The following is a 115343-nucleotide window of genomic DNA, read 5'->3' as shown; positions in this document are numbered from 1 at the left end:
GGCCGGCGGAGAAGACGCTGCGCATACGCGGTACGCGGACCTCGCCGGTGTCGGCGTCGATCCGCACCTCGACGAAGTGCGCTCCGAAGGAGTGGATCGCGTACTGCTCGCGCTCGGGGTGCTCCTCCGGTCCGGCCAGCGTACGGGCGCCCGTGCGCGGGTCGCTGCCGTGCTCGGCGCGGAACGCCCTGGCCGCGCCGACGATCGCCGAGCCCCAGCAGGCCGTACCGGTCGATCCGCCGGCGACCGAGGCGCGGGGCAGCCGGGTGTCGCCGAGCTCCAGCGCGATCCGGTCCAGCGGGCAGTCCAGTGCGTCCGCGGCGATCTGGGCCAGGACCGTCCAGGCGCCCGTACCGAGGTCGACGGCGCCGGTGCGGACCGCGTACCGGCCGTCTCCGAGTCGTTCGATCTCCGCCTTGGTGCCCGGGATGTAGAGCCCGGGGTAGGTCGCTGCGGCGACTCCGTGGCCGACGCGCCAGCGGCCCTCGCGACGCAGCCGGGGGGCGTGGTGCGGATCCCAGCCGAACCACTCGGCCCCCTCCCGCAGGCAGTCGACCAGCCTGCGGGAGGACCAGGGCTTGCCCGTCTCCGGATCGTGCGGGGGCTCGTTGCGCACCCGCAGCTCGATCGGGTCGACGCCGACCAGTTCGGCGAGTTCGTCGACCGCGACCTCCAACGCGTACGAACCCGGCGCCTCGCCGGGGGCCCGCATCCAGGTCGGTACGGGGACGTCCAGCGGCAGCAGCCGGTGGGCCGTTGTGCGGTGCTCGGCGGTGTACATCATGCGGCTGATCGCCGCGGTCTGTTCGGCGAACTCCTTGATGCGGGAGGTGTGTTCCCACGCCTCGTGGCTGATTGCGCGAATCCGGCCGCCCTCGTCGGCGCCGAGGCGGACGCGCTGCACGGTGGGGGTGCGGTGGCCGCCGAGGGTGAAGGTCTGCTGCCGGGTCAGCGGCAGCCGTACCGTCCGGCCGGGCACCGCCCTGGCCGCGAGGGCGGCGGCGACGACGTTCGCGTGCGGCAGCCCCTTGGAGCCGAAGCCGCCGCCGACGTAGTGCGCGACGCAGCGGATCGCGTCGGCGGGCAGTCCCAGGACGGTGGCGAGCGTCCTGCGCACTCCGTGCGGGTTCTGGGTGGAGTCGTACAGCGTCAGCGAGGGGTGGCCGCGGTTCTCCTGCCACAGCGCGGTGGTGGTGTGCGGCTCCATCGCGGCCTGGTGCTGCATGGGCGTGCGGTACGTGGCGTCGAGCAGGTGGTCGGCCGCGGACAGCAGCCCCTCCACCGCCGCGTCACGGGTGTCGCTGCGGTGCCCGCCGTTGACCGACTCCGGGCAGTAGAGAGCGTCCGACTCCGGGTCGAGCACGGTGCGCGCGGTGGACTCCTCGTACTCGACTCCGACCAGGCGGGCGGCCTCGCGGGCGGTCTCGGCGTCCTCCGCCACGACCAGGGCCACGATCTGACCGCGGAAGGCGACCTCGTCCGACTGGAGGACCGCGAACTCCGCGTCCGAGGTGTCGGCGAGCGCGGGCGCGGCGAGATGACTGAGCACGGCCAGCACTCCGGGCAGCGCCCGCGCGGCGTCGGTGTGCAGGGCGGTGATCCGGCCGCGGGCGACGGCGGAGGTGACCAGATGTCCGTACGCCGGGTCGGCCGCGGGGTGTTCGAAGGCGTACGGAGCGCTGCCGGTCACCTTGGCCGGGCCGTCGTGGCGCGGCTCGGCGGTCCCGATGGAGGCCCGCCGGTCGGCGGGCTGCGAAAGCTCGGTCACGGCTGGTCCCTCCGACCCGCCGGGGGCGGGGCCTGGGTGAGTTGGCGGAGCACGGAGACGGCGGTGGAGCGGGCCATCGGGATCTTGAACGCGTTGTCCTCCCGCGGGCTCGCCTGCGCGAGCTCCGCCAACAGCGCCTCGCGGTACGCCTCTTCGGTGGCCGGTCCGCCGACCAGCGCCTCCTCGGCGACGCTCGCGCGCCAGGGCACCGTTCCGACGCCGCCGAGGGCGAGCCGCACCCCGGCGACGCGGCCGTCGCGCACGTCCAGCGCAGCGGCGACGGAGACCAGAGCGAAGGCGTAGGAGGCGCGGTCGCGCACCTTGCGGTAGGCGGAACGGTCGGCGTACGGCAGCGGGGGAACCTCTACCGCAGTCACCAACTCGCCGTGTTCCAGGACCGTTTCGAGGTCGGGGCGGTCGTCCGGCAACCGGTGGAAGTGCGTCAGGGGTACCCGCCGCTCGCCCTCCCGGCCCTGGACGACGACCACCGCGTCCAGCGCGGCGAGGGCGACGGCCATGTCGGAGGGGTGGGCCGCGAGGCAGTGCTCGGAGGTGCCGAGCACCGCGTGGTAGCGGGTCCAGCCCTCCTGCGCCGCGCAACCGGCGCCCGGCCGGCGCTTGTTGCAGCGGGCGTCCGGGTCCTGGAAGTAGCCGCAGCGGGTGCGCTGGAGCAGGTTGCCCGCGGTGGTGGCGACGTTGCGGATCTGCCCGCTCGCCCCGGCGAGGAGCGCGCGTGCGAGCAGCGAAAAGTGGCGCCGTACGTAGGGGTGGGCGGCGAGGTCGCTGTTGCGGGCGGTGGCGCCGATGCGCAGCCCGCCGTCCGGCGTCGGCTCCACGTCGCCCAGGGCCAGCCGGGAGACGTCGACGAGCGAACCCGGCGTGGTGATACCGAGCTTGAGGTGGTCGACGAGGTTGGTCCCGCCGGCGAGATAGACGGCGTCCGGGTCCTGCGCGACGGCCGCGACGGCCGCCTCCGCGCTGTCGGGGCGCGTGTAGCTGAATTCCTTCACTGCCGGGCCGCCTCTTCGAGTGCGTCGATGATGCCGGGGTGGGCGCCGCAGCGGCAGAGGTTGCCGCTCATCCGCTCCTTGAGCTCCTCGCGGTCCAGTGCGACCCGGGCGGTGAGGTCCTCGGTGACATGACTGGGCTCGTCCCGCGCCGCCTCGTCGAGTACGCCGACGCCCGAGCAGATCTGGCCGGGCGTGCAGTAGCCGCACTGGTAGCCGTCGTGGTCCAGGAACGCCTGCTGGACCGGGTGCGGTTCACCGCCCGGCGCGAGCCCGGCCGCCGTGGTGACCTCGCAGTCGGACGCCTGGGCGGCGAGCAGCAGGCAGCTGAGGGTGCGGCGGCCGTCGACCAGCACCGTGCAGGCGCCGCACTGGCCGTGGTCGCAGCCCTTCTTGGGGGACATGTTGCCGAGCCGGTCCCGCAGCAGGTCGAGCAGTGTGGTGCGGGTGTCGACTCGTACGGCGTGGGCCTCTCGGTCGACCCTGAGCTCGATGTCACGGTCCATCTGGTCCTCGCTGGGGCAGGGGGTGGTCCGCCCCGACCCTAGGGCCGTGGCGGCCGAATCGTGCCGAGGCGGGGGCGTGCCGCGCGGGCCCCCGGATGTCCGAATCGTTCAAGACGGCCGCGGCCCCGCGCTCGTAGCGTGCGGTTCATGGACACGAACCGCACGGACAGCAGCACGACCGACACGGCCGACGGGACGGCCGGCACGACAGGCACAACGGACACGTCAGGCGCGACGGCCGAGGCCTGCGCGACAGACACGAGCGGGCCGGCTGCGAACGTCGCGGGGTCGGGCGGCGGCGAGGGGCGACCTTCGGGTACGGCTCCGCGGCTGGACATGATCGGCATGGTCACCGGAGATATGGCGGCGGCGCTCGCCTTCTACCGGCGACTCGGGCTGGAGGCCCCCGAGGGGGTCGAGGGCCAGGACCACGTCGAGGCGGTGGGCCCGGGCGGGATCCGAGTGGCCTGGGACAGCGAGGAGTTGATCGCCTCGATCACACCGGACGGCGAGCCTGCGGGCGAGGGCCGGGTGGGTCTGGCCTTCCTCTGCGACGGCCCGGAAGGCGTGGACCGCACCTACGCGGAGCTGACGGCCGCCGGCCACCCGGGCGAGAAGGAACCGTGGGACGCGTTCTGGGGCCAGCGATACGCCCTCGTCCGCGACCCGGACGGCAACACGGTCTCGCTCTTCGCCCCACTGGGGTGAGCCCGCCGCGGGGCGCCGGCGCCCCGCCCGCAGCCGGCCCGGGGCCGCACCCGGCGCTCCGGACCGCGCCCGGTTCGGGGGGGGGCGCAGCCCTGCTGCGCGTCGCTGCCGATCTGCGGCGGTCGCGCCCGGCTTCCGCGTCGCACCGGCCTGCGCGCCCTGCGCAGTCGGCCGACCCTCGGGCCCCGCTGCGTACGGCACTGCGGCGCACCCGCTGCGCACAGCGGTGCGGTTCGGGTCAGGGCGCTCGGCGGGTCGGGGGCCCGGTACGGTCCGCGGATCGGGCAGCGAACAGCGCGGTGGGCGGGAGGCCTGTCAGGGCTCGGACGTCCCGGGCGAAGTGCGGTTGGTCCGCGTATCCGGCCTCGTACGCCACCTCGGCCAGGGGCGATCCGGCGGAGGCGAGCGAGAGCGCGCGCTGGAACCGCAGGATCCGGCCGAGGGTGCCCAGCCCGTAGCCGAAGGCGTCCAACGACCGGCGGTGCAGCTGGCGTTCGCCGAGCCCGGAGCGGCGGGCCAGGTCGGCGACCGAGCGCCGCCGGTTCAGCCCTTCGACCAACGCGGGGCAGAGCGGGTCGGCGGCAGACGCGTCCTCGCCGAGGCGGAGCGCCACCCGCTCCAGTGCCGCGGCGGGCGAGGACGCGCCGGCGATCTGCCCGGAGAGCCGACGGACCCGCTCGGCGGGAAGCAGCGCGTCCAACGGCACCAGAAGGTCCCGGAGCCGGTGGGCGGGCACCCGGAAAAGTGCGGGCGCGGCGCCGGGCGCGAAGCGCACCCCCGCCCAGCCCGTGCCCGGCACGGCCGCACCGGTGGGCCGGGCTCGCGCGTCGGGCCCGGCGACGTACAGAGCCCCGGCGGCCTCGTGCCAGATGAGGTCCATGCAGCCGTCCGGCAGCACCAGACCGGGGCTGCCGCCGCCCGCGCTGCTCCACAGCACCGCTCCGCCTCCGTAGCGGGACGGGCGTTCCCGGTACTCCCGGGTGCGGGCCTCCGGCGACACGGCGCACTCTCCCTGAGCGAGACGGCGGGCACCCCGGATCCGTGGTCGACCCCGGCTGCCGCTTCCTGCTCCTCCAGATTAGGCCCGGCGGCCACGGGTACGCGCGGTGACAGCCGGACGCCCCGTCCGCCGCCCGAAAACCGCCCACAGCGGCGGTGTTCATGCTGGTCAGGGCCAACTCCGGTGACCGCGGGGCGACTTCGCCCCGCTGACGAATGTCACGAGCGGGGTGTACTCCGATGCGCGCGCCACCGATAGTTGTCGAACTGTAGCCCTAAGTTCGTATGTTGCTTTTAGGATCGGAACGCCCGCGTCCGTGTCGGGGGCGGTCGCGTCCACCCTGGAAGGGAGCCACGTCCCAGTGCTGAGTCGGCTGTTGGCAAACCGGGGAAGGTGGTGGCTCCTTACCGGTGTCCTCGCCGTCGGCTGCGCGGCGGCGGCGGTCTTCGCCGCCGGCGGCGGGCTCGCGGGAGGTCTGGCGGGAGGGTGCTCCGCGGTCGCGGCGCTGCTCCTCGGCTGGGCGCTGCGACTGCGCGAAACCGCCCGCGGGACCGCGCAGCGCGAGGAGCGCGCCGCGGCACTCGCGGCGGCGCGCGCGAGCGAGGTGCGGCATCTCGCCTCCGTACGGATGCCGGAGATTTCCCGGCGGGTGCGCGGAGGCCGCCGACTGGACGGCGTACCCGGGCAGTTGACGCCGCCGGCAGTCGTCGGCGAGGACTTCAGCCAGGCGCTGGCGACCGTCACCGACGCGCTCGGCTCGGACGAGGCGGTGCGCCGTGAACGCGCGCTGCGCGACTCCGTACAGGCAGCCTTCGAGTCGGTGGCCCGCAACATGCACGCCATGGCCACGGTCCAACTCCAGGTGCTGGACAACGTCGAGAAGATCATCAGCGATCCGAGGCTGATGACCGAGGTCATGCGCGCCGACCATGCCGCGGCGCAGATGACCCGCAAGGCGCAGACGCTCCTGGTCATGTGCGGTATCTGGCCCGCAAGGCGCGAGTCGCGACCGGTCTCGCTCTACGACTGCGTACGCGGCGCCCAGTCGCGGATCGTCGAGTTCGGCCGGGTGGAGGTGCACGGCGGACAGACGCTGCACGCGGTGCCCCCGGCGGTCGAGGGCATGATGCACGCGATCGCCGAACTCCTGGAGAACGCCACGGTGTTCTCCCCCTCCAGCACCCAGGTCGTGGTGACGGTGCGCGAGGTCGGCGCCGGCGCGGTCATCGAGATCGACGACGCGGGCCTCGGCATGCCGCCGGACACACTCCAGCAGGCCGTCGGCCAGCTGCGCGACGACGTGGACCTGGCAACGCTGGGCGCGGTGCCGCGGCTGGGCCTGGCCTGTGTCGGACGCTGGTCGCGCGAGCTGGGCCTGAACGTGGAGCTGACCGGCGCCTCGGCGTACGGCGGCACCCGCGCCGTGGTGTTCGTACCGCACCGGCTGCTCACCGAGCCGCTGTCCCGGGAGCCCCGCCGGGAGGAGAACCCGCAGACCCACCACGGCGGCTCGGCCCCCGGCGGCTCGTCGCTCGGCGGTCGTCACGAGGAGCCGGCGCGCGAGCGGGCCGGCACCCACCCGCACCCGCGCGAGGAGGCTCCGCGCCCGCCGGCCGACCCGTCCCCGTACGCCGAGCCGGTCGCACACCGTCAGCCGGACCCCGCCGGCCCGCGCACCGGTTCCGCGCCGTACGGCGGCACCCGCGCCGTGGTGTTCGTACCGCACCGGCTGCTCACCGAGCCGCCGTGGTGGGTCTGCGGGTTCTCCTCCCGGCGGGGCTCCCGGGACAGCGGCTCGGTGAGCAGCCGGTGCGGTACGAACACCACGGCGCGGTGCCGCGGCTGGGCCTGGCCTGTGTCGGACGCTGGTCGCGCGAGCTGGGCCTGAACGTGGAGCTGACCGGCGCCTCGGCGTACGGGGACGGGTCGGCCGGCGGGCGCGGAGCCTCCTCGCGCGGGTGCGGGTGGGTGCCGGCCCGCTCGCGCGCCGGCTCCTCGTGACGACCGCCGAGCGACGAGCCGCCGGGGGCACCGCGTGCAGCGTCTGTCCGCCGCAGCCGACGCCGGGAGCCCGGTTCGGAGCCGCGCCCGGTGCCCGGCCGCATGCCCAGGCCGAGCAGCGCGTTCGACGCCTTCGGTCCGCCGCAGCCGCCACCGCCGCAGGACGACTGGACCCCGGAGGCCGCCCGTGCCTCGGTGGCCAGCGTGCTCTCCGGCACCCGGCGCGGTCGCGCCGAGCTGGCGGAGCCCCGCGGCGGCGAGCTCGCGGTGCCCGAGAGCCGCACCGCCGGGCGGAACCGGCCGGCCCAGCCCCCGCAGATCCCGCACCGCCCGGAGAGCGAGCCGCCGCAGCAGTCGCCCCCCGATCCCTACGCACCGCTCTCCCGGCGAAGTACGGCACCGAGGGTCCCACCGAACCCGCACCCTCCCCTCCCTGACCACTCCCCGCACCCCTACGGAGACCAACCGTGAGCGGAATCATTACCCGGCTTCCCGATCTGGGCTGGATGCTGCGCCCGCTGACCGAGATACCCGGCGTGAGACACGCGGTGGTCGTGTCCGAGGACGGACTCCGGCTGGGGCACGCCTCGGCGCAGGGGCTGACCGGCTCGGTCGCCGATCTGAGCGTCGCGGAGGCCGAGTCGCTCTCCGCGGCCTGCGCGGCCATGACGATGACCGGACGCTCCACGGTGGGGCTGCTCTTCGGAGAGGGCGCGGGCGTACGGCAGTTGATGCTGGAGTCCGAGTACGGATTCGTCCTCTTCACCTCCGCCGGGGTCGGCGCGCACCTGGGCGTGGCCACCGACCTGGAGGCCGATGTGGCGCTGGTGGCGCAGCAGATGCAGTTGCTGGTGGCGAAGATAGGCAGCCATCTGAGCAGTGAGCCCCGGGATGCGCTACCGCAGTCGTCATGAGCGGCTGGGATGAGCAGACGAGCTCCGCCGTCCGCCCGTACGTCATCACCGGCGGCCGGGCGGGGACGAAGGGTGAGGTGCTGCCCTGGGAGTCGTTGGTGACGGCTTCCGAGGTGCCGCCCCCGCCGACGCTGCAACCCGAGTACCGCAGGATCCTGCGGCACTGCCAGGGCATGCTCTCCGTCGCCGAGGTGTCGGCCCACCTGGGCCAACCCCCTTCCGTCGTACAGGTGTTGCTCGCCGACCTGGTGGAGTGGGGGCTCGCGCTGGTGCGACCGCCCGCCGCTCCCACCGCCCGCAACGATGTAGTGCTGCTGAGAAAGGTTCTCGATGGGCTCGAAAGCCGCCTGTGACACCCCGGGCGACGGCCGCTCCGGCGCCCCCGGCTCACGGACCGAACCCGCGCCCCGGAACCGTCCCGCCGCACCGGCACCGGAGGCCGCCGCAATGTCCCGCACAGCACCGTCCGACCCGCTCGCCGAGCGGTCCGCCGAGCACCCGGAGGGCCGGCACGCCGCGTACCCCGGCCCGGCGCACACCGCCGCTCCGACCGCCGAGCAGTACGTCCGCCCCACCGTCACCGGTGCGGCGAAGATCCTCGTCGTCGGGCCGCTGGGAGTCGGCAAGACCACGCTGATCGGCACGGTCTCCGAGATCAGGCCGCTCTCCACCGAGGCGACCATGACCAAGGCGGGCGCCCGGGTGGACACCGCGGCCCCGCACAAGAAGACCACCACGGTGGCACTCGACTTCGGGCGGATGACGCTCGGCGACGAGCTTGTCCTCTACCTCTTCGGCACCCCCGGCCAGCAGCGGTTCCTGCCCGCTTGGCGAGACCTGGCCAAGGGCGCCCTCGGCGCGCTCGCGCTCATCGACACCCGAGACCTGGAGGCCTCCTTCGACGCGCTGGGTCATCTGGAGGATCTGGACCTGCCGTTCGCGGTCGCCGTCAACCACTTCCCCAACAGCCCCCTGCACGCGTACGAGGATCTCCACGACGCCCTCGACCTGCTCCCCCACACGCCGGTGGTCAACTGCGACGCACGGGACCACACTTCCTCGGTGCAGGCCCTGATCGCTCTCGTGCGCCACCTCATCGAGTCCGCCACGGAGTCGCCATGACGAGCCCGCCCCCTCAGTGGACCGCCCCCCAGGGCGGCCGGCACGCCCGCTGCCCCGCGACCCCGCTCTACGGTCCGCACCTGGGCGGCGACGACATGCCCGAGCTGTACGAGGAGCTGCGCCGCACCCACGGGCCGGTGGCCCCGGTGACGATGGCGCCCGGGGTGGAGGCGTGGCTGGTGCTCGGCCACCGCGAACTGCTCCGACTCACCAGGGACGAACAGGACTTCAGCCACGACCCCCGCCGCTGGACGCTGCTGCGCGAGGGGCGCATCCCGCCCGACTCCCCCATCATGCCGATGGTGGGCTGGCGCCCCGCGCTGCTCTTCCTCGACGGCCAGCAGCACCGCAGGATGCGCAGCGCGGTCTCCGACGCGCTCACCCGGATCAACGGGCACGAGCTGCGCCGCACCGTACAGGCCACCTGCGACCGGCTGATCGACGGATTCGTCGAGCGCCGGGAGGCCGACCTCGTACCCCACTACGCGCGCAAACTGCCCATGCAGGTCATCACCCAGCTGCTCGGCCTGGACGAGCGCACCGCGCTCCAGCTGGTGCAGGCCATCGCGGGACTGGTCGTGGCCAACGCGGACTCGGCCAACGCCAGCCAGCGGATGGCCAAGATCCTGCTCACCCTGATCGAGGAGAAGCGGCGCCGGCCCGGCCCCGACGTCACCTCCGCGCTGCTCAACCACCCCGCGCGGCTGACCGACGAAGAAGTGCTGCACAACATGACGGTCATGTTCGTGGCGGGCAACCAGACCACCACCAACTGGATCGCCACCACCCTGCGCATCCTGCTGACCGACCCGCAGTTCCGCTCCTCGCTGGCCGGCGGCCACCTGACCGTGGACGACGCGCTGGACCTGGTGCTGTGGCGCTTCCCGCCGACGCAGAACTTTCCCGCCCGGTACGCCACCCGCGACCTGGAGTTCGGCGGCCAGCAGATCCGCGCCGGCGACATGCTCATTCTCGGCCTCGCAGCGGCCAACGCCGACCCGGAGGTACTGCCGCACGGCACCCCCGTCATCGGCAACCGCTCCCACCTGGCGTTCAGCGCGGGGCCGCACACCTGCCCCGCGCAGGATCCCGCGCGGCTGATCACCAGGACCGCCGTCGACACCATCAGGCACCGGCTGCCCGACATGGAACTGGCGGTCGCCGAGAGCGATCTGGCGTGGGTCAAGAGCCCGTGGTCCAAGGGGCTCGCCGCGCTCCCGGTCAGGTTCTCGGTGCCGGACACCACCCACCGGCCCGCCCCGGGCACCTCCGGAGGCGGAGCCGGATCGCAGGAATCAGCCCAGCCCGTGTGGGGCGGCGGTCCCCAGGGCCCCGCCCACGCCCACCACCGAGGAGAGCCGCGATGAACACCCCACACCGTATGGACCCCCAGGGCGGCTGCCCGCACGCGGCCAACGCCAGGTTGCTGGCCAAGGGCCCGGTCGCCGAGGTGATCCTGCCGGGCGAGGTCGAGGGCATGGCGGTGCTCGGGCACGAGGAGCTCAAGGAGTTCCTGACCCACGAGGACGTGGCCAAGAACGCCGAGCACTTCACCGCGCTCCAGGAGGGCCGGATCCCCGAGGGCTGGCCGCTGCACACCTTCACCACGGTGGCGGGGATGACGACCGCCGACGGCGCCGACCACCGGCGGCTGCGCTCGCTGGTCAGCCGGGCGTTCACCCAGCGCCGGGTGGAGGCGCTGCGTCCGCGGGTCGAGGAGCTGACGGGCTCGCTGCTGGACAACCTCGCCGCTGCGGCCGACGCGAACGACGGAGTCGCGGACCTGCGCCGCAACTTCGCCTTCCCGCTGCCGATGAGCGTCATCTGCGAACTGCTCGGCGTCGACCCCGGCAACGCCGACAAGCTGCACTCGCTCACCACTCACGTAGTGAGCACCAGCATCACTCCGGAGGAGGTCCTCGCTTCCAACAAGGAGATGGTGGGGATGCTCGCCCAGCACGCGGCGGCCCGGCTCGCCGACCCGAAGGACGACCTCACCAACGCGCTGATCACCGCCCGCGAAGAGGACGGCGACCGGCTCAGCGAGGGCGAACTGATCGGCACGCTGCTGCTGTTGATCATCGCCGGGCACGAGACGACGCTGAACCTGGTCACCAACGCCGTCCGCGCACTGTGCGCCCACCGCGACCAGCTGGAGCTGGTGCTGCGCGGCGAGGCGACGTGGCTGGACGTGGTCGAGGAGACGCTGCGCTACGACGCCCCGGTGGCGTACTTCCCCTTCCGCTACCCCACCCGCGACCTGGAGATCGGCGGCACCGTGATCCCGCGCGGCACCCCGGTGCTGGCGGGTTACGCGGCGGCCGGCCGCGACGAGCGGGCGCACGGCGAGCGGGCCGACACCTTCGACGTCACCCGCGAGGACAGCCGCAACCTCTCCCTCGGCCACGGCCCGCACTACTGCCTGGGCGCTCCGCTGGCCCGGATGGAGGCGACGATCGCTCTGGAGCGGCTGTTCACGCGCTTCCCGGACCTGGACGTGGCCGAGGCGGAGAAGGTCGAGCCGCGGCGCGGCAGTTTCGTCGGCAACAGCGTGGTCGTGCTGCCGGTCCGGCTCGGGGAGGACCGGCTCACAGCAGCCGCCCAGCCGCGCTGAGCCGACCGTTCCGCCCGGGTTCGAGGCGGAGGCCGCAGGGAAACAGCCACCTCGCACCCCGGCGGACAGGACGGAGACAGAAGCGGTGGCGAACGGCGAGCGGTACCCGGTGCGTCTGCGGGTGCCGCTCGCCGTCGTCGTCCCCGGGCTCGCCCTCGGCCCCACCCGCGCGCTCCGGGAGCGCACCCCGGCCGGTACGCCCATGCGGCAGCCGGCACGTACGCCCGCTGCAGAGCCGGCACGTCACCACCCGGCAGAGCCGAGAAGTGCGCCCGCGCGAGAGCCGGTTGTCGCCCGCACCGCCGCGCCGGCGCACCCGGCTCCGATTCCACACCCGCACCTGCACCCGGTTCCGACGACGCAGGCGCACCCGACCTCGCACCCCCAGGCGCGTCCGGAGCCGCCCCGGCCCACGCGCACGTTCGAAACGAGCAAGCGGTCACCCCGGGCCCGGCCGGGGTCAGCCCGTCGCCGCCGAAGCCCTCGCCACCACCCGAGCGGCGCGACGCCACGAACGACCGATAGGACCGATAGGGCCGATAGGACCGATAGGGCCGACTTGAACGCCTCCGCTCGACCCCCGTCACGCCGAACGCGGACTCCACTCACCAGAAGAAGCCACCAATAACCACAAGACGGACAGTTCACCTCGCGTCACCAATCACCCAGAACGGACATAGCGACGCCAATCACAACCGTCGTCGCCATGCGCGGGCTGACAGCGACTCACCCACCCCGTGCCCGAATTAGTGGGATACGAGGGCTTCGTCATTCAGCTCGTGACCGGACTCACAGAACCCGGCGGAAGTACAATTGCACTCCGGCGCACTTTTCCCCACACGCCGTCAACTCGGCTGCTCATCAGGCCGGTTCGTGTACGACACAAGATCACCGTTCTCACGCAGCGGCAGAGATCCAGTGCGGACAGTCGCCGAAATGAGTCATGGACGTTCCGCTCGTCCGTTATCGGGGTCTTCGCTGCTTGTCTGCGGGAAATCGTTGTGTTTACCGTTCCCCCGCCACCGCATCACATGTGGAGGTCTCTCAGCCGGGAACGCCGAGTCCTGCCGCCCGGCTCGAGGGAAAGCGCCCAAACGAAGTGGCAGGAGCGGGGGAACCAGGTAAGTGCCGCGCCGCAGTTCGCTGCGTCCGGCTTGGGGTGAAGCCACACCCGGTACGTACTGGTACCGGTCGGTGGCCGGGCATCTCCAGCCCGAATCCGACAGCTCACCTCGTAGGCGTGGGAGAGGAAACTTCTATGTCTCGTGGCCGTCATCGCCGCCAGCGCATCAACCGTATTACCCGCAACGTCACCCGCGTCTCCCTCGCCATCACCGCCGGTGGTGCGGGGATCGCGCTGCCCATGGTCGGAGCGAGCACCGCGAGTGCCGCCCCGGTCTCCGTCTGGGACAAGGTCGCCGAGTGCGAGAGCGGCGGCAACTGGTCCATCAACACCGGAAACGGTTTCTTCGGTGGCCTCCAGTTCCAGCAGTCCAGCTGGGCCGCCGCCGGTGGCACCCAGTACGCCGAGCGTGCCGACCTGGCCACCAAGGACCAGCAGATAGCCGCCGCCGAGAAGCTGCTCGAAATGCAGGGCCCGGGTGCCTGGCCGGTCTGCGGCGCCCGCGCCGGCCTCTCCTCCGGCAGCGGTGCTCCGGACATCAACCCCGGCGGCGAGAAGAAGCAGGAGACCCCCGAGAAGGAGGCTCCCGCCGAGGCCAAGCCGGAGCCGAAGCCCCAGGGCGAGACTCCCAAGGCCGAGAAGCCCGCCCCGAAGAAGGACAGCGGAGCTGCCTCGTACACCGTCATCGACGGTGACACCCTGCACAACATCGCGGTCGCCAAGCAGGTCGACGGCGGCTGGGAGTCCCTGTACGAGGGCAACAAGGAGACCGTCGGCGAGAACCCCGACCTGATCTTCCCGGGTCAGAAGCTTTCCGTGGACGGCACCTCGCAGGACGCCCCCGCCAAGCCGAAGGCCGACGCCCCGAAGGCCGACGCCCCGAAGCAGGAGGCGCCGAAGCAGGACAAGGCCGAGAAGCCCGCCGAGCAGACCACCACCCAGACCGGTTCGGGCTTCTCCTCCCCGGTCGACGCCGCCCTCTCCACCCCCTACCGGGCCTCCGGTGGCATGTGGTCCAGCGGTTACCACACCGGCGCCGACTTCTCCGCCTCGACCGGCACCCCGGTCAAGAGCGTCACCACCGGCACCGTGGTCTCCGCCGGCTGGTCCGGCTCCTACGGCAACGAGGTCGTCATCAAGCACGACGACGGTCGCTACAGCCAGTACGCCCACCTCTCCTCGCTGTCGGTCAGCTCCGGCCAGCAGGTCAGCGGTGGCCAGCAGATCGGTCTCGTCGGTTCCACCGGCAACAGCACGGGCCCGCACCTGCACTTCGAGGTCCGCAGCGGTCAGGGCTACGGCTCGGACATCGACCCGATCGCGTACCTGCGCGGCAACGGCGTCAACCTCTGAGGACGCCACCAGGGCCGCACCGGCCCCGGTAGTCACTGATGTGAACCGGCCATGCCAGCAACGGCATGGCCGGTTCACTCGTTGTTGGAGCGCCCTCCACCCGGAAGTCCTAGCCTCCGAGGGACGACCTCCGGCCGCCGCTGGGCACCGGAGCACTACGACCCGGGTGAGGCCTCAGGTGGAACGTCGTACCTTTCTGCGCGGCGCGGTGATCAGCGGCACGGCCATGGCCTTCGGCGGGACCCTGATGCGCGGAGCCGCCCACGCGGCCCCCGCCCGGCCCGGGGTCGGCCCGTACGGACCGCTCGGCGCCGCCGACAGCAACGGCATCCGGCTCCCCGAGGGCTTCACCTCCCGACTGCTCGCGTCCACCGGCCAGGTGGTGCCCGGCACGTCGTACACCTGGCACCGGGCTCCCGACGGCGGTGCCTGCTTCGCGGACGGCGAGGGCTGGATCTACGTCTCCAACTGCGAGGTCAACCCCGGCGGCGGCGCCGGCGCACTGCGTTTCGACGCGGACGGCACCGTCACCGACGCGTACCCCGTCCTCACCGACACCCGCCAGAACTGCGCCGGCGGCGCCACCCCGTGGGACACCTGGCTCTCCTGCGAGGAGGTCGACCGCGGCTTCGTGTACGAGACCGACCCGCGGGGCGAGCGGGAAGCCGTGCGCCGCGACGCGATGGGCCGCTTCAAGCACGAGGCCGCCGCAGCGGACCCGCAGCGCGAGGTCGTCTACCTCACCGAGGACGAGGGCGACGGCTGCTTCTACCGCTTCGTGCCGGACAGTTGGGGCGACCTGTCCGCCGGCACCCTCCAGGTGCTCACCGCCGGTTCGGGCACCAGCGGCACCTTCGGCTGGTCCGATGTGCCCCAGCCGGACGCACCGGTGGTGCGGACCCGCCACCAGGTCGGCGCCGCCAAGCACTTCGACGGCGGCGAGGGCTGCCACTACGCGAACGACACCGTCTGGTTCACCACCAAGGGCGACAACCGCGTCTGGCGCCTCAACACGGCAGACAGCACCTTCGAGTTGACCTACGACGCCGACCTCGTCGAGGAGGGCGACGCACCGCTCACCGGCGTCGACAACATCACCGGATCCTCCTCGGGCGACCTCTTCGTCGCCGAGGACGGCGGCAACATGGAGATCTGCCTGCTCACCCCGGACGACGTGGTCGCCCCCTTCCTGCGCATCGAGGACCAGTCCGGCTCGGAGATCTGCGGTCCCGCGTTCTCTCCGGACGGCACCAGGCTCTACCTCTCCAGCCAGCGCGGCACCAGCGGCAGTTCGTCGGGCGGGCTGACGTACGAGGTCACCGGCCCCTTCCGCAGCTGACCGACGGGCGCTCCCGCCCACGCCGTACGCCGCACCCGCCCGTCCCCGGCCCGCCGGCCCGTACCACCGAAGACGGGCCGGCGGGCGCACCGCACATGCGCCCACCGACCCGCCCTCTGCAACCCGGGGCCACCGCCGACGTCGAGGGTCGGGGTGTCGGCAACGGCCCCGGAGGTTTCACCCCACGACGCGGACCGCGGCCGTCAGGCCGACCCGCGCGCCGCCGCCCGCCCGGCCTCCAGCCGTGCGACCGGGATGCGGAAGGGCGAGCACGAGACGTAGTCGAGACCGACCTCGTGGAAGAAGTGCACCGACTCGGGGTCGCCCCCGTGCTCGCCGCAGACCCCGAGCTTCAGATCGGGCCGGGTGGCCCGCCCGTCCGCCACCGCGTCCTTGACCAGCTTGCCGACGCCGTCCCTGTCGATGGTCTCGAACGGGGAGACCCCGAAAATCCCCTTCTCCAGGTAGGCGGTGAAGAAGCTCGCCTCCACGTCGTCCCGGCTGAAGCCCCAGACGGTCTGCGTCAGATCGTTGGTGCCGAAGGAGAAGAAGTCCGCCGACTCGGCGATCTGGCCCGCCGTCAGCGCGGCCCTGGGCAGCTCGATCATGGTGCCGAGGGTCAGTTTCAGGTCGACGCCGGTGGCCTCCTCGACCTCCGCGATGACCTTCTCCGCCTCGTCCCGAACGATCTCCAGCTCCTGCACGGTCCCGACCAGCGGAATCATGATCTCCGCACGCGGGTCGCCCTTGGCCGCCCTGCGCTCGGCCGCGGCCTCGGCGATCGCCCGCACCTGCATGGTGAACAGGCCCGGGATGACCAGACCCAGCCGTACGCCCCGCAGACCCAGCATCGGGTTCTGCTCGTGCAGCCGGTGCACGGCCTGGAGCAGCCGCAGATCGTTCTCGTTGTGGTCCTTGCGGGACTCGGCCAGCGCCACGCGTACGGACAGCTCGGTGATGTCCGGCAGGAACTCGTGCAGCGGCGGGTCCAACAGCCGCACAGTGACCGGGAGTCCGTCCATCGCCTCGAAGAGCTCCTTGAAGTCGCCCTTCTGCAACGGCAGCAGTGCCGCCAGCGCCTCCTCCCGCTCCCGCTCGGCGTCGGCGAGGATCAGCCGCTCGACCAGCTCGCGCCGTTCACCGAGGAACATGTGCTCGGTGCGGCACAGTCCGATGCCCTGCGCGCCGAACCGGCGTGCGCGGGAGGCGTCCTCGGCGTTGTCGGCGTTGGCCCGCACCCGCAGCCGGCGGACCCGGTCCGAGTAGGCCATGATCCGGTGGACGGCCTGGACCAGCTCGTCGGCGTCCTCCGCGCCGGCGTGCACCCGGCCCTCGAAGAACTCCACCACCGGCGAGGGCACTACCGGCACCTCTCCGCGGTAGACCTTGCCGGTGGAACCGTCGATGGAGACGACGTCGCCCTCGTCGATGACGAGGCTGCCCCGGCCGTCGGCGCCGTGCGCGGTCAACTGCCTGCGCTTGGTGTCGACTTCGAGGTCCTCAGCGCCGCAGACGCAGGTCTTGCCCATGCCCCGGGCGACCACGGCGGCGTGCGAGGTCTTACCGCCCCGCGAGGTCAGGATGCCCTCGGCTGCGATCATCCCGTCCAGATCGTCGGGGTTGGTCTCCCGGCGGATCAGGATGACCTTCTCGCCCGAACGCGACCACTTGATCGCGGTGTAGGAGTCGAAGACCGCCTTGCCGACAGCGGCGCCCGGCGAGGCGGCGATGCCGCGCCCGATCTGCTCGGCCTCGGCGTCGAGGTCGAAGCGCGGGAACATCAGCTGGGCGAGCTGCGCGCCGTTGACGCGCTGGAGCGCCTCGGCCTCGTCGATCAGCCCCTGGTCCACCAGCTGGGTCGCGATCCGGAACGCTGCCGCGGCGGTCCGCTTGCCCACTCGGGTCTGGAGCATCCACAGCTTGCCGCGCTCGATGGTGAACTCGATGTCGCACAGGTCCTTGTAGTGCGTTTCGAGCGTCTCCATGATCTGCATCAGCTCGTCGTAGGACTTCTTGTCGAGCGTCTCCAGCTCGGCGAGCGCGACCGTGTTGCGGATGCCCGCGACGACGTCCTCGCCCTGCGCGTTCTGCAGGTAGTCGCCGTACACGCCCTGCTGGCCGCTGGCCGGGTCGCGGGTGAAGGCGACGCCGGTGCCGGAGTCCGGACCGAGGTTGCCGAAGACCATCGAGCAGACGTTCACGGCCGTGCCGAGGTCGTGCGGGATGCGCTCCTGGCGCCGGTAGAGCTTGGCGCGGTCGCCGTTCCACGAGTCGAAGACCGCGCGGATCGCCAGGTCCATCTGCTCGCGCGCGTCCTGGGGAAATCCGCGGCCGGTCTCCCTGGAGACGATGCCCTTGAACTCCTCGACCAGGGACCGCAGATCGGCGGCGTCCAGCTCCACGTCCGTGACGACGCCCTTGGCCCTCTTGGACTCCTCCAGGGACTCCTCGAAGAGCTCGCCGTCGACGCCGAGCACGGTCTTGCCGAACATCTGGATCAGTCGCCGGTAGGAGTCCCAGGCGAACCGCTCGTCGCCGGCCTGCCCGGCCAGTCCCACCACGGACTCGTCGGAGAGACCGATGTTGAGAACGGTGTCCATCATGCCCGGCATCGAGAACTTCGCCCCGGACCGTACCGAGACCAGCAACGGGTCGTCGGCCTGGCCGAGTTGCTTGCCCATCCGCCGCTCCAGGGCGTCGAGATGGGCACCGACCTCCTCGCGCAGAGCGACGGGCTCCGCACCGGAGTCGAGGTAGACCTTGCAGGCCTCGGTGGTGATGGTGAAACCGGGGGGCACAGGGAGGCCGAGATTGGTCATCTCGGCGAGGTTGGCTCCCTTCCCGCCGAGGAGGCCCTTCAGCTCCTTGTTGCCCTCCGTGAAGGCGTACACGAACTTCGGTGCGTTCGCGGTTACGTGTGGATCTTTGTTTTCCGACACGGGACTCGTCTCCTCGTGGACGGCTGCCCTGACGGCGGGGAGCGTACCCAGATCGAAGGCTGCCGAGCACGGGTAACCGCACGTCAGCTGGTCTGAACCACCCGTCCGCCAGGAGATCGAAAGCAAAGGCTCGTTCAAGTCGACGCGAAGGGTGTTTTCAATTCTTGAATTCACCGCTGCGGGACGTCACTGAGGCGCGGGCTTCGACGACGCAGAGCCACTTCGATCTTCATTTCCCGCAGACAAACCGCCTGGCACTCCGTGCCGCTCGTTGGAGAGCCATAACTCCCAGAGGAGCGCTCACCTGAGCGCATACCTGATCAATCGTGGCGAGAATCACCTCTTGACGGGCATTGAGTCCCATCATCCGGACCCGGTCCGGCTCACCACGGCCGACGCCGACGGACGCCGACGGACGCCGATGAACACAGAGCGGGTACAGCCGGGACTCACACCTGGCACGCAGTGCAGCATTCACGCTGCGGCGGAAATCACTCTCCGTGTCCGTCCGCCTCAGCCGCCGGAGGTGTCCAGCTCCGCGTCGGCGGCGACGGCCGTGCGCTCGTAGGGGTCTTTCAGCCAACCATCGGGCAGGACCACCCTGTTGCGCCCCGAGGTGCGTCCCCGCGGTCCGTCGGCGCCGCTCGGCCACTGCTGGTCGAGGTCCAACTCCTCCAGCAGCGAGCGCAGTTCGTCCAGCGATCCCGACACCGCGAGCCTGCGGCGCATCTGCGATCCGACCGAGAACCCCTTGGTGTACCAGGCGACGTGCTTGCGGAAGTCGATCACTCCGCGCGCCTCGTCTCCCAGCCACTCCCCCAGCAGCCGTGCGTGCCTGACCATGACGTCGGCGACCTCCCGCAGCGTCGGCCGGGCGTAACCGGCCTCGCCCCGGCCGTCGAATGCGGCCACCAGGTCGCCGAAGAGCCACGGCCGCCCCAGGCAGCCCCGACCCACCACGACACCGTCGCAGCCGGTCTCGCGCATCATCCGCACTCCGTCGGCGGCGGACCAGATGTCGCCGTTGCCCAGGACCGGGATCTCCGGCACGGACTCCTTGAGCCGCGCGATGGCGTCCCAGTCCGCGGTGCCGCCGTAGTGCTGCGCCGCCGTGCGGCCGTGCAGGGCGATCGCGTCGACGCCCTCCGCCACCGCGATGCGGCCGGCGTCCAGGTAGGTCAGATGGTCGTCGTCGATGCCTTTGCGCATCTTCATCGTCACCGGCAGCCCGCCCGCTCCCGCCACGGCCTCCCGCAGGATGTCGCGCAGCAGGTTGCGCTTGTACGGAAGCGCCGACCCGCCGCCCTTGCGGGTGACCTTCGGCACCGGGCAACCGAAGTTGAGGTCGATGTGGTCGGCCAGGTCCTCCTCGGCGATCATCCGCGCGGCCTTGCCGACGGTGGCCGGGTCGACGCCGTAGAGCTGAATGGAGCGGGGGCTCTCGCCGGCGTCGAAGTGGACGAGCTGCATCGTCTTCTCGTTCCGCTCCACCAAAGCCCTGGTGGTGATCATCTCGCTGACGAACAGCCCTCTGCCGCCGCTGAACTCGCGGCACAGCGTACGGAACGGCGCGTTGGTGATCCCGGCCATCGGCGCGAGGACGACCGGCGGCGAAACGGTGTGCGGGCCGATACTGAGCTGCTGCGACATGGGGCGTGAGTCCTGGGGTGCGGAAGAGGCGGCGTGGACGGTCGCGGCCCGCGAAACGGGCCGACCTCCCATTGTCCCCCAACCGCCGATCGACCCCGCCCGCCCGGGCAGCGCCGCAGCGCGAGGCCCGGCGCACGGCTCAGGGAACGGCCCGGCGCACGGCTCAGCGACGGCGCTTCGTGACCTCGGTCTTCGCGCAGTCGCCGCAGGTGCCGAAGATCTCCACCGTGTGCGCGACCTCGACGAAACCGTGCTCGGAGGCGATGGAGTCCGCCCACTTCTCCACGGCCGGCCCTTCGACCTCGACGGCTCGGCCGCAGCGGCGGCAGACCAGATGGTGGTGGTGGTCGTCGGTGCTGCAGCGCCGGTAGACCGACTCGCCCTCGTCGGTGCGCAGCACATCGACCTCGCCGGCGTCCGCGAGCGACTGCAGGGTGCGGTAGACCGTTGTCAGACCGACCGAATCGCCGCGGTGCTTGAGCATGTCGTGCAGTTCCTGCGCGCTGCGGAACTCCTCGACCTCGCTCAGCGCCGCGGACACCGCGGCACGCTGCTTGGTCGCACGGCCTCGGACGGGGGGACCTGCGGTCGCCACCATTGCCTCCTTCGGACACGTAACGCTGCGCTGAAGCTCGCCTGGACGCGCCATTGTGCCAGGTGCGCGGCGCTCGACGGCCCCCGTCTCACGGCGCGCTGGGTGTACTCCCGCTCGCCGTCTTCTCCAGCACGACTCCGTCGGCCGGCTCGGCGCTCTCCTGCCGGGCCGCGATCCTGGCGCGGCGCCGGGTCAACGGTACGGCTGCCAGCGTCACCAGCGCGAACACCGCGATGGCCAGCAGCACGATGCTCGCGCCCGGCGGTACGTCGGCGTGGTACGAGACCACCGTCCCGGAGAGCGCGACCGCCACACCGACGCCGATCGAAGCCGCGAGTGTCGCCGCGAACCCGCGGGTGACCTGCTGGGCGGCGGCGACCGGGATCACCATCAACGCACTGATCAGCAGCAGTCCCACTACCCGCATCGACACCGTCACGGTGACCGCCGCGGTGACCGCGAGCAGCAGGTTCAGCAGCCGCACCGGAAGGCCGGTGACACGGGCGAACTCCTCGTCCTGGCAGACCGCGAACAGCTGCCGCCGCAGCCCGAGGCAGACCGCGAGGACGAACATCGACAGGACCACGATCGCCCCGAGGTCCTCCACCGAGACGGTGGTGATGGAGCCGAAGAGGAAGGTGTTCAGCTTTCCGGTGGAACCGCCCGGCGCCATGTTGATGATCATCACGCCGCCGGCCATGCCGCCGTAGAAGAGCATCGCCAGCGCGATGTCACCGCGCGCCTTGCCGTACCAGCGGACCAGCTCCATGGCGACGGCGCCGAGCGAGGAGACCAGTACGGCCGTCCACACCGGGTTGCTGCTCAGCAGGAAGCCGAGCGCCACACCGGTCAGCGCCACATGGCCGATTCCGTCGCCCATGATGGCCTGCCGGCGCTGCACCAGGTAGATGCCGACCGCCGGAGCAGCAATGCCCACCAGCAGCGCGGCCAGCAGCGCACGCTGCATGAACGGGTAGTCGAGAAGTTCGATCATGTCAGCAGACCCGTCTCGATCTTGGGGGCCTCCGCGGCGCCCGGCAGCCGGCCCGCCGCGTCCAGCGGATGGCAGGCCAGGTCGTGCAGCTGCTCGGGATGCTCCACGCGCTCCACGCGTCCCGAGCGCAGGACGACCGTGCGGTCGATCACCGGGGCGAGCGGGCCGAGTTCGTGCAGGACCAGCAGTACCGAGCTGCCCCTGGAGACCTCCTCGCTCAGCGCGTCGGCGAGGATTTGCTGGCTGGCAAGGTCGACGCCGGCCAACGGCTCGTCCATGATCAGGAGTTCGGGTTCACCGGCGAGCGCACGGGCGATCAGCACCCGCTGGTGCTGGCCGCCGGAGAGCTCGTCGACGGAGTCGCCGGCGCGGTCCGCGAGGCCCACGAGGTCCAGCGCACGGGCCACCGCGGTCCGGTCGGCCCGCCCGAGCGGACGCAGTCCGCGCCGTGCGAGACGCCCCGCCGAGACGACCTCCCGCACCGTCGCGGGCACCCCGGCGGTGGCGGTCGACCGCTGCGGTACGTAGCCGACCCTGCGCCACTGCCGGAAGCGGCGCAGCGGCTTGCCGAAGAGCTCCAACTCGCCCCCGGTCAGCGGCACCTGCCCGACTGCGGCGCGCACCGTGGTGGACTTCCCGGAGCCGTTTGCCCCCAGGAGCGCGACGACCTCGCCGCCGACCACCTCGAGGTCGATCCCGCGCAGCACGGGGCGGGCGCCGAGCGCGGCGCACACACCGCGCAGCGCCATCACTGGGTTGCCGGTCGCACTCATCGCTGCCTCCTTGTCGGGGTCTCGCGGCTCTTCGGGAGCCGGCTCATTCGGCGCCGAGCGCCTTCTGCAGCGCGGCGAGGTTGGCGCGCATGACCTCCAGGTAGTTCTTTCCCCTGGACTCCTTGGTGATCCCCTCGACGGGGTCGAGGACGTCCGTCTTCAGCTTCAGGTCGCCGGCGAGCGATTTGACCGTCCGGTCGCTGGCGATCTGCTCGAAGAAGACGGTGTTGACCTTCTCCTCGCGCACGATGCCGTGCAGCTCCTTCATCCGGGCCGGGCTCGGCTCCGACTCGGGGTCCAGGCCCGCGACGGACTCCTCGTCCAGCCCGTAGCGGTCGGCGAGGTAGCCGAAGGCGGAGTGGGTCGTGACGAAGGTGCTGGTCCTGGTCTTCTTCAGACCGTCGCTGAACTCCTTGTCCAGAGTGCGGAGTTCCTTCGCGAGCGCACTGGTGTTGTCGGCGTAGTCGTCGGAGTTGTCCGGGTCGGCCTCGGCCATGGCCTTGCCGACGCCCTCGGCCACCTCTGCGTACTTCACCGGGTCGAGCCAGACGTGCGGGTCGAGCGGGCCGTGGTCGTGGCCCTCGTGGCCGCCCCCGTCGTGCTCCTCGTCGCCGGGGTCGTGATCGTCGTGATCGTCGTGATCGTCGTGATCGCCGTGATCGCCGTGATCGCCGTGATCGTCGTGATCGCCGTGATCGCCGCCGTGGTCGTGGTCGTCGCCGGACTCGGAGAGCTTGGTGTGCTCGGTCGCCTCGACGACGTGCTCCGCGCCGGACTGGTCTATCGCCTCGTCGACGGCGGGCTGGAGCCCCTTGAGGTAGACGATCATGCCGGCCTCGCTCAACCGGCCCGTCTGCTTGGCGTTCAGCTCCAGGTCGTGCGGCTCGACGCCGGGCTCGGTGAGTGTCTCGACGGAGACATGGTCCCCGCCTATGCGCTCGGCGAGGAACTGCATCGGATAGAAGGAGGCGACCACGCTCATCCTGCCATCCTCGGTCGTACCGCTGCCTCCCTCCCCGCAAGCGGTCAGGGAGAGGACGCCGAGAGCCGTTGCTCCGGCGACCGTGGCGGATATGAGAGGGCGGCGGCGAGCGTTCATGACAGTCATTTTCAGCGCAAATGGAAACGGTTGTCAACTTTGCCGGTCGGGCCCCCCTTCCCGACGGACCGCCCCCGGAACCGATTTGGTCCACGCCCCTCACACGCCGGTAATCTGGAGTATTCCGTCGTCGTACTGAAGAGAGCACCGTGGCCGCCGACAAGATCGACACCATCGTCAGCCTCAGCAAGCGCCGTGGCTTCGTCTACCCCTGCAGTGAGATCTACGGCGGCCAGCGCGCCGCCTGGGACTACGGTCCGCTGGGGGTGGAGCTGAAGGAGAACATCAAGCGCCAGTGGTGGCGCTCGATGGTCACCTCCCGCGAGGACGTGGTCGGCATCGACTCCTCGGTGATCCTGGCGTCAGAGGTCTGGCAGGCATCCGGGCACGTCGCCACGTTCACCGATCCGCTCACCGAGTGCACTTCCTGCCACAAGCGGTTCCGCGCGGACCACCTGGAGGAGGCGTACGAGGCCAAGCACGGCCGTCTCCCGGAGAACGGCCTGACCGAGATCAACTGCCCGCACTGCGGCAACAAGGGCACGTTCACCGAGCCCAAGCAGTTCTCCGGCCTGCTGTCCACGCACCTCGGCCCGACCCAGGACTCCGGCGCCGTCGCCTACCTGCGTCCCGAGACCGCCCAGGGCATCTTCACCAACTTCGCCCAGGTGCAGCAGACTTCGCGCAAGAAGCCGCCGTTCGGCATCGCCCAGATGGGCAAGTCCTTCCGGAACGAGATCACTCCGGGCAACTTCATCTTCCGGACCCGGGAGTTCGAGCAGATGGAGATGGAGTTCTTCGTCAAGCCGGGCGAGGACGAGCAGTGGCACGAGTACTGGATGGAGCAGCGCTGGAACTGGTACCGCGACCTCGGTATCCAGGAGGCGAACATCCGCTGGTACGAGCACCCCAAGGAGAAGCTCTCCCACTACTCCAAGCGCACCACCGACATCGAGTACCGCTTCAGCTTCGGCGGCAGCGAGTGGGGCGAGCTGGAGGGCGTCGCCAACCGCACGGACTACGACCTCACCTCGCACTCCAAGGCGTCCGGCCACGACCTGGCCTACCTCGACCAGGAGGCCGGCGAACGCTGGACCCCGTACGTCATCGAGCCGGCGGCCGGTCTGGGGCGCGCGATGCTGGCGTTCCTGCTGGACGCCTACATCGAGGACGAGGCGCCGAACGCCAAGGGCAAGCTGGAGAAGCGCAACGTGCTTCGCCTCGACCCGCGGCTCTCCCCGGTGAAGGTCGCCGTACTGCCGCTCTCCCGCAACGAGCGGCTGTCGCCGAAGGCACGCGGTCTGGCCCAGGCCCTGCGCCGGCACTGGAACGTCGACTTCGACGACGCCGGCGCGATCGGCCGCCGCTACCGCCGCCAGGACGAGATCGGCACGCCGTTCTGCGTGACCGTCGACTTCGACACCCTGGACGACAACGCGGTCACCGTGCGCGAGCGCGACACCATGAAGCAGGAGCGCGTCTCGCTCGACCAGATCGAGGGCTACCTGGCCGGTCGTCTGATCGGCTGCTGAGCACCGGCCGTCCGGGTCGTTCGAGAGCGACCCGGACGGCCGCAACGGCGAAGGGGCCGGTGCGGACCGCGAGTTCGGGTCCGCACCGGCCCCTTCGCCGTGCCCCGGCGCAAGGACGACGTCCGGGCCGGGGGCGCCTCCCGGGCCGGGGGCGCCTTCCGGGCCGGACCGACCTCCGGGCCGACCGCCGCCCGGTCGGGGCGTACGCCTTCTCGACGGGGCGTACGGGCCCCTGGGCTCGGCTCAGCCGCTCAGCCCCGGGGCTGCACCGACTGGGCCACCTCGTTCGGCACCGCACCGCCGAAGCGGCGGTCGCGCGAGGCGTACTCCACGCACGCGCGCCACAGATCGCGTCGGTCGAAGTCCGGCCAGAGCACGTCCTGGAAGACCATCTCGGCGTAAGCGGTCTGCCAGAGCAGGTAGTTGGAGGTCCGCCGCTCGCCGGAGGGCCGCACGAAGAGGTCGACGTCCGGCATGTCCGGGTAGTAGAGGTAGCGCGCGAAGGTCTTCTCGTCGACCTTGTCCGGGTTGAGGCGCCCCGCGCGCACATCGGCGGCGAGCGCCGCGGCGGCGTCGGCGATCTCCGCGCGACCGCCGTAGTTGACGCAGAAGTACAGCGTCGTCCCGGTGTTGTGCTTGGTCTGCTCCTGCGCCACCTGGAGCTCCTTGACCACGGACTTCCAGAGCCTGGGCATCCGGCCGACCCAGCGGATGCGGACGCCCATCGCGTCCATCTCGTCGCGGCGGCGGCGGATGACGTCCCGGTTGAAGTTCATCAGGAAGCGCACCTCGTCCGGCGAGCGCTTCCAGTTCTCGGTGGAGAAGGCGTAGAGCGAGAGGTTCTTGACGCCCAGCTCCAGGCAGCCCTTGAGGACGTCGAGGACGACCGCCTCGCCCATCTTGTGGCCCTCGGTGCGAGGCAGCCCGCGTTCCTTGGCCCAACGGCCGTTGCCGTCCATCACGATCGCCACATGGTCCGGCACCAGCTCGGCGGGCAGCTCGGGCGGACGGGCACCCGAGGGGTGCGGTTCGGGGACGACGTAACCGTCCGTCGCGCCTTTCGAGGCGGTGGTTCCGCGACGGGCCATGCGGTTCATCAACTCCATTGAGTGAGGCGGGACACCGCACGGCAGCTGCCGTGCGGTGCGGTGTGAGGGAGAAGCCGAGACTAACCGGTCAGCCCTTCTCGACGTACCGCAGGGAGCGCAGCCCCCGCTCCAGATGCCAGTGGAGATAGGCCGAGACCAGCCCGCTGCCCTCGCGCACATGTCTGGGCTCGGCGGCGTCGGCGGCGGGCCAGTCACCCGTCAGCAGGGCGCCCAGCAGCCGCACCGCCTCGGCGGAGGGGACGACGCTGCCCGGCACCCGGCACTGGGCGCACACCACACCGCCCGCGGCCACCGAGAAGAACCGGTTGGGCCCGGGCATCCCACAGCGGGCGCAGGCGTCGAAGCTGGGCGCGTAGCCGCCGACGGCCAACGAGCGCAGCAGGAAGGCGTCCAGCACCAGCCCGGGGGCGTGCTCGCCGGCGGCGAGCGTGCGCAGTCCGCCGACCAGCAGCAGGTACTGCTGGACGTTCGGCTCGCCCTCCTGGTCGGTGAAGCGCTCCGCGGTCTCCAGCATCGCCGTACCGGCCGTGTACCGCGCGTAGTCGCTCACGATGCCGCGGCCGTACGGCGCGATGGTCTCGGTCTGGGTGCACAACGGCAGCCCGCGGCCGACGAGTTCGCTGCCCCGCGCGAAGAACTGCACGTCCACGTGGGAGAACGGCTCCAGCCGTGCGCCGAACTTCGACTTCGTGCGCCTCACCCCGCGCGCCACCGCACGCACCCGGCCGTGACCGCGGGTGAGCAGCGTGATGATGCGGTCGGCCTCGCCCAGCTTCTGGGTGCGCAGCACGATGCCGTCGTCGCGGTACAGGCTCATGCCGCCATTGTCCCGTGTCGCTGCCCGGCCCCTCGGCGAGCCCCTACGGCCGTCGGTCCACGGGAAGCTGTCTGCCCTCCTTGAGCACTCTGGCGACGACGGTCTGCTGGGCGTCGGTGAGCCGGGGATCGGCGCAGTGGCGGGCGGTGCCCTCGGCCTCGATCTCGTAGTGGAAGCCGTCCGGCACCCCGATCGGGCGCTCCGCCCGGCCCTCGGCGAGCGCGGTGCGGACCAGCGCGGCGAACTCGCCCTCCGCGGTCTCCAGCTCCGCACGGCGTGCGATTCCGCCGAAGCCGCCGGTCCGCCTGACTGAGATACGCATACCGCCCTCCTTCCCTCCGCTCGACGGGCGACCCGTCCCTCGAGCGGCAGAAATTCCACGGTCTCGCATACTGATACGTACGCCGCGTCCCACCGGCCGCTGGGCTACTCTGCGGACATCATGCGATTCGGGCTGCTTCTCCTTAGCCGCCGCGGCGAGGGCCTGTAGACACACGGCCGACCCCCTCCCCGCGGAGTTCGGTGCTGCCGCCGTCGGCCGGTGACGCAACCTCCGCGACAGGAGCACCGCAGATGACCAGCGAGCCCGTGCACGGCCCCGTATCCCGCCGTACCCCGCTGACCGCGAGCACCACCCGCCAGCGCCCCTCCGGCATGCCGATCCACCGCTACACGCCGTACGAGGCCGTCGAGATCCCCGACCGCACCTGGCCGGACCGGCGCATCACCAAGGCGCCGCGCTGGCTGTCGACCGACCTGCGGGACGGCAACCAGGCCCTGATCGACCCCATGTCGCCCGCGCGCAAGCGCCGGATGTTCGATCTGCTGGTGCGGATGGGCTACAAGGAGATCGAGGTCGGCTTCCCCTCCTCGGGCCAGACCGACTTCGACTTCGTTCGCTCCATCATCGAAGAGGACGCGATCCCCGAGGACGTCACCATCTCGGTGCTCACCCAGGCCCGCGAGGAGCTGATCGAGCGGACGGTGGAGTCGATCGTCGGCGCCCACCGGGCCACAGTGCACCTGTACAACGCGACGGCCCCGACCTTCCGCCGGGTGGTCTTCCGCGGCAGCAGGGACGAGGTGAGGCAGATCGCCGTGGACGGCACCCGACTGGTCACCGACTACGCGCAGAAGCTGCTGGACGACCGCACCGCCTTCGGCTACCAGTACAGCCCGGAGATCTTCACCGACACCGAGCTGGACTTCGCCCTTGAGGTCTGCGAGTCGGTGATGGACGTCTGGCAGCCCGAGGACGGCCGCGAGATCATCCTGAACCTGCCCGCCACCGTGGAGCGTTCGACCCCCTCCACGCACGCGGACCGCTTCGAGTGGATGTCCCGCCGGCTGAGCAGGCGCGAGCACGTGTGCCTGTCCGTCCACCCGCACAACGACCGCGGCACCGCTGTGGCCGCCGCGGAGCTGGCGGTGATGGCGGGCGCGGACCGGGTCGAGGGCTGCCTCTTCGGCCAGGGCGAGCGCACCGGCAACGTCGACCTGCTGACGCTCGGGATGAACCTGTTCTCCCAGGGCGTCGACCCGGAGATCGACTTCTCGCAGATCGACGAGGTCCGCCGCACCGCCGAGTACTGCAACCAGATGGAGGTCCACCCGCGCCACCCCTACGCCGGCGACCTCGTCTACACCGCCTTCTCCGGCTCCCACCAGGACGCCATCAAGAAGGGCTTCGACGCCCTGCAGGCCGACGCCGAGAAGCAGGGCAGGCCGGTGGCGGACGTCACCTGGGAGGTGCCGTACCTGCCCATCGACCCGAAGGACGTGGGCCGCTCCTACGAGGCGGTCATCCGGGTCAACTCCCAGTCCGGCAAGGGCGGTGTGGCGTACGTACTCAAGACCGAGCACAGTCTGGACCTGCCGCGCCGGATGCAGGTGGAGTTCTCCCGCACGATCCAGGCGCGCACCGACGCCGAGGGCGGCGAGGTGGACGCCGGTCAGATCTGGGAGATCTTCCGCGACGAGTACCTGCCCAACCCGGACAACCCCTGGGGCCGGATCACGCTGCGCTCCGCGCAGGCGGAGACCACCAGCGAGGGCCACGACACCCTCACGGTGGAGGCCGTGGTGGACGGCGGGGAGACGGTGCTCCAGGGCACCGGCAACGGCCCGATCTCCGCGTTCTTCAACGCCCTGGCCGGCAACGGCATCGACGTGCGGCTGCTGGACTACGTCGAGCACACCCTGAGCGAGGGCGCGAGCGCCCAGGCCGCCTCGTACATCGAGTGCGCCATAGACGGCCAGGTTCTGTGGGGCGTCGGCATCGACGCCAACACCACCCGCGCATCGATCAAGGCGGTCGTCTCGGCCGTCAACCGCGCGAACCGGTGAGGTGAACGCGCCGAGCCGGGCTGAATGACAACGTCGCAGCTCACAGCCGATGCGGTGGCCCCGCTCCGTCGTCAACGACGGGCGGGGCCACCGCATTTGTCCGCCCACGGTGCTGACGTGATCTCACGTCTGTGGTTAACATCACGTCGGCAATGGTGCCGGGCATTACGGAGGTGCGGGCGTGAGCAGGGTGCGCGTGGCGGGAGTGCGTACAGCGTGGACGACCGTGGAGGACGGCGAGTTCTTCTGCCCTGCCTGCGGGGGCGATCGCAACTACGAACTCCGCACCGGACGCCGGAGGTTGACCGTGCTGCGGGTGCCGCTGCTGCCCAGGGGCACGACCGGTCCGACGGCGGTGTGCAGCTCCTGCGAGAGTCACTTCGAGCCGTCTGCCCTCCAGCAGCCCACCACCACGCAGCTGGGGTCGCTGCTGCGGGACGCGGTGCACGCCGTGGCCCTCTCGGTGCTGGGCGCCGGCGGCGCGGGCTCGCGCACAGCGCGTGACGCAGCGGTCGGCTGGCTGCGGAACACCGGCTTCGCCAGTTGCGACGAGGAGCAGCTGCTGATCCTCCTGGCCGCTCTGGACGCCGACCGGGCCGAGCCGGAGCACATCACCGAGCGGCAGGCCGCGCCGTACGCGACCGGTCTCACCAGCGAGCGGGAGCTGCGCGCCGTGCTGGCGCCGCTGGCACCGCACCTGGAGAGCGGCGGACGGGAGGGCCTGCTGCTGGAGGGTGCGTGCATCGCGCTCGCCGACGGGCCGTACGAGGCCGCGGAGTTGGCCGTACTGGCCGTGGTGGGCGACGCGCTGCGCATCCCGGCCGAGGACGTCGACCGGCTGCTCGCCGCCGCACCCGAGCGCAGCTGAGCGCGCCCGGGGCGCCGCTGGACGCCGTGGAGCCGCCCGGGGGTCCGGGAAGCGTCGAGCCGCTCAGAAGCCCAGTCGGCGCAGCTGCTTGGGGTCTCGCTGCCAGTCCTTGGCGACCTTCACGTGGAGGTCGAGGTAGACGGGGGTGCCGAGCAGCGCCTCGATGTGCTTGCGGGAGCGCGAGCCCACCTCCTTGAGCCGGCTGCCCTTGGGGCCGATCACGATGCCCTTCTGGCTGGGCCGCTCGATGTAGAGGTAGGCGTGGATGTCCAGCAGCGGCTTGTCCTGGGGGCGGTCCTCCCGGGGCAGCATCTCCTCGACGACCACGGCGATGGAGTGCGGCAGCTCGTCGCGCACGCCCTCCAACGCGGCCTCCCGGATCAGCTCGGCGACCATGACCTGCTCGGGCTCGTCGGTGAGGTCGCCGTCCGGGTAGAGCGGCGGAGACTCGGGCACCAGCGGCACCAGGAGGTCGCAGAGCAGCTGGACCTGCTCGCCGTTGACCGCCGACACCGGCACGATCTCGGCCCAGTCCACACCGACGTCGCGGCCCAGCTTGTCGACCGCGATGAGCTGCTCGGCCAGCGCCTTGGAGTCGACGAGGTCGGTCTTGGTGACCACCGCGATCTTCGGGGTGCGCTTCTTCAGCTTGGCCAGCTCGGCCGCGATGAACCGGTCGCCGGGCCCGATCTTCTGGTCGGCGGGCAGGCAGAAGCCGACCACGTCCACCTCGGCCCAGGTGGTGCGGACCACGTCGTTGAGCCGCTCGCCGAGGAGCGTACGGGGCTTGTGCAGCCCGGGGGTGTCCACCAGGACGAGCTGGGCCTCCGGTCGGTGGACGATCCCGCGCACCGTGTGCCGGGTCGTCTGCGGACGGTTGGAGGTGATCGCGACCTTCGTCCCCACCAGTGCGTTGGTCAGGGTCGACTTGCCCGCGTTGGGACGGCCGACGAAACAGGCGAAGCCAGCGCGGTGCGGTGCTGTGGAGGAGGGAGCGCTCATGCCCTCATTCTCACCGATGTTCCGGACCGCTCCGACCGTCGCCCGACGTTCCCGCCCGCTTCCGGGAGCCACGCGGTGGCCGACCCGCGGGCCGCAGGCGCGCGGACCGCAGGTCGGGCCGGGGTCGCGGGAGTTCCGGGCGGCGTCACAGCGGATTCGGCCGGGCCGCGCGGAATCGCTCGGGCCGCGTGGGGATCGGTCGGGCCGTGGGGATCAGCCGGCGGCGAGGCGCGCGCGCAGCTCGCCGTCCGGACCGGCCAGCAGCACCGGTGTACCCGAGCCGCCCAGCTCGCCGACGGCCGCCAGGTCGGTCGCCGCCACTCCGTCCGCCTCGGAGACCACCGCGGCTGCCTCCAGCGAGGTCGCGCCGGAGGCAGCGGCCATGGCGACCGCCGTCTGGAGCGCGCTCAGCGGCAGCGAGGCTAGCGCGACGGTGCCCGCCACGTACGTACGCCCGGTCTCGTCCCGCACCGCGGCCCCCTCCGGCACGGAGTTGCGGGCCCTGGCGCTGCGCGCCAGGGTGACGATCTTCCGGTCTTCCGGGTCCAGGTCCTGCGCGTCAGTCATGCGGACGAGGATACGGGTCCGGATACGGGTCGCCGTTGAGCCGGGTGACGTCGGGGAAGCTCCCGGTGGGCTCCGGGGTGCCGTCCGAGACGACCTCGCCCAGCTTGTCCACGGCCGTGCGCACCAGCGGTCCGATGCCGGTGGCGTCCTCGTCGTCCACGCCGGCCTGTGCCAGGTGCACGCCGGCCGAGCCGAGCCGTACCGACACCACGTCGGCCAGCACCGTGGCCTCCTCGTCCCCGGGCCCCTCCCGCACGAAGCGCAACGCGACGCTCTCGTCCCCGAGTTCGGGCATCCGCAGCCGCTCGGCGGTGTAGCCGACCCGGGTCCGGTCGTGCGACGGGCCCTCCTCCACCTCGAAGCTCTCGCACTCCTCGGCGGCCTCCCGAAACTCCTCCAGCGCCTTCTGAGCCGCCTCCGCGTTGCGCCAGCTGTGTGCCCTGGCGACGACGAACGGGCCGACCTCGGTGCGCGCGAAGCGGTTCTCGGCCCGCTCGTCGGCAGGCTTGTCGAAGAGCGAACTGCACTGCCGCCCAGCCGGTTCGGGCACTCCGATACCGCGTTCCTCCGCCGCCTTCGCGGTGTCGGGGGCCCAGCCGGACGGCAGGTCGCCGATGTCCAGCAGCGCGAGTTCGAGGTCGTCCCCGCCCAGGCGCTCGGCCGCCCCCACGGCGGGGCTACCGCTCTCCGCCGCTCGCCCCGGTCCCGTGCCCGCGACGGGTCCGACCGCCCCGCTGCCGCAGCCGACGGCCAGCAGACCGAGCGCGACGGCGGCGGCAAGAAGGGCTGCGGACCGCGGCGTGGTGTTCATCCCCTCATGGGGCCACCGGGCGCCTGGCGGGGCTACTGCCGTGCGACTGCTCGGGTGAACCCGGCCCGGTTCGGCACCCGGTGCTCCCGCAGCGCGCCCGGCCGGTCACAATACGGCTCTGCGCAGCAGGCACTGCCGCCCGTACAGGGGCAGCGGGGGGCGTACGGAGCGCGGGGGCGTACGGGCCGCGTCCGCGCCACGCCGGGTCGGCGCTCCGAGCGGCGCGCGGCGTACGCGACTCTGCGCCCGCCGGGCTCAGCTCCGCGGCTCGCGGTCCGGAACGGGGGCGGCCGGCTCCACCAGGACGCGATCGATCTTGTTCCGGCGGCCGGCCGGGCTCTCGGCCGTCAGCCGCAGCGCCGCGAGGTCGGCGCCGCGGTGCTCCTCGGCGAGCTCGACCGTGGCGGCGGCACCCGCCAGGGGCACCCGGCCCAGATGCTTGGCGAGCAGCCCGCCGACGGTCTCCACGTCCTCGTCGTCGAAGTCGTCCAGGCCGTACAGCTCGCCGAGATCGCCGATGCCCAGCCGGGCGGTGACCCGGAAGCGGCCCTCGCCCAACTCCTCGACGGGCGGCAGCTCGCGGTCGTACTCGTCGGTGATCTCGCCGACGATCTCCTCCAGGATGTCCTCGATCGTGACGATGCCCGCGGTGCCGCCGTACTCGTCGATCGCGACCGCGACGTGGGTGCGCTCGCGCTGCATCTCGCGCAGCAGCTCACCGGCGTTCTTGGTGTCCGGCACGAAGGCCGCGGGCCGCATCGCGGCCGTCACCGGGTCGCTCTCCGCCTCTCTGCTGATGTGCACCCGGCGCACCAGGTCCTTGAGGTAGACGACGCCGACGACATCGTCCTCGCTCTCGCCGGTCACCGGGATGCGGGAGAACCCGGAGCGCAGTGCGAGGGTGAGCGCCGCCCGCAGGGACTTGTGGCGCTCGACAGTGACCAGGTCCGTGCGCGGCACCATCACCTCGCGCACCAGGGTCTCGCCGAGCTCGAAGACGGAGTGCACCATTCGGCGCTCCTCGTCCTCGATCAGCGACTGCGACTGGGCGATGTCGACCATCGCGCGCAGCTCGGACTCGGAGGCGAACGGGCCCTGGCGGAAGCCCTTTCCCGGCGTCAGCGCGTTGCCGAGCAGGATCAGCAGCCGGGGCACCGGGCCGAGCACCCGGGCCAGTGGCACCAGCACGTACGCCGCAGCGGTGGCGGTCGCGGCCGGGTGCTGGATGCCGATGGTCCGCGGCGAGACACCGACCGCGACGAAGGAGACCACCACCATCACCGCGATCGCCACCGCCAACGCCTGCCAGGTCATGTCGAAGGCGCGCAGACAGGCGTAGGTGACCAGCACTCCCGCGGCCATCTCGCTGGCGATCCGGATCAGCAGGGCGAGGTTGAGGTACCGGCCGGGGTCGGCGGCGACCTGGGCCAGCTTGGCAGCGCCGCGCCCGCCGTTGGCGGAGTCCTCGGAGTGGAAGCTGACTGCTCGGGTCAGCCCCGCCTCGGCACACGCGGCGAGCCAGGCCACCACGACGAGCAGCAGGGCGTACGCGAGGAACGGAAGCGTCATCTGCCCTGCCCCTCAGGTGATGGTGGGCGCGGGCGACGGGCCCTCCAGCCCACGCTCCGCGCGCCAGCCGTCCACGATGTCCTTCTGGAGGCCGAACATCTCGGTCTTCTCCGCCAGCTCCTCGTGGTCGTACCCCAGCAGGTGCAGCACTCCGTGGACGGTGAGCAGCTGGAGCTCCTCGTCCATGGAGTGCTGGGTGGGCGCCGCCTGCCCCTGGCTCGCGGCAACCTCGGGGCAGAGCACGATGTCGCCGAGCAGGCCGGACGGGGGCTCCTCGTCCTCCTTGATCGGCGGCCTCAGCTCGTCCATCGGGAAGGACATGACGTCGGTCGGGCCGGGGAGGTCCATCCACTGCAGGTGGAGCTGCTCCATCGCCGAGGTGTCGACCACGATCACCGACAGCTCGGCCAGTGGGTGGATGCGCATCCGGGCCAGGGCGAAGCGGGCGATGTCGAGGACCGACTGCTCGTCGATCTCCTCGCCGGACTCGTTGTTGATGTCGATCGACATGGTGCGCGCGCTTACCTTCGCTTGCCGGGGCCGTCGTCGCGGCGGTCGCCGTTGCGCTCGCCGTTGCGGTCGTCGTAGCGCTCGTAGGCGTCGACGATACGGCCGACGAGCTTGTGGCGTACGACGTCGCTGCTGGTGAGGCGGGAGAAGTGGACGTCCTCCACGCCGTCCAGGATCTCCTGCACCTGGCGCAGCCCGCTCCTGCCACCGCCACCCGGCAGGTCGACCTGGGTGACGTCACCGGTGATGACGATCTTGGACTCGAAGCCGAGCCGGGTCAGGAACATCTTCATCTGCTCGGGGCTGGTGTTCTGCGCCTCGTCGAGAATGATGAAGGCGTCGTTCAGCGTTCTGCCGCGCATGTACGCCAGCGGTGCGACCTCGATCGTCCCGGCCGCCATCAGGCGCGGGATGGAGTCCGGGTCGAGCATGTCGTGCAGGGCGTCGTAGAGCGGGCGCAGATAGGGGTCGATCTTCTCGTAGAGAGTGCCGGGCAGGAAGCCGAGACGCTCTCCGGCCTCGACCGCCGGCCTGGTCAGGATGATGCGGTTGACCTGCTTGGACTGAAGCGCCTGAACCGCCTTGGCCATCGCCAGATAGGTCTTTCCGGTGCCCGCGGGGCCGATCCCGAAGACCACCGTGTGCCGGTCTATGGCGTCGACGTAGCGCTTCTGGTTCACCGTCTTGGGACGGATGGTGCGGCCGCGGTTGGAGAGGATGTTCTGGGTGAGGACCTCCGCGGGGGTCTCCTTCTCGCCTCCGCCGCCGTCCGCCGTGCGGAGCATCGCGATGGAGCGCTCCACCGCGTCCTCCGTCATCGGCTGGCCGGTGCGCAGCACCAGCATCATCTCGTCGAAGAGCCGCTGGATCAGGGCGACTTCGCCCTTGTCCCCGGTCGCGCTGATCTCGTTGCCCCGCACGTGGATGTCGGTGTGCGGAAACGCCTGCTCGATGACTCGCAGGAGGGAGTCGCCCGAACCGAGCACCGTCACCATCGGGTGCTTCGCCGGGACGGTGAAGCGAGCACTTGCCTGGTCTGTGGATGTCTGCGTCATGGGCCGGCGCTGTGGCCTGCTCTTCCCTCTCTGTGGGGTGACCGGGGCGGCTGGTAATCGCCCGGAGTACCAGAGTACGTCGGGGCGCCGACAACCCCGAGTGCTTTTCTGCTCGTTCACCGCACGCGCAACCGGCGTCCCTCGCGTACGCCGCGGCCCCGCGCGGCGTACGCCGATCAGGGCTGCCGGAAGCCGACCGTGGGCAGCGCCCTGCGCAGCGGCCACGGCCGGTCGGTCCGCCGCAGCAGGTCCCACAGGAAGCCGTAGCGACACTGCTCGGCCCGGGTGTCGGGCCCCATCCCGCAGGGTGTGTGCACCCGGCGGCACCAGTCGGCGATCTCCGCCCAGCCCGGTGCCGACAGCGAGCCGCCGAACTCCTTCACCGAGAGCGCCGCCGCCAGCGAGGCGAATGCCAGCCGGTCGGACAGGGGCCAACCGGCGAGGGTGGCCGTCACGAAGCCCGCGGTGAACACGTCGCCGGCGCCCGTCGGGTCCAGTGCCTCCACCGCGACGCTCGGCACCTCGGCGGTCTCCCCGGTGCGTCCGTCCGCGGCGCACACGCCCTGGGCGCCCATCGTGACGACGGCCAGCGGTACGTGCTCGGCCAGCGCCCTCGCCGCTGCCTGCGGGGTGTCGCGGCCGGTGTAGCGCATCGCCTCGCCCGCGTTGGGGAGGAAGGCGTCGCAGTGCCTGAGGTCCGGCAGCCCGCCCAGGTCCCAGCGGCCACTGTCGTCCCAGCCGACGTCGGCGAAGATCAGGCTGCCCCGCTCGGCGGCCCGGCCGATCCAGGGCTGCTCGGCACCCGGCAACAACGAGGCCACCGCGGCGATCGAAGGCGGCGGTTCCACCACAGCGGCCTCCTCGAACGGCGCCTCGTGACCGTGGGTGACCATGGTGCGTTCGCCCTCGTAGGCCATCGAGACCGTCACCGGCGAGTGCCAGCCGGGCACGGTTCGGGAGAGGGAGAGGTCGACGCCCTCGCCCTCGCTCAGCGCCTCCCAGCAGTACGCCCCGTACACATCGTCGCCGAACGCCGCGGCGAGGTGGGTGCGCAGACCGAGCCGCGCGAGCGCGGTGGCCATGTTGGCGACGCCGCCGGGGCTGGAGCCCATCCCCCGGGCCCAGCTCTCGGTGCCGCGCACGGGCGCGGAGTCGAGCCCGGTGAAGATGATGTCGAGGAAGACCGTGCCCGTGAGGTACACGTCGCAGCGCGGGTCCTCGGCGCTGCGGATCGGGGCGAGTGGGTCGTACATGGCCACAGTCTGCCGGATCGCTCCGGCCGGGCGTCGCGACAGCCCTGCGCTCCCTCCCCGTGCACCGCGCACGGGAGCGGGGGCGGGGGCGGGCGGGGCCGCGGGGCGTACGGGACCCGAAGTCCCGGGCGACGTACGGCCAGGGCGGACATACGGGCCCGGGCAGGTGGGCGGGCACGGGCGGGGTACGGAGAGCAGTCGCGCGGCGCTGTCGGTCGCGGGGCGGTTGTCGGTGGGGCGCGGTACGGTCACCGACATGCGACTTTCCCTGCTCGGCGGCGGCGGGTTCCGCGTGCCGCTGGTTTACTCCGCGCTCGCCGAAGGCGGGCGGTCCGGCGGCCTGATCGACGAGTTGACGCTCCACGACACCGACCGGCGGCGGCTGGACGTCGTCGCCTCCGTCCTCGACCAACTCCCGCCCGGGCCGCGAGTGCGCACCACCACCGACCTCGACGAGGCACTGGCCGGCGCCGACTTCGTCTTCTCCGCGATCCGGGTCGGCGGCACCGAGGGCAGAGTGGGGGACGAGCAACTGCCGCTGGCCGAAGGGCTGCTGGGTCAGGAGACCGTGGGCCCGGGCGGCATCCTCTACGGGCTGCGCACGGTGCCGGTCGCACGCGCCGTGGCCGAGCGGGTCCGCGCGCTCGCACCGCGCGCCTGGGTCGTCAACTTCACCAACCCGGCGGGCCTGGTGACCGAGGCGATGGCCGAGGTGCTCGGCGACCGGGTCATCGGCATCTGCGACTCCCCCGTCGGCCTGGTGCGGCGCGCTGCCACGGCGGCGGGCGTCCCCGCGGGCGAGGTCGGCTACGACTACCTGGGCCTCAACCACCTGGGCTGGCTGCGTTCGTTGCGCTGGCGCGGCGAGGAGCTGCTGCCGGGGCTGCTGGCCTCCGACGAGGCCCTCGCCTCCTTCGAGGAGGGCCGGCTCTTCGGCGGCGAGCTGCTGCGTGCGCTCGGCTCGCTGCCCAACGAGTACCTGCACTACTACTACTTCGCCCGGGAAACCCTGGAGGCGGTGCGGACCGCGCAGGAGACCAGGGGCGAGTTCCTCCGGCGCCAGCAGGAGGAGTTCTTCGCCGGTGCGGCGGCGGATCCACAGCGGGCGCTGGAGCTGTGGCAGCAGGTGCGCCGGGAGCGGGAGGAGACCTACCTCGCCGACTCCCGGGCGGCGGGCGGCGGTTGGGAGCGCGGGGCAAGCGATCTGGAGGGCGGCGGATACGAGCAGGTCGCGCTCTCCCTGATGCGGGCGCTGGCCGGGGCCGGCTCCTCGCCCGCACCGCCCCGGCTGATCCTGAACGTCGCAGGGCGTGGGGCGATCCCGTCGCTTCCGGACGACGCCGTGGTCGAGACAGTCTGCGCAGTGGACACCGAAGGTGCGCATCCGCTGCCCGTGGCGCCGCTGGGAGGCGCGGAGCTGGGGCTGGTCACCCAGGTGAAGGCTGCCGAGCGCGCGACCGTCACGGCGGCGCGCAGCGGGGAGTGGGACGCCGCGCTGCGTGCGCTGATCGCCCATCCGCTGGTCGACTCCGCGGCGGCGGCCGGCCGGATGCTGCGCGCTGCCGGCTGGCAGGACGGCAGCACGAACGGGCCGTAGTCCACCGGCTCTCGCGCCGCCCGGTCGCCGGGCGGCCCCGGGCGCGGTGCCGGTGTCGCGGTGGGTGCACGTGCCGGTGTCGCGTTGGGTGTCGCGGTCCGCGATGCCGGGCCTGCGACCGGGTTCAGTGCCCGCGGGGCGGGACCGGCACCCTCAACAGGTCCTCGGCGACGGTGATTTCACCGGTGAAGCCGGCCGCCACGGCCTGCTCGGCGAAGACCGTCGTGTCGGTGTAGCGCTGCGAGAAGTGGGTCAGCACCAGATGCCGCACGCCGCTCTCGGCGGCGACCCGGCCCGCCTGGCCGGCGGTGAGATGGCCGTGGTCGCGGGCCAGCGCGTGGTCCTCGTCCGTGAAGGTGGATTCGATGACCAGCATGTCGCAGCCCTCCGCGAGCGCGAACACGCCGTCGCAGAGTCTGGTGTCCATGACGAAGGCGAACCGCTGCCCGCGCCGCGGCTCGCTCACCGACTCCAGGCTCACGCCGCGCAGTTCGCCGGCGCGTTGGAGGAGGCCGATGTCGGGGCCGCGGATGCCGCGCTCGGCCAGCAGCCGGGGCAGCATCCGTCGGCTGTCCGGTTCGACGAGCCGATAGCCGAAGGAGTGCACCGGGTGCGAGAGCTCCCGCGCCACCAGAGTGAACTCCGGTGTGCGTGCGAGCACTTGACCGTCCTCGTGAACCGGCTCGACGACCAGGTGGACGGTCTCGCGGTAGGCGGTGGCGTAACGCAGCCGGTCGAAGAAGCGCTGTCCGCTCGCCGGAAAGTGGGCGGTCACCGGGTGCGGAACCCGGTCGAGGTTGATGCGCTGGACGACCCCGGCCAGGCCCAGGCTGTGGTCACCGTGGAAGTGGGTGACACAGAGTCTGTCGAGGTCGTGGGCGGCGACCCCAGCGCGCAGCATCTGCCGCTGGGACCCCTCGCCGGGGTCGAAGAGCAGTCCGTGGCCGTCCCAGCGGAGCACGTACCCGTTGTGGTTGCGGTGCCTGGTCGGCACCTGGCTGGCTGTGCCCAGCACGATCAGTTCGCGCACCGGTCAGCCCGGGGGCCATTCGAGTCCGCGTCCGGCCAGCACGTGGGCGTGCGCGTGGAAGACGGTCTGTCCGGCGGCGGCACCGGTGTTGAAGACCAGCCGGTACGAATCGGCCTTCTCCTGTGCGGCGACCTCGCCGACCTCGCGCAGCACGTCGGCGGCGAGCTCGGGCGCCTGAGCGGCCAGTTCGGCGGCGCTCGGGTGGTGGGCCTTGGGGATCACCAGCACATGGGTGGGCGCCTGCGGGTTGATGTCGCGGAACGCGAGCGTCGTCTCGGTCTCGCGCACGACTGTCGCCGGCACCGCACCCGCGACGATCTTGCAGAAAAGGCAGTCAGCCTGCGGTTCTCCAGCCATGGGCCGGATGCTACCCCCTGGACCGTACGCGGTGGGCTCAGGACCAGCGTCCGCTGCGGCCGAGCAGCAGCGCCGCGGCGGCGGTACCCGCGGTCGAGGTGCGCAGCACGCTCGGGCCCAGCCGGTGGGGCTGCGCGCCCGCCTCGGCGAAAAGCGCCAACTCCCGCTCGCTGACCCCGCCTTCGGGACCGACCACCAGCACCACCGTCCCGGCGGAGGGCAGCGCGACGGTGGCCAGCGGGGCGCTGCCTTCCTCGTGCAGCACGGCGGCCAGCTCGGCCTGCGCCAACAGCGGCGCCAGCTCCGCGGTGGAGGCGAGTCCGCGCACCTCGGGGAACCTCCGGCGACGGGACTGCTTGCCCGCCTCCCTGGCCGTGGCACGCCACTTGGCGAGGGACTTCTCCCCGCGCGGGCCCTTCCACTGGGTGACACAGCGGGAAGCGGCCCAGGGCACGATGACGTCCACGCCCGTCTCGGTCATGGTCTCGACCGCGAGCTCGCCCCGGTCGCCCTTGGGGAGGGCCTGGACCACCACCAGGCGCGGGTCTCCCTCGGCCTCGTGGCTCAACTCCCCGAGGGTCACGTGCAGTTGGTCCTTGCCCTCGGCAGCCGCGACCACTCCCTCTGCCGAGGTGCCCACGCCGTCGGTGAGCGTCACGGCCTCGCCCGCGCGCAACCGGCGCACCGAGACCGCGTGACGTCCCTCGGCGCCCTCCAGGAGCAGCTCGCCGGCGGCGGCTCCGGCCTCGAGCGCCTGTGTGTCGACGACGAACAGCGGTGCGGTCATGACGCCTGTCCTCCCAGCAACCCGGTACGAGCCGCCTCGACTTCCTCGGCCAGCAGCGCCACCAGCTCGGCGGCCGGCAGCGTACGTGCCAGCCGGTGGCCCTGGCCCGCCCAGAGCGCCATGCCCTGGGCGTCGCCCGCAGCGGCGGCAGCCTTGCGGACACCGGCTGTCAGATGGTGCACCTGCGGATAGGCGGCCGGGGCGTACGGGCCGTGCTCGCGCATGAAGCGGTTCACCAGACCGCGCGCCGGACGGCCGCTGAAAGCCCTGGTCAGTTCCGTACGGGCGAAGAGCGGGTCGGTCAGCGAGCGCTTGTGCAGCGGGTGCGCACCCGACTCCGGGCACGGCAGGAAGGCCGTGCCGAGCTGCGCGGCGGCGGCTCCGGCCGCGAGCGCGGCAGCTATCTGCCCGCCGCGCATCAGCCCGCCCGCCGCGATCAACGGAAGCGGCACGGTCTCGTGCACCTGGCCGATCAGCGAGAGGAGCCCCACTCCGGCCCCTTCGGCGTACGGGTCGTCGTGGTGGGTGCTCTGGTGGCCGCCCGCCTCGATGCCCTGGACGCACAGCGTGTCCGCGCCGGCCCGCTGCGCCGCCTGCGCCTCGGCGACGGAGGTGACGGTGACGACGGTGAGCATGCCCCGCTCGGACAGGCTGCGCAATGTCTGCGCCGAGGGACAGCCGAAGGCGAACGACACCACCGGCACCGGGTGTTCACGCAGCACCGCGAGCTTGCCGTCGTACGCGTCGTCGGTGCCCTGCTCCGGGTCGCCGAGCGCGGTGTCGTACCAACGTGCCTCCCCGGCCAGCTGCTCCCGGTACAACTCGACCGCGGCCGGCGTCTCACCGCCGTGCCCGGACGGGTGGGGTGAGGCGGGCGGCACGAAGAGGTTCACGCCGAACGGCTGCCGGGTCAGCCTGCGCACCGCCCGGATCTGTTCGTACATCGCCTCGGGCGTCTTGTAGCCGGCCGCGAGGAAGCCCAGACCGCCGGCCCCGCTCACGGCGGCGGCGAGCTCGGGGGTGGCCGCGCCACCGGCCATCGGCGCCTGGACGACCGGGAGTCGGAGCAGTGCGCGCAGCGAACGGGGGCCGGCGCTCGCGGAGTTGCCGGACTGCTCGGCACTCGGAGCGTTCGCGGATCCCCCGGAAGCCGACTCCTCGGGAAGTGCAGCGGACATGGCCACATCCTGTCACGCGGCGCATACGCAGCAGTCGGCGGTACGCACGGAGTGTGCGCACCGCCGACTGCACGCGGACTGCTGATCGGGCCGCTCGGCCGTACGGCGCGTGCGGAGAACCGGTCGGAGCTCAACGCCCGTTGAAGGCGTCCTTCAGCCGGGAGAACAGGCCCTGCTGCCCGGGCTGGAACTGCCCGATGGGCCGCTCCTCGCCGCGCAGCGCCGCGAGCCGGCGGAGCAGGTCCTCCTGCTCCGCGTCGAGCTTGCTGGGTGTCTGGACCTCGACGTGGACGATCAGGTCGCCGCGCCCGCTGCCGCGCAGATGTGTGACTCCTCTGCCGTGCAGCGGAATCGACTGGCCGGACTGCGTGCCCGGGCGCACATCGATGTCCTCGACGCCGTCCAGCGTCTCCAACGGGCATTTGGTGCCCAGCGACGCGGCGGTCATCGGGATCGTCACGGTGCAGTGCAGATCGTCGCCCCGCCGCTGGAAGACCTGGTGCGGGTTCTCGTGGATCTCCACGTACAGGTCGCCCGCCGGGCCGCCGCCGGGGCCGACCTCGCCCTCGCCCGCGAGAGCGATGCGGGTGCCGTTGTCCACACCGGCGGGGATCTTCACCGTCAGGCTGCGGCGCGAACGGATCCGGCCGTCGCCCGCGCACTCCTGGCAGGGGGTCGGCACGACCGTGCCGAAGCCCTGGCACTGCGGGCACGGCCGCGAGGTCATGACCTGGCCGAGGAAGGAACGGGTGACCTGGGAGACCTCACCGCGACCGCGGCACATGTCGCAGGTCTGCGCCGAGGTGCCCGGCGCTGCCCCCTCGCCGCTGCACGTGCCGCACACCGTGGCGGTGTCGACCTGGATCTCCTTGGTGGTGCCGAACGCGGCCTCCTCCAGATCGATGTCCAGGCGGATCATCGCGTCCTGGCCGCGCCGGGTGCGCGAGCGGGGCCCGCGCTGGGAGGCCTGGCCGAAGAAGGCGTCCATGATGTCGGAGAAGTTGCCGAAGCCGCCCCCTCCGAATCCCGCGGCACCGCCGCCGTTGGGGTCGCCGCCGAGGTCGTAGACCTGCTTCTTCTGCGGATCGGACAACACCTCGTACGCGGTGTTGATCTCCTTGAACCGCTCCTGCGTCTTCGGGTCCGGGTTCACGTCGGGGTGCAGCTCGCGCGCGAGGCGGCGGAAGGCCTTCTTGATCTCCTCCGCCGAGGCGTCGCGCTGAACACCGAGGACCGCGTAGTAGTCCGTCGCCACTTATGACTCCGCGAGAATCTGTCCGACGTAACGTGCCACTGCGCGTACCGCTCCCATCGTTCCCGGATAGTCCATGCGGGTCGGTCCGACCACGCCGAGCTTGGCTACTGCCTCACCGCCGGAACCGTAACCGACGGAGACGACAGAGGTGGAACTGAGGCCTTCGTGAGCATTCTCATGACCGATGCGCACCGTCATGCCCGAATCGTGCGATTCACCCAACAACTTGAGCAGAACGACCTGCTCCTCCAGCGCTTCCAGCACCGGCCCGATCGTCAGCGGAAAATCGTGCCCGAAGCGGGTGAGGTTGGAGGTGCCGCCGATCATCAGCCGCTCCTCGGTCTCCTCGACCAGTGTCTCCAGCAGCGCCGAAAGCACCGCCGAGACCGCTCCGCGATCCTCGACCTCGAAGGATTCGGGCAGGTCCTGCACCAACCGCGGCACGTCCGCGAACCACTGGGTGACCACCCTGCTGTTCAGCCGCGCGCGCAGATCGGCGACGGATTCCTCGCCGATCGGGCTCGGACAGTCGACCAGGCGCTGCTCGACCCTGCCGGTGTCGGTGATCAGCACCAGCATCAGCCGGGCGGGCGCCATGGCGAGCAGCTCCACGTGCCGCACCGTGGAGCGCGTCAGCGAGGGGTACTGCACGACGGCGACCTGCCTGGTCAGCTGCGCCAGCAGCCGCACCGTACGGCCGACGACGTCGTCGAGATCGACCGCGCCGTCCAGGAAGTTCTGGATGGCGCGGCGCTCGGCGGAGCTGAGCGGCTTGACCCCGGCCAGCTTGTCGACGAACAGCCGGTAGCCCTTGTCCGTCGGCACCCGGCCCGCGCTGGTGTGGGGCTGGGCGATGAACCCGTCGTCCTCCAGCACGGCCATGTCGTTGCGGACCGTCGCCGGGGAGACATTGAGATTGTGCCGCTCGGTCAACGCCTTCGAGCCGACGGGCTCCTCCGTACCGACGTAGTCCTGGACGATGGCCCGGAGGACCTCCAGCCTGCGTTCGCTGAGCACTTCGGCGCACCTCCCGTCCCGGCCGCGATCGAACGTCACATTTCTGGCACTCTGTCCGGCTGAGTGCCAAGTCCCTGGCAAGTGTACGGCCGGGTACCACAGCCAGGGCAAGGGCGGACGCAAGAAGGTATCGCGGGAGCATCCCTCACACACGCTGCGACGACACCCCGGCACGCTGCGCCCACGCGTGGTCCCTGCCGGGATGCCGCCGCCGGGGTGGCCCGGCGGTAGAGCCTCCGGCGGCGGCATCCCCGCCGGAGGCTCTACCGTCGGGGCATGAGCGAGGAGTGGGAAGAGTTGGCCCCCGGCGTACTGCGTCGGCGCATGCCGGGATGGGACGAGACCGTCGGCGCGGTCGTCGGCAGCGAGGCGACCCTCGTCGTGGACACCGGAGCGAGCCTTCGGGCGGGCGCCGAGATCCGCCGCGGCCTGGAGGCACGCTCGACGAGCCCGGTCGGCCTCGTCGCCCTGACCCATCCGCACTTCGACCACGTGCTCGGCACCGCCGCGTTCTCCGGAGTACGGGTGTACGCCGCGGTCGGTACCGGCGCGCTGCTGCGGCACGGGGCGGACGGGCTCCGGGCCGACGCGGTCCGGCACGGAGCCGACCCCCGCGAAGCAGCGGAGGCCGCGGACGTCCTGGTGGCGCCTCAGCACGAGGTGAGCGGCGAACAGGTGCTGCGGCTCGGCGGACGGGAGGCGGTGCTGGTCAACGTCGGCCCCGGGCACACCGCACACGACCTGGTGGTACTGGTCCCCGGCTCACCCGACGTGGTGTTCTGCGGCGATCTGGTCGAGGAGTCCGGGCAGCCGCAGGCGGGCCCCGACGCCCACCCCCTCCGCTGGCCCGCCGCCCTCGACCGGCTGCTCGACCTCGGCGGCGAGGGAGCACGGTACGTACCCGGGCACGGAGCCGTGGTGGACGCCGCGTACGTACGCACCCAACGGGACGAGCTGGCACGGCGGTTCGGGGCCTGAGCCCCCGCCCTGCCGCCGGAGCGACGCCCCGCGCGGCGTACGCACGGCGGCGCACGGGCGCGGCGCAGAACCCGTCGGGCGGCGGACTGGCCCGGAAGATCGGCGGCGAACGGGGCGCGCCCGGGCGGGCCCGCCGACGGCGCACGGACGGCGGGCGGGTCGGCGGCGGGAGCGGCCGGGCGGCGGCCGGGGTTGGTCGTCGGCTGCGGGCGCCGGGGCGGCACAATGAGCGCCATGCGCAGCTACAGCCCCGACCTCACTCCACCGTGGAAGCGGAAGAAGCCCGTTCCCGAGGTGCCGGCGGACGTCGGCCTCGTGGTCGAGGACGCAGGGACCGGATTCTGCGGGGCGGTGGTGCGCTGCGAGAAGACCGCGGGTGGGCCGACCGTCACCCTGGAGGACCGGTTCGGCAAGCACCGGGTCTTCCCGATGGACCCGGCCGCGTTCCTGCTGGAGGGCGAGCCGGTCACGCTCGTGCGGGCCCGTACGGCCGCACCTCGCGGGCCCCGGCTGACCGCCTCCGGCTCGATCGCCGTACCGGACGCGAAGGCGCGGGTGGCGCGGGCGGGCCGGATCTACGTGGAGGGCCGGCACGACGCGGAGCTGGTCGAACGCGTCTGGGGCGACGATCTGCGCATCGAGGGCGTGGTCGTGGAGTACCTGGAGGGGGTCGACGATCTCCCGGCGATCGTCGGGGAGTTCGGGCCGACGCCGGAGGCGAGGCTGGGTGTCCTGGTCGACCATCTGGTGCCGGGCTCCAAGGAGTCGCGGATCGCCGCGGAGGTCACCGACGAGAACGTGCTGATCGTCGGCCATCCGTTCGTGGACGTGTGGGAGGCGGTGAAACCGGAGTCCGTCGGAATCCGGGCGTGGCCGGTCGTGCCGCGCGGCCAGGACTGGAAGACGGGAGTGTGTCGCGCCCTGGAGTGGCCCGAGAACACCGGCGCCGCCTGGCAGCGCATCCTCGGCTCCGTGCGCAGCTACCGGGATCTGCGGCCGGAGCTGCTCGGCGCGGTGGAGCACCTGATCGACCACGTCACCGTCGAGGGCGCCGACAGCCGCTGAGGCGCCGCCGCGGGGGCCGTACGCGACCGCCCGCTCGATGGCGGACAATGACACCCATGCCCTCCGCACTGCCCGACGGCGAAGCCGTGCCCGAAGACGGTTCGCTGCCGGCCTCCGCCCTGCACGGCGCGTCCGACCGCCCCCTCGGCTTCTATCTCCATGTGCCCTACTGCGCCTCGCGCTGCGGCTACTGCGACTTCAACACCTACACGGCCACCGAGCTGCGGGGCAGCGGCGGAGTGCTGGCCTCCCGGGACAACTACGCCGGGACCCTCGTGGAGGAGGTGCGGCTGGCCCGTACGGTGCTGGGCGGCGACGCGCGGCAGGTGGAGAGCGTCTTCGTCGGCGGCGGCACCCCCACGCTGCTGCCCGCGGCGGACCTGGGGCGGATGCTGGCCGCGGTCCGCGAGGAGTTCGGGTTGAGCCGGGACGCGGAGATCACCACCGAGGCGAACCCGGAGTCGGTGGACCCGCGCTATCTGGCCGAGTTGCGAGAGGCCGGATTCAACCGGATCTCCTTCGGCATGCAGAGCGCGCGTGAGCACGTCCTGCGGGTGCTGGACCGCGGCCACACTCCCGGGCGGCCCGAGGCGTGCGTGGCCGAGGCGCGCGCCGCGGGCTTCGAGCACGTCAACCTGGATCTGATCTACGGCACCCCGGGAGAGAGCGACGACGACTGGCGGGCCAGCCTGGACGCCGCCCTCGGCGCGGGACCCGACCACATCTCGGCGTACGCCCTCATCGTCGAGGAGGGCACCGGCCTCGCGCGGCGCATCCGGCGCGGCGAGGTGCCGATGACCGACGACGACGTGCACGCCGACCGCTATCTGATCGCCGAGCAGGCGCTCTCCGCAGCCGGGTACCACTGGTACGAGGTCTCCAACTGGGCCACCACCGAGCGCGGTCGCTGCCGGCACAACGAGCTGTACTGGACCGGCGCGGACTGGTGGGGCGCCGGACCCGGCGCACACAGCCACGTCGGCGGAGTGCGCTGGTGGAACGTCAAGCACCCGGGCGCCTACGCCGCCGCCCTGGCACGCGGCCACTCCCCCGGCGCGGGACGCGAGCTCCTGAGCGCGGAGGACCGGCGGGTCGAGCGGATCCTCCTGGAGCTGCGGCTCGTGGCCGGCTGCCCGCTGGAGCTACTCGCCCCCGCGGGCGCACGCGCCGCCCGCGAGGCGGTCGCGAGCGGCCTGCTCCGGGCTCCGGAGTACGAGGCGGGGTACGCCGCGCTCACCCTGCGCGGGCGGCTGTTGGCCGACGCCGTCGTACGGGACCTGGTCGACTGATCGCCGACCGGCCGGGGCCGCGGGCCGGACAGCCGCCGGCCCACCCCCGCAGCGTGCGGTGCACCGGATCGCGGGTGCAGCGCCGGCGTTCCGGAGTCGAGGGTCGCCACTTGTCGTGGGCTGATGCCGGGGCCGCTGCGGCGGGGCCGGGGCGCGCCGTGCACGCGGAGGGCGGTCGTGCGTGCCCGTGCGCTCCCGGAGGACCTCCGGAGACACTCGGGGCACGCACGACCGCCCTCTACCGCGTACGGCCAGGCCCGAACCGGACAGAGCCGGACCGGACCGAGCCGGGTCGGGCGCCGGGTCGGGTCGGGCGCCGGACCGAGCCGGGTCGGGTCGGGAGCCGGACCGAGCCGGGTCAGGCCTCGCGGGCGCCCGTGTACATCTCCTCCAGCAGATCCTTGAACTCCCGCTCCACCACAGGGCGCTTGAGCTTCAGGCTCGGGGTCAGATCGCCGTGCTCCACGTCCAGATCGCGCGGCAGCACCCGGAACTGCTTGATCGTCTGCCAGCGCTGGAGCCCGGAGTTGAGCTGCTCGACGTAGCCGCCGATCAGCTCGCGCACCTCCTCGGAGGCGAGCAGCTCGCCGTAGCTCCTGCCCGCCAGCCCGTTGCCGGCCGCCCAGCCGGTGAGCGCGATCTCGTCGAGCGCGATCAGCGCGGTGCAGTAGTTGCGGTCCGCGCCGTGCACCACGATCGCCGACACGTACGGGCAGACAGCCTTGAACTGGCCCTCGATCTCGGCCGGCGCCACGTACTTGCCGCCCGAGGTCTTGAAGATGTCCTTCTTGCGGTCGGTGATCCGCAGATAGCCGTCGTCGGAGAGCTCGCCGATGTCACCGGTGTGGAACCAGCCGTCGGACTCCAGGACCTCGGCGGTCTTGTCCGGCAGGTTGTGGTAGCCCTGCATGACTCCGGGGCCGCGCAGCAGGATCTCGCCGTCCTCGGCGATCCGCACCTCGCAGCCGGGCAGCGGCTTGCCCACCGTGCCCGTGCGGTAGGCCTCACCCGGGTTCACGAAGCTCGCGGCGCTGGTCTCGGTCAGGCCGTAGCCCTCGAGGATGTGGATGCCGGCACCGGCGAAGAAGTAGCCGATCTCCGGCGCGAGGGCCGCCGAACCCGAGATGCAGGCGCGCAGCCTGCCGCCGAAGGCCGCGCGGATCTTGGCGTAGACGAGCTTGTCGGCCACCGCGTGCTTGGCCTTGAGCGCCGCCGGGGCCGAGGCGACCCCAGTGCGGCGGAAGTTGTCCTGGGTGACCTTGGCGTACTCGCGGGCGACCTCGGCCGCCCACTGGAAGATCTTGTGCTTGGCGCCTCCGCCGGCCTTCGCCTTGGAGGCGACACCGTTGTAGACCTTCTCGAAGATGCGCGGCACCGCAGCCATGTAGGTCGGCTGCACGACCGGGAGGTTCTCGATGATCTTGTCGATACGGCCGTCGACCGCGGTGACATGGCCGACCTCCACCTGGCCCGCGGTCAGCACCTTGCCGAAGACGTGCGCGAGGGGCAGCCAGAGGTACTGGACGTCGTCCCTGGTAGCAAGGCCGGTCTCGGCGATCGCCTTGGCCATGTACGACCAGCAGTCGTGCGGAAGCCGCACGCCCTTGGGGCGGCCGGTGGTGCCGGAGGTGTAGATCAGGGTGGCCAACTGGTCCGCGCGGATCGCGGAGATGGCGTCCTTGACCGCGTTCGGCTGCTTCTCCAGGTGGGCCCTGCCGCGCTCCATGAGCCGGTCCAGCGTGAGCACGAACCCCTCGGGCTCGCCGTCGGCGGCCTCCGCCTCGCCGTCGATGAGCACGATGTGGCGCAGCTGCGGCAGCTCCGAGCGGCGCTCGCGCACCTTGTCGAGCTGCGCCGCGTTCTCCGCGATCAGCACCCGGCTGTCGGAGTCGGCCAGGATGTAGGCGGTCTCCTCGGCGTTGGTGCTCGGGTACACGGTCGTGGTGGCGGCACCCGCGCACAGCACACCGAGATCGCTCAGGATCCAGTCGACCCGGGTACTGGAGGCGATGGCCACCCGCTGCTCGGCCTCGACACCGAGGTCCATCAGACCTGCCGCGATGGCGAAGACCCGCTCCGCCGCCTCCGTCCAGGTGTAGGACTTCCAGGCGTCCGGGCCGCTGCCGTTCGCGGACGGCACGGGGTAACGGTAGGCCTCGGCCTGAGGTGTGGCCTCAATACGTTCAAGAAGAAGCACCGCCACGGAGGGCGGACGGTTTTCAAACTGGGACTGCGTGTCGCTCACGACATCCTCCGGGGCCCGCTGCGTTGCTGGGGGGTGACTCACGAGTAACTCGGCGGGGATCAGAGTAAGCGCCGCAGCCTCGACTTGTAAGGGGCTGCGGCAGAGCCATTTTCCGAACTCTTTGGAATTCGTAGAGTAGTGAGTCAACTACGCAGTGCGCACAGGGGGATTGCGATCGCAACCCGGTGGGTGACACGTCGGCGCGTGCGCGTCGGACAGCACGGCACACAGACCGGCGGCCGGCGAACCGGCCCGGCGGCGGAACGCGTGAGCACGAGCGGACCGATGGGAGCGCGCGCCTGAGCTGTGCGTCAGATTCGCCGGCCTGATCCGTGCGCTCGATTCGCGAGCCTGAGCCGTGCGCTCGATGCGCCGGCCTGCACGGTCGGCGCGAGCGGGTACCCGCGAGGCGGGTCGGACCCGCCCGGCCCACCAACTGCCCGGCTACTTCTTGGGCTTGCTCTCCCCGGAGTCGTCGCTGGACAGGGCGGCGATGAACGCCTCCTGCGGGACCTCCACCCGGCCCACGACCTTCATCCGCTTCTTGCCCTCCTTCTGCTTCTCCAGCAGCTTCCGCTTACGGGAGATGTCACCGCCGTAACACTTGGCGAGCACGTCCTTGCGGATCGCCCGCACCGTCTCGCGGGCGATGACGCGAGAACCGATCGCCGCCTGAATCGGCACCTCGAACTGCTGCCGGGGGATCAACTCCCGCAGCTTGGAGGCCATCCGCACCCCGTACGCGTACGCCTTGTCCTTGTGCACGATCGCCGAGAAGGCGTCGACCTTGTCGCCGTGCAGCAGGATGTCGACCTTGACCAGCGCGGCCGACTGCTCGCTCGTCGGCTCGTAGTCCAGCGAGGCGTAACCGCGGGTCTTGGACTTCAGGGCGTCGAAGAAGTCGAAGACGATCTCGGCCAGCGGCAGGGTGTAGCGCAGCTCGACCCGGTCCTCGGAGAGATAGTCCATCCCGAGCAGCGAGCCGCGTCGCGTCTGGCACAACTCCATGATTGCGCCGATGAATTCACTCGGCGCCAGCAGCGTCGCCCGCACCACCGGCTCGTACACCTCGGCGATCTTGCCGGTGGGGAACTCGCTGGGGTTGGTGACGATCGGCTCCTCGCCGTCCTCCATCACCACGCGGTAGACCACGTTCGGTGCGGTGGCGATCAGCGCCAGGCCGAACTCCCGCTCCAGCCGCTCCCGGATGACCTCCAGGTGCAGCAGACCGAGGAAGCCCACGCGGAAACCGAAGCCCAGCGCGGCGGAGGTCTCCGGCTCGTACACCAGGGCCGCATCGTTGAGCTGGAGCTTGTCCAGGGCGTCCCGCAGCTCCGGGTAGTCCGAACCGTCCAGCGGGTAGAGGCCCGAGAAGACCATCGGCTTGGGGTCGCTGTACCCGGGCAGCGCCTCGGTCGCCCCCTTGTGCAGGAGGGTGATCGTGTCACCGACCTTGGACTGCCGCACGTCCTTGACGCCGGTGATCAGGTAGCCGACCTCGCCGACCGCAAGACCGTCGGAGGGCGTCATCTCCGGGGAGCTGGCGCCGATCTCCAGCAGCTCGTGGGTGGCGCCGGTGGAGAGCATCTTGATGCGCTCGCGCTTGTTGAGCTTGCCGTCGACGACCTTGACGTACGTCACCACGCCCCGGTAGGCGTCGTAGACCGAGTCGAAGATCATCGCGCGGGCGGGCGCTTCCTTGACGCCGACCGGCGGCGGGACGAGCTTGACCACCTCGTCGAGCAGTCGGTCCACACCCTCGCCGGTCTTCGCCGAGACCTTCAGCACGTCCTCGACGTCGCAACCGATCAGATGCGCCAGCTCGGCGGCGAACTTCTCCGGCTGCGCCGCCGGCAGGTCGATCTTGTTGAGGACCGGGATGATCGTGAGCTCGTTCTCCATCGCCAGGTACAGGTTGGCGAGAGTCTGGGCCTCGATGCCCTGGGCCGCGTCCACCAGCAGAACGCAGCCCTCACAGGCCGCGAGCGAGCGGGAGACCTCGTAGGTGAAGTCGACGTGGCCGGGGGTGTCGATCATGTTGAGGATGTGGGCGGTGCCCGAGTCCCCGCCCTCGGTGGGCGCCCACGGCATGCGCACCGCCTGGGACTTGATGGTGATACCGCGCTCGCGCTCGATGTCCATCCGGTCGAGGTACTGGGCACGCATCTGGCGCTGCTCGACGACTCCGGTCAGCTGGAGCATCCGGTCGGCGAGCGTCGACTTGCCGTGGTCGATGTGCGCGATGATGCAGAAGTTGCGGATCAGTGCCGGGTCCGTACGGCTCGGCTCGGGCACGTTCGATGGGGTCGCGGGCACGCGTGGTCCTGTCGGGGTATGGCTTCGGATCGCTACGTCCCCCCCATGCTCCCACGAGAGCGGGCCCCGGCACTGATTGGGAGGGCCGGGGACGCTGCTGCTACGCTGGGCGACTGTGCCTTGTGGACACTGACGGCACCCGCTTTTCTCCACGGCGGGACGGCTTGGGTGGACACTCACCGATCGCCTTCGGCGGCCTTTTGGGGCCTGTTTTCCGTCAGTTGCGGTCGCGTTGTGGCGATCATCCACTTCTTCTCTGTTGTGGCAGTGATCCACCGGGCACGGAATCAAGCATCTGTCGAACCTGAGAAGGCTCTTTCGTGGCGAACATCAAGTCCCAGCTCAAGCGCATCAAGACCAACGAGAAGGCGCGCCAGCGCAACAAGGCGGTCAAGTCCGAGCTCAAGACGGCCATCCGTCGCGTGCGCGAGGCCGTCGCCGCCGGCGACAACGAGAAGGCGACCGAGGCGGCCCGTACCGCCGGCCGCAAGCTCGACAAGGCCGCCAGCAAGGGTGTTCTGCACAAGAACAACGCGGCCAACAAGAAGTCGGCCATCGCGCAGAAGGTCGCTTCCCTCCAGAAGTGACCCGGGCCGGTGCGGCCCTGTCCGGCTGCTCCCTCTCACTCCGCGTTCCAACTACGGCGCGCGGCACCCGAGGGCGGAGATGTGTGACGGACCCGTTCCGATCGGCGTGACGGCACCCTCTACTGCCGTACACCCGAGGAGCACGCACCAACCACCGCCGTACGCACCGCGTCGAGCCCTCTACCTCGACCGCGCACGGTGGCACACAACGTCGGCGCCCGACCGGCCTCCAGTGACACCGGAGCCCAAGGAACGCCGCAGAAGATCGTGTTGTTCGCCACAGCACTGCTTGGAACGCCCCCGGGAGCCGCGCGCTCGCGGGGGCGTTTCGCTGTTCGCCCTCCAGGGCCCGCGGACATGGCGCACCGGCGGGGGCATGCGGTCCGCCGCGGGCGGGACGGGGCTTGGCGGCAGGGTCGAGGCCGCGGGTCAGCCGGCCCAGGGAGGATCGGTCTCGGGCAGAGGCCTCGGGGCCGCCGTACCGGCGATGCGTCGGATGTCCGGGCCTCACGGGTCGGTGGTCGGTCGGTGATCGGTCGGTCGGCGATCGCTCGGTCGCTCGGTCGGTGATCGGTCGGTCGGTCGGTGATCGATGCGGGCGGGTGGGCGACTCGGTGCCCCGGACAGGTCCTGGCACCCGCGCGCCTGCGGACCGCGTAGGCACCGACGGGATCCGGCCCCGGGAGTGCGGTACATGTCGCGTGCGGCGGTCTCCGATGGCATGCACACCGGTATCTTCTTCCCTATGTCCATACCGGGGGATCAGAGCAATCCGTACGCACGCCCGCAGCAGCCGCAGCCTGGAGCGGGCGCAGGGCTGGGAGTTGGCGGGCAGCCGGGGCTTGGCGGGCAGGCCGGCATCGGTGGGCCGGGGGCCACGAACCAGACAGGTGTGTACGGGCCCGGCGGCACAGCCGGCGCCACCTCCGCACCAGAGCCGGCCGGCCATTTTCCCGGACAGCAGACCGGCCACCCGGCGCCGGGTGCCACTGTCGGCCCCTCCCCCACGATGGGCGGCGGGTTCGTACAGCCCGGAGGACCGACCGGCCCAGCAGGCACCGGTGGCCGCCGGGCACGCGTGCCCGGATGGGTCTGGGGAGTCGGCGGTGCCGTCATGGCCTCGGCGATCTGGGGCGCGGCGGTGATCGTCAACAGCGGCTTCCACTCGGAGCCCTCGGCCGACCTCGGCGGGTACCACTTCCACCACGAGCTGTGCGAGGTCATGGACACCTCTTTCTTCGCGGAGCACTACAAGTCCGTGGAGGGAAGCGGCGCCCGGACCAGCAGGCACAGCGCCCAGGAAGCGCAGGACATCAGTGCCTGCGGCCTGCAACTCACGCCCAGGGGAGGGGACGACTACAACGGCTACGAGGATCCGGGCGACAGCCGTTACGTCCCCACCGTTTACGTGGAGTTCAAGACAACCTGGCACAAGCAGATCGACCCCAGCGCCGAGTTCGAGGCCGAGGTCAAGGGCCAGCACGATCTGCGCGCCAAGGACGACAAGACCAAATACGACATCGTCGAGGTCGAAGAGCTTGGCGAGGAAGCGTTCTACAGCACCGAGACCAACGACAAGGGCCCTCTGACCGGAGCCACGCTCTCCATCCGCGACGGCTGGGTGGCGGCGGAACTGCGCTGGTCCACCTTCTTCGACGGCCGAGGCGGCGAACATGTGGGCGCGGACGAGGTGAAGCAGATCCTCTTCGACACCGCCAGAACCTCCCTTGAGAAACTCCGCAAGCAGGAACCGGAGAACCAGTCGCCCGGCACCGACGACTCCTCCGGCCCTGACGAACCCGGATCGGACAACGACGCGTCGGACCCGCCCAAGCGGGGCGACGGCGACATCTGACCGTGGACGTACGGCAGTTGCGCCTCGGGTTCAGCGACTTCGGCTGATGGCAGGGCCCACCCCTGCAGCGGCCCGGCCCGCCGGTCAGCCCCTGCGGCAGAACACCTCACTCTCCGGCTGACCGTCTCTCCGTGCGAGCGGAGTGAGGCCGCACTGCGCAATCGTTCCCTTCACGTGGGAGGTCAGCGGACAGCGTCCGTGTGCGAGCCCGGGCCGTAGCCTGCGCAGACCCGCCGCCCCACGGCGTGACGTGAGTACGCTCGAGCGGACGTTCAAAGCTCCGGTTCGGTAGTGAAACCGGGCTTGAGCTGCCGCCGAGCCCCGACGGTCACCGTGGGACGGGGGCAGGAGCACGCCACGGGGCCTGCTGCTCTGCGAGGCTCGGCACGAGTGGAGAAGCAGCTCGGGCCGCAGTGCCCGCGCACCGACCCCCGTCGGACATCCGGCCGGCCCCGAATCGACCCCGCGACGGTCCGGCTCGGGGCTGCTGTCCCCCACCCTGCCGCGAGCTCCCACCTCACCTTCCGATCCCGACCGCCCACCCTGATCCCCCTTGCGTCGCCGGGAAGGTCACCACCGAGATCGCTGCTCCCGGCTCACCCAGCGCGGTGCCACCCGGGCGGACGACAAGCTCTCCGAGGCCGCGAAGACCGCAAGCGCGAGAGGTGCTTTCGACGGCCATCGAACCGACAGACGTCGAGGGCCGATCCGGTGTCGCTCGGACCGACCGCGCTGCTGCGCTCCACTTGGCCCGAGGCGACACTGCCGCCGGCCTTCGTCCTCACCACACGAGCCGATACGGGAGACGCCTACCTGCAAGGGGCCAGACGCCAGGGGGACAAGCACACGTCGGGCACCGGCCCGATCGGGCCTTCGGTGCAGGGCTCAGCCGCCCACGCCTCGAGCCCTCCCCATCAGCGGGAACGTGCCGCCCGAGCGATGGTGACGACAGCTTTCTCCAGGGCGTACGCCGGGTCGTAACCACCGCCCTTGACCGCCGCGTCCGCCTCTGCGATCGCCTGGAGCGCATGTGCCACACCGTCCGCCGACCAACCGCGCATCTGCCTGCGCACCCGGTCGATCTTCCAGGGCGGCATCCCGAGCTCGCGAGCCAGATCTCCGGGCCGCATTCCTCCGGGAGCCGAAGCCAACTTGCCGATGGACCGGACCCCCTGAGCGAGCGCGCTGGTCACCAGCACCGGGGCCACCCCCGTGGAGAGCGCCCAGCGCAGGGTTTCGAGCGCCTCAGCCGCCTGCCCCTCGACAGCCTTGTCCGCAACCGCGAAACTCGACGCCTCCGCGCGGCCCGTGTAGTAGCGCGCGACGACTCGCTCGTCGATCGTGCCCTCCACATCGGCGGTCAACTGCGCACAGGCCGAAGCCAGTTCACGAAGATCACTGCCGATCGCGTCGACGAGGGCCTGGCACGCCTCACTCCCCACCGATCGCCCGAGCCCACGGAACTCCGCCCGCACGAAGGCCAGCCGGTCCGCCGGCTTGGTCATCTTCGGGCAGGCGATCTCCCGGGCACCCACCTTGCGCGCGGCGTCCAGCAGCGCCTTGCCTTTCGCCCCACCGGCGTGCAGCAGAACGAGCGTGATCTCCTCGGCCGGCGACGTGAAATACGCCTTGACCTCCTTCACCGTGTCCGCGCTGAGGTCCTGTGCCTGCCGGACCACCACGACCTTGTTCTCCGCGAAGAGCGAGGGACTCGTCAACTCCGCGAGCATTCCCGGCTGGAGCTCCCCGGGGCCGAGGTCTCGCACATCGGTGTCGGCGTCCGCCGCCCGAGCAGCCGCCACCACCTCCTGCACCGCCCGCTCGGCCAACAGCTCCTCCTGCCCCACAGCCAGAGTCACAGGGGCGAGCGGGTCGCCGGAAGCGGGCTTGCCCGCTGCGGATTTCGGGGTGTTCGCGGTCTTGGGTGACATCGCCTCCCAGCATCCCACGAGGCACCGACACCACTTTCCCGGAACCCGACCGAGCTGTCTCGGCAGGGCCGAAGGAGCGGCACACAGGCCGAAGAATGTCGGGCTCTTCCACGCAGTCAGCCAGTCTCGGAAACGAGTGCGGCTGCCTCACAATGTCCGTATGGACGAACCCGCTCAGCACTCCGCGCAGGCCCCCGCGCTGCCCGAGAACACCGCTGCGGGCAGGGAACGCTGGCAGGTGCTGGTGCTGCCCGACCGGGACAGCGCGGAGGAACTGGCCACCGCACTTGTCGAGGACCACGGCATCACCCAGGAGCCCCAGATCCTCCGGGAGGCTCTCGCGGGCGAGGACGACGCCGAGGACGCGCAGTGGCTCGTGGTCCTCGACGCCTCCGCGTCGACGATCGATGCCCAGGCGCTGCAGGATCTCGCCCGCTCCTACGAGGGATGGCTGGAGCACGACTGACGGACACAGCACGCAGGTACCCCGCCGGCGATCCTCTTCTGCTCCCGGATCGCCGCTCTGCCACCGCAACTCCACCGGCCTCGAACGCTCCCGCCGGCGTCGCGGCCTCCTCAGGCGCCGCGGCCCTGCCCGGTACTACGGCCTCCCCCGGGACTACGCCCCTCCTCGGCGCCACTGCTCGCCCCGGTGCTACAGCTTCCCCCTCCGTGCCGGCCCTCCTGAGGCCACCGGCCTTCTCGGACACATCCGCCTCTCGGCCCGCCGGGCGGACGCCAGCTGTTCTCGTGGCGTAGGACCTCGGGCGTACAGCTGGCGGCCGATGCGCCGGCGGCCTGTCGTCGGTTGACTGTCCGTCATGGCGAAGAACGGGAAGCCTCCGCGCGAGGCGAGCGAGCGCAAGCAGGACACTCTGCGGCGCCTGGACCAGGACACGGACGCGTGGGTGGCGACGGCCTCGCCGCAGGGCGCGCCCTGCATGGTGCCGCTGAGCTTCGTTCACCACCGGGGTGTGCTGCTGATGTGCACCCGATCCTCCACTCCGACGGCCCGCAACATCGGTGCGGGCAGCGCGGCGACGATCGCGGTGGGCCCCACACGCGACGTCGTACTCATCAAGGCGGAGGCCGAGCTCGTGCCGTCGACTGAGATGGGCGGGGAAGTCGGCGACGCCTTCGCTGCGAAGCTGAACTGGGACCCCCGCGACAGACCGGCCTGGACCTTTCTGCGATTCACGCCACACACACTGCTCGCATGGCGGGAGGAGAACGAACTGGCCGAACGTCTCCTGCTGAGCGACGGCGACTGGCTCGTCTGACGCCTTCCCGGACCTACCGAGCCCGCCGGGGCGCTCCGGCCGCATGCCGCGACCCGGCCGCGCACCCCTCTTTCGACGCCCACGGCCCCGTCGTCCCGACACACCGCGCCCGGACGCCGAACCGACCGGCACCGGGAGCCCGCGACGGACCACCACAGCCAGGTCGCCGGCGGTGTCGGTACGCACCACATGCGCACCCTGGGACCGCAGCAGACGGAGCGTGGCAGGGGCAGGGTGCCCGTACCCGTTGTCCTGCCCGGCGGAGACCAGAGCGAGCCGCGGTCGGAGCCTGCCCAGCAACTCGGCGTCCTGATAAGCGGACCCGTGGTGCGCGACCTTCAGCACGTCGACGCTGGGCAGCTCGGGGTTCTCGGTCAGCAGCCGCTGCTGAGCGAGGGGTTCGAGGTCGCCGGGCAGAAAGACGGAGATCCCCTGCGCCTGTGCCAGGACCGCGACACTCGCGTCGTTCGCCCCCAGGCCCGCGACCAGCGCGGGCGGCCAGAGCACCTGCCAACTCAACGGCCCGTGGCTGCGACGCTCCCCCGGTCCGGGGACAGCCGTCGGCACCCCGGCCTCCCGTGCGACCCGCTCGACAAAGGCGGCCTGCCCCTCGGGCTCGCGCAGCGGCGAGGTCTGGATGAGGCCCACCGACCTGCCGCGCAACGCCCCGGGTAGGCCCGCCACATGATCAGCATGGAAGTGACTGAGAATCAGCAGCGGAATCCGCCGAACCCCGAGCCGCCGCAGGCAGTCATCGATCGCCTCCGGCTGTTCGCCGACATCCACCACCACCGCGGTGTCGGAGCCCGCTGAGAGGACCAGCGCATCGCCCTGTCCCACATCGCACGCGACCACCCGCCACCCGGCGGGCGGCCAGCCGGTGAGGAATCTGTCCAGCGGCTGTGGCCGCAGCACTGCGCACAGCAACGTCAGTACGCAGAGAGCGGCCAGCCAGATCTGCCGCAGTGCGACGCGAACCACCAGCAGTACCAGCACCGTCACCGTGGCCAGCAGAGCCGCTCCGGCCCAGCCGTCCGGCCAGCCGGTCTGTGCGCCCGGCAACGCCGCACCAGCGCGCGCTACTTGGGCGATCCATTGGGCGGGCCAGCTCGCCAGCCACCCGAAGCAGGCGGCGACCGGGAGTGAGATCGGTGCGATCACCAACGCCAGACAGCCCAGAAGTGTCGCCGGCGCGAAGGCGATACCTGCCACCAGATTGCAAGGAACCGCGATCAGACTCACTCGTGCGGCGAACACCACCACGACGGGAGCGCAGACCGCCTGTGCGGCCGCAGTCACCGCCAGCGCCTCGGCGAGAGGCACCGGCAGCCCTCGTCGCTGCAGAGCAAGACTCCAGCCGGGGGCGAGGACCAGCAGTGCGCCGGTCGCCAGGACCGAGAGCAGGAAACCGAAGGAACGTGCGAGCGCGGGATCGTAGAGGAGAAGCACCAGAACCGCCGCCGCCAGCGCGGGCAGGAGCGAGCGCCGCCTCCCGGTGGCGATGGCCACCAGGGTGATCGCTCCGCAGACCGCCGCGCGCAGCACACTGGGGCCTGGCCGGCACACCACCACGAAGCACAGCAGCAACCCGCCCCCGAGTACGGCGGTCGTACGCAACGGGACACCGAACCACGCGGCCAAGCCGCGGCGTTCAGCACGCGAGGCGGTACCGGGCGCTCCGATCAGCACCGCCAGCACGATCGAGACGTGGGCACCGCTGACGACGATGACGTGGGTCATGTCCGTATCTCGCACGGCGTCCCACAGATCGGGAGGAATGCGCGAGGCGTCGCCCACGACGAGGGCCGGAACCATCGCCCGAGCATCCGGGGGAAGAGCGTCGGTCGCCTCCAACAGCCCCGCTCTCAACTCACCGGCCACTCGCTGCGGGAACGTGGGGCCACCCACCGGACGAGGCCCGCCGTCCGCGGTCACCCGCAGCACCGCCGCGACTTCCGCGCCCCGGTCGGGCAGCGGAGGTGCGAGCCTGGCCCCCACTTCGACCCGAGTGGAGGGAAGCAGCTCCAACCAGTCCTCGGCCTGCTCCGGGGGCGCGATTACCAGAACCGGATTGCTGACCTCTGTCCTCTCACCGGCTGCCGTGCGCACCCAGCCCGCCTCGGCCGTCACCATGACCGGAGCAGGGCCTCGCCCCGGCGCTGCCTTGGCTCTGCGCGCATCGCCGGTCAACACCAGCTCGGCGGTGACGTACGCGTGCCGCTCGGCAAGCTGCGGCAGGGGCCCGTCAAGGGCGGCAGCGCGGTGCAGCGCTGCCACCGTGCCGCCGGCTGCCGCGCACAGGAGCGCCACCGCCACCGCGATCCACACGCCGCCGATCGGAGCGGTCCGCGAATCGCTGCCGGGCCGTCGAGTGCGGTGCCACCGGCCGACCACCGCGCTGGCTGTGGCAGCAAGGCAACAGCCGACCGCGCCGAGGCCCACTGCACCCGCGGCCAGAGCGGGAGCGAGGGCTGCCCCCACCCATGCGCCGATCGCGGGTGGCAGCAGTCTGAGATCGGCCGGCGACTCCGTACGCGGCTGCGACGCACCGAGCCGGTTCCGGGAGTCGGCATGGACCTCCGGTCGCGCCCGCGGTACGGCCGCCCCTGGCGCCTCAGCCGCGAGCCGGACGTCGTCTCCCGGCTCCTTGACCGCGCTCCTCGAACAGACTGGTGTGCCGCTTCCGCCCCGCTGTCGGCTCGGGGGCCGGGAAGGCAGCTTTCGACGACTGCGGCGCCACCTGATCATCGGGCGCGGCGCCGACCCGTGGCTGGTCACGGTCCGACCAGAGGACGCAGAGTCGCGTACCGATGGTCTCCGATACCGCTCACCTCTCTGAGCTGCTCAACCGAGCTGAAGCCGCCCTGATTGGTACGGAACTCGACGATCTGCTGAGCGAGCACGGGCCCGATCCCCGGCAGAGTCTCAAGCTGTTCCGCAGTGGCCGAGTTCAGACTCACCACTCCCCCGACAGCCGGCGCCGACGGTGGTGACGGCCCACTGCCCCCGCTGCCCGGCGACACCTCCTCACCCTGCTCGGCCACGACGATCTGCTCGCCGTCCGCAACCGGGCGCGCTCGGTTCAGGCCCTCCGGCGACGCGCCGGACGTGACGCCGCCTGCGGCCCGGAGAGCGTCCTCGACACGTGATCCGGCAGGCAATCGATGTACCCCGGGCTTGCGCACCTCGCCGACGACATCGACGAGCAGTGACTTGCCGGAAGCTCCTGCCGCGCTGCCCGCTCCGCCGTCGGCACCGGCACTCCCGGTGGAGGGAGTCGGCGCGAGCATGCCCTGTGTCTCGCCCGACTCCTCTTCAGCCGTCAGGCCCGGTGCGGCGATCGGCTCTGCCCGCCCACTCCAGAGGTGATGCAGGGCGAGGCCGATGGCCACGACCAGCACTACGGCCAGTGCGGCCAGCGCTTTGAGGTTGAGCCCGCAACGAGTGCGGCACCACAACGGAAGCCGCTCGCTGAAGGCAGCCCGAAGACGCTCCGCCTGGCGCAACACCGGCTCCGGTCCCACCAGTTGAGTGGTCGGCGGGTCCTCCGGTGCCTCTCGCCGCGCGAGACCATCGCGCCGGCGAGCCACCCCCGAGGCTTGGCCGCCGCCTCGCTGCCCTCCCACCGGGGCAGCCCTCTGCGCACTCTGGAACGAGGCCGACACAGCTTCGTCCGCGGGCTCCTCCCGAGCAGCGTTGAGACCCGCCTGTGCAGCGCCGGCGGACACTCGCCGGCTGCGACGCACTGCAGCTCGAGCTTCGGCGATGGCCTCCGCCCTCGACAGGATTCGGGCGCCTCGCGTCCGGCCGAGGAACGGCTCGAGTGGCGACGCCGGCGAGGAGCGCGCGACCACACGGCACCCACGCGACCACGCGTGCAACGTCGGCACGGTGCCCGGAACGCACGACTGCTCGCCCGAGCAGGCTGGCTTCCCGAGCGCCGGCGGCCCTGGCCGCCCAGCCTCTGCGCCGGTGCGCAACGCCGCATCGGCGCCGCCCCGCACCGTCGGGGACTGGGCGAACAGGACTGCCGCACGGGCCCTCGCCACGGACTCGGCCTCGCTGAGACCGGCGGCTCCGTCTCCCGCCCGGGCGCGGAGTACTCGCCGGCTCTCGGGCCCGCCACCGCTGTGGCGTCGCTGAGCTCCCCTTCGTGCCCTTCGGGTACGGCCGGGCCCTGCCGAGTCCACCTGCGATCGAGAAGTCATGCGGCGGACGCTACGACGGATCCACACATCTCGCTGATCTCGCTCAAATCCTGTGGATAACTCGCAAGTTGTGCATAACCTCGTCACCCATCCGACCTAAGACACTTCCAGCTCGGGCATACGGCAAACCCCCTAGAGGGACGTCAACCAATCGATCCAAAAAACCCCGAACGAGTGAGTGCGCGGCTTGGTCAAGTGCCGTGCAAGGCACCCTCGGGTGGCCGCCCCAAGCCACTGTCCGACGCCCTGATGCCTGCTCCACACAGGAGTCGACGGTTTCGACAGCATCGATTCGACCGACGACTAAGGCCCTTTCACGGGGGATGAGGGCCCTTGCGCTCCCTCAGGACGAGAACAACCATGCGATGCAGACGTCCACTTCACTACGGACGACCCGTCGTGCTCCTCGGCACTCGACCCGGCCGACGACCACCGTTGCCTCTCCGCGAGACCGGCGAACACCCCCTACCCGCACCGCACCGCAGCCCGGTTTCGCACGTAGCCCACTCGTCCCACGCATCGCACGCCTCAGGAACCGACCCACACCCCGCGCAGCACCGCGGATTTCGGAGCACTCATGCATCAACTCGCCGATGCTGTCCCGCCCGCCCCCGCCACGCACACCAGCCCGCTCCACGACGGCCCACAGTGGCCGCCGGAACGGAGCACCACCCGTGGCTCCGACCGCACACCGTGCTCACTGCGCCGGGGCCACCACAGCTCCCAGCAAGCCGGGCCCTGTGTGGGCACCGATGACGGCACCCACCTCACTCACATGCAGGTTGACCAGATCGCCCACCCGCTCGCGCAGATTCTCGGCAAGAGCTTCGGCCCGCTCCGACGCCGCGAGATGGTGCACCGCTACCTCGACCGGCACCTCCAGGGCCGCCGCCCTTGCCACGGTGAGCTCCTCCAGACGCGCGATCGCCCTGCTCGCCGTGCGCACCTTCTCGAGCGGCTGGATACGCCCCTCGGTCAGCTCGAGCAGGGGCTTCACGGCGAGCGCCGATCCGAGCAGGGCCTGCGCCGTGCCGATCCGACCGCCGCGTCGCAGGTAGTCCAGGGTGTCCACATAGAAAAGCGCCGATGTCCGCTCCGCACGTTGTCGAGCAGCGCGGACCACCGCGTCCAGGTCGCCCTCCTCCCGCGCGGCCCGGGCTGCGGCGAGCGCGCTGAACCCGAGCGCCATGGCGACCATGCCGCTGTCCACCACCCTTACGGGCACCGGGGATCCGGGGGCGGCGAGCGCTGCCGCGTCATAGGTGCCCGACACTTCGGCGGACAGATGCAGCGAGACGATGCCTTCCGCTCCCGCCTCGGCGGCTGCCCGGTAAGCGGCAGCGAAAGCCTCGGGGCTCGGGCGTGAAGTGGTCACCGGGCGGTGCTTTCTGAGTGCCTCGGCGAGGGAGGCAGCGGTGACGCCATCGCCCTCCTCGTGCGCCTCACCATCCACCACCACCGTCAGGGGCACGGTGGTGATCTGCTCACTGAGCAACGCGGCGGGCGGCAGGTACGCCGTGGAGTCAGTGACGATCGAGACAGGAGCGGACATGTGCCGGAGAGTACTGGGTACGCCGCCTCAGCGGCAGGTCGGCCCCGGCTTCGGAGCAGGTCACGGGGCCAACGAGGTCTCTCGAACCTCGGCTTCGCCCAAGCGGCGGTCCAACTCCGGGCCGGAGCGAGGGACTTGGGGCCTCATCGCGCTGCGAGCTCAGCCGAGATCACGGCTGCGCTTGCGGCGGCCCAGGCCGGGCAGCTGGCTGCGAGCCTCCCAGAGGCCACCGACATCCCACCGGGATGCCCTGGCGGTGGCGTCGGAGGCGCCGGTGTCTGAGTCCGAGGAAGCGCCGACCGCTGCACGGTCCTGCGCGGCCGCAACCCGCCCGTCCCCGGAGGGATCATCACCGGTGTCTCCAGAAGCTCGGACCTCGTCCGACGCGTTCGCACCGCCCGCGCCCGGTTCCTTGGACAGCCCGCCGATCCTGCCGTCGGTGCCTGCTTCGGAGGCACCCGGATCCGTTGCCGGAGCCCAGTGCCGCAACGCGCCGGATTCGATGTCGATCTGCTCGCGCAGCGACGCCAGTCCGTCCACGTCGTGGCGGCGTGCACGGTCCTGGGCGGCAAGGCGCAGCGAGTCCGCCGAGGACCTGATCTCCTGGGCCCGCTCCCGGGCCTGCGGCAGTCGTGCAGCGATACGACGCCGGTCGGGCTCGCGGTCCATGAGGCCGGCCAACTCCCGGTCCAGCACCCGCGCGTGGTCGTGCAGCTGGTCGAGCAGTGCGAGGGCTTCCCGAAGTGAGGCGTCGTCCGCGGACCCTGCGGCCAGCTCACGCTTGGCCTGGTCCACAGAAGCACGCAGCTCCAGCCGGAGACGAGCGACCTGGCCGACCGGCCCCGGTTGGGCGGCCTTGAGCTTGATGGAGGTGTCGTCGATGCCGCGGCGGACCTGGCCGCTGGCGCGCTCCATCCCGCGGCTGATCGCTCTGGCGGTTCGCACAGCTGCGACGATCGCGAACGTCACACAGAGCAGCATCAGCACGGTGAAGACGGCGGTGGCCACACCCATTGCGAACGCCCCTTACGCTTCTCGGCCGCACACTTCGCAGCGGGCTGCTCGCTGCGCAGTGGGCACGGTCTCTGGTGACCACGCCTCGGGCCGGTCCTCCCAGAGTAAACGGCCCGGGCAGCGCTGTGGGGCGGCCCGATCCCCGAGGGAACCCGGACCGCCCCGTTCCGCGCCCGTAGGGGCAGCGAAGCTCAGCGTCGCGCGAGAGTCAGGCCGGCACGATGTTGACCAGCTTGGGCGCCTTGACGATCACCTTGCGGATGCCCCCTCCACCGAGCGCTTCGACGATCTGCGGAGAGGCGAGCGCGAGAGCCTCGAGCTCGTGCTCCTCGATCGCCGGCGACACCTCCAGGCGCGCCTTGACCTTGCCCTTGATCTGAACCACGCAGGTCACAGCCTCGTCGACCACATACGCGGGGTCGGCCACCGGGAAGTCGCGCAGGGTGACGGAGTCGCCGTGCCCGAGCTTGCGCCACAGCTCCTCGGCGATGTGCGGGGCCAGCGGCGCAAGCAGCAGCACCAGCCCCTCCGCGACCTCTCGCGGCACCTCCCGCACCTTGGTGACGTGGTTGTTCAGCTCAGTGATCTTGGCAATCGCAGTGTTGAAACGCAGATTGGTCAGGTCCTGACCGACGCCGTCGATCGCCTTGTGCAGAGCACGCAGCGTGTCCTCGTTCGGAGGACCTTCCGTGACGGACACCTCACCGCTCGCCTCGTCGACGACGTTCCGCCAGACCCGCTGGAGCAGCCGGTACTGACCAATGACCGCCCGGGTGTCCCAGGGACGCGAGACATCGAGCGGCCCCATCGCCATCTCGTACAGGCGCAGTGTGTCCGCGCCGTAGTCGCGGCAGATCTCGTCCGGGGTCACGGCGTTCTTCAGGGACTTGCCCATCTTGCCGAGCTCGCGCTTGACCGGCTCTCCGTCGTGGAAGTACCCGCCCTCACGCTCCTCCACCTCGGCCGCCGGAACCGGGAAGCCTCGGCTGTCCCGGTAGACATAGGCCTGGATCATTCCCTGGTTGTAGAGCCTGTGGAACGGCTCGGCGGCAGAAACGTGGCCCAGGTCGAACAGCACCTTGGACCAGAAGCGGGCGTACAGCAGGTGAAGCACGGCGTGCTCGCTGCCACCGACGTAGAGGTCGACTCCACCCAGCGGCACGCCCTCGCGCGGCCCCATCCAGTACTGCTCGATCTCCGGATCGACCAGCTTCCGGTCGTTGTGCGGGTCGAGGTAGCGCATCTCGTACCAGCAGGAACCTGCCCAGTTGGGCATGGTGTTGGTCTCGCGGCGGTACTTCTTCGGCCCGTCGCCCAGGTCGAGGGTGACGTTGACCCAGTTCTCGTCCCGCGACAGCGGCGTCTCCGGCGAGGTGTCGGCATCGTCGGGGTCGAAGGTGCGGGGCGAGTAGTCGTCGACCTCGGGCAGGGTCAGCGGCAGCTGGGACTCCGGCAGCGAGTGGGCGATGCCTTCCTCGTCGTAGACGATTGGGAACGGCTCGCCCCAGTACCGCTGCCGGCTGAACAGCCAATCACGCAGCCGGTAGTTGACGGTGCCCTCGCCGATCCCGCTCTCCGTCAGCCAGCGGTTCATCTCCGCCTTGGCTTCCGGCACGGTCAGCCCGTCCAGGCTCACGCCCTCACCGGAGGAGTTGAGAAGCTTCGCCTCTCCGGAGACGACGGCCTCGTCCCAGGTCGAGGTGTCGGTGCTGCGGTCGTCGCCGGGCTCCGCCACACAGCGGACAGGCAGCTCGAAGGCGCGGGCGAACGCGAAGTCCCGGTTGTCGTGGGCTGGTACGGCCATGATCGCGCCCGTGCCGTAGCCCATCAGGACATAGTCGGCGATGAAGACGGGAACCTGCTCCCCGGTCACCGGGTTGGTGGCGTAGGACCCGGTGAACACACCGGTCTTCTGCTTGGCGTCGGCCTGACGCTCGACGTCGGACTTGGTCGCAGCCCGCTGCCGGTACTCGGCGACGGCGGTGGCGGGCTCGGCATGACCGCCGGTCCACACCTCGCGGGTCTGTTCCGGCCAGGCGTCCGGCACCAGCGAGTCCACCAGAGGGTGCTCGGGGGCGAGCACCATGTAGGTCGCCCCGAAGAGGGTGTCCTGCCGCGTGGTGAACACGGTGATCCCCTGGCCTTCGGCGACCGGGAAGTCCAGACGCGCGCCTTCGGAGCGCCCGATCCAGTTCCGCTGCTGCAGCTTGATGGCCTCCGGCCAGTCGAGCGCGTCCAGGTCCCGCAGCAGGCGCTCCGCGTAGGCCGTGATGCGCATGTTCCACTGCCGGAGCTTGGCCTTGAACACCGGGAAGTTGCCGCGCTCCGAACGCCCCTCGGCGGTGACCTCCTCGTTCGCCAGTACAGTGCCCAGGCCCGGACACCAGTTGACGGGCGCGTCCGAGGCGTAGGCGAGCCGGTACTCGCCCAGGAGGTCGGCACGTTCGGAGGCGTTCATCTCGCCCCAGGCTGCTGCTCCTTCGGGCGTCGCCCGCTCACCGGACTCGAACTCCGCGGCGAGGGTGCTGATCGGCCGAGCCCGGTCTGCCCGTTCGTCGTACCAGGAGTTGAAGATCTGTACGAAGATCCACTGAGTCCAGCGGTAGTACTCCGGGTCGATCGTGGCGAAGCTGCGGCGTTTGTCGTGACCCAACCCCAGCCTGCGCAGCTGGAGTTTCATGTTCTCCATGTTGGCCTCGGTGGAGATCCGAGGGTGGGTGCCGGTCTGCACGGCGTACTGCTCGGCCGGCAGGCCGAAGGCGTCGAAGCCCAGGGTGTGCAGGACGTTGTAGCCGTTCATCCGCTGGAAGCGGGCGTAGACGTCGGTGGCGATGTATCCCAGCGGGTGACCGACGTGCAGACCTGCGCCCGAGGGATACGGGAACATGTCCATCACGAACTGCCTCGGGCGCGTGGCAACTTCCGCCCTCTCGCCGCTCGCGGCGAGATCGCCTGTCGGGTTGGGCGCCTCGTACGTGCCGTCCTTGTCCCAGAAGTCCTGCCAGCGTGCCTCGATCTCGGCGGCGAGAGCCGCGGTGTAGCGGTGCGGCGCCGCGTTCTCGGCAGGGTTGGTGGTCTGGCTCATGTCCCTCAAAGCTCCATCAGTGGGTCTCTGCCTCCGGAAACGAAAAAACCCCTCGCACACGAGGGGTGGCCGCGCCGACTCCTGCCCGCTGTCCGGGGCAGGTACTCGTCAGCGCGGCTCGCTAAGCAGGAGGCGTACGGCACGCATGCGGCCAGGATAGCGCAGAGGCCAATCGCCCAGGAAAGCACCGAGGAAGGGAAAACAAGAAGAGAGCCGTCTTGGTTGACGACTCTCATCTGCTGTGGAGCTAAGGAGAATTGAACTCCTGACCTCTTGCATGCCATGCAAGCGCTCTACCAACTGAGCTATAGCCCCGGGTTTGGTCCTCCGCAGGTTCTTCCCCTGCGGCGGCGAAGCCCACTTTACACGGACGCCACCCGGCTTTGCCAAATCCGTTCCGTCCAGCCAGAACAGCCGGCACCGAGGCCGAGGTCGGGTTCGAGAGCAGCGACGGGAGCTGGTCGGCCGACTCGACTGCCATCGGCGCAGCGACGAAGGGAGCGCACCCCCACGACCGTCTCCGAAACGGGCGGGAATCGGTTCGGGACGCGCTCGAATCAAGATCAGCCAGCCCGAGCCTGCCTCAGGTTCAAGCCACTCCCACCGTCACCCAAGCCAGGACCGGAGCTCCCTGCCCCTATGCCGTGACGAAGGAGTAGAACCGCTTGAGAGTGCAGTGCTCCTCCAGCAGCCGACCGTAGATCGGCTCGCCCTCCAGCTCACGGTACGTCTCGATCGGGTCGCCCTTTATGATCAGCGCTCGCGCGCACTCCACACACCAGTACTGGTAGCGGCTGTTGACCGGCTCCATGTCGCGGACGATCGGGGTGCCGCTTCCGCACCAGTCGCATTTCCTGCTGTGCGCGCCCATCTGCCCCTATCAGCTCCAGCTATGACGACAAGCCGTGCACGCGTGCGTCACCCCACCGCCGTCCCCCAGCATCTGGGCAACGTGGGCCGAACCACAGCACGGGCACCGCAGCACGGATCGCTGTGGTGCCTGCACGGACATGCGCGGACGATTCCCTCCACCCGGGCCGGACGGCGCAGATCGAGACAGCACATTGAGCAGCCCGTACGTCAGCACCGCGCACCCTCCCCTGCGTCGTCGCTCCACAAGAGATCCCGCCCCTGCGGTGCCACGATTCTGCCATGTCCGGCAGTGGTCAGGGAGACCGGCCGAGTGGTGAGCGCCACAGCGCGAGGGCCCTTCCGTGTTCCGTCCGACACGGCACCACGACCGCCCATATCTCCATTTGCCGGTTGGGGATCGACGGGAGCAGCAGCTCAGCAAGGCAGTGCCGGCGGAGGCTGCCTATCCTGCTTGGCAGACGCGCGCCACCGGTACGACATCTTCATCCGGGAGTTGAGATGCCCCAGTCCTCCACATCGACAGCCTCGTCCGCATCGCCAGCCTTGACCACGGCCGACCTCTACGACGAGCACGGCGAAGCGCTGCAGTCCTGCGACACCCAGTTCCGCCAGTACGGCGGCCGGAGCAGCTTCGACGGCCCGATCTCAACCGTCCGCTGCTTCCAGGACAACGCTCTGCTGAAGGCCGCGTTCGCCGAACCCGGAGAGGGGCGGGTGCTCGTCGTGGACGGCGGCGCCTCGGTGCACACGGCATTGATGGGCGATCTCATCGCCGCCTCGGGGGTCGCGAACGGTTGGGCCGGGATCGTCATCAACGGCGCCGTACGGGACACCGCGATCCTCGCGACTCTCGATCTGGGAGTGAAGGCACTCGGCTCGAACCCGCGCAAGAGCTCCAAGACCGGCGAGGGCGCGCGGGACGTCCCCGTGAACTTCGGAGGAGCGACCTTCACCCCCGGCGCCCGCCTCCACAGCGACGGCGACGGCGTGGTCCTCCTCGCCGACTGAGCACAGACGGTGGCGCTACGGCGCCCGGCAACACCGCACCCGACGCCCGGCGCCCGGCGCCCGGCGCCCGACCAGCGTGTAGCGCAAGGGAGTTGCCGGTCCGGGCGTCGCCGCCGGCAGCGGCGGGAGCCGGCGCTCCGCTGGACACCACGAGGGGGCCCACTTGCGGGCCCCCTCCCGCGCGCCGACCGCGACACAGACCGCACCACGCGGGTCCACTCGGGACAGCCCACCCCGGCAGACGCTCACGACCGCACGGAAGCCGGGTATCCGCAGCTCGACCGAGCTGCGCACGCCCGGACCCGATCAGGCCACACATCCGCAGGCCCGAGCCGGCCGCGACCGGGACACCCTCGCCTCGAGGCAGCCGCGCTCACGGTGACAGCCCCCGAAGGCATTTCGGCTGCCACGAGCTCGGCGCTCTCGACGTCGACCACCCGCAGGTCGACCATCGAAGGTCGACCACCCGCAGGTCGACCACCGCGCGCCGAATTCACCCGCCCCCGGCCGGGCCACCGCTTCCGAAGCACAAAAACGTCGTGCTCCCTCAACTCGAGCCCGGGCGGGCCGAGTTGAGGGAGCACGACGTGAAAAGTGGAGCTAAGGAGAATCGAACTCCTGACCTCTTGCATGCCATGCAAGCGCTCTACCAACTGAGCTATAGCCCCGCGTTGCCGTCCTGGTGGCGACCACCGGTCCGGAACGAGTGGAACTCTACCCCGTGACCAGTCGATAAGCGAAATCGCAGGTGACAGCGGGTAGAGGCGGGTGCGTACACCCTTGGAGAGGCCTCAGTCGTCGTCGCCGAGCACCGGCTCGGGCAGGGTGCCGGCGTTGTGCTCCAGCAGCCTCCACCCTCGTACGCTGTCGCCGAGGACGGACCAGCAGCAGTTACTGAGACCGCCGAGCGCTTCCCAGGCGCCGGGGTCGAGCCCGATGAGCTTCCCGATCGTCGTGCGGATGGTGCCGCCGTGGCTGACGACCACCAGGATGCCGTCGTCCGGAAGCTTGTCGGCGGCGGCCTGCACGACGGGCGCGGCCCGGTCGGCGACCTCTGTCTCCAACTCGCCCCCGCCCCTGCGCACCGGCTCGCCGCGGCGCCAGGCCGCGTACTGCTCGCCGTGCTGGTCGAGGATCTCCTGGTGGGTCAGCCCCTGCCAGACGCCGGCGTACGTTTCGCGCAGCGCCTCGTGGTGGGTGACCTCCAGCCCGACGAGCTCGACGAGCTCAGCGGCGGTGGCGCGGGTGCGGATGAGATCGGAGGAGATGATCGCGTCCGGCTTGAGCCCCGCGAGCAGACGGGCGGAACGACGGGCCTGGTTCAAGCCCTCCGTGGTGAGCGGGATGTCCGTGGTGCCCTGGAAGCGGCGCTCCAGGTTCCAGGCGGTCTGGCCGTGCCGCCACAGAACGATCCTGCGGCCGGGGCTCATGCCGGCTCACCGCTCTCCGCGCTGTCGCCGGCGTGCTCCGCTCCCTTGCCCCTGGTGGCGATGGCGTCCTCGGGCAGGGCCAGCTCGGGGCAGTCCTTCCAGAGCCGCTCCAGTGCGTAGAAGACACGCTCCTCGCTGTGTTGCACATGGACGACAATGTCGACGTAGTCCAGCAGCACCCAGCGGCCGTCGCGCTCACCCTCCCTGCGCACCGGCTTGGCGCCGAGCTCCTTGAGCAGCTGCTCCTCGACGCCGTCCACGATCGCCTTCACCTGGCGGTCGTTGGGGGCGGAGGCGAGCACGAAGGCATCGGTGATGGCGAGCACGTCGCTGACGTCGTAGGCGACGATGTCGTGCGCGAGCTTGTCGGCGGCTGCCTGGGCAGCGGCGGCGACGAGTTCGAGAGAGAGGTCCGTGGCGGTCACAGGCGGAGCTTTCGGGTAGAGGGTCCGGTACCCGACAAGGGTCTCACGACCGCCACGGTGCCCCGGTCAGTCGCTGTAGTCCTTTCCGAGCACGATGGTGACGTCCGCGTTGGCGGCGCCCTCGCCCTTCTTGACGGCCTTCTCGCTCAGGCCCAGTGTCTTGGCGGCCTCGACGGCCTGCTTCTGGTGGGCGGCACCGCTGTAGGTGATGGTGCTGCGCTCCGCCGCCGCGTCGGCCGCCCCGGTGGAGACAACGGTGAAGCCGCCGTTGACCAGGGTCACTCCGGCGCCGTCCGCCGCGCCGCGCTGACCGGTGGCGTTGCGAACCGCCAGGCGGACCGCGTCTCCGGGTTCGGTGTTGCGCACCGAACCGCCTAGCACCTCCTTTACCAGGCCCTGCGAAGTCTCCTCGGTGAGCGTGCCGTTCGTGGCGACGGGGAGCAGCTCGGTCTTGTGGTCGCCGTCCTTCGCGTGCTTCGCGAGCGCGGCGAGCGCGCCTCCGAGTTCGGCCTCGGTGAGCGAGAAGTCCAGGATCTGGCCGAGGGCCTCGACGGCGGTGGTCGCCTGCTCCTTGTCCGTCGAGACCTTGCCGAGGACTGCCTGCAGGACCTGGCCGAAGCGAGCGAGCTGCTTCGTCTGCGGCTCGGCGGCCTCGCGGAACGTCGCGTAGGCGACCGCCGCTCTGCCGTCCAACTCCTGGTCCGCGCCCTTCTGGACGAGAGCCTTTTCGCCCTTCTCCGCGCTCGGCACGGTGGCATCGGAGTCGAGCGTGATGCCTCCGGCCAGCTCGACGAGGTTCTCCAGGTACGGGGTGTCCAGTCGCCAGGTGCCCTCGATGTTGGAGCCGAGAAGGTCGTTGAGCGAGTCTCGGGTGGCTCCGGCGCCCTCGGCGGCGAACGCCTTGCCGAGGGTGGTGGCGTCGCCCGACTCCCCCTTCAGAGCGAGGGAGTTGGGAAGCAGGACGGTGGTTCCGCGGCCGGCGGTCTCGTTGTTGACGAGGAGAGCGGTGGAGATGTCGCCGCTCTCGAGCTCGCGCAGGTGGATCACGATGACGTGCCGGGTGTCGGCCGCGGAGGCGGCCTGGTCGGTCTCCTCGGAGAGACCGGGCAGCTTGCCGGACTGCCACAGGTAGCCGAGTCCTCCGACGAGCGCCAGAGTCAACACGACCACCAGGGCTATCACCCGGTTCCGGCCCCGTCGCCGCGCCTCCTCGCGCCGCTCGGTGCGACTCTCGGTGAACTTCAGCCAGTCGATGACGTCCTCGGAGTTCTTCTCGTCCTCCTCGACGAAGGCGAACTCCTCGGTCTCGTAGCCGACTTCGGGCTCCCCCGCGGACCCGGGTCCGGGAGGACGACCACCCTCCCCCTCGGGACGCTGCGGCGGTGCGGCGTACCGGTCGGACGGCGCCTGCGCGTACGACGGCCGGCCGGGGCCGTCGGGGCCGGGCCGGTCCGTTCGGGTCCGATCGACTTGAGGTGGGCCCACGTCGAGCTGACCTGCGTCGAGCTGACCGGCCTCCGACCCGCCCGTGTCGTACTGCTCCGTCGTGAACCGGTCGGAGGAGTGACTCCCCGCGCCGTACCCCCCGGAGTCATACCGTTCCGGGGTGGGCTGACCGGAGCCGTACCGGCCTCCGTCGGCCTGGCCCGGAACGTAACCGACGGCGCCCGACCGGCCGCCGAACCGACCGGGGTCGTACGGCGGGCTCCCACCGTCTCGCACCGGCGGGTACTGACCCGTGTCGTATGGGACGGGAGGCTGCTCCCCCGTGTCGTACTGAACCGGCGGGTACTGACCCGTGTCGTATCCGCCGTCATACGGCCCCGCCGCGCCCCCTCCCCCGCTCTGGGCCCCGTACTGCCGACTGTCCGCGTCCCGGCCACCGCCATACCGCTCGTCGCCGTAACGGCCACCGCCGTACTGCTCGCCGTACTGCTCGCCGTACTGCTCGCCGTACTGACCACCGCCGCCGTACCCGCCGTCGCCGTACGCTTCCGTACCGGCTTCCCGGTGGTCGCCGGGCTGCCCCGCGTACGGATCGTGATAAACGGGCCGGCCATAGGCGTCATACCCGTAGAACTGCTCCCCCTGCGGATTCTGCCGGTCGTTCACGACTTTTCCGCCCCTCTAGGCTGTCGGCGCCTCAGCGTCCCGGTACAGCTGGCGCTTGTTGATGTAGCGCACAACACCGTCCGGCACCAGATACCAGACAGGGTCGCCCTGCGCCACCCGGGCGCGGCAGCCCGTGGAGGAGATCGCCAGGGCCGGCACCTCCACCAGGGAGACACCACCGTCGGGAAGGCCGGGGTCCGCCAGATGGTGCCCAGGTCTGGTGACTCCGATGAAGTGGGCGAGCGAGAAGAGTTCCTCGGCGTCCCGCCAGGTGAGAATCTGCGCGAGCGCGTCGGCGCCGGTGATGAAGAAGAGCTCCGCCTCGGGATGCTCCGCTCTCAACTCGCGCAGGGTGTCGATGGTGTACGTACGGCCACCGCGGTCGATGTCGATGCGACTCACGGAGAACTGTGGGTTGGACGCGGTCGCGATGACCGTCATCAGATAGCGGTCCTCCGCGGGCGAGACCTGCTGGTGACTCTTCTGCCAGGGCTCGCCGGTCGGTACGAAGACGACCTCGTCGAGCTCGAACCGCGCGGCCACCTCGCTCGCGGCGACCAGGTGCCCGTGGTGGACCGGATCGAAGGTGCCACCCATGACACCGAGTCGCCGCTTGGCGCCGCTCGGCACTGTGTGCTCTCCCATGCGTGCAGACCCTAACCGCTCCAACGCGGCAACCGGTCGGCTCAGCGGTCCCGATTGAAGCGGGTGGTGAGGAAGAGCAGCAGGAACAGCACACCGAGGCCGAAGCCGCCGATGACGAACGGGCTGAAGCTGTGCTCGGAGACGTGCTCACCGCCCTGGGCGAGGTGGGCGAGGGCGTACGCGGAACCGGCGAGATTCATCGTCAGGTCCTATCCGGGAAGCGATCGGGCAGAGATTCGGGCAAAAGCTGCCCACATCGTAAGCGGACCGCTTCAGTGCGGCTCTGTCCGCCCACCCCGTAGGCTGGTCGAACAGCCAACAACAGGCAGCCAGGGGGACGGGCACTCAGTCCGTAATGCCCGTAAAGGGGGCCATTCATGAACCACAGCAACGACGCGGCCGAGCATCTCCCGAGTCGCGAACGCCGTCGATTCCCGGGCATCTCCTCCCGGGCGTACGAGCACCCCGCAGACCGGTCCGCGCTGGTCGCGCTGCGCAAGCTGACCGGTTTCGACACCGTCTTCAAGGCGCTCAGCTCCATGCTGCCCGAGCGCAGCCTGCGGCTGCTCTTCCTCTCGGACTCGGTGCGGGTCGGCGACGAGCAGTTCGCCTACCTCAACGACATGCTGCGGGACGCCTGTTACATCCTGGACCTGGAGAAGGTCCCGCCGATGTACGTCTCGCAGGACCCGCAGCCCAACGCCATGTGCATCGGCCTGGACGAGCCGATCATCGTGCTCACGACCGGGCTGATCGAGCTGCTCGACGAGGAGGAGATGCGGGCGGTCATCGGCCACGAGGTCGGGCACGCGCTCTCCGGCCACGCGGTTTACCGCACGATACTGCTCTTCCTGACCAGTTTCGCCGTCAAGGTGGCCTGGATCCCCCTGGGCAACGTCGCGATCATGGCCCTGGTCACCGCGCTGCGCGAGTGGTTCCGCAAGTCCGAGCTGTCCGCCGACCGGGCCGGGTTGCTGGTCGGCCAGGACATCCAGGCGTCGTTGCGCGCACTGATGAAGATCGCGGGCGGCAACCATCTGCACGAGATGAACGTCGACGCCTTCCTCGCGCAGGCTGAGGAGTACGAGGCCGGCGGCGATCTGCGCGACTCCGTGCTGAAGATCCTCAACGTGCTGCCGCGCACCCACCCCTTCACCGCCGTGCGCGCCGCGGAGCTGAAGAAGTGGTCCGAGAGCCGCGACTTCCAGCGGCTGATGGACGGCCACTACGCCAAGCGCGAGGAGGACAAGGACACTTCGGTCCGCGACTCCATCAAGGAGTCCGCCGGCAGCTACGCGGACTCGGTGCGCAGCAGCAAGGACCCGCTGATGGGCCTGGTGCGCGACCTGGCGGGCGGTGCGGGCGACCTCGGCGGCAAGCTGCGCGACTTCGCCACCGGAGGCAACCGCGGGGCCGACGCCGCCGACCCCGCGGGAGACGGGACGGGCGGCCAGGACGGCCCCGGAAGCACCGGCACGGCGCCCGGCTCGAAGTAGCCGCCGACCGACCGGTTCCCACGCTCAGGGCTGCGGAGACCCGACAGGGCCTTCGCAGCCCTGCGTGGTGTCCGCGCCCGTTTCCGCGGCGGCGCGCGTGGCGCGCACCGGTCCGGTGCCGGTGGGCACGGAGCCCCACCCGGCCGCGCAGCACCGGGTTGCCCGGCGGTCAGTCCACCTTCGGCTGCGAGCTGCGCGCCAGCACACCGCACAGCGCGGTGCGGCGCAGATCGCCGGCGTACAGATCGGTGCCGGCCGACGCGTCTGCGCCGACGTCCTCGCCTGCCAGCAGCGGGCGCAGCCAGTCGTGGGTGTTCTCGGCACAGGGCAACGGGCCCGCCTGTACGGTGACTTGGGCGACCGTACCGACGCCGGTGCGCAACTCGCCCCGGGTGAAGCGCATCCGCACCTCGCGCCGCGCCGTGAACAGCGAGGCGTCCGCCTGCTTCGTGCCCTCGACCGGGCGCAGGGCGTAGACCAGCACATGCTGCGCGGAGACCTCCAGCGCGCCGCTGTCGGTCTCCGCCACCGAGAAGGTGCCGCGCACCCGGATGCCGGAATCGGCCAACTTCGCCTCCTCCGGCTGGAATCGCATCAACCAGCCGGTCGCGCCGTACCGGCCGTCCTCGGCGGGGGCACGCATGCTGCGGTCGAACTGTGCGCGCTGCCCCTGACTGAGCAGCCGCCGTACCGGGTTGACGGTCCGGCCGGCGAGCACGTCCGGATTGAGAGCGGAGGCGATCACGTACTGCCGGGCGGTGGCCAGCGCCAGCCGGACCTGACGGAGGCTGAAATTGTTCGTTGCGCGCGCCACCGGCAGCTCGACGGCGTTGGGTCCGGCTTCCAGACGGGCCGCCGGGCTGCGGCGATAGAGCTCCTCGGCCTCGTCCCCCGGCACCGAGCCGCGCGGCACCAGCGGAACGATCGTCGTCCGCAGCGGTATTCGGGACTGGGCGTGCACGGGGTCCTCGTACGGGCTGCGGGCGCCCATGTAGATGGCGGCGCCGAAGGCGATCAGCACGACCAGCAGCAGTACGAGGAACTGCCCCGAGACTCCGCGCCTGCCGCCGCCCGCCGACGGCGCGGAGACTTCCTGACCACTGGGGGTCGTGCGCTCGGCGGTACGCGGATCGGGCAGGTCGGCCACGGGCCGTTCCTGCTCGTCGAGACGCTCCCGGGCCGAGAACTCCCGCAGCTGCGCAGCGCGCACGAAAGACTCGTCGAACACCGTCGAACGGAACTCGTCGTCATCGTCGCCCGCAGGTCGCCCCTCGGGAGGGTCTGCACGCCCGGCCATGACCCCCAGCGTAGGTGCCGCGGCAGGAAGCCAGGACGCCGGTCGGTGATGAGTTCACGCCATCTCCGCAACTCCGGGCGCGCAACTCCGGGCGCAAAGGGCGGGAGGGGACGGGAGGAGACGTGGAGCCCGGCTCGCGCCTCGGACGTGCCGGGCACAGAACAGGCTCAGAACCGGCAGGGCCCGGGGCAGACAGGCCGCCCCCGACTGACAGGCCGCCCCCGACTGACAGGCCGCCCGGGCGCCGGTGCCCCGACTAGCCGGGACCTCCGGGAGAGAGCAGCGCGACGGCGTACCGCGGTCCGGTGCTCCCGACGCCGCTGTCCAGCCCGGTCGTCGCGGGAGGCGGTGTGGGCTCCTCGCGCTCGCCCGAACCTCCGCGCAGTGCCGCGAAGGCCATCGCGACCACCCCGACACCCATCACCAGGGCGAGCAGCCAGGCGACCGGCCGGTGCCAGCGCCCTTGGCCGCCGCTGCGGTACCCCGGAGTGTCCTCGCTGTCGCAGAACTCCTGGTACGCCTCGTACTCGCGGTAGTCGTCCTCGTCGCGGAAGCTCGCGTACCCCTCGACCTCGAATCCGCCGTACGCCGGCTCGCCCGACTCCGGACCCCAGCCGCCGGAGCTGTACGCCTCCTCGGCGGCCTGCTCGCTCTCGGCGGCACGCTGGGCGGCTGCCATCGTCCGCTCGGCAGCGGTCGGTTCATGGAAGACAGCGGCCCTCACGAATGCCTCGTCGAACACCACGGAGCCGGACGCTTCGCCCGCTGCTCCGTGGTCGCGGTCCTCCGGCTCCTCGCCCTGACCGAACGGCTTTCCCGCACTGTCGTCCGCCACCGTCCCAGAGTAGACCGAATCGCCCGGACCGGGCAGGGAGAGGACGGTTTCGTCTCCTCCGTCCGAACGCCCGCCCCTACCGGCCGGCGAACCACGCCCGCCGAACTCCACCCACCCGGCAGCCCTCGCGCACACACGCGCCACGGCGCTCAGCCCGGCACACCGCACGCGCTCCCGCCCGGCGCTGCCGCACGGGCCCCGCGCTCCGAGACCTCACACCGGCCTCGACTGCGCCGTCACCGGGCAGGCACGCCGTCACGGCCCCGGCGGGCGCCCCGGCGTCGCTCCGCCGCGCGCGCGTCACCGCCGCACAGGCCGTCGCCCCACCGCACAGGCGCCGCACCGCCGCGCGGGGTCAGGGACGTACGTGCCCGTCACCCGTGACGACGTACTTCGTCGAGGTCAGCTCGGGCAGCCCCATCGGGCCGCGGGCGTGCAGCTTCTGGGTGGAGATGCCGATCTCCGCACCGAAGCCGAACTCGCCGCCGTCGGTGAAGCGCGTGGAGGCGTTGACCATGACCGCGGTGGAGTCCACCAGGGCCACGAAGCGCCGGGCCGCGGCTGTGTCCCGGGTGACGATCGCCTCGGTGTGGCCGGAGCTCCAGCGCCGGATGTGTGCGACCGCGGCGTCCAGGTCGGGCACGACGGCCGCGGCCAGATCGAAGGAGAGGTACTCGGTCGCCCAGTCGTCCTCGCCGGCCGGTACGACCGAGCCGGAGGCCTGCTGCCACTCCTCGTCGCCGTGCACGGTGACGCCGGCGTCGGCCAGGGCGCTCAGCGCGCGCGGCAGGAACTCGGCGGCCACCGCCCGGTGCACCAGCACCGTCTCGGCGGCGTTGCAGACGCTGGGCCGGTGGGCCTTGGAGTTCACCAGGATCTCCACGGCCATGTCGAGGTCGGCGGCCTCGTCGACGTAGACGTGGCAGTTGCCGGTGCCGGTCTCGATCACCGGGACCGTCGAGCCCTCCACCACAGTCTTGATCAGGGAGGCACCGCCGCGCGGGATCAGCACGTCCACCAGCCCTCTGGCCGTCATCAGTTCGTGCACACTCTCCCGGCCCTCCCCGGGCACCAACTGCACGGCGTCCGCGGGGAGTCCGGCGGAGGCCACTGCGTCCCGGACCACTGCGACCAGCGCGGCGTTGGAGGCGTACGCGGAGGAGGAGCCGCGGAGCAGCACGGCGTTGCCCGACTTCAGGCAGAGCGCCGCGGCGTCCACGGTGACGTTCGGGCGTGCCTCGTAGATGATGCCGACGACGCCGAACGGCACCCGGATCTGCCGGAGTTCGAGCCCGTTGGCCAGCGTGGAGCCGCGTACCACCTCGCCGACCGGATCGGGCAGCCCGACCACTCGGCGCACATCGGCGGCGATGGCTGCCACCCGCTCCTCGGTGAGGGTGAGCCGGTCGACGATCGAGTCATCGGTGCCGGCGGCACGGGCCCGCGCGATGTCCTCCGCGTTGGCGGCGGTGATCTCCGGCGTACGGGCGACCAGCGCGTCCGCGATGGCGAGCAGCGCACCGTCACGGGCGGTACGGGGCTGCGGGGCCAGGAGAGCGGCGGCCTCCCGGGCACGGAGCGCGGTCTGGGCGACGGGCGAATTCTGCGTGGCGCTGGTCATCCTGGCAGCCTAGCCAGCAACGGGCGGCGGTCGGCCCGGCGGTCCGGCCGCCGAGACGTCGACGCCCCGTGGTCCGGACACACGGAACGCGTTGCCTCGCCCCCGGCCCCGCAGCTGTGGGACCGGCGCGGTGGCCGCCTCGCGAACTTCCGGGCGGCGGCGGCGCCACCGGGCCTGACCGCCCCGCTGCCGCCGCCCGAGCGCCACCGGCTTCGTCAGAAGGGGTGAACTCCGACCGGGGCCGCCGGCGGCGGACCGTACCCCTCGGAGACCCTCTGGTGGTACGTGTCACGGCCGATCACCTCCAGGCCGACGATCTCCCAGGGAGGCAGCCCCGCGGAGCCGCGGTGCTCGCCCCACAGGCGCAGTGCGACCGCCGCGGCGTCGTGCAGGTTGCTGGCCTCCTCCCAATACCGGATCTCGGCGTGGTCGTTGGCGTAGCGGCTGGTGAGGAGGAACGGGTGGTCGTGTGCCAGGTGTTCCAGCGCGCGGCGGATGTCGGCCAGCGGCGTCTCCGCGCCGGCGACGCTGAGCGTCACATGCCACATCCGGGAGGTCTGCGCCTGCGGCGGCGGTGCGGCACCGATGGGCCCGGTCGACTGCGTTTCGCCCTCGCCCTGCTGGACAGAACCCAGCCGTACGCTGGCCAGTCGTCTCATCGGGCGGCCTCCTGACTGCGGCATTTTCTTCACGTCCCTCACACGAGCTGCCCCGTACGCGACGCGGTGCCCCGTGCCCGGTCGCCGCCGGTGAGGTTACGGCGACGCGCGGCACGGAGGTGCGCGGGTGGCGCTCCGGAACAAAGTTGAACAGCCCGAGGCCGATCGCGGGGCGGTTTTCCGGAACGGGTGGCCGGAAAGGCAGCACGTTGACAGCCGGGGCCCCGGACAGGGGCACATTCATCCCAAGTGTCAGAACAGCAGTACCAGATCGTCGCGGTGGACGATCTCGCGTTCGTAGGCGGGGCCGAGCTCCTTCGCCAGTTCACGGGTGGACCGGCCGAGCAGCCGGGGAAGCTCACGAGCGTCGAAGTTGACCAGCCCTCTCGCCACCGCGCGGCCCGAACGGTCCCGCAGCTCCACCGGATCGCCCGCGGAGAACTCGCCCTCGACCCGGTCGACCCCGGCCGGCAGCAGCGACTTGCGTCCCTCGACCACCGCTCGTACCGCTCCGTCGTCCAGCACCAGCGCGCCCTGCGGGGTGGAGGCGTGGGCGAGCCACAGCAGCCGGTTCGCCGAACGCCGTCCGGTGCGGTGGAAGTACGTGCCCGTACGACGTCCCGCGAGCGCGTCCGCGGCCCGGCTGGCGGAGGTGAGTACCACCGGAATGCCGGCGCCCGCGGCGATTCTGGCCGCTTCGACCTTGGTCACCATTCCGCCGGTGCCGACCCCCGCCTGCCCCGCGCTGCCGATGGAGATCCCGTGCAGATCGGCCGGCCCCTGCACCTCTTCGACCCTGGTCGTGCCCGGCGTGCTGGGATCGCCGTCGTAGAGGCCGTCCACATCGGACAGCAGGATGAGCCGGTCGGCCCGCACGAGGTGCGCGACGAGTGCTGCGAGCCGGTCGTTGTCGCCGAAGCGGATCTCGTCGGTGGCGACGGTGTCGTTCTCGTTGACGATCGGTACGGCGCCCATGGACAACAGTTGGTCAAGGGTGCGGTAGGCGTTCCGGTAGTGGCCTCTGCGGCTGGTGTCGTCGGAGGTGAGCAGCACCTGCCCCACCCGACGGCCGTAGCGGGCGAAGGAGGCCGTGTAGCGGGCGACCAGCAGCCCCTGCCCGACGCTCGCCGCCGCCTGTTGCCGGGCAAGATCGCGGGGACGGCGCGGCAGGCCCAGCGGGGCGAGCCCGGCCGCGATGGCTCCGGAGCTGACCAGGACCACTTCCTTGTCGGCATGTGCGGCGAGCGCGTCGACCAGCGCGTCCACCCGGTCCGCGTCCAGTCCGCCGGCCGCTGTCGTCAGGGAGGACGATCCGATTTTGACGACGATGCGGCGCACCTCCTCGGCCCGCGGGTCGCAGGCCTCCGGCTCGGCCGCGCTGCGGGCGGTCGGCTCCGCACTCCCGCCTCCGGTCGCACCCGACGCATCCGGTACGTCCGGCAGGACCGGTGCACCCGGCGGGACCGGCTTCACGGCGGCCTCTCGGCTCGGTTCCGTGCCGTCTTCCCGTTCTGCCGCTGACACCTGTGATCCCGTCCTCGAACCGTTCCTCGCGAACCGCGCCGACCTCGCGAACCTATCGTCCTCGCACGTCGACGCGCGTTCCGCTTTCACCCTGCGGACTCGCCGCCGGCCCAGTGCCGGACAGTGCACGCCCCTCTCAACTACGCTGCGTCGCTGAACCGTTCTTGTACAGCCATCCCGCCGATGACAGCTCCGCAGCCGCGGCTTGCGACCGGCTTTGCGCGGGGAACCTGCAGAGGTCCCGCCGGAGCAGGGAACGCCGCGGCTCCCCGGAACCGGCCGAACAGCCGGTGAAAGCAGCGCATTCGCCCCGTATAAGGGGGCGTCGCGAGTGCACTCCGTCACCGCGAATTGTCACCTCGAACGGCTTCGTCATACCGTCAGGGGTCACCCCCGGTAGCCCCGTGGCGGCTCCCGTCACTATGCGTACCTGATTCAGCACACTCCGACCTCCGTCCGACCGACTCCTGCCAGGAGCCAATCCGTGCCCGTCGCCGGTCTTCTCTCCCGCCGAGCCGGACAGCTGTCCGCACTCCTCGCGATGCTGGTGTTCTTCGCCGTCCAGCTCACGGGTGCACTGCTGCCCAACGCCCCGTTGTTCATCACCGCGTCCGCGGCGGGCCTCGCGCTCGACCTCTATCTGCACCACAAGCAGCCGGGGCTGTTGGCGCTGCTCAGCAGAGTGAGGTTCGACGTCCCCACCCGCCAGCTCCTGCGCGACATGCTGCTGGTGCTCGGCCTGGTCCAGACGCCCGGTCTCGACCCGCTGGCCGAGACCCCTCTGGTGCTGTGCCTGCTCGGCTCCTACGCCGCGCACTTCGCCTGCCAGGCCGCCGCCGTGCTGGTGCGGCGCAACCGCACGCTGCCGGTCATCACCCGCAACATCGACGTCTCCGCGCTCGGGCTGACCGCGGCCCCGCCGAAGATCCTCGCCCGTCAACCGAGCCGCAGGCTGCTGCACTTCATGGTGCCGGCCACGTTCGGCCTGCTGATGACCGCGGCGACGGTAGAACCGCTGTGGGGCGTCGCCGGTGTGGCCGGCTCGCTGCTCCTCTTCGGCGCGGGCACCGGATACATCGCGAGCTGGCTGCTGCCGGGCAAGCGCACTCCGAGCGAGCAGAAGGTGCTGGCCTGGCTCAACGCGTGGCTCACCGAGTACCGGCCGTCCGTCGCGATGTACTTCTCCGGCGGCACCTCGTCCGCGTACCAGGCCAACATGTGGCTCAGCACGCTCGACCAGCTCGACGGCAAACCGCTGATCGTCCTGCGGGAACGCTTCATGGTGCAGAAGATCGAGTCCACCGACGTGCCGATCGTCTGCATCCCGAAGGTCGCGCATCTGATGACCCTCGAGCACTCGACGCTCAAGATGATGCTGCACCCGGCCAACTCCGGGAAGACCTCGCAGGTGCTGCGCATCCCCTCGATCAAGCACAGCTTCATCAATCACGGCGAGAGCGACAAGCTTTCCAGCTGCAACCCGTACGCCAAGGCGTACGACGAGGTCTGGGTCGCGGGCCCGGCAGCCCGCGAGCGCTACCAGATCGCCGACATCGGAGTGGACGACCGCGATGTCGTCGAGGTCGGCAGGCCGCAGCTGGCGCCGATCCTCCCGTACGCCGGCCCACCGGCCGCCGACGGCTTCACCACCGTGCTCTACGCGCCGACCTGGGAAGGGTGGACCGACGACCCGGGCAACACCTCGGTCATTCTGGCCGGCGAGAACATCGTCCGCGAACTGCTCGCCGACGCCCGCGTCCGGCTGATCTACAAGCCGCACCCGATGACCGGTTCGGTCGACCCGCGAGCGGGCGCCGCCAACCAGCGCATCCAGCAGATGATCGCTGCCGCGAACATCGAGCGGGCCGCCCTGCCGGGGCACACCAGCCCCGGCGCCGAGACAGCCGACGAACTGGCCCGCCGTACCGTCGCACTCGACCAGCTGGCCACCTCCGCCTTCCGCCGCAGCGCCGACGAGTTGGAGCGCATGGCCCTCCAGTCGGTGCCGGACGGCGGCCGGGCGGACGCGGTCACCGCTGCGCGGGAGGCGTGGGAGGAGGCCTACTGGGCGTCCTACCCCGAATGGGAGCACCTGGTCATCACGGGCCCGCGTCCCGGCATCTACCCCTGCTTCAACCAGGCGGACGTGTTGGTCAGCGACGTCTCCAGCGTGGTGTCGGACTACCTCAGCAGTGAGAAGCCGTACGCGGTGGCGAACACCAGCGGGCTCTCCGAGGACGAGTTCCGGTCCGGTTTCCCGACCGTGCGCGCGGCGACGATCCTCAGCCCGTCCGCGGTCGAGGTGCCCGAACTCCTCGCCTCCACCCGGAGTTCCGAGCCGGACGCGCTCGCCGACGAGCGGGCCGCGCTCAAGGAGCACCTGCTGGGCCCCGCCGACCCGCCGTCGATGGTGCGCTTCGAGCAGGCCGTGCACGATCTCTGCGGCAAGGCCGACGCCCGCCGCGAACGCGTGGCCCGCAGGTCCGCCGAGATGCCGCCGCAGCGCGAGCGGCACGCCAGGGCCGAGGCGGTTGCCGAGGAGAACCAGGCGGAGGCGGCACAGGCCGCGGAGACCGTGCGCACCGCCGAGTCGGTGGAGCCGATCGACGCCGCCGACGAGGGCGGGGGCTCCACCGCGAAATCAGCGGAGGCTGCGAAGTCGGCGGAGGCGGCGGAGGCGGCGGACGAGGACGCCGCACGCGACGCGGGCACCTCCGCCGCACGCTGACCCGTCCCCGCACCACACCGAGAAGAGGGCCGACTCTCCACGAGTCGGCCCTCTTCGGGTCTCAGCGGCTCCCGCTCCGCGAGCCGGACGGCCCCCGTACACCGCGGCGCGCGGCGCACCGGCGGGCCCGCCCGCGGGCGCCGTGTCAGACGCCCCGCCAGACGCCCCGCGGGCGCAGCGCGTCAGCTGAAGGGGTCGAACGCCTCGTACTCGGCGTCCGGGTCCTGCTCCGCGCGCGACGCATCCCGGTCCCGCCTGCGCTGGGCAGCCGGGCGGGAGATGTCCATCCGATGGTCTTCGCCACGGCGCCCCAGCATCTCCGCGCCGGTGGCCATCGCGGGCTCGAAGTCGAAGACGACCGCGTTGTCCTCGGGGCCGATCGCGACGCCGTCGCCCTCACGGGCACCGGCCTTGACCAACTCGCCCTCCACACCGAGTCGGTTGAGCCGGTCAGCGAGGTAGCCGACCGCCTCGTCGTTGTTGAAGTCGGTCTGGCGCACCCAGCGCTCGGGCTTCTCGCCGCGCACGCGGTAGAGGCTGTCGGCCTCCTCGGTGACCGTGAAACCGGAGTCGTCGACGGCCTTGGGGCGGATGACGACCCTGGTCGACTCCTGCCGCGGCTTCGCCGCACGGGACTCGTCCACCAGCCCGGCCAGCGTGAAGGACAGCTCTTTCAGGCCCTCCCTGGAGACCGCGGAGACCTCGTGGATCCGGTAGCCCCGGGCGTGGAGGTCGGGACGCACCATCTCGGCAAGGTCCTTGCCGTCCGGGATGTCGATCTTGTTCAGGACCACCAGGCGCGGACGGTCGGAGAGCCCGCCGTACTCGGCGAGTTCGGCCTCGATCATGTCCAGGTCGCTCAGCGGGTCGCGGTCGGACTCCAGCGTCGCGCAGTCCAGAACGTGGACCAGCACCGAGCAGCGTTCGACGTGGCGCAGGAACTCCAGCCCGAGGCCCTTGCCCTGGCTCGCGCCCGGAATCAGCCCGGGGACGTCCGCGACCGTGTAGACCGACGAACCCGCCGTCACCACACCGAGGTTGGGAACGAGGGTGGTGAAGGGGTAGTCGGCGATCTTGGGCTTGGCGGCGGAAAGCACCGAGATGAGCGAGGACTTGCCCGCCGACGGGTAGCCGACGAGCGCCACGTCAGCGACCGTCTTCAGCTCCAGCACCAGATCGCGCGCCTCGCCCGGCTCACCGAGCAGCGCGAAGCCGGGGGCCTTTCGACGCGGCGAGGCCAGCGCGGCGTTGCCCAGACCGCCGCGACCGCCGCCGCCCGCAACGAAGGTGGTGCCCTGGCCGACCATGTCGGCGAGCACATTGCCCCGGCGGTCGGTGACGACCGTGCCGTCGGGCACCTCGAGCACGAGGTCCTTGCCGTGCGCGCCGTCCCGGTGGTCGCCGGCGCCGGGCTTGCCGTTGGTGGCGATGCGGTGCGGCCTGTGGTGGTAGTCCAGGAGCGTGGTCACGTCCTGCTCCACCACGAGCACGACGTCGCCGCCGCGGCCGCCGTTGCCGCCGTCCGGGCCGCCGAGCGGCTTGAACTTCTCCCGGTGTACGGAGGCGCAGCCGTGGCCCCCGTTGCCCGCGGCGATGTGGAGCTCGACGCGGTCCACGAAGGTAGTCATGACGGAAAGCCTCCAGGCTGGTTCTGCGAGTGCGGTACTGCGTGCGGTGCGTGGGCTGGCGGGCTGCCGGCGCTGCGACGGGCCCGGAGGCCGAGCCGCGGAACCGATACCGCCTTCCGTACTAACACGCCGAGGGCGGAGCCGCCTTCCACAGGGGAAAGGCGGTCCGCCCTCGGGAAATACTGGTGTCGCCTACCGCGGCTGATTACTCAGCGGCGGCGGGAACGATGTTGACGACCTTGCGGCCACGGTGGGTGCCGAACTTCACGGCGCCCGCGTCCAGCGCGAACAGGGTGTCGTCGCCGCCGCGGCCCACACCCGTGCCCGGGTGGAAGTGGGTGCCGCGCTGACGGACCAGGATCTCGCCGGCGGAGACGATCTGACCACCGAAGCGCTTCACGCCGAGGCGCTGCGCGTTGGAGTCACGACCGTTCCGGGTGGACGATGCGCCCTTCTTATGTGCCATCTTGTCTCAGTCCCTTACTTCGCCGGGGCGTCGATGCCGGTGATCTTCAGCGCGGTGTGCAGCTGACGGTGACCGATGCGCTTCTTGTAGCCGGTCTTGTTCTTGTACTTCTGGATGTCGATCTTGGCACCCTTGTGGTGATCGACAACCTCCGCCTGGACCTTCACACCAGCCAGCACCCACGGGTCACTGGTGACGGCGTCGCCGTCCACGAGGAGCACGGTGGAGAGCTCGACGCTGTCGCCGGGCTTGTTGACGGAAAGACGGTCGACCTCGATGGTGTCGCCGACAGAAACCTTCTGCTGACGACCGCCGGTGCGCACAATCGCGTACACGCGGAACTCTCTCTCGTTCGTAGACGGACTCCTGATGCCAGCCGCACAGCACGAGCCGAGGCCCGCGACGGTCCGAATGGGTGAGCGGCCTCTCCCGGCGAAAGGGCCGGAAGGGATGTGCTCAGGAGTGCGGCGCGTCCATTGACACGCCGACGGCCCAGGTTACGGGGCCGCCCAACCCCCGGTCAAACCGAGGCCAACGGGCCGGGGACCAGGGCTGTCGACGCCCGGCACCCGGCCCGTTGATGCGTACCGCTCAGTCCTCGGAGACCTCGGAGGACGGTGCCGACTCCTCGGCCTTCTTCGCAGCCTTCTTCGCGGTGGACTTCTCCGCGGTCTTCTCGGCAGCCTTGTCCGCAGCCTTCTTGGTGGACGCCTTCTTGGCCGGCGCCTTCTTGACTGCGGCCTTCTTCGCGGGTGCCTTCTTGGCCGCGGCCTTCTTGGCGGGCGCCTTTCTGGCAGCCGCCTTCCTGCCGCCGGCCTCGTCCGACGCCGGCTCGGCCTCCGCCGTGCCCGAAGCGTCCGGCTCGCTCGCCGCGGAGGTCTGGGGAGCGGCGTCGCCGACGCTCTCCGACTCCCCCGCGCCGGGCAGCACGATCGATCCACCATTCTCCGCGGGCGGGCCCGAGGGCGCCGAGACCCGGCGGGTCGCCCGGCGGCGCGGCCTGGCGGGCGCGGACACGACCGGGGCCTCCTCCACCGGAGCCTCGACAGGTGCCGACTCGCTCTCGTTGCGCTCGGCCGCGACCACGACCACTGCCTCCGGCGCGGCGCTCGGAGGCGACCCGGCCGGCGCGGACGCCTTGCGACTGGCCCGGCGACGGGTACGCGGCGCGGGCGCCTCGACCGGCTCGGGCGCCGACTCGACGACCGGCTGGGCCACCGGCTCGACCGGAGCGGAGACCGGAGCCTGAGCAGGCTCCTCCGCCTCCCGGACCGGCGACTCGACAGGCTCCACGACAGTGGCGGCGCTCTCGTTCCTCGGCGGCCCGGAGGGGGTCTCCACCCTGCGGCTCACCCGACGGCGGCGCCTGCCGCGGCCCGCTGCCTGCTCCGCCTCGGCCGCGCTGCTGTACAGCTCCTCGTCCGGGGTGAAGTCCGGCTCGGGCAGCGCCTTCGGCTCCCGGCCCGCTCCGGACTCGACACGGTCGGCGTGCGACTGCCCGCGGTCGTGCGCGGAATCGTCGTGGTCGTGCGCGGAGTGGTCGTGATCGTGGTGCGATCCGTTCGCGGACGCGCCGTCGTTCCCCGACCCCTGCTGGTTGTCGGGCTGGCCGCCGCCCTTGCCCTTCTTCTTGCTCCGCTTGCCGCCGCCGCCCGTGCCCTGCGGCTGTTCCATGTGGACGATGACGCCGCGACCGTTGCAGTGCACGCAGGTCTCGGAGAACGACTCCAGCAGGCCCTGGCCGACCCGCTTGCGCGTCATCTGCACCAGTCCGAGCGAGGTGACCTCGGCGACCTGGTGCTTGGTGCGGTCTCGTCCCAGGCACTCCAGCAGTCGCCGCAGCACCAGATCCCGGTTGTTCTCCAGCACCATGTCGATGAAGTCGATGACGATGATGCCGCCGAGATCCCGCAGCCGCAGCTGACGGACGATCTCCTCGGCCGCCTCCAGGTTGTTCCTGGTGACGGTCTCCTCGAGGTTGCCGCCCTGGCCGGTGAACTTGCCGGTGTTGACGTCGACGACGATCATCGCCTCGGTCCGGTCGATCACCAGCGAACCACCGCTGGGCAGCCACACCTTGCGGTCCAGCGCCTTCATCAGCTGCTCGTCGATGCGGTACGTCGCGAAGACGTCCACGTCCGACGTCCACTTGTTCAGCCGCTCCACGAGATCCGGGGCGACGTGCGAGACGTATCCGTGAACAGTGCTCCAGGCGTCCTCACCGCTGATGACGACCTTGGAGAAGTCCTCGTTGAAGATGTCGCGGACGACGCGCACGGTCATGTCCGGCTCGCCGTAGAGCAGCGTCGGCGCGTTGCCCTTCTCCGCCTTCTTCTTGATGTCCTCCCACTGCGCCTGGAGCCGCTGCACGTCCCTCGCGAGCTCGTCCTCGCTGGCTCCCTCGGCGGCGGTGCGAACGATCACGCCCGCGTCCTCGGGGACGACCTTCTTCAGGATCTGCTTGAGCCGCGCCCGCTCGGTGTCCGGCAGCTTGCGGCTGATACCGGTCATCGAGCCCTCGGGCACGTACACCAGGTAGCGTCCGGGGAGCGAGACCTGGCTGGTCAGCCGGGCGCCCTTGTGGCCGATCGGGTCCTTGGTCACCTGGACCAGCACGGACTGGCCGGACTTGAGCGCGTTCTCGATGCGGCGCGGGCCGTGGGAGAGGCCAAGCGCCTCGAAGTTGACCTCGCCCGCGTACAGCACGGCGTTGCGGCCCTTGCCGATGTCGACGAAAGCCGCCTCCATCGACGGCAGGACGTTCTGCACCTTGCCGAGGTAGACGTTGCCGACGTAGCTGGTGGACTGCTCCTTGTTGACGAAGTGCTCGACCAGCACATCGTCCTCGAGCACTGCAATCTGGGTGCGCTCGCCGTGCTGACGGACAATCATCTCGCGCTTGACGGCTTCCCGGCGCGCCAGGAACTCCGCCTCGGTGATGATCGGCACCCTGCGGCGCCCCTGCTCACGACCCTCACGGCGACGCTGCTTCTTGGCCTCGAGCCGGGTGGAGCCCTTGATGGACTGCACCTCGTCCGAGCGCTCTTCCTTCTTCTTGCGCGGCTCGCGGATCTTGACGACCGTACGCTCGGGGTCGTCGTCGGAGTCGTTCTTCTCGGCCGTACCACTGTCGTTCTCGCCCGAGCTGTCGCTCCTGCGGCGGCGACGGCGGCGACGGCGGGAGCTGCTGGTGGAGGGGCCGTTGCCGGCGGAGCTGTCGTCCCCGTCCTCGGAGTTCTCCTCGTCGGAATCGTCGGACTGCTCGGAGTCCCTTCCCGACTTCTCAGCCTTGCCGGAACGGGCGGACTTCTCGCCCCTGTCCCGGCCGCCGCGCCGACCCGACTTCTCGGGCGCACCTGCGGCGTCGTCGTTCCGGTCGTCCTCGTCCTCGCCGTCGAACTCGCCGTCCTCGTCGGCCAGTTCCGCTCGACGGCGGCGCCGGCCGCCCCGACGGCGGCGACGCGACGGGCGGTCGCCCTCGGCACCCTCGTCGTGGTCGAGGTCGCTGCTCAAGGCGTTCGACTCCTCGGCCTCGACCTCCTCCGGCTCCTCGTCCTCCTCCTCGGCCGCCTGGGCAGCCGCGGCACTCTGCGGAGTCTGGAACACCGGCGCCTGGAAGAGGCTCATGGTCGCGGCGGACCGCGTCCGCCCGCGCCCACGGCTCGGAGGTGTCTCGGCGGGCTTCTCGCTCGTGGAGTCGGCGTCCTCCTGGATTGCGTCGCCGTTCGCGCTCTGTGCCTCCGACGACTTCGAGGTCCTGGACGTCCTGGACGTCTTCCCCGTCGACTTCGCGGCGCGCTTGGACCTGCCGCGCGCCCCCCTGCCGCCGCTCTCCTCGCCGTCGGTCTCCGCGGTCGCGGACTCGGCATCCGACCGCACCTCGGCGGCGGTGCTCGGCGCCTGCTCGGTGGCGGGCTCGACGGCGGGCTGCTCCGGGGCGGACTCGACGGCAGGGCTGCCCTCGGCGGAGGTCGCCTTGCGGGCGGCCCGTCGCCGGGTGCGGGCAGGCTTGACCGGGACGTCTTCCGCCCGGCTCGGCTCGTCGGCGTCCGGCTGCTCCGCGGGCTGCTGCTCCGCGGAATCGTCGCGGACGGCAGCCTTCTTCCGTCCGGACTTGCGCTCGGGCGCGCTCCGACCGCTCGGCGGCACGGCCTGGTCGCCCGTCGCGGTCGGCCCGCTCGATGCGGCCCCGTCGGCAGCGGCGGACTGCTCCGCCGGCGCGGACTGTTCGGCCGACTCGGGGGGCGGGCCCGCGGGTGCGCTGGCCTTCCGGGTGGCACGGCGCCGCGCACGGACCGGCTTGGCCGGGGCCTCGGCCGGCGTCTCGGACGACCCGTTCCGTGCGGGCTCCTCCTCCGACGGCGGAGCCTGCGAAGCGGCGACCGTCACCGGCGCCTCACCGGCGGCAGTGGCTGCCGGTGGCCCCGCGGGGCGGGAGGCGGCTCGACGCCTGCGCGGAGGCAGGTTGTCGCTGGGTGTGCTGTTCTCGGCACTCTCCGCAGTCGCGGAGTCTGTGGGCTCGAGCATGCGGGCGGTTCTCCCGTCACGCCCCCGGGCGCCGCGCGTTCCGGAGCGGGTCCGCGCACTGGCGCGGTGACCCTGCCCGGAGCGCGAGCGCCTCACGGGAGCTTGTTGTCTCACTCGCCGGTTCCGGTCCCTTGGACACGGCTACGGCGAAAGTCTCCTGGTCCGTGGCGCCGGCCGTACGGCGGTACCCGGGTGGCTCCCTGGTGCCTGGCGCGTCGGCAGCGCGGTGACGTCGGCCTTACGCGGTGGACCCCGGCACCGTCGCGACGAGGGTTGCGTCGCGGTCGGGCGCCAGCGGGTCGGTCACCGTGCCGGTCTCCTCGTCGAGCGGCCCCTGCGCCAGCCTGGTCACCGAAACCGGGACCGGCGGCGCCAGGTCAGCCGTAGCGCGGAGGCCGGACAGGACGTCGTCGGGTCGTACGGCAGGTGTCAGGTGCCGGACTACCAGGCGCAGTATCGCACAGGGTTGCTGCGCCGGACCATCGGACCCGAGCTCGTGCCCTGCGTCGACACACTCCAGCGACGCCACGGCGGCCCGCGCGTCGAAGGTCCGCACACCCTTCTTGGTCTGCCGCTGGACCTCCACGCTGTCCGCCGCGAGGAAGCGGCGCACCGCCTCCTCGGCCTCCTCGGTGCCTACGCCGTCGAGGCGCAGCTCCCAGCAGGAGGCGAGCAGCCGGTCGGCGAAACCGGAGGTGTCGGCCTCCACCGCGTCGACGATGTCCAGCCCGGTCGGCATCGAGAGGTCCAGCAGCTCACGCAGCCGGTGCGGGTCGCAGTGCCGGGCGAGACCGATCTCCAGGTACTCCGCCTCGCTCGCGGTACCCGTGGGGGCGGCGTTGGCGTACGACACCTTCGGGTGCGGGGAGAAGCCCGCCGAGTACGCCATGGGAACCGCTGCCCTGCGCAGCGCACGCTCAAAGGCACGCTGGAAGTCGCGGTGGCTGGTGAACCGGAGGCGGCCACGCTTGGTGTAGCGCAGACGTACGCGCTGCACCACTGGTGCCGGCGGCGGGCCTTCGGGCTGTCGCTTGCCCAGTGTCAGTCAGTCCTTCGAAGTTCGCGGGGGCGTCGTCGCCCCGGATTCTACGCCGGGGCCGTCGGCACCCAGTACCGGAGCTTCTTCCCGCGCCGGTCCTCCAGGGCTCCGCCGCAGCTCTCGATCACCTTGCGGGAGGCGACGTTGTCCGCGTCACAGGTGATCAGCACCCGGTCGAAACCTCGCTCGGCCGCGAACGGCAGCGCGTCGCGCAGCATCGCGGTGGCGTGGCCGCGGCGCCGGGCGGTCGGCCGGACCTCGTAGCCGATGAGTCCGCCCTGCTCCAGCAGGTGACGGGTGTACTCGTGGCGCAGCGCGATGCGTCCGAGCCAGCGAGTGCCGTCCACGTACCAGAGCACGGTGGCGGCCACCCAGTTCGCGGGGCGGCGGTCGTTCTCCGCAGCGGCCCGTACGTCGGCGACGTACTCGGCGAACCCCTCGGGCGAGGTCCAGCACCCTCCGTACACGCGGACCTCCTCGGCGATCATCGAGTTGCCGCCGAACCAGTCGCCCGCCTCCTCGCGGAACTCGTCCATCGCACCGAGGAAGGAGTCCCGGACCTCGACTGTGGGCCTTGTCAGCTGCGGCATGGCGGACAGCCTGCCAACTCGCCGGCGTCCGGCGCCACTCACTTCCCGTCACTCACGCTGCCACCGATGCCGTCGGCCGCGCTCCCCGCCGAACGCACCGACGAACCGAGTCGGGGGTCGGGCTCGGCGGCGGCATGGGTGAGGACCAGGAGCGCCATGTCGTCCTGCCGCGCCCCGCCTGTCCACCGTCCCACCCGGTCGACCAGTACGTCGGCCAGCAGGACCGGGTCATCGGTCGCGGTCGGTGGCATGTGGAGCTCGGGATCGAAAAAGCGGCGTTCGGCGTTTCTGGCCTCCGTCACCCCGTCCGTGAGCAGCAGCAGTGCCGTACCTGGTGGGAAGGGCACTTCCTTCGGGGGGCCGACGGAACGAGGGTCGCCCAGTCCCGAGCCGAGCGGCAGCCAGGACTCGCCCAACGGCGCGCGCACCACCCGCTCCGCGGTGACCAGGTACGGCTCGGTGTGGCCGAAGTTCAGCAGCCGCACGGTGTCTGTAGCGGTGTCGACCTCGGCCAGCAGCACCGTGGAGAAGCCCTCCAGCACCGCGGTCTCCTCCATCCAGTGGTCCTCGCGCACCAGTGCCCGGTCGATGCGGGCGGCCAGCTCGGCCAGGGACTCGGCGTCCTCCGCGTGCTCCCGGAACGCGCCGACCGCGACCGCCACGGCGGCGACCGCCTCCACGCCCTTGCCGCGCACGTCACCGATCATCGCCCGTACTCCGGAGGGAGCGGCTGCGATGCCGTAGAAGTCGCCGCCCACCTGTGCTTCGCTGAGCGCCGGCCGATAGCGCGCGTCGCACCGCAGTTTCCCTACGTGGGCCGGCGGTCTGGGCAGCACTGCGTTCTGGGCGAACTCCGCGATCCGCCGCGCCACCCCGAGGTCCGTCTCCCGCTGTCGCGCGACATGGGCGACCCACACACCGATCGCGTTCACCAGCCCGACGGCGAGGATGTCCACGGTGGTCTCGACCAGTGAACGCCCGCGCACCACGTCCAGAACGGTCACCACCACCAGGCAGATCCCCGCCATCACCGCACCCGCCCGCGGCGAGAAGAAGGTCGCGACGATCAGCGGCGTCGCGGCGAAGAGGGGAAGCCCGAGGTCGGGTACGGAATCCATGACGTTGAGGAGGACCGCGAGCGGCAGCACGACTGCCGGCAGCAGCCGCATGAGCCACTCCAGTCGCCGACCGCCACGCGCCACCACGTAGACCTCCTCGTGGTACCCCGGCGGTTGAGCCGCCCCGTCCGGATCTCGGTGCCGCAGCACCAGCCGCGGCCCGTCGTATCCACGGTACGGTTCGCGCCGCCACCGCGCAGCGACAGCGCCGCCACCCGGCGGGCCCCGCCCTGCCGGGCACGAGGGGCCGGGCAGGGCGGGGACGTGCAGGTTCAGGCCGGAGCGTTCCCGTCGGCCGAGGGAGTGGTGACCGTCAGCGGGAGCAGCTTCCTGCCGGTCGGGCCGATCTGGATCTCGGTGTCCATCTGCGGGCAGACTCCGCAGTCGAAGCAGGGGGTCCAGCGGCAGTCCTCGACCTCGGTCTCGTCGAGGGCGTCCTGCCAGTCCTCCCAGAGCCAGTCCTTGTCCAGGCCCGAGTCCAAGTGGTCCCAGGGCAGCGCTTCCTCGTAGGAACGCTCGCGGGTGGTGTACCAGTCGACGTCGACGCCGTGCGCGGGCAGGGTCTTGGCGGCGGACTCCATCCACAGGTCGTAGCTGAAGTACTCCCGCCAGCCGTCGAACCGGCCGCCGGCCTCGTAGACCGCGCGGATCACATCGCCGATCCTGCGGTCTCCGCGGGAGAGCAGGCCCTCGACGATGCCCGGCTTGCCGTCGTGATAGCGGAAACCGATGGAGCGGCCGTACTTCTTGTCACCGCGGATGCGGTCGCGGAGCTTCTCCAGCCGTGCGTCCGTCTCCGCGGACGACAGCTGCGGCGCCCACTGGAACGGCGTGTGGGGCTTGGGCACGAAACCGCCGATGGAGACGGTGCACCGGATGTCGTTGGCACCGGACACCTCGCGGCCCTTGGCGATCACGCGGGTCGCCATGTCGGCGATCTGGAGCACGTCCTCGTCGGTCTCGGTCGGCAGCCCGCACATGAAGTACAGCTTCACCTGGCGCCAGCCGTTGCCGTACGCGGTGGCGACGGTCCTGATGAGGTCTTCCTCGGAAACCATCTTGTTGATGACCTTGCGGATGCGCTCGCTGCCGCCCTCGGGCGCGAAGGTCAGGCCGGAGCGCCGACCGTTGCGGGTGAGCTCGTTGGCCAGGTCGATGTTGAAGGCGTCGACCCGGGTGGACGGGAGAGAGAGGCCGATCTTGTCCTCGGTGTAGCGATCGGCCAGCCCCTTGGCCACATCGGCGATCTCGCTGTGGTCGGCGGAGGACAGCGAGAGCAGCCCGACCTCCTCGAAGCCCGTGCTCTCCAGTCCCTTGTCGACCATCTCGCCGATGCCCGTGATCGAACGCTCCCGCACCGGCCTGGTGATCATGCCGGCCTGGCAGAAGCGGCAGCCGCGGGTGCAGCCGCGGAAGATCTCCACCGACATCCGCTCGTGCACCGTCTCGGCCAGCGGCACCAACGGCTGCTTGGGGTACGGCCATTCGTCGAGGTCCATCACCGTGTGCTTGGAGACCCGCCACGGGACGCCGGAGCGGTTCGGCACCACTCGGGCGATACGGCCGTCTGCCAGGTACTCGACGTCGTAGAAGCGCGGTACGTACACCCCGCCGGTCTTCGCCAGCCGCAGCAGCAACTCGTCCCTGCCGCCCGGCCTGCCCTCGGCCTTCCAGACGCGGGCGATCTCGGTCATCTCCAGGACGGCCTGCTCGCCGTCGCCGATGACCGCGCAGTCGATGAAGTCCGCGATCGGCTCGGGGTTGAAGGCCGCGTGGCCGCCGGCCACGACCACCGGGTGGTCGATGCCGCGGTCGGCCGACTCCAGCGGGATCCCCGCCAGATCGAGCGCGGTGAGCATGTTGGTGTAGCCCAGCTCGGTGGAGAAGGACAGACCGAAGAAGTCGAACGCGCCCACCGGCCGGTGCGCGTCGACGGTGAACTGCGGCACCTCGTGCTCACGCATGAGCTTCTCCAGGTCCGGCCAGACGCTGTAGGTGCGCTCGGCCAGGACGCCCTCGCGTTCGTTGAGCACCTCGTAGAGGATCATGACGCCCTGGTTGGGCAGCCCCACCTCGTACGCGTCCGGGTACATCAGCGACCAGCGGACCTGGCACTCGTCCCAGTCCTTGACGGTCGAGTTGAGCTCACCGCCGACGTACTGGATCGGCTTCTGAACATGCGGGAGGAGGGCTTCCAGCCGGGGGAAGACCGACTCGATGGGCATGAAGGAGTCCTGACGCGCGGGTGCGGGGTACGGAACTGGCCGTCCAGCCTAACCCGATACGCCCGCCCCGATTTCAGCCGCGTGCGCCCGGGACGTACGGAGCGGAGGACAGCGAAGCGGGCCGGTCGTGCCGTGGTCGCTTCCACGGCAGGACCGGCCCGCGTACGTGCGGTTCCGCGTCTGGGCAGCTCGTGGGGCTCTTCGCCGGGCTCGCGGCGCCCGCACGCGCATCCGACGCCGCTCTCTGATCAGGCAAGATCCAAACAACAGACCCTAGGCGGAGAGGGGTCGCTGTATCCGGATCGACTGGAGCAGCCCCACCGCGATCCAGACGGCGAACATGGATGTACCGCCGTAGGAGACGAAGGGAAGGGGCAGACCGGCGACCGGCATGATCCCGAGCGCCATACCGATGTTCTCGAAGGACTGGAACGCGAACCAGGCGGTGATTCCCGCGGCGACGATCGTGCTGTAGAGGTCGGTCGCCTCCATCGCGATGCGGCAGGCCCGCCACAGGACGACGCCGAGCAGCAGGATGATGAGTCCGCCGCCGAGGAAGCCCAACTCCTCCCCGGCCACAGTGAAGATGAAGTCCGTCTGCTGCTCGGGCACGAACTGACCGGTGGTCTGGGTGCCCTCGAAGAGGCCCTTGCCGGAGATCCCGCCCGAACCGATCGCGATACGGGCCTGGTTGGTGTTGTAGCCGACCCCTGCCGGATCCAGCGCCGGATTGGCGAACGCCGCGAACCGGTTGAACTGGTACTCGTCGAGCAGATCGAGCATCCACACCGTCACGGCCCCTGCCACCGCGGCGGTGATCAGCCCGATCACCCAGCGGTTGGAGGCGCCGGAGGCGAGCAGCACACCGAGGACGATGACCGCGAGGACCATGACCTGACCGAGGTCGGCCACCACTGCGATCGGGAGCACGGCGAGCCCCAGGGCCTGGAGCACCGTCCGGTGGTCCGGGTGGACCCGGTCGCCCGCGTCCACCTTCGCCGCCAGCACCACCGCCATCGTCAGGATGACGGTGATCTTCACGAACTCCGAAGGCTGGAGGTAGAAGCCGGCGCCGAGGTTGAGCCACGCCCGCTCGCCGTTGATGGTCGCGCCGAGCGGGGTGTAGACGAGGGCGACGAGGATGATCGACAACCCGTACAGCAGCGGCATCATCGACCGCAGCCTGCGGTGCCCCATCCACAGCACACCGGCGGCGAGCGCAACACCGATCGCCGCGTTGAGCACGTGCTTGAAGAGGAAGGAGTTCGGGTCGCCGCCGGTCAGCTCGGTGCGATTGCGGGTGGCGGACCACACCAGCAGCGAACCGATCGCGCACAGGGCGAGCGAGGCCAGCAGCAGCGGCCAGTCGAGCCGCCGGGCCAGCGAGTCGCGGGCCCGCAGCTTCTCCCAGGCGCTCTTGGACTGCTGTCCGTACCGCCTGGTGTCGAAGGTGTGGATGCTCATTGGGCGAACCCCGCGTCCCGCCAGCTCTCGACCATGGAGTTCTTGGTGCGCTGTGCCTTCACGTCGCCGTTCTCACCGACCTTGGGAAGATCCTTCTGCGGTTCGGGCAGCAGCGCCTTCTTCTTGTTGACCTTGCCGTCCTCCACGCCGTAGAGCGCGTTGTAGAGGTTGCGCACGGCGGGTCCGGAAGCGCCTGAACCGGTACCGGCCTGGGAGATCGTCATGATCACCGTGTAGTCGTCGGTGTAGGTCGCCAGCCACGAGGTGGTCTGCTTGCCCTGCACCTCCGCCGTACCGGTCTTGGCTCGGATGGGGATCTCGTCGTGCGGCCAGTCGGTGAACCGCCAGGCCGCGGTACCGGTCTTGGTGACGCCCTGAAGCGCCTTGTCCATCTGACGCAACGTCCTGGCGGTGGCCGGGGCCTTGCCGGACTTCTCCGGCTCGATCTCCTCGACCTCCTTGCCGTCCGCGCTGATGATCGCCTTGCCGACGCTGGGCTTGTAGATGGTGCCGCCGTTGGCGATGGAGGAGTAGATGGAGGCCATCTGGAGCGGGGTGACCAGGGTGTCGCCCTGGCCGATCGCGTAGATGATGCTGTCACCCGCGCGCAGGTTCATGCCCTCCACGCAGTTCTCCCGGGCGAGCTTGGTGACGTAGTCGTCCGACTTGCCCTTGCCCTGCTTGCACCAGGAGTCCTTGTTGGCCTGCCAGTAGTTCTGCTTCCACTCCCGGTCCGGGACCCGACCGCTGACCTCGTCCGGCAGGTCGATCCCGGTCATCTCTCCGAGACCGAAGCTCCTGGCCGCCTTGTAGAGGTACTCGTTGGGCTCGTTCTTCTTTGGGTTCAGACCGCCGTCCTTGCGCCACTCCTGGTGCCCGAGTGCGTAGAAGACGGTGTTGCAGGAGACCTCCAGGGCGCGGCCGAGGCTGATGGGCCCGTGGCCCGAGGACTCGAAGTTCTTGTAGGTCTGCCCGCCCATCGTGTAGGCGGAGCTGCAGTTGTAGTTGCCGTTGAACGAGTACCCGGCGTTGACCGCGCCCGCGGACGAGACGACCTTGAAGATCGAGCCCGGCGCCGCCTGCCCCTGGATGGCTCGGTTGAGCAGCGGGAAGTTGGAGTCCTTGCCGGTGAGCTTGGCGTACTCCTTGCCGTCGATGCCGCCGACCCAGGCGTTGGGGTCGTACTTGGGGTTGGAGGCCATCGCGACGATGCGCCCCGTCCTGGACTCCATGACGACGGCGGCGCCGGAATCGGCCTCGTACGGCCGGCCGGTGATCTTGTCGACCTCCTTGCGGGCCGCCTTCATCGCCTGGTCGAGCTGCTTCTCCGTTATGGCCTGGACGCGGGAGTCGATGCTGGTGACGAGGGAGGCGCCGGCCACCGACTCGTCGTTGTCGGCCTCACCGATGACCCTGCCGAGCTTGTCGACCTCGTACCTGGTCACGCCGGCGCTGCCGCGCAGCGCGGTGTCGTAGGTGCGCTCCAGCCCGGAGCGCCCGACCTGGTCCGAGCGCAGCAGCGGGGACTTGGTGTTCTGCGCCTTCTCGACCTCCTCGTCGGAGACCGGCGAGAGGTAGCCGAGCACCTGCGAGGTGCCCGCCTTGTACGGGGCCGGGTAGCGGCGGACCGCCGTCGGCTCGGCGGTGATGCCGGGGAAGTCCTCGGCACGCTCGCGGATCTGCAGCGCCTGCTGGGTCGTCGCCTCGTCGGTGATCGGAATCGGCTGGTACGGGGAGCCGTTCCAGCAGGGCTGCGGCGTCTCGGCGTCGCAGATCCGCACCTTCTCCGAGATGGCCTTATAGGAGACGTCCAGAACCTCGGCGAGGCGGTTGAGCACCGCCTTGCCGTCGTCCTTCATCTTCATCAGCTCGGTACGGCTGGCGGAGACCACCAGCCGGGTCTCGTTGTCCGCGATCGGCACGCCCCTGGCGTCCAGGATCGCGCCGCGCGCGGCGGGCTGGACCACCTGCTGCACGTGGTTGCCCGCGGCTTCCTTCTCGTACTCGTCGCCGTTGCGGATCTGGAGGTACCACAGCCGCCCGCCGAGCGTCAGCAGCAGCGAGAACACCAGGATCTGGATCGCCACCAGCCTGATCGTGATCCGCGAAGTCCGCCCGGTCTCCGGGATGTTGCTCACAGCGCCCCCTCCGTCACAGCCGCTTGACGTCCTTGATTCGTCCTACCGAAGTCCTGCTCGTCGCCCGGCTGAGCATGCCGCCGCCGCGCGCACCCACCAGGCCGCTGCCGCGTCGCGGCTTCATGCCGCCGCGGGCGAGCTTGCCGCCCGAACCACCGCTGATCCAGCCGATGGCGTTGTCACCGCCGGCCCCGGTCCCGCCGCTGGTGGTTTCGCTGAGCGGGTCGGGATCGGCCCGGCGGGCGATCGCCATGACGACCGGCACCGTGAAGGGGGCGAGCAGCAGGTCGTAGAGGGTCGCGGTCAACAGCAGCCCGACGATGCCGACATGGCGGGCGGCAGTGTCCCCGACCAGAGCGCCGACGCCCGCGTACAGCAGCGTCGAGGAGACCGCGGCCACGGCGACCACCACCATGGGCGCGGTCGCGCTCCGGTGCTGGCCGCTTTCCGGCTTGGTCAGCCCGGCGGCGTACCCGATGACGCAGAGCACCAGCGCGTAGCGGCCCACGGCATGGTCCGCGGGCGGCGCGAGGTCCGCGAGCAGTCCGGCGCCGAAGCCGATGATCGCGCCGCTGGTGTGGCCGTAGACCAGGGCCAGGCCGAGGACCGTGAGCAGGAGCAGGTCCGGTGTGGCGCCCGGGAGTTGGAGTCTGGCGAGCACGCTGACCTGCACGACCAGCGCGACGATCACCAGGGTGGTGGAGATAAGGATGCGATTGAAGCGCAGCGGCATCGGTCAGTCCCCTTGTCCGTCGTCCGGGCCCGGGCCCGCGTTCTCGGACCCGTCGTCGGCCGGCGGCTCGCCGTCCTCGTCCTCCGCACCGGGCGTCACCGTCACGGTGACCGTCGGGGTGGGCTTCTTCTTCGGCGGGTCGGGCAGCACGGTGTCGCGCGGGTCCTTGCGCGGGCCTTGCACGACGACGCCGACGATGTCGAGCTTGCTGAATCCCGCGTACGGCTTCACCCGGACCGTACGCGTCAGGTCGCCGTCGAACGGGGTGACCTGCATGACCTCACCGACCGGGACGCCCGGCACGAAGGGTCTGTCGTTGCTGGAGCCGAAGGTGACCATGCGGTCGCCCTTCTTCACCTTGGCCTTGGCGTTGAGGAGCTGCACCGTCAGCCAGTTGTCGCCGCGCCCGTTGGCGAAACCGAGCTCGCTGCTCTTCTCCAACCGGGTGCCGACGGTGAAGTCGGGGTCGGTGGCGAGCAGCACGGTCGATGTGCCGGGGCCCACCGTGGTGATCCGGCCGACCAGGCCGTCGCCGTTGAGGACGGTCATGTCCTTCTTGATGCCGTCCCGGCTGCCGGCGTCGATGGTGATCGTCCAGGAGAAGCCCTGGGCGGCCCCGATCGAGATGACCTGGGCACCCTTGACTCCGTACTGCCCCGAGGCCGCGGTCTTCAGCAGCTTGTCGAGCTCGCGGGCGCGGGCGCGGTTGCGGTCGTCGGAGCCGAGCTTCTGCTTCAGCTCGGCGTTCTCGCGCTCGAGGGCGGAGACCCGGTCGTGCCGCTTGCCCGAATCCCGCACCGCGGACACCGCGTTGCCGACCGGGTCGACGGCGCCGGCGACACCGTCCTGGACAGGGCCGAAGACGGTCGCCGCCCCGCGCCGGGCGCTGTCGAGCGGCGACTGGTCACCGCTGCGGATGTCCACCGTGATCAGCGCGAACGCGATGGCCACCAGCAGTACGAGCAGAAGCCGGCTCTCTCGTGTGTCCCTCACGTGTGACGGCCGTACCTTCCCTTGTCCATCCGGACGCCGGACTGGCGGTCGGCACCGGATAGTTCGTGGCGATTCAGATTTATCGGACGGTCAGAAGCCTAGGTCGACCACACCGCCGGCGGCTGCGAACCGAGGTCGGGCCGCGTGGCGTTGGACCGTGCGGGACTATCTGCGCGGCTGCGAGTCCAGGACCTGCTGCAGCGCCTCGAACTCCTCGACGCACTTGCCCGAGCCGAGCGCCACGGAGTCCAGCGGGTCCTCCGCGATGTGGATCGGCATCCCGGTCTCCTGCCGGAGCCGCTCGTCCAGACCGCGCAGCAGCGCACCGCCGCCGGTGAGAACGATGCCGCGGTCCATGATGTCGCCGGACAGCTCGGGCGGGCACTTGTCGAGGGTCGTCTTCACCGCGTCCACGATGGAGTTGACCGGCTCCTCGATCGCCTTGCGCACCTCCGCAGCGGAGATGACGACCGTCTTGGGCAGTCCGGTCACCAGGTCGCGGCCCCGGATCTCGGTGTGCTCGTCGTCCTCGAGGTCGTACGCGCTGCCGATCGTGATCTTGATGCTCTCGGCGCTGCGCTCCCCGAGGAGAAGGCTGTACTCCTTCTTGATGTGCTGGATGATCGCGTTGTCCAGCTCGTCGCCCGCGACGCGGATGGACTGCGCCGTGACGATGCCGCCCAGGGAGATGACCGCGACCTCGGTGGTGCCGCCGCCAATGTCGACCACCATGTTGCCGGTGGCCTCGTGGACCGGCAGACCGGAACCGATGGCCGCGGCCATGGGCTCCTCGATGATGTGCACCTGGCGGGCGCCGGCCTGGGTCGACGCCTCGATGACCGCCCTGCGTTCGACGCCCGTGATGCCGGACGGAACGCAGACGACGACGCGGGGACGTGCGAGGTAGCGGCGCTTGTGGATCTTCAGGATGAAGTAGCGCAGCATCCGCTCGGTGATCTCGAAGTCGGCGATGACGCCGTCCTTGAGCGGTCGGACCGCGACGATGTTGCCCGGGGTCCGGCCGATCATCTTCTTGGCCTCGGCGCCCACCGCGAGAATGCCCCCGGTGTTCGTGTTGATGGCGACGACCGACGGCTCGTTGAGGACGATGCCACGACCTCTGACGTACACCAGCGTGTTGGCGGTCCCGAGGTCGACAGCCATGTCACGGCCGATGAACGACATGTTGTTCGCCATGAGGATACGTCTGGCCTTCCAGCAGAAGCGGTGGGGTGGGGAGGAGGGCAGGTTGTGCCGGAGGTCGCGGAGAGTCCGACCTGAGAAGCCTCCATGGTAGTCGCGTTCGAACGAAGACGATGCGAGGGTCCACCGCCATTGTCAGCCGAACATCCACGGGCTCCTTCTCCATGGACGTCGTGTCCGGGTGATTCGTTCCCGCAACGTTCATGTGCACACGTGGGGGCGAACGAGTTTCCCCGTTCGCCCCCACGTCGTAGCACGCCTTCACGGCTGAGTCGTCGTCACTTCCCGGCGGAAAAGAAAATCTTGATCTCGCGTTCGGCCGATTCCTCGGAGTCCGAGGCGTGGATCAGGTTCTCGCGGACGATAGAACCGAAGTCCCCACGAATGGAGCCGGGCGCGGCCTGGATCGGGTCGGTGGGACCGGCCAGGGTGCGTACGCCCTCGATCACCCGCTCGCCCTCGACGATCAGCGCGACCGAGGGGCCGGAGGCCATGAACTCGACCAGCGGCTCGTAGAACGGCCGGCCCTCGTGCTCGGCGTAGTGCTGCTCCAGGGTGGGGCGGTCCAGGGTGCGCAGCTCCAGCGCGGTGATCTGCCAACCCGCCTTGCTCTCCAGACGGCCGATGATCTCGCCGATCAGCCCACGGCGGACCGTGTCGGGCTTGAGAAGGACAAGGGTGCGCTGGCTCATGCGATGTTCTCCTAGACCGAAAGAGTGGAACGACGCGCCGAGGCTACAGGGGCTGTTGGCCCCACTGGTGCGCAGGCCGTGCCGCGATCACTGCCCCTGCGCCGCGAACCGGGCCTTCGCCTCGTCGATCTGGCGGCCGAAGTGGATCGAGGCCCACCACAGGCCTGCGAAGGCCGCGCCGAGGAAGAACATCGTCGGGATCACGAAACCCGAGAGGACCAGCGCACCCTGCAGCACCCAGCCGAGTTCGATTCCGCCGGGCCGCCCGATCATGCCGCACAGCAGCAGGCAGAACAGCATCGCCGTACCGCTGACGATCCACACGGTGGTCGCCGAGAAGTCGCTCAACTGCATGGCCACCAGGCCGGCGAAGCCGATGACCATGAACTCGCCGATCAGGGTCGACGCGCACAGAGTCCGCATCAGCCCTCCCTCCTCAGCAGCATCCGCGCCTCGCCCACCGTGATCACCGAACCGGTCACCAGCACTCCGGCGCCGGCGTACTCGTCCTCCTCCTCGGCGAGGGTGATCGCGGCCTCCAGCGCGTCGTCCAACCGCGGTTCCACCCGTACGCGTTCCTCGCCGAAGACCTCCACGGCGAGTGCGGCGAGGGCGTCGACGTCCATCGCGCGCGGGGTGGTGTTGCGGGTGACGACGATCTCCGCGAACAGCGGCTCCAGCGCCTCCAGCAGTCCGCGCACGTCCTTGTCGCCGCTCGGCCCGACAACACCGATCAGCCTGCTGAAGCCGAAGGCCTCGGTGACCGCCGCAGCTGTCGCCTGCGCGCCGGCGGGGTTGTGGGCGGCGTCCAGCAGCACCGACGGGCTGGCCCGCACCAGCTCCAGGCGCCCGGGCGAGGCGACGGCTGCGAACGCGCCGCGCACCACCTCCAGGTCGAGGGTCCGGTCGTGGACCGAGCCGACGCCGAAGAACGCCTCGACGGCGGCGAGCGCCACGGCGGCGTTGTGGGCCATGTGGGCACCGTGCAGCGGCAGGAAGACACCCGGGTACTCACCGCCGAGGCCGCGCAGCGTCAGCAGCTGGCCGCCCACCGCGATCTCGCGGCTGACGACGCCGAACTCCATGCCCTCCCTGGCGACGGTGGCGTCCATCTCGACGGCCTTCTTCAGCAGCACCGAGGCGGCCTCGACCGGCTGTTGGGAGAGCACCACGGTGGCGCCCTCCTTGATGATTCCGGCCTTCTCCCCGGCGATCTTCTCCGGGGTGTCGCCGAGCCGCTCGGTGTGGTCGAGCGAGATCGGGGTGACCACGGCGATCTGCGCGTCAACGACGTTGGTGGCGTCCCAGGTGCCCCCCATCCCGACCTCGACGACGCCGACCTCCACCGGTGCGTCGGCGAAGGCGGCGTACGCCATGCCCGTCATCGCCTCGAAGAAGGAGAGCCGGTGGCCCTGCTGCTGGTCGACCAGCTCGACGAACGGCTTGAGGTCCTGCCAGGTCTCGACGAACTTCTCGGCCGACAGCGGCTCGCCGTCCACGCTGATGCGCTCGGTGATCGACTGCACGTGCGGGCTGCTGTACCGCCCGGCGCGCAGCTCGAACGCGCCGAACAGCGCCTCGATCATGCGCGCGGTGGTGGTCTTGCCGTTGGTGCCGGTGATGTGGATCGTGGGGTACGCGCGCTGCGGCTCGCCGAGCAGGTCCATCAGCGCATTCATCCGGTCGAGCGAGGGATCGATCCTGGTCTCGGGCCAGCGGCCGATCAGCTCGGCCTCGACCTCGCGCAACGCCCGGTCCACCTCGGGGTCGGCGGGGCGGGAGGGGACACCGTCGCCACGCGGCGGGCCCGCCTGTGCGCGCAGGGTCCGGCTGCCCGCCTCGATGACCGCCAGATCGGGGTCGCGGCTGGTCTCCTCGCCGACGATCTCCTCGAAACCGTCGAGTCCGCCGAAGTCCTCCTGCTCGGGGTCGGGGTCGGCTGGTCCGGGGGTGCTGGGGCTGTCGCTCACACCGGCCAGTCTACGGAGGACGCGCACGGGCTCCGCGCCCTCCCCGGCCCTCGCCGCGGACCCCGGGACGGGCCGCCCTCAGACGCGTGCCACACTCGTCGCATGCGCGTCTACCTCGGCTCCGATCACGCCGGTTACGAACTGAAGAACCACCTCGTGGAGTGGCTCAGGGCCCACGGCCACGACCCGGTCGACTGCGGCCCGCACATCTACGACGCCATCGACGACTACCCTCCCTTCTGCCTCCGCGCGGCCGAGCGCACCGCGGCGGACAAGGAGAGCCTGGGCGTCGTGATCGGCGGTTCCGGCAACGGCGAGCAGATCGCCGCGAACAAGGTCAAGGGCGTACGGGCCATCCTGGCCTGGAGCGAGCAGACGGCAGCGCTGGGCAAGGAGCACAACGACGCCAACGTGCTCAGCGTGGGCGGCCGGATGCACAGCGAAGCCGAGGTCGAGCGCTTCGTGGAGATCTTCCTGTCCACGCCGTTCACCGGCGAGGAGCGCCACGCACGCCGGATCGGGATGCTCTCGGAGTACGAGGTGACCGGCGAGCTGCCGCCCATCCCGGAGAACCACCCGCAGCAGGACTGACCCCGGACTGCCGGGCCCCGCCCGCACAGCACGCACGCGACCCGGGTGCGGCCCCACGCCACCACACGCCTCTCGGCGCCGCCCGACGCCCGTGGCGGCGGGTACGCGGGGGCGGTACGGGTCGGTCGGGCCGGGTCCGCCGGGGGCGGAGCGCCGGAGAACGTCGGGAGGGGAACGCCGTGCCCGAGGGCCACACGATCCACCGGCTTGCCGCCGACCACCGCGAGCGCTTCCTCGGGGAGCGACTCGCGGTCTCCAGCCCGCAGGGCAGGTTCGCCGAGTCCGCGGCGCTGCTGGACGGCCGGACGCTGGAGACTGCCGAGGCCGTCGGCAAGCACCTGTTCCTGGGCTTCTCCGGCTCCCGGGACTCTTCCGGCCCTTCCGGCCCCTCCGATCCGGCGCCGGTGGCCGACTGGGTCCACATCCATCTGGGGCTGTTCGGCCGGCTCGACTTCGGCGTGGCCCCCGTGCCCGCGCCGACCGACACGGTACGGCTGCGGCTGGTGGGCTCCGGGGCGTACGCCGATCTGCGCGGGCCGACGCGTTGCGCACTGGTCACGGACGCCGAGAAGCGGGCGACCGGCGACCGGCTGGGCCCCGACCCGTTGCGCGAGGACGCGGACGGATCCCGTGCCTGGGAGCGGCTCTCGCGCAGCCGTACGTCGATAGCCGCGCTGCTGCTGGACCAGAAGGTGCTCGCCGGGGTCGGCAACGTCTACCGCGCCGAGGTGCTGTTCCGGCACGGCGTCGACCCCTACCGCGCCGGTCGGACCCTTCGGCGGCACGAGTGGGACGCCCTGTGGGCGGACCTGGCGGCTCTGATGCGGATCGGGGTGCGGGAGAACCGCATCGACACCGTACGGCCCGAGCACACCCCCGAGGCGATGGGACGCCCACCGCGCGTGGACGACCACGGCGGCGAGGTCTATGTCTACCGCCGCACCAACCTGCCGTGCCTGGTCTGCTCAACTCCCGTGCGCACGGCGGAACTCGGCGCCCGGAACCTCTTCTGGTGCCCACACTGCCAGCCGCCCGTCGGCTGAGCGTCGGCCGCCGGCCCGCTGCGTCCGGGGGCGGGTCACGGCCTGCCGCCCGGACACCGTGCGCTCAGAAGCCGTGCGGCAGGAAAGGTGCGCGGGAGGAGCCGAAGGCGACCGAGACCGGGTCGAGCGCGCCCGCGCGCAGCTCTCGCACCCGGCCGGCGTCGGCCAGCGAGCGCAGCGACGTACCGCCGAGGTAGGCGGCGCCCAACTCGACGACGGACAGGGAGAGTTCGGCGGCGTCCTCGGTGCGCTCGCAGACCGCCCCGGTGGCGTCGCCGCTGAGCCGCCAACGGCCGGTGTTCCAGGGGCAGAAGTCGTCCGTGACCTCCAGCACCGTGTCGAGCGGCAGCTGGTAGGTACGGGCGGCAAGCGCCGGGCCGAGCTCCACCGGGCGCACGAAGAGGCTGTCCCGCAGCCTCAGCCGGGCCCGCCGCATGTCCGAGACCAGATGAGCGATCGGGTCGTCCGGCGGGCGCTTGTCGGCGGTGACCTCGGAGGTCAGGTCGATCCCGGCGAGGTGGTGCCAGAGCGCGGCGCCGGTGGCGGCGTCGTCGGCCTCCAACTCCCGCAGCCGCACCCGGCCTTCGGCGTTGGAGTGCACCCAGTGGCCCTGAACCGAGTAGCGGGCGTACCCGACCGTCCGTCCGTCCCTCTCGGCCAGGACGCACTGCAGCTCGGTACCGCCCGCCCGCTCCCCCGGCGGGTCGTGGAGCTGGAGGCGGGCCCACTCCTCGCTGCGCTCCAGCCGGCCCGGGCGTGTGGGCAGGGCGCGCGCGTACACCGCCTCGCACTCGGCGAGCGCCTCGAGCGGGTCCACCAGCCGCAGTCGCAGGTCGGACGCCTCCGGGGGCACGGCGACGCGGACCCGGCCGGTGTCAACGGACACCGTGAGCCAGTGGGTTGCCGGGCCGTAGCCGAAGCGGCCGTAGATGCCGGGCTCGGACGCCGTCAGGGAGGCCAGCGGCTCACCGCGGCGACGGGTGTCGTCCAACTGCCACCGCAGCATGTCCCGCAGCAGCCCGCGGCGGCGGTGGGTGGGCGCGACGCTGACCATGCTCAGGCCCCCGGTGGGCACCGAGGCGCCGCCGGGCACCGTGGTCCGCAGCGAGTAGCTGTTGGAGGTGCCGACCAGGTCGGTGCCGTCCCACGCGCACAGCGCGCGGTCGAACTCCGTCACCGAACGCCAGGTGTCGATTCCCTCCGACTCCGAGGTTGCGAAAGCCCGCGCCAGCGTGCGGTGCCAGGAACTCCACTCGACGGGCTTCAGCAACCTCAATTCCGGCGTCATACTCCATAGGTACCAGGCAACCCGGACTCATGCGATCGGTTTCGAACAGGGTTGGCCCGGTGTGACGTTGGGAATCGACGGGCCCTGTCCCACCCGACTAAGGTCCTGGAATATGGCAGGTCGTACGGGTAGCACACCCTCCGCGACCCGAGCGCGCCGACTGCACAAGTCCGTGCACCGGGTCCGTACGCAACTGCGCCGCTCGGGAGTCGACTACTTCCGCGGCCACGGGTCGGACTGGGTTGTCCTGACCGCGCTGCTGCTCAGCGTTCCCGCCCTCGCGTGGGCGACGCTGAGCCAGCCGATCTGGGCCGCCCCCGAGGCGCTGGTGCTGCCGCTGATCGCGGGCGGGCTGCTGCTGCGCCCGTTCAGCATGACGCTCGTCTACGCCGCTGCCGCCGCCGCGCTGACCGTGGAGGCCCTGGTTCTGGGGCACTACGGCGCCGGTGCCGGGCGGGTCACTCCCGGCACCGTGCTGGTGGTCTTCGCCGTCGGTCTCGTGGGGCTGCTCATCGCTCAGTTCAGGATGCGCGTCGGCGTGCCGTGGACCGGCGGCGGCACCATGCTCTTCGATCTCCGCGAACGGCTGCGGGTGCAAAGCAAGTTGCCGCCGCTGCCCAAGGGCTGGCACCGCGAGATGTCGTTGCGCCCGGCCGGCGGGCAGTCCTTCTCCGGCGACTTCGTCGTCGCGGCCCGCACGGGACCGAACCGGCGCACCCTCGAAGTGGTGCTCACCGACGTGTCCGGCAAGGGCATGGACGCCGGCTCGCGCGCGCTGCTGCTGTCGGGCGCCTTCGGCGGACTGCTCGGGTCGCTGGCGCCGCACTCCTTCCTGCCCGCGGCCAACGCGTACCTGCTGCGCCAGGACTGGGAGGAGGGCTTCGCGACCTCGGTCCACCTCGTCCTGGACCTCGACAGCGGGGATTACGAACTGTTCTCGGCCGGCCATCTGCCCGCGCTCCAGCTGTGCGGCGGAAGCGGCAAATGGGAGCAGAAGGAGGCGGACGGCGCGCTGCTGGGGGTGTACGAGGGCGTCGAGTTCCACCCGGCCAAGGGCCGCCTCGACCGCGGGGACGTGCTGATGCTCTTCACCGACGGCCTGGTGGAGACCTCGGACCGCGAGCTGGCGGAGGGGATGGACCGGCTCAGCGGAGCGGCCGAGGGGTACGTCGCCACCCGGTTCCGCGGCGCCGCCTGGCACCTCATCGAGAAGGTCGCCAAGGACGTCAACGACGACCGGGCGCTGCTCCTCATCACCCGCAGCTGAGCGTTCGGCCCCGCGTCCCCGCACCCCGCGGACCGGGCGCCACCGCCCGTGCCCGTCGGCGGGCACGCCGTCCCGCCGCTCCTGCACCCCTCGGCGCGGGGTCGGGCGGCACCTGGCCCGTACGTACGGGCCGGGGAGCGCGCTCGTACGTACGGGCCCGCCGGTGTGCGCGGGCCCGTACGTCGGCTGCTTGCCGGCCGGGGCTACTTGCCGGCCTGCTGGCGCTTGCGCGCCTGGTCCACCGCGTCGGTGCGGAACGCCCAGGTCATCTTGGGCTCCATCACGAAGCGGAAGGCCCGCACCACCAGGGGTGCGCACAGGACGGTCATCATGGTGGCCGCCAGCACCGTGACCACGACCCGGCCGAGCGGGGAGTCGACCCAGGGCAGGTCGTACCAGTCGAAGAGCCGGGACATCTGGATCGGGTAGACGTGCAGCAGATAGGCGCAGATCGTGCCGGCCCCCAGCACCGTGAACCAGGTGTGGCGGTGCGGGATCCAGGCGTAGAAGCAGGCGGTCAGCACCAGGGCGCACCCGAACAGCGCGAGCGTCATCACAGGGCCCACCCACCAGGGCACACCGAGCTCCTGGGCCGCGTTGTTCCGCAGGAACCACTCCTTGTTCATCCGCGGGACGGCCCAGTAGGCGAAGAACAGCGAGACGGCGAAGACCGGCAGTGTCGCGAGGCGGGCGCCGCGACGCCGCAGCTGCTCGAAGTGCTCCGGGCGCAGCCGGAGGCCGAGGACGAAGAACGGCAGGAACTGCAGCACCCGCTGGAGGTTCAGCTCACCGCCGACGCCGGGGCCGGTGGTGGCGAGCGCCGCGATGCCCAGCGCGATCGGCACGGGCCAGCGCAGCACCTTCCAGAAGGGAGCGGTCAGCCGCCAGATGAACAGTGCGACCAGGAACCACAGCGCGTAGCCGGGGCTGAGCAGGGTGAACGGCCGCTCGGGGTCGTCCGCCCAGCGCATGAAGAAGGTGTACGCGATCTCGAAGACGAGATACGGCACGGCGATGCCGGTGATCAGCCGCTTCAGCTGGCCCGGACGCCCCTCGAAGGTGCGCGAGAGATAGCCGGAGATGATGATGAAGGCCGGCATGTGGAAGGTGTAGAGGACGAAGTACAGCGCCTCCGCGGTGCGGCTGTCGTTGCGCAGCGGCTCCCAGGCGTGGCCTATGCCCACCAGCACGATCGTCATGTACTTGGCGTTGTCGAACCAGGGATCTCGCGCCTTCGCCCTGGACGTTCCCTTCGGCTCCACGGGCTTCTGCGGCGACTTCGCGGATTCCTCCGCGGCGGTCGCCGTCACCGGGCCGTCGGGGCGAGCTGGGGGGAGGGGCGCTCGCTCATAACCAGCTGGGAACATCTGCCACACCATAGTGGCGAAACCTGTCAGACGTAAATTCCCGCGGCCCGGTTGCCTGTCGCGGGTGGGTTTCCTCGTCTTGACTTCTTCCGCACGGTCGGTCCGCGGCCCTCGCCACAACGGCGCAGGGCGCAGAGAGTGTCCGGGTTGAGTTGCGTTTGGTGGACATCAACTCCCCATGAGGTCGATGCTCTTCCGCTCCCGAGTCCAGTCCGAGCCTACGAGCACCTACCCGGACCGGCCACCTGTGAACATCCTCACGGTCTTCGCCCCGCCGAAGGGCGCACACCGGGCGCCACCCGACGGACGCACACTCCACGGCGGTCCGCAGCGGCCCCGAATCCCGGGCCGTACGGGCACGTTGGCGCCGGAGAAGGCCCAACTCCCGTACCGGGGCGGGGAACCGCCGGCGCGCCGGACGAAGGCGCGGGGAACCGTGGCGGCAGGTCGGTCCGTCGGTGAACTCGACGTCATCTCCCTGCGGAGGATTCGGAGTTGGTGGCACGATGGGCTCACCAGTCGTATCCGTCAGGTCCAGCTGGAGCCGGTGGCGAGGCGTTCCGACCGAAGGTGTGATCAACCGTGGCCATTTCGCTCTCCGTAGTTCTGCTGCTCGCGATCATCCTCGTGGTGATGATCCGCAGCGGTTCCATCAAGCCGCTGCCCGCACTCGTCGCCGCGCTCTTCGGGTTCTTCCTGGCCTCCACCGGAATGGCCCCGACGATCCAGCGCTTCATGGACTCCCTGGCGGAGACCGTCAACAAGATCAATTTCTGAGCTCGCGCTCCTGCTCGCGCTCCTCCCCCGCGGTCGCGATCGGCCCGAAGGATCTCGCGGCAGAAGGCCGGGCCTCCCCCGCTCGCTGTCCGTCCGCTCTGGGAGAGCTCGCCCAACTCGCCGGTCGGGGGCGCCCGATGGCGACCGGGCGGCCGTCGAGGGGGCGCACGCACCCGCGCACACGAGCACGGAAGGGCACAGGTGCACTGAGCGCGCGGCGGACCGTACGGGCACGGTGGACCGCCGTGAGGCGACAGTTGACCGGCGACGGGCACCCACGGCCGGACACCATCGCGGGCGCAGAAATCCGCCGGGCACCTCCCCGGCCGGCACGGGAACGACGGAAGGGCCCGACCCGGGAGCACAGCTCCCCGACCGGACCCTTCCGTCCGTGGAGCGGGCGACGGGAATCGAACCCGCGTAGCCAGTTTGGAAGACTGGGGCTCTACCATTGAGCTACGCCCGCAATGCGCCTCACCCGGTGTCCGGGACGCGGCGCGGCCCGCTGATCATAGACCAGCTCCGAGTGCCGATATGCCCCGCACCTGGCGGCACGAGCAGCATCGTACGGCATGTACGCTTCTTCTCGCACTGACGGGGTGTGGCGCAGCTTGGTAGCGCGTCCGCTTTGGGAGCGGAAGGTCGTCGGTTCGAATCCGGCCACCCCGACCACGTACTATTGACGCCGCGCGTGCCTGTGTCGTGTCCGCACTGTCCGAGTCGCATACGGGGCCGCTGCGACGCCCTCCCGAGCGCCTGCAGGTGTTCGACCACGTGGAGGACGCCGTGAACGTCCAGCAAACCAGATGTCAGCCCCAAGGAGACCGACCGTGAAGAGCGCCGTGGAGAACCTGAACCCGACCCGGGTTCGGCTCACTGTCGAGGTGCCCTTCGAGGAGCTCAAGGCCAGCCTCGACGCGGCGTACAAGAAGATCAACCAGCAGATCCAGGTGCCTGGATTTCGCAAGGGCAAGGTTCCGGCGCGGGTCATCGACCAGCGCTTCGGCCGTGGTGCCGTGCTGGAGGAAGCGGTCAACGACGCGCTGCCGAAGCTGTACCAGAGCGCGATCGAAGAGGGCGAGCTCAACCCGCTCGGCCAGCCCGAGGTCGACATCACCGAGCTGAAGGACAACGAGCAGCTGACCTTCACCGCGGAGGTCGACATCCGCCCCGAGCTGGAGATCCCGGACTACACGGGTATCGAGGTCGAGGTCGAGGCCGCCGAGGTCAGCGACGCGGATGTCGACGAGGCCGTCGAGCAGCTGCGCGAGCGCTTCGCCACCACCAGTGTCGTGGAGCGCGCCGCCGCAGAGGGCGACGTGGTCAAGCTCGACCTGGAGGCCAAGGTCGACGGCGAGGTGCTCGCCGACGGCGTGGCCGAGGGCATCGACTACACCATCGGCTCCGGTGAGCTGCTGGAGGGCATCGACGAGGCCGTCAAGGGCTTGTCCGCCGAGGAGTCCGCCACCTTCACCTCCGAGCTGAAGGGCGGTTCCGCCGCCGGCAAGGAGGCCGAGGTCGCGGTCAAGGTCAACACCGTCTCCGCCCGCGAACTGCCTGAGCTGGACGACGACTTCGCCCAGCTGGCAAGCGAGTTCGACACCATCGCCGAGCTGCGCGAGGACAGCCGCAAGCGGCTGGAGCAGTCCAAGAAGTACGAGCAGGCCACCAAGGCCCAGGAGAACGTCCTGGAGAAGCTCATCGAGCTGACCGAGGTGCCGATCCCCGAGAAGCTCCTCGAGGACGAGATCCAGACCCGCAAGCACAACCTGGTCAACCACCAGCTGGGCCAGATGGGCATGGACCTCGCCACTTACCTGCAGATGCAGGACAAGACCGAGGAGGAGTTCGACGCCGAGCTCAAGGAGCAGGCCGAGAAGGGCATCCAGACCCAGTTCATTCTCGACGAGCTGGTCTCCCGCGAGAAGCTCAACGTCAACCAGGAAGAGCTCACCGAGCACCTGATGCGGCGTGCGCAGTCCTCGGGCATGAGCCCGGACCAGTTCGCCCAGGCGGTCGTCGAGGGCGGCCAGGTGCCGATGCTGGTGGGCGAGGTCGCCCGCGGCAAGGCTCTGGCGCTGGTCGTGGAGTCCGCCACCGTCAAGGACACCAACGGTGAGCTCGTCGACCTGGACGACGAGGAGGACGAGGAGGAGGGCGCCGCCGAGGCGGACGCCGCCGCCGAGTCCGAGGACACCGAGTCCAAGGACGCGGAGAAGGCGGACGACAAGAAGTCCGACGCCTGAGCACCGATCCGTCGGCGGGCCCGTACGTCATCACGCGTGCGGGCCCGTTCGCGTACGGCGGCCGAACCGGCCCCGTACTCGGGCCGCACCGGCCTCCGGGCCCGGCCCACCAGCTCGAACGCACCCTGCGCTGACAGCGAACAGTTCCCGGGGTGCTCGCCACGTACCGCCCGTCGGCCGTTAGGGTCCGCGGTACGTACAGATCAACTCCATCCGCAAGTGCCCTGTCGGACAACGGAGATCGGGGCCCGCGAGTCCCTCCCGAAGCTTGTCGCCCCGCGGCGAACAAGCGCGAGAGGGGCCCACCAAAGGGCCTCGGCACGGTACCGTCGGAGGGCAAGGACCAGGCACCGCCGCCGGCCGGCGGTGCGGCAGGCGAAGGGGAAGCACCTCGTGGCACGCATCGGTGATGGCGGCGACCTGCTCAAGTGCTCGTTCTGCGGGAAGAGTCAAAAGCAGGTCAAGAAGCTCATCGCAGGCCCTGGCGTGTACATCTGTGATGAGTGCATCGACCTCTGCAACGAGATCATCGAGGAGGAGCTGGCCGACTCCTCGGAAGTCCGCTTCGAGGAGCTGCCGAAGCCGCGCGAGATCTCGGAGTTCCTCGAGGGGTACGTGGTCGGCCAGGAAGCCGCGAAGAAAGCACTGTCGGTCGCGGTGTACAACCACTACAAGCGCGTGCAGGCCGGCGAGAACGGCGGCGCGCAGGGCCGGGACGACGGCATCGAGTTGGCGAAGTCCAACATTCTTCTCCTCGGCCCCACCGGCTCCGGCAAGACCCTGCTCGCCCAGACGCTGGCGCGCATGCTGAACGTCCCGTTCGCGATCGCCGACGCCACCGCGCTCACCGAGGCCGGGTACGTCGGCGAGGACGTCGAGAACATTCTGCTGAAGCTGATCCAGGCGGCCGACTACGACGTCAAGAAGGCCGAGACCGGGATCATCTACATCGACGAGATCGACAAGGTCGCCCGCAAGAGCGAGAACCCGTCGATCACCCGGGACGTCTCCGGCGAAGGTGTGCAGCAGGCTCTGCTGAAGATCCTGGAGGGCACCACCGCCTCCGTGCCTCCGCAGGGCGGGCGCAAGCACCCGCACCAGGAGTTCATCCAGATCGACACGACGAACGTGCTGTTCATCGTGGGCGGCGCCTTCGCAGGCCTGGAGAAGATCATCGAGTCCCGGTCGGGGGCCAAGGGCATCGGCTTCGGGGCCAACATCCGCTCCAAGCGCGAGCTCCAGGCCACCAACCTCTTCCAGGAGATCATGCCGGAGGACCTGGTGAAGTTCGGGATGATCCCGGAGTTCATCGGCCGGCTCCCGGTCATCACCTCGGTGCACAACCTGGACCGCGAAGCGCTGCTGAAGATCCTGATCGAGCCGAGGAACGCACTGATCAAGCAGTACCAGCGCCTCTTCGAACTCGACAACGTCGAGCTGGAGTTCGACCGGTCCGCGCTGGAGGCCATCGCGGACCAGGCGATCCTGCGCGGCACCGGGGCGCGCGGCCTGCGGGCGATCCTGGAGGAGGTACTGATGTCGGTGATGTACGAGGTGCCCTCGCGCAAGGACGTCGCCCGGGTCGTCATCACCGACGAGGTGGTCCGCTCCAACGTCAATCCCACGCTCGTACCGCGCTCGCAGGGCTCCGAGTCGGGGCCGCACGAGAAGAGCGCCTAGGGGTCGCACGGTCCACGGCCGCGCCCCGAGTCCTCAACAGCCGCTCCAGCCCGACGGGTTGGGGCGGCTGTCACG

General features: G+C 71.0%; 92 protein-coding genes, 4 tRNA genes, 1 pseudogene and 1 riboswitch (1 of these 98 cut by a window edge). Of the genes and pseudogenes, 31 read left to right on the top strand and 66 right to left on the bottom strand.

Translation table 11 applies throughout. The features are described from left to right. The 3 genes in view from JGS22_RS16070 to JGS22_RS16060 are tightly spaced (each overlapping or abutting the next) and all read right to left on the bottom strand, a layout consistent with a single transcriptional unit that may run on beyond the window. A protein-coding gene (locus tag JGS22_RS16070; RefSeq protein ID WP_308405696.1) for a xanthine dehydrogenase family protein molybdopterin-binding subunit crosses the window boundary here: on the bottom strand, nucleotides 1-1768 show its 5' portion. The gene continues 335 nt to the left of window position 1, outside the view; only the first 1768 of its 2103 coding nucleotides appear in the window; the start codon lies at nucleotides 1766-1768; its stop codon lies off the left edge, out of view. Beyond that, nucleotides 1765-2778, bottom strand: coding sequence for an FAD binding domain-containing protein (locus JGS22_RS16065; protein ID WP_211041929.1), 1014 nt, complete (start codon nucleotides 2776-2778; stop codon nucleotides 1765-1767). Before JGS22_RS16065 ends, JGS22_RS16070 begins: the two co-directional genes overlap by 4 nt. Further along, nucleotides 2775-3281: a 2Fe-2S iron-sulfur cluster-binding protein gene (locus JGS22_RS16060; protein WP_211041930.1), complete on the bottom strand. Its 507-nt coding sequence runs from the start codon at nucleotides 3279-3281 to the stop codon at nucleotides 2775-2777. The genes JGS22_RS16065 and JGS22_RS16060 overlap by 4 nt, the downstream gene beginning before the upstream one ends. A gap of 336 nt (nucleotides 3282-3617) precedes the next feature. Between JGS22_RS16060 and JGS22_RS16055 the strand changes: the two genes are divergently transcribed. Next, on the top strand, nucleotides 3618-3989 hold the full coding sequence (locus tag JGS22_RS16055; RefSeq protein ID WP_236074006.1) for a VOC family protein: 372 nt from the start codon (nucleotides 3618-3620) through the stop codon (nucleotides 3987-3989). A gap of 238 nt (nucleotides 3990-4227) precedes the next feature. Here the strand turns inward: JGS22_RS16055 and JGS22_RS16050 are convergent, their stop codons facing one another. Continuing rightward, nucleotides 4228-4989, bottom strand: a complete 762-nt coding sequence (locus tag JGS22_RS16050) for a helix-turn-helix transcriptional regulator (RefSeq protein WP_211041931.1) — start codon at nucleotides 4987-4989, stop codon at nucleotides 4228-4230. Between the two features lie 376 nt (nucleotides 4990-5365). On the opposite strand from JGS22_RS16050, the gene JGS22_RS16045 reads away from it, so the two are divergent. From JGS22_RS16045 to JGS22_RS16000, 9 genes are all read left to right on the top strand, one after another. After that, nucleotides 5366-6877, top strand: a complete 1512-nt coding sequence (locus JGS22_RS16045) for an ATP-binding protein (protein WP_372454260.1) — start codon at nucleotides 5366-5368, stop codon at nucleotides 6875-6877. Between the two features lie 215 nt (nucleotides 6878-7092). Then, nucleotides 7093-7461 carry a hypothetical protein gene (locus JGS22_RS16035; protein ID WP_216815013.1) on the top strand — a complete coding sequence of 123 codons (369 nt, stop codon included), beginning with the start codon at nucleotides 7093-7095 and terminating at the stop codon, nucleotides 7459-7461. Beyond that, nucleotides 7458-7904: a roadblock/LC7 domain-containing protein gene (locus JGS22_RS16030; protein ID WP_211041207.1), complete on the top strand. Its 447-nt coding sequence runs from the start codon at nucleotides 7458-7460 to the stop codon at nucleotides 7902-7904. The genes JGS22_RS16035 and JGS22_RS16030 overlap by 4 nt, the downstream gene beginning before the upstream one ends. Continuing rightward, complete coding sequence (locus tag JGS22_RS16025) at nucleotides 7901-8257, top strand: DUF742 domain-containing protein (RefSeq protein ID WP_211041208.1); 357 nt, start codon at nucleotides 7901-7903, stop codon at nucleotides 8255-8257. The genes JGS22_RS16030 and JGS22_RS16025 overlap by 4 nt, the downstream gene beginning before the upstream one ends. A gap of 94 nt (nucleotides 8258-8351) precedes the next feature. Further along, on the top strand, nucleotides 8352-9026 hold the full coding sequence (locus JGS22_RS16020; protein WP_211041209.1) for a GTP-binding protein: 675 nt from the start codon (nucleotides 8352-8354) through the stop codon (nucleotides 9024-9026). Further along, a complete protein-coding gene (locus JGS22_RS16015) occupies nucleotides 9023-10393 on the top strand; it encodes a cytochrome P450 (RefSeq protein WP_236073171.1) in 1371 nt (456 codons plus the stop codon). The genes JGS22_RS16020 and JGS22_RS16015 overlap by 4 nt, the downstream gene beginning before the upstream one ends. Beyond that, nucleotides 10390-11640 (top strand): cytochrome P450 family protein, encoded by a 1251-nt coding sequence (locus tag JGS22_RS16010; protein ID WP_236073170.1) that lies wholly within the window; start codon nucleotides 10390-10392, stop codon nucleotides 11638-11640. Before JGS22_RS16015 ends, JGS22_RS16010 begins: the two co-directional genes overlap by 4 nt. Before the next feature lie 1077 nt (nucleotides 11641-12717). Next, nucleotides 12718-12896, top strand: a riboswitch (cyclic di-AMP (ydaO/yuaA leader). A 2-nt stretch (nucleotides 12897-12898) separates the two neighbouring features. Beyond that, entirely contained in the window at nucleotides 12899-14116 is a 1218-nt protein-coding gene (locus JGS22_RS16005) for a peptidoglycan DD-metalloendopeptidase family protein (RefSeq protein ID WP_211041210.1), read from the top strand. A gap of 178 nt (nucleotides 14117-14294) precedes the next feature. Continuing rightward, nucleotides 14295-15455: an alkaline phosphatase PhoX gene (locus JGS22_RS16000; protein ID WP_211041211.1), complete on the top strand. Its 1161-nt coding sequence runs from the start codon at nucleotides 14295-14297 to the stop codon at nucleotides 15453-15455. 203 nt (nucleotides 15456-15658) lie between these two features. On the opposite strand, the gene ppdK is transcribed toward JGS22_RS16000, so the two are convergent. The 6 genes from ppdK to JGS22_RS15970 form a co-directional block, all read right to left on the bottom strand. After that, the gene (gene ppdK / locus JGS22_RS15995) at nucleotides 15659-18394 is read right to left on the bottom strand and encodes a pyruvate, phosphate dikinase (protein ID WP_211041212.1); all 2736 of its coding nucleotides are present in this window, start codon (nucleotides 18392-18394) and stop codon (nucleotides 15659-15661) included. A gap of 513 nt (nucleotides 18395-18907) precedes the next feature. Then, complete coding sequence (gene dusB / locus JGS22_RS15990; RefSeq protein WP_211041213.1) at nucleotides 18908-20044, bottom strand: tRNA dihydrouridine synthase DusB; 1137 nt, start codon at nucleotides 20042-20044, stop codon at nucleotides 18908-18910. 163 nt (nucleotides 20045-20207) lie between these two features. After that, the gene (locus JGS22_RS15985; protein ID WP_308405695.1) at nucleotides 20208-20639 is read right to left on the bottom strand and encodes a Fur family transcriptional regulator; all 432 of its coding nucleotides are present in this window, start codon (nucleotides 20637-20639) and stop codon (nucleotides 20208-20210) included. 88 nt (nucleotides 20640-20727) lie between these two features. Further along, nucleotides 20728-21633: a metal ABC transporter permease gene (locus JGS22_RS15980; protein WP_211041215.1), complete on the bottom strand. Its 906-nt coding sequence runs from the start codon at nucleotides 21631-21633 to the stop codon at nucleotides 20728-20730. Beyond that, nucleotides 21630-22406, bottom strand: a complete 777-nt coding sequence (locus JGS22_RS15975; RefSeq protein ID WP_211041216.1) for a metal ABC transporter ATP-binding protein — start codon at nucleotides 22404-22406, stop codon at nucleotides 21630-21632. Before JGS22_RS15975 ends, JGS22_RS15980 begins: the two co-directional genes overlap by 4 nt. Nucleotides 22407-22449: 43 nt before the next feature. Further along, complete coding sequence (locus JGS22_RS15970) at nucleotides 22450-23514, bottom strand: metal ABC transporter substrate-binding protein (protein ID WP_372454259.1); 1065 nt, start codon at nucleotides 23512-23514, stop codon at nucleotides 22450-22452. Nucleotides 23515-23654: 140 nt separating this feature from the next. On the opposite strand from JGS22_RS15970, the gene JGS22_RS15965 reads away from it, so the two are divergent. Beyond that, a complete protein-coding gene (locus tag JGS22_RS15965) occupies nucleotides 23655-25037 on the top strand; it encodes a glycine--tRNA ligase (RefSeq protein ID WP_211041218.1) in 1383 nt (460 codons plus the stop codon). A 251-nt stretch (nucleotides 25038-25288) separates the two neighbouring features. Here the strand turns inward: JGS22_RS15965 and JGS22_RS15960 are convergent, their stop codons facing one another. The 3 genes from JGS22_RS15960 to JGS22_RS15950 form a co-directional block, all read right to left on the bottom strand. After that, nucleotides 25289-26125, bottom strand: a complete 837-nt coding sequence (locus JGS22_RS15960) for an isoprenyl transferase (RefSeq protein WP_211041219.1) — start codon at nucleotides 26123-26125, stop codon at nucleotides 25289-25291. A gap of 88 nt (nucleotides 26126-26213) precedes the next feature. Then, nucleotides 26214-26963, bottom strand: a complete 750-nt coding sequence (gene recO, locus JGS22_RS15955; RefSeq protein ID WP_211041220.1) for a DNA repair protein RecO — start codon at nucleotides 26961-26963, stop codon at nucleotides 26214-26216. A gap of 43 nt (nucleotides 26964-27006) precedes the next feature. Beyond that, a complete protein-coding gene (locus JGS22_RS15950; RefSeq protein WP_211041221.1) occupies nucleotides 27007-27285 on the bottom strand; it encodes a protealysin inhibitor emfourin in 279 nt (92 codons plus the stop codon). A gap of 251 nt (nucleotides 27286-27536) precedes the next feature. On the opposite strand from JGS22_RS15950, the gene leuA reads away from it, so the two are divergent. Then, nucleotides 27537-29309, top strand: a complete 1773-nt coding sequence (leuA, locus tag JGS22_RS15945) for a 2-isopropylmalate synthase (protein ID WP_211041222.1) — start codon at nucleotides 27537-27539, stop codon at nucleotides 29307-29309. Nucleotides 29310-29490: 181 nt separating this feature from the next. After that, the gene (locus JGS22_RS15940) at nucleotides 29491-30177 is read left to right on the top strand and encodes a zinc ribbon domain-containing protein (protein WP_211041223.1); all 687 of its coding nucleotides are present in this window, start codon (nucleotides 29491-29493) and stop codon (nucleotides 30175-30177) included. Nucleotides 30178-30240: 63 nt separating this feature from the next. Here JGS22_RS15940 and era read toward each other — a convergent pair whose 3' ends face one another. The 7 genes from era to JGS22_RS15905 form a co-directional block, all read right to left on the bottom strand. Further along, nucleotides 30241-31179 carry a GTPase Era gene (gene era, locus JGS22_RS15935; RefSeq protein WP_211041224.1) on the bottom strand — a complete coding sequence of 313 codons (939 nt, stop codon included), beginning with the start codon at nucleotides 31177-31179 and terminating at the stop codon, nucleotides 30241-30243. A gap of 213 nt (nucleotides 31180-31392) precedes the next feature. Beyond that, nucleotides 31393-31746 carry a cytidine deaminase-like protein gene (locus JGS22_RS15930; RefSeq protein ID WP_211041225.1) on the bottom strand — a complete coding sequence of 118 codons (354 nt, stop codon included), beginning with the start codon at nucleotides 31744-31746 and terminating at the stop codon, nucleotides 31393-31395. After that, nucleotides 31739-32557: a hypothetical protein gene (locus JGS22_RS15925; RefSeq protein ID WP_211041226.1), complete on the bottom strand. Its 819-nt coding sequence runs from the start codon at nucleotides 32555-32557 to the stop codon at nucleotides 31739-31741. The genes JGS22_RS15930 and JGS22_RS15925 overlap by 8 nt, the downstream gene beginning before the upstream one ends. Nucleotides 32558-32812: 255 nt before the next feature. Further along, nucleotides 32813-34126: a hemolysin family protein gene (locus JGS22_RS15920; RefSeq protein ID WP_211041227.1), complete on the bottom strand. Its 1314-nt coding sequence runs from the start codon at nucleotides 34124-34126 to the stop codon at nucleotides 32813-32815. A gap of 12 nt (nucleotides 34127-34138) precedes the next feature. Continuing rightward, nucleotides 34139-34636, bottom strand: a complete 498-nt coding sequence (ybeY, locus tag JGS22_RS15915) for an rRNA maturation RNase YbeY (RefSeq protein ID WP_211041228.1) — start codon at nucleotides 34634-34636, stop codon at nucleotides 34139-34141. An 11-nt stretch (nucleotides 34637-34647) separates the two neighbouring features. Continuing rightward, entirely contained in the window at nucleotides 34648-35691 is a 1044-nt protein-coding gene (locus JGS22_RS15910; RefSeq protein ID WP_211041229.1) for a PhoH family protein, read from the bottom strand. A gap of 176 nt (nucleotides 35692-35867) precedes the next feature. After that, entirely contained in the window at nucleotides 35868-36944 is a 1077-nt protein-coding gene (locus JGS22_RS15905; protein WP_211041230.1) for a carbohydrate kinase family protein, read from the bottom strand. Between the two features lie 256 nt (nucleotides 36945-37200). Between JGS22_RS15905 and JGS22_RS15900 the strand changes: the two genes are divergently transcribed. Next, the gene (locus JGS22_RS15900) at nucleotides 37201-38541 is read left to right on the top strand and encodes a family 4 glycosyl hydrolase (RefSeq protein WP_216815010.1); all 1341 of its coding nucleotides are present in this window, start codon (nucleotides 37201-37203) and stop codon (nucleotides 38539-38541) included. A 124-nt stretch (nucleotides 38542-38665) separates the two neighbouring features. Here JGS22_RS15900 and JGS22_RS15895 read toward each other — a convergent pair whose 3' ends face one another. The 6 genes from JGS22_RS15895 to hrcA all read right to left on the bottom strand — a co-directional run bounded on the left by JGS22_RS15895 (nucleotide 38666) and on the right by hrcA (nucleotide 44165). Then, nucleotides 38666-39571: a ribonuclease Z gene (locus JGS22_RS15895; protein ID WP_211038467.1), complete on the bottom strand. Its 906-nt coding sequence runs from the start codon at nucleotides 39569-39571 to the stop codon at nucleotides 38666-38668. Nucleotides 39572-39574: 3 nt separating this feature from the next. Then, nucleotides 39575-39928 (bottom strand): histidine triad nucleotide-binding protein, encoded by a 354-nt coding sequence (locus tag JGS22_RS15890; RefSeq protein ID WP_211038468.1) that lies wholly within the window; start codon nucleotides 39926-39928, stop codon nucleotides 39575-39577. A 37-nt stretch (nucleotides 39929-39965) separates the two neighbouring features. Beyond that, complete coding sequence (locus JGS22_RS15885) at nucleotides 39966-40715, bottom strand: 16S rRNA (uracil(1498)-N(3))-methyltransferase (protein WP_211038469.1); 750 nt, start codon at nucleotides 40713-40715, stop codon at nucleotides 39966-39968. Then, the gene (locus JGS22_RS15880; protein WP_211038471.1) at nucleotides 40712-41893 is read right to left on the bottom strand and encodes a nitronate monooxygenase; all 1182 of its coding nucleotides are present in this window, start codon (nucleotides 41891-41893) and stop codon (nucleotides 40712-40714) included. Before JGS22_RS15880 ends, JGS22_RS15885 begins: the two co-directional genes overlap by 4 nt. Nucleotides 41894-42023: 130 nt before the next feature. Then, entirely contained in the window at nucleotides 42024-43148 is a 1125-nt protein-coding gene (gene dnaJ / locus JGS22_RS15875) for a molecular chaperone DnaJ (protein WP_211038473.1), read from the bottom strand. Further along, the gene (gene hrcA, locus JGS22_RS15870; protein WP_211038475.1) at nucleotides 43149-44165 is read right to left on the bottom strand and encodes a heat-inducible transcriptional repressor HrcA; all 1017 of its coding nucleotides are present in this window, start codon (nucleotides 44163-44165) and stop codon (nucleotides 43149-43151) included. A 276-nt stretch (nucleotides 44166-44441) separates the two neighbouring features. Here hrcA and JGS22_RS15865 point away from each other — a divergent pair, with 276 nt between their 5' ends. The 3 genes from JGS22_RS15865 (at nucleotide 44442) to hemW (ending at nucleotide 47497) form a co-directional block, all read left to right on the top strand. Next, nucleotides 44442-45143, top strand: coding sequence for an MBL fold metallo-hydrolase (locus tag JGS22_RS15865; RefSeq protein ID WP_211038476.1), 702 nt, complete (start codon nucleotides 44442-44444; stop codon nucleotides 45141-45143). A gap of 234 nt (nucleotides 45144-45377) precedes the next feature. Further along, entirely contained in the window at nucleotides 45378-46208 is an 831-nt protein-coding gene (locus JGS22_RS15860) for a DUF3097 domain-containing protein (RefSeq protein ID WP_211038478.1), read from the top strand. 56 nt (nucleotides 46209-46264) lie between these two features. Beyond that, nucleotides 46265-47497 (top strand): radical SAM family heme chaperone HemW, encoded by a 1233-nt coding sequence (gene hemW, locus JGS22_RS15855; protein ID WP_211038479.1) that lies wholly within the window; start codon nucleotides 46265-46267, stop codon nucleotides 47495-47497. A gap of 358 nt (nucleotides 47498-47855) precedes the next feature. Here hemW and JGS22_RS15850 read toward each other — a convergent pair whose 3' ends face one another. Together JGS22_RS15850 and lepA are read right to left on the bottom strand one after the other, a co-directional pair. Then, nucleotides 47856-49742 (bottom strand): AMP-dependent synthetase/ligase, encoded by a 1887-nt coding sequence (locus JGS22_RS15850; protein ID WP_211038481.1) that lies wholly within the window; start codon nucleotides 49740-49742, stop codon nucleotides 47856-47858. 444 nt (nucleotides 49743-50186) lie between these two features. Further along, nucleotides 50187-52058, bottom strand: a complete 1872-nt coding sequence (lepA, locus tag JGS22_RS15845) for a translation elongation factor 4 (RefSeq protein WP_211038484.1) — start codon at nucleotides 52056-52058, stop codon at nucleotides 50187-50189. 320 nt (nucleotides 52059-52378) lie between these two features. Between lepA and rpsT the strand changes: the two genes are divergently transcribed. Both rpsT and JGS22_RS15835 read left to right on the top strand, forming a co-directional pair. After that, a complete protein-coding gene (gene rpsT, locus JGS22_RS15840; protein WP_211038486.1) occupies nucleotides 52379-52645 on the top strand; it encodes a 30S ribosomal protein S20 in 267 nt (88 codons plus the stop codon). Between the two features lie 1114 nt (nucleotides 52646-53759). After that, nucleotides 53760-54500, top strand: coding sequence for a hypothetical protein (locus JGS22_RS15835; protein WP_211038488.1), 741 nt, complete (start codon nucleotides 53760-53762; stop codon nucleotides 54498-54500). A 914-nt stretch (nucleotides 54501-55414) separates the two neighbouring features. On the opposite strand, the gene holA is transcribed toward JGS22_RS15835, so the two are convergent. Then, nucleotides 55415-56431 carry a DNA polymerase III subunit delta gene (gene holA, locus JGS22_RS15830; RefSeq protein WP_211038490.1) on the bottom strand — a complete coding sequence of 339 codons (1017 nt, stop codon included), beginning with the start codon at nucleotides 56429-56431 and terminating at the stop codon, nucleotides 55415-55417. A 160-nt stretch (nucleotides 56432-56591) separates the two neighbouring features. On the opposite strand from holA, the gene JGS22_RS15825 reads away from it, so the two are divergent. Further along, the gene (locus JGS22_RS15825; protein ID WP_372454258.1) at nucleotides 56592-56897 is read left to right on the top strand and encodes a hypothetical protein; all 306 of its coding nucleotides are present in this window, start codon (nucleotides 56592-56594) and stop codon (nucleotides 56895-56897) included. 355 nt (nucleotides 56898-57252) lie between these two features. Beyond that, entirely contained in the window at nucleotides 57253-57711 is a 459-nt protein-coding gene (locus JGS22_RS15820) for a pyridoxamine 5'-phosphate oxidase family protein (RefSeq protein ID WP_211038492.1), read from the top strand. A 153-nt stretch (nucleotides 57712-57864) separates the two neighbouring features. On the opposite strand, the pseudogene JGS22_RS27560 reads toward JGS22_RS15820, so the two are convergent. The 7 genes and pseudogenes from JGS22_RS27560 to JGS22_RS15785 form a co-directional block, all read right to left on the bottom strand. Continuing rightward, a pseudogene (locus tag JGS22_RS27560) lies at nucleotides 57865-60459 on the bottom strand (ComEC/Rec2 family competence protein); the annotation flags it as partial. 26 nt (nucleotides 60460-60485) lie between these two features. Further along, nucleotides 60486-61235, bottom strand: coding sequence for a ComEA family DNA-binding protein (locus JGS22_RS26385; protein WP_308405694.1), 750 nt, complete (start codon nucleotides 61233-61235; stop codon nucleotides 60486-60488). Between the two features lie 1381 nt (nucleotides 61236-62616). Further along, entirely contained in the window at nucleotides 62617-63471 is an 855-nt protein-coding gene (locus JGS22_RS15805; protein WP_211038496.1) for a DegV family protein, read from the bottom strand. Between the two features lie 159 nt (nucleotides 63472-63630). Further along, entirely contained in the window at nucleotides 63631-64485 is an 855-nt protein-coding gene (locus tag JGS22_RS15800; protein WP_211038497.1) for a hypothetical protein, read from the bottom strand. A gap of 208 nt (nucleotides 64486-64693) precedes the next feature. After that, nucleotides 64694-67570 (bottom strand): leucine--tRNA ligase, encoded by a 2877-nt coding sequence (leuS, locus tag JGS22_RS15795; RefSeq protein ID WP_211038498.1) that lies wholly within the window; start codon nucleotides 67568-67570, stop codon nucleotides 64694-64696. A gap of 242 nt (nucleotides 67571-67812) precedes the next feature. Then, nucleotides 67813-67885, bottom strand: a tRNA-Ala gene (locus tag JGS22_RS15790). 322 nt (nucleotides 67886-68207) lie between these two features. Beyond that, entirely contained in the window at nucleotides 68208-68441 is a 234-nt protein-coding gene (locus JGS22_RS15785) for a hypothetical protein (protein ID WP_211038499.1), read from the bottom strand. Nucleotides 68442-68986: 545 nt separating this feature from the next. On the opposite strand from JGS22_RS15785, the gene rraA reads away from it, so the two are divergent. Beyond that, on the top strand, nucleotides 68987-69451 hold the full coding sequence (rraA, locus tag JGS22_RS15780; protein ID WP_372454257.1) for a ribonuclease E activity regulator RraA: 465 nt from the start codon (nucleotides 68987-68989) through the stop codon (nucleotides 69449-69451). Between the two features lie 595 nt (nucleotides 69452-70046). On the opposite strand, the gene JGS22_RS15775 is transcribed toward rraA, so the two are convergent. From JGS22_RS15775 to JGS22_RS15750, 6 genes are all read right to left on the bottom strand, one after another. After that, nucleotides 70047-70119, bottom strand: a tRNA-Ala gene (locus JGS22_RS15775). A gap of 123 nt (nucleotides 70120-70242) precedes the next feature. Further along, nucleotides 70243-70881 carry a histidine phosphatase family protein gene (locus tag JGS22_RS15770; protein ID WP_211038501.1) on the bottom strand — a complete coding sequence of 213 codons (639 nt, stop codon included), beginning with the start codon at nucleotides 70879-70881 and terminating at the stop codon, nucleotides 70243-70245. After that, nucleotides 70878-71306: a ribosome silencing factor gene (gene rsfS, locus JGS22_RS15765; RefSeq protein ID WP_211038502.1), complete on the bottom strand. Its 429-nt coding sequence runs from the start codon at nucleotides 71304-71306 to the stop codon at nucleotides 70878-70880. The genes JGS22_RS15770 and rsfS overlap by 4 nt, the downstream gene beginning before the upstream one ends. A 66-nt stretch (nucleotides 71307-71372) precedes the next feature. Beyond that, nucleotides 71373-73418: an LCP family protein gene (locus JGS22_RS27130; protein ID WP_216815009.1), complete on the bottom strand. Its 2046-nt coding sequence runs from the start codon at nucleotides 73416-73418 to the stop codon at nucleotides 71373-71375. 15 nt (nucleotides 73419-73433) lie between these two features. Then, a complete protein-coding gene (gene nadD / locus JGS22_RS15755; protein ID WP_211038506.1) occupies nucleotides 73434-74063 on the bottom strand; it encodes a nicotinate-nucleotide adenylyltransferase in 630 nt (209 codons plus the stop codon). A gap of 41 nt (nucleotides 74064-74104) precedes the next feature. Then, the gene (locus JGS22_RS15750; protein ID WP_211038507.1) at nucleotides 74105-74263 is read right to left on the bottom strand and encodes a hypothetical protein; all 159 of its coding nucleotides are present in this window, start codon (nucleotides 74261-74263) and stop codon (nucleotides 74105-74107) included. A 177-nt stretch (nucleotides 74264-74440) separates the two neighbouring features. Between JGS22_RS15750 and JGS22_RS15745 the strand changes: the two genes are divergently transcribed. Then, nucleotides 74441-75559: a M48 family metallopeptidase gene (locus JGS22_RS15745; RefSeq protein ID WP_211038508.1), complete on the top strand. Its 1119-nt coding sequence runs from the start codon at nucleotides 74441-74443 to the stop codon at nucleotides 75557-75559. A 169-nt stretch (nucleotides 75560-75728) separates the two neighbouring features. Here the strand turns inward: JGS22_RS15745 and JGS22_RS15740 are convergent, their stop codons facing one another. The 5 genes from JGS22_RS15740 to proB all read right to left on the bottom strand — a co-directional run bounded on the left by JGS22_RS15740 (nucleotide 75729) and on the right by proB (nucleotide 81309). Beyond that, on the bottom strand, nucleotides 75729-76856 hold the full coding sequence (locus tag JGS22_RS15740; RefSeq protein WP_211038509.1) for an SCO2583 family membrane protein: 1128 nt from the start codon (nucleotides 76854-76856) through the stop codon (nucleotides 75729-75731). 256 nt (nucleotides 76857-77112) lie between these two features. Continuing rightward, complete coding sequence (locus tag JGS22_RS15735; protein ID WP_211038510.1) at nucleotides 77113-77691, bottom strand: SCO2584 family spore wall biosynthesis protein; 579 nt, start codon at nucleotides 77689-77691, stop codon at nucleotides 77113-77115. Nucleotides 77692-78046: 355 nt separating this feature from the next. After that, on the bottom strand, nucleotides 78047-79312 hold the full coding sequence (locus JGS22_RS15730) for a glutamate-5-semialdehyde dehydrogenase (protein WP_211038511.1): 1266 nt from the start codon (nucleotides 79310-79312) through the stop codon (nucleotides 78047-78049). A 215-nt stretch (nucleotides 79313-79527) separates the two neighbouring features. Then, entirely contained in the window at nucleotides 79528-79971 is a 444-nt protein-coding gene (locus JGS22_RS15725; RefSeq protein ID WP_211038512.1) for a DUF8830 family protein, read from the bottom strand. Nucleotides 79972-80223: 252 nt separating this feature from the next. Continuing rightward, nucleotides 80224-81309: a glutamate 5-kinase gene (gene proB, locus JGS22_RS15720; RefSeq protein ID WP_211038544.1), complete on the bottom strand. Its 1086-nt coding sequence runs from the start codon at nucleotides 81307-81309 to the stop codon at nucleotides 80224-80226. 670 nt (nucleotides 81310-81979) lie between these two features. On the opposite strand from proB, the gene JGS22_RS15715 reads away from it, so the two are divergent. Then, complete coding sequence (locus JGS22_RS15715; protein ID WP_308405693.1) at nucleotides 81980-84223, top strand: CDP-glycerol glycerophosphotransferase family protein; 2244 nt, start codon at nucleotides 81980-81982, stop codon at nucleotides 84221-84223. A 182-nt stretch (nucleotides 84224-84405) separates the two neighbouring features. Here JGS22_RS15715 and obgE read toward each other — a convergent pair whose 3' ends face one another. The 16 genes from obgE to folC all read right to left on the bottom strand — a co-directional run bounded on the left by obgE (nucleotide 84406) and on the right by folC (nucleotide 105009). Beyond that, a complete protein-coding gene (gene obgE / locus JGS22_RS15710; RefSeq protein WP_211038513.1) occupies nucleotides 84406-85851 on the bottom strand; it encodes a GTPase ObgE in 1446 nt (481 codons plus the stop codon). A 205-nt stretch (nucleotides 85852-86056) separates the two neighbouring features. Further along, entirely contained in the window at nucleotides 86057-86317 is a 261-nt protein-coding gene (gene rpmA, locus JGS22_RS15705) for a 50S ribosomal protein L27 (RefSeq protein WP_211038514.1), read from the bottom strand. 14 nt (nucleotides 86318-86331) lie between these two features. Next, nucleotides 86332-86652 carry a 50S ribosomal protein L21 gene (rplU, locus tag JGS22_RS15700; protein ID WP_211038516.1) on the bottom strand — a complete coding sequence of 107 codons (321 nt, stop codon included), beginning with the start codon at nucleotides 86650-86652 and terminating at the stop codon, nucleotides 86332-86334. Nucleotides 86653-86908: 256 nt separating this feature from the next. Next, complete coding sequence (locus JGS22_RS15695) at nucleotides 86909-90844, bottom strand: Rne/Rng family ribonuclease (protein WP_211038518.1); 3936 nt, start codon at nucleotides 90842-90844, stop codon at nucleotides 86909-86911. Between the two features lie 238 nt (nucleotides 90845-91082). Continuing rightward, nucleotides 91083-91841: a TIGR03936 family radical SAM-associated protein gene (locus tag JGS22_RS15690; protein WP_211038520.1), complete on the bottom strand. Its 759-nt coding sequence runs from the start codon at nucleotides 91839-91841 to the stop codon at nucleotides 91083-91085. Between the two features lie 89 nt (nucleotides 91842-91930). Further along, nucleotides 91931-92473, bottom strand: a complete 543-nt coding sequence (locus JGS22_RS15685) for a GNAT family N-acetyltransferase (RefSeq protein ID WP_211038522.1) — start codon at nucleotides 92471-92473, stop codon at nucleotides 91931-91933. 38 nt (nucleotides 92474-92511) lie between these two features. Continuing rightward, nucleotides 92512-93678: a PP2C family protein-serine/threonine phosphatase gene (locus JGS22_RS27125; RefSeq protein ID WP_211038523.1), complete on the bottom strand. Its 1167-nt coding sequence runs from the start codon at nucleotides 93676-93678 to the stop codon at nucleotides 92512-92514. Nucleotides 93679-93863: 185 nt separating this feature from the next. Continuing rightward, on the bottom strand, nucleotides 93864-95816 hold the full coding sequence (locus JGS22_RS15675) for a TIGR03960 family B12-binding radical SAM protein (RefSeq protein ID WP_211038526.1): 1953 nt from the start codon (nucleotides 95814-95816) through the stop codon (nucleotides 93864-93866). A gap of 273 nt (nucleotides 95817-96089) precedes the next feature. Then, on the bottom strand, nucleotides 96090-97280 hold the full coding sequence (rodA, locus tag JGS22_RS15670) for a rod shape-determining protein RodA (RefSeq protein WP_211038528.1): 1191 nt from the start codon (nucleotides 97278-97280) through the stop codon (nucleotides 96090-96092). After that, on the bottom strand, nucleotides 97277-99418 hold the full coding sequence (mrdA, locus tag JGS22_RS15665; protein ID WP_211038530.1) for a penicillin-binding protein 2: 2142 nt from the start codon (nucleotides 99416-99418) through the stop codon (nucleotides 97277-97279). The genes rodA and mrdA overlap by 4 nt, the downstream gene beginning before the upstream one ends. Before the next feature lie 13 nt (nucleotides 99419-99431). Further along, complete coding sequence (mreD, locus tag JGS22_RS15660) at nucleotides 99432-100145, bottom strand: rod shape-determining protein MreD (RefSeq protein WP_211038545.1); 714 nt, start codon at nucleotides 100143-100145, stop codon at nucleotides 99432-99434. Nucleotides 100146-100154: 9 nt separating this feature from the next. Then, entirely contained in the window at nucleotides 100155-101144 is a 990-nt protein-coding gene (gene mreC, locus JGS22_RS15655) for a rod shape-determining protein MreC (RefSeq protein ID WP_211038532.1), read from the bottom strand. A gap of 165 nt (nucleotides 101145-101309) precedes the next feature. After that, nucleotides 101310-102329: a rod shape-determining protein gene (locus JGS22_RS15650; protein ID WP_211038546.1), complete on the bottom strand. Its 1020-nt coding sequence runs from the start codon at nucleotides 102327-102329 to the stop codon at nucleotides 101310-101312. Nucleotides 102330-102625: 296 nt separating this feature from the next. Continuing rightward, the gene (ndk, locus tag JGS22_RS15645; RefSeq protein ID WP_211038533.1) at nucleotides 102626-103039 is read right to left on the bottom strand and encodes a nucleoside-diphosphate kinase; all 414 of its coding nucleotides are present in this window, start codon (nucleotides 103037-103039) and stop codon (nucleotides 102626-102628) included. Nucleotides 103040-103126: 87 nt separating this feature from the next. Beyond that, nucleotides 103127-103462, bottom strand: a complete 336-nt coding sequence (locus JGS22_RS15640) for a DUF4233 domain-containing protein (protein ID WP_211038535.1) — start codon at nucleotides 103460-103462, stop codon at nucleotides 103127-103129. Further along, the gene (gene folC, locus JGS22_RS15635) at nucleotides 103462-105009 is read right to left on the bottom strand and encodes a bifunctional tetrahydrofolate synthase/dihydrofolate synthase (protein ID WP_211038537.1); all 1548 of its coding nucleotides are present in this window, start codon (nucleotides 105007-105009) and stop codon (nucleotides 103462-103464) included. Before folC ends, JGS22_RS15640 begins: the two co-directional genes overlap by 1 nt. Before the next feature lie 102 nt (nucleotides 105010-105111). Here folC and JGS22_RS15630 point away from each other — a divergent pair, with 102 nt between their 5' ends. After that, nucleotides 105112-105600, top strand: coding sequence for a ribose-5-phosphate isomerase (locus JGS22_RS15630; RefSeq protein WP_211038539.1), 489 nt, complete (start codon nucleotides 105112-105114; stop codon nucleotides 105598-105600). 179 nt (nucleotides 105601-105779) lie between these two features. Next, nucleotides 105780-106643: an Fpg/Nei family DNA glycosylase gene (locus tag JGS22_RS15625; protein ID WP_211038541.1), complete on the top strand. Its 864-nt coding sequence runs from the start codon at nucleotides 105780-105782 to the stop codon at nucleotides 106641-106643. A gap of 64 nt (nucleotides 106644-106707) precedes the next feature. On the opposite strand, the gene JGS22_RS15620 is transcribed toward JGS22_RS15625, so the two are convergent. Then, complete coding sequence (locus JGS22_RS15620) at nucleotides 106708-107931, bottom strand: GNAT family N-acetyltransferase (protein ID WP_216815008.1); 1224 nt, start codon at nucleotides 107929-107931, stop codon at nucleotides 106708-106710. A gap of 112 nt (nucleotides 107932-108043) precedes the next feature. Here JGS22_RS15620 and JGS22_RS15615 point away from each other — a divergent pair, with 112 nt between their 5' ends. Beyond that, nucleotides 108044-109198: a PP2C family protein-serine/threonine phosphatase gene (locus tag JGS22_RS15615; RefSeq protein WP_216815007.1), complete on the top strand. Its 1155-nt coding sequence runs from the start codon at nucleotides 108044-108046 to the stop codon at nucleotides 109196-109198. Nucleotides 109199-109401: 203 nt separating this feature from the next. On the opposite strand, the gene JGS22_RS15610 is transcribed toward JGS22_RS15615, so the two are convergent. Further along, nucleotides 109402-110565, bottom strand: a complete 1164-nt coding sequence (locus tag JGS22_RS15610; RefSeq protein WP_236073169.1) for an acyltransferase family protein — start codon at nucleotides 110563-110565, stop codon at nucleotides 109402-109404. Between the two features lie 582 nt (nucleotides 110566-111147). On the opposite strand from JGS22_RS15610, the gene JGS22_RS15605 reads away from it, so the two are divergent. Beyond that, nucleotides 111148-111342: a hypothetical protein gene (locus tag JGS22_RS15605; RefSeq protein WP_211040768.1), complete on the top strand. Its 195-nt coding sequence runs from the start codon at nucleotides 111148-111150 to the stop codon at nucleotides 111340-111342. A 392-nt stretch (nucleotides 111343-111734) separates the two neighbouring features. Here JGS22_RS15605 and JGS22_RS15600 read toward each other — a convergent pair. Then, nucleotides 111735-111808: transfer RNA gene (locus JGS22_RS15600), tRNA-Gly, on the bottom strand. Nucleotides 111809-111937: 129 nt separating this feature from the next. Here JGS22_RS15600 and JGS22_RS15595 point away from each other — a divergent pair. From JGS22_RS15595 to clpX, 3 genes are all read left to right on the top strand, one after another. Continuing rightward, nucleotides 111938-112014 (top strand) — tRNA-Pro (locus JGS22_RS15595). A 158-nt stretch (nucleotides 112015-112172) separates the two neighbouring features. After that, on the top strand, nucleotides 112173-113588 hold the full coding sequence (gene tig / locus JGS22_RS15590; protein WP_211040769.1) for a trigger factor: 1416 nt from the start codon (nucleotides 112173-112175) through the stop codon (nucleotides 113586-113588). A 393-nt stretch (nucleotides 113589-113981) separates the two neighbouring features. Continuing rightward, nucleotides 113982-115268, top strand: coding sequence for an ATP-dependent Clp protease ATP-binding subunit ClpX (gene clpX / locus JGS22_RS15585; RefSeq protein WP_211040770.1), 1287 nt, complete (start codon nucleotides 113982-113984; stop codon nucleotides 115266-115268). Nucleotides 115269-115343 lie beyond the last annotated feature (75 nt).

It is taken from the genome of Streptomyces tardus (assembly GCF_018101125.2).
Lineage (GTDB): Bacteria > Actinomycetota > Actinomycetes > Streptomycetales > Streptomycetaceae > Streptomyces > Streptomyces tardus.
The sequence above is the reverse complement of the archived record's forward strand: the minus strand, read 5'-3'. Positions and strand labels throughout refer to the sequence as shown.

What these genes read in the sequence shown, in the direction of transcription:
- JGS22_RS15820 (WP_211038492.1), top strand. Translation starts at nt 57,253, where the DNA reads ATGGCGAAGAACGGGAAGCCTCCGCGCGAGGCGAGCGAGCGCAAGCAG.
- JGS22_RS15950 (WP_211041221.1), bottom strand. Translation starts at nt 27,285, where the DNA reads ATGCGTATCTCAGTCAGGCGGACCGGCGGCTTCGGCGGAATCGCACGC.
- holA (WP_211038490.1), bottom strand. Translation starts at nt 56,431, where the DNA reads ATGTCACCCAAGACCGCGAACACCCCGAAATCCGCAGCGGGCAAGCCC.
- leuA (WP_211041222.1), top strand. Translation starts at nt 27,537, where the DNA reads ATGACCAGCGAGCCCGTGCACGGCCCCGTATCCCGCCGTACCCCGCTG.
- JGS22_RS15960 (WP_211041219.1), bottom strand. Translation starts at nt 26,125, where the DNA reads ATGGCCCGTCGCGGAACCACCGCCTCGAAAGGCGCGACGGACGGTTAC.
- rpmA (WP_211038514.1), bottom strand. Translation starts at nt 86,317, where the DNA reads ATGGCACATAAGAAGGGCGCATCGTCCACCCGGAACGGTCGTGACTCC.
- hemW (WP_211038479.1), top strand. Translation starts at nt 46,265, where the DNA reads ATGCCCTCCGCACTGCCCGACGGCGAAGCCGTGCCCGAAGACGGTTCG.
- JGS22_RS15835 (WP_211038488.1), top strand. Translation starts at nt 53,760, where the DNA reads ATGGCCTCGGCGATCTGGGGCGCGGCGGTGATCGTCAACAGCGGCTTC.
- JGS22_RS15745 (WP_211038508.1), top strand. Translation starts at nt 74,441, where the DNA reads ATGAACCACAGCAACGACGCGGCCGAGCATCTCCCGAGTCGCGAACGC.
- JGS22_RS15800 (WP_211038497.1), bottom strand. Translation starts at nt 64,485, where the DNA reads ATGGGTGTGGCCACCGCCGTCTTCACCGTGCTGATGCTGCTCTGTGTG.
- JGS22_RS16010 (WP_236073170.1), top strand. Translation starts at nt 10,390, where the DNA reads ATGAACACCCCACACCGTATGGACCCCCAGGGCGGCTGCCCGCACGCG.
- JGS22_RS16020 (WP_211041209.1), top strand. Translation starts at nt 8,352, where the DNA reads ATGTCCCGCACAGCACCGTCCGACCCGCTCGCCGAGCGGTCCGCCGAG.
- JGS22_RS15930 (WP_211041225.1), bottom strand. Translation starts at nt 31,746, where the DNA reads ATGACTGACGCGCAGGACCTGGACCCGGAAGACCGGAAGATCGTCACC.
- JGS22_RS15725 (WP_211038512.1), bottom strand. Translation starts at nt 79,971, where the DNA reads ATGAGACGACTGGCCAGCGTACGGCTGGGTTCTGTCCAGCAGGGCGAG.
- JGS22_RS15615 (WP_216815007.1), top strand. Translation starts at nt 108,044, where the DNA reads ATGGCAGGTCGTACGGGTAGCACACCCTCCGCGACCCGAGCGCGCCGA.
- JGS22_RS15750 (WP_211038507.1), bottom strand. Translation starts at nt 74,263, where the DNA reads ATGAATCTCGCCGGTTCCGCGTACGCCCTCGCCCACCTCGCCCAGGGC.
- JGS22_RS15630 (WP_211038539.1), top strand. Translation starts at nt 105,112, where the DNA reads ATGCGCGTCTACCTCGGCTCCGATCACGCCGGTTACGAACTGAAGAAC.
- leuS (WP_211038498.1), bottom strand. Translation starts at nt 67,570, where the DNA reads ATGAGCCAGACCACCAACCCTGCCGAGAACGCGGCGCCGCACCGCTAC.
- JGS22_RS16035 (WP_216815013.1), top strand. Translation starts at nt 7,093, where the DNA reads ATGCCCAGGCCGAGCAGCGCGTTCGACGCCTTCGGTCCGCCGCAGCCG.
- JGS22_RS15860 (WP_211038478.1), top strand. Translation starts at nt 45,378, where the DNA reads ATGCGCAGCTACAGCCCCGACCTCACTCCACCGTGGAAGCGGAAGAAG.
- ndk (WP_211038533.1), bottom strand. Translation starts at nt 103,039, where the DNA reads ATGAGCCAGCGCACCCTTGTCCTTCTCAAGCCCGACACGGTCCGCCGT.
- JGS22_RS15675 (WP_211038526.1), bottom strand. Translation starts at nt 95,816, where the DNA reads ATGCCCATCGAGTCGGTCTTCCCCCGGCTGGAAGCCCTCCTCCCGCAT.
- nadD (WP_211038506.1), bottom strand. Translation starts at nt 74,063, where the DNA reads ATGGGAGAGCACACAGTGCCGAGCGGCGCCAAGCGGCGACTCGGTGTC.
- JGS22_RS15770 (WP_211038501.1), bottom strand. Translation starts at nt 70,881, where the DNA reads ATGAGCCCCGGCCGCAGGATCGTTCTGTGGCGGCACGGCCAGACCGCC.
- JGS22_RS15610 (WP_236073169.1), bottom strand. Translation starts at nt 110,565, where the DNA reads ATGTTCCCAGCTGGTTATGAGCGAGCGCCCCTCCCCCCAGCTCGCCCC.
- JGS22_RS15975 (WP_211041216.1), bottom strand. Translation starts at nt 22,406, where the DNA reads ATGAGTGCGACCGGCAACCCAGTGATGGCGCTGCGCGGTGTGTGCGCC.
- JGS22_RS16060 (WP_211041930.1), bottom strand. Translation starts at nt 3,281, where the DNA reads ATGGACCGTGACATCGAGCTCAGGGTCGACCGAGAGGCCCACGCCGTA.
- era (WP_211041224.1), bottom strand. Translation starts at nt 31,179, where the DNA reads ATGAGCGCTCCCTCCTCCACAGCACCGCACCGCGCTGGCTTCGCCTGT.
- JGS22_RS15925 (WP_211041226.1), bottom strand. Translation starts at nt 32,557, where the DNA reads ATGAACACCACGCCGCGGTCCGCAGCCCTTCTTGCCGCCGCCGTCGCG.
- JGS22_RS15805 (WP_211038496.1), bottom strand. Translation starts at nt 63,471, where the DNA reads ATGTCCGCTCCTGTCTCGATCGTCACTGACTCCACGGCGTACCTGCCG.
- JGS22_RS15920 (WP_211041227.1), bottom strand. Translation starts at nt 34,126, where the DNA reads ATGACGCTTCCGTTCCTCGCGTACGCCCTGCTGCTCGTCGTGGTGGCC.
- JGS22_RS15695 (WP_211038518.1), bottom strand. Translation starts at nt 90,844, where the DNA reads ATGCTCGAGCCCACAGACTCCGCGACTGCGGAGAGTGCCGAGAACAGC.
- JGS22_RS15910 (WP_211041229.1), bottom strand. Translation starts at nt 35,691, where the DNA reads ATGACGCAGACATCCACAGACCAGGCAAGTGCTCGCTTCACCGTCCCG.
- JGS22_RS16005 (WP_211041210.1), top strand. Translation starts at nt 12,899, where the DNA reads ATGTCTCGTGGCCGTCATCGCCGCCAGCGCATCAACCGTATTACCCGC.
- JGS22_RS15880 (WP_211038471.1), bottom strand. Translation starts at nt 41,893, where the DNA reads ATGTCCGCTGCACTTCCCGAGGAGTCGGCTTCCGGGGGATCCGCGAAC.
- dusB (WP_211041213.1), bottom strand. Translation starts at nt 20,044, where the DNA reads ATGTCGCAGCAGCTCAGTATCGGCCCGCACACCGTTTCGCCGCCGGTC.
- JGS22_RS15650 (WP_211038546.1), bottom strand. Translation starts at nt 102,329, where the DNA reads ATGTCGTTCATCGGCCGTGACATGGCTGTCGACCTCGGGACCGCCAAC.
- JGS22_RS16055 (WP_236074006.1), top strand. Translation starts at nt 3,618, where the DNA reads ATGATCGGCATGGTCACCGGAGATATGGCGGCGGCGCTCGCCTTCTAC.
- JGS22_RS15885 (WP_211038469.1), bottom strand. Translation starts at nt 40,715, where the DNA reads ATGACCGCACCGCTGTTCGTCGTCGACACACAGGCGCTCGAGGCCGGA.
- JGS22_RS15620 (WP_216815008.1), bottom strand. Translation starts at nt 107,931, where the DNA reads ATGACGCCGGAATTGAGGTTGCTGAAGCCCGTCGAGTGGAGTTCCTGG.
- JGS22_RS15980 (WP_211041215.1), bottom strand. Translation starts at nt 21,633, where the DNA reads ATGATCGAACTTCTCGACTACCCGTTCATGCAGCGTGCGCTGCTGGCC.
- JGS22_RS15900 (WP_216815010.1), top strand. Translation starts at nt 37,201, where the DNA reads ATGCGACTTTCCCTGCTCGGCGGCGGCGGGTTCCGCGTGCCGCTGGTT.
- JGS22_RS15740 (WP_211038509.1), bottom strand. Translation starts at nt 76,856, where the DNA reads ATGGCCGGGCGTGCAGACCCTCCCGAGGGGCGACCTGCGGGCGACGAT.
- JGS22_RS15970 (WP_372454259.1), bottom strand. Translation starts at nt 23,514, where the DNA reads ATGACTGTCATGAACGCTCGCCGCCGCCCTCTCATATCCGCCACGGTC.
- JGS22_RS16015 (WP_236073171.1), top strand. Translation starts at nt 9,023, where the DNA reads ATGACGAGCCCGCCCCCTCAGTGGACCGCCCCCCAGGGCGGCCGGCAC.
- recO (WP_211041220.1), bottom strand. Translation starts at nt 26,963, where the DNA reads ATGAGCCTGTACCGCGACGACGGCATCGTGCTGCGCACCCAGAAGCTG.
- JGS22_RS15865 (WP_211038476.1), top strand. Translation starts at nt 44,442, where the DNA reads ATGAGCGAGGAGTGGGAAGAGTTGGCCCCCGGCGTACTGCGTCGGCGC.
- JGS22_RS15825 (WP_372454258.1), top strand. Translation starts at nt 56,592, where the DNA reads ATGGACGAACCCGCTCAGCACTCCGCGCAGGCCCCCGCGCTGCCCGAG.
- JGS22_RS15685 (WP_211038522.1), bottom strand. Translation starts at nt 92,473, where the DNA reads ATGCCGCAGCTGACAAGGCCCACAGTCGAGGTCCGGGACTCCTTCCTC.
- JGS22_RS15785 (WP_211038499.1), bottom strand. Translation starts at nt 68,441, where the DNA reads ATGGGCGCGCACAGCAGGAAATGCGACTGGTGCGGAAGCGGCACCCCG.
- JGS22_RS16025 (WP_211041208.1), top strand. Translation starts at nt 7,901, where the DNA reads ATGAGCGGCTGGGATGAGCAGACGAGCTCCGCCGTCCGCCCGTACGTC.
- rodA (WP_211038528.1), bottom strand. Translation starts at nt 97,280, where the DNA reads ATGAGCATCCACACCTTCGACACCAGGCGGTACGGACAGCAGTCCAAG.
- JGS22_RS15905 (WP_211041230.1), bottom strand. Translation starts at nt 36,944, where the DNA reads ATGTACGACCCACTCGCCCCGATCCGCAGCGCCGAGGACCCGCGCTGC.
- JGS22_RS15730 (WP_211038511.1), bottom strand. Translation starts at nt 79,312, where the DNA reads ATGACCAGCGCCACGCAGAATTCGCCCGTCGCCCAGACCGCGCTCCGT.
- JGS22_RS15890 (WP_211038468.1), bottom strand. Translation starts at nt 39,928, where the DNA reads ATGGCTGGAGAACCGCAGGCTGACTGCCTTTTCTGCAAGATCGTCGCG.
- JGS22_RS15640 (WP_211038535.1), bottom strand. Translation starts at nt 103,462, where the DNA reads ATGCGGACTCTGTGCGCGTCGACCCTGATCGGCGAGTTCATGGTCATC.
- ybeY (WP_211041228.1), bottom strand. Translation starts at nt 34,636, where the DNA reads ATGTCGATCGACATCAACAACGAGTCCGGCGAGGAGATCGACGAGCAG.
- obgE (WP_211038513.1), bottom strand. Translation starts at nt 85,851, where the DNA reads ATGACTACCTTCGTGGACCGCGTCGAGCTCCACATCGCCGCGGGCAAC.